This is a genomic window from Amycolatopsis palatopharyngis, from assembly GCF_003385185.1.
GTDB lineage: Bacteria > Actinomycetota > Actinomycetes > Mycobacteriales > Pseudonocardiaceae > Amycolatopsis > Amycolatopsis palatopharyngis.
In genome coordinates, this window is sequence record NZ_PQHZ01000011.1 from 57,672 (window position 1) to 172,147 (window position 114,476).

Annotated in this window: 107 protein-coding genes and 3 pseudogenes (2 of these 110 cut by a window edge); 40 read left to right on the forward strand and 70 right to left on the reverse strand. The window is 65.0% G+C overall.

Annotation, left to right across the window (positions count from 1 at the left end):
- From D0C15_RS10970 to D0C15_RS10985, 4 genes are all read right to left on the reverse strand, one after another.
- A protein-coding gene (locus tag D0C15_RS10970; protein WP_245975703.1) for a xanthine dehydrogenase family Fe-S subunit crosses the window boundary here: on the reverse strand, positions 1-838 show its 5' portion. Its footprint begins 344 nt before the window's first position; the window shows 838 of its 1,182 coding nt (coding positions 1-838); it begins with the start codon at positions 836-838; its stop codon lies beyond the left edge, outside the window.
- Between the two features lie 71 nt (positions 839-909).
- Positions 910-1,800 (reverse strand): FAD binding domain-containing protein, encoded by an 891-nt coding sequence (locus D0C15_RS10975; protein ID WP_116043685.1) that lies wholly within the window; start codon positions 1,798-1,800, stop codon positions 910-912.
- Between the two features lies 1 nt (position 1,801).
- Complete coding sequence (locus D0C15_RS10980; protein WP_116043688.1) at positions 1,802-2,581, reverse strand: enoyl-CoA hydratase/isomerase family protein; 780 nt, start codon at positions 2,579-2,581, stop codon at positions 1,802-1,804.
- Between the two features lie 69 nt (positions 2,582-2,650).
- Positions 2,651-5,050 (reverse strand): xanthine dehydrogenase family protein molybdopterin-binding subunit, encoded by a 2,400-nt coding sequence (locus D0C15_RS10985; RefSeq protein ID WP_116043691.1) that lies wholly within the window; start codon positions 5,048-5,050, stop codon positions 2,651-2,653.
- A 77-nt stretch (positions 5,051-5,127) separates the two neighbouring features.
- On the opposite strand from D0C15_RS10985, the gene D0C15_RS10990 reads away from it, so the two are divergent.
- On the forward strand, positions 5,128-5,670 hold the full coding sequence (locus tag D0C15_RS10990; RefSeq protein ID WP_116043693.1) for a PadR family transcriptional regulator: 543 nt from the start codon (positions 5,128-5,130) through the stop codon (positions 5,668-5,670).
- A 764-nt stretch (positions 5,671-6,434) separates the two neighbouring features.
- On the opposite strand, the gene D0C15_RS10995 is transcribed toward D0C15_RS10990, so the two are convergent.
- From D0C15_RS10995 to D0C15_RS11010, 4 genes are all read right to left on the reverse strand, one after another.
- Entirely contained in the window at positions 6,435-7,709 is a 1,275-nt protein-coding gene (locus tag D0C15_RS10995) for an alkaline phosphatase PhoX (RefSeq protein WP_162830009.1), read from the reverse strand.
- Positions 7,710-8,248: 539 nt separating this feature from the next.
- Entirely contained in the window at positions 8,249-9,556 is a 1,308-nt protein-coding gene (locus D0C15_RS11000; RefSeq protein WP_211323162.1) for a phosphodiester glycosidase family protein, read from the reverse strand.
- A gap of 541 nt (positions 9,557-10,097) precedes the next feature.
- Positions 10,098-10,574: an NUDIX domain-containing protein gene (locus D0C15_RS11005; protein WP_116043699.1), complete on the reverse strand. Its 477-nt coding sequence runs from the start codon at positions 10,572-10,574 to the stop codon at positions 10,098-10,100.
- 83 nt (positions 10,575-10,657) lie between these two features.
- The gene (locus D0C15_RS11010) at positions 10,658-10,978 is read right to left on the reverse strand and encodes a WhiB family transcriptional regulator (protein WP_116043942.1); all 321 of its coding nucleotides are present in this window, start codon (positions 10,976-10,978) and stop codon (positions 10,658-10,660) included.
- A 620-nt stretch (positions 10,979-11,598) separates the two neighbouring features.
- Between D0C15_RS11010 and D0C15_RS11020 the strand changes: the two genes are divergently transcribed.
- The 4 genes from D0C15_RS11020 to D0C15_RS11035 are packed head-to-tail and all read left to right on the forward strand — an operon-like array spanning position 11,599 to position 15,783.
- Positions 11,599-12,594, forward strand: a complete 996-nt coding sequence (locus D0C15_RS11020) for a 2-keto-3-deoxygluconate permease (RefSeq protein ID WP_116043702.1) — start codon at positions 11,599-11,601, stop codon at positions 12,592-12,594.
- Complete coding sequence (locus D0C15_RS11025; protein ID WP_116043705.1) at positions 12,591-13,868, forward strand: four-carbon acid sugar kinase family protein; 1,278 nt, start codon at positions 12,591-12,593, stop codon at positions 13,866-13,868. The genes D0C15_RS11020 and D0C15_RS11025 overlap by 4 nt, the downstream gene beginning before the upstream one ends.
- The gene (pdxA, locus tag D0C15_RS11030) at positions 13,865-14,908 is read left to right on the forward strand and encodes a 4-hydroxythreonine-4-phosphate dehydrogenase PdxA (protein ID WP_116043709.1); all 1,044 of its coding nucleotides are present in this window, start codon (positions 13,865-13,867) and stop codon (positions 14,906-14,908) included. The genes D0C15_RS11025 and pdxA overlap by 4 nt, the downstream gene beginning before the upstream one ends.
- 11 nt (positions 14,909-14,919) lie before the next feature.
- Positions 14,920-15,783: a GntR family transcriptional regulator gene (locus tag D0C15_RS11035; protein WP_116043712.1), complete on the forward strand. Its 864-nt coding sequence runs from the start codon at positions 14,920-14,922 to the stop codon at positions 15,781-15,783.
- A 57-nt stretch (positions 15,784-15,840) separates the two neighbouring features.
- Here D0C15_RS11035 and D0C15_RS35455 read toward each other — a convergent pair whose 3' ends face one another.
- The gene (locus tag D0C15_RS35455; RefSeq protein ID WP_281270688.1) at positions 15,841-15,972 is read right to left on the reverse strand and encodes a hypothetical protein; all 132 of its coding nucleotides are present in this window, start codon (positions 15,970-15,972) and stop codon (positions 15,841-15,843) included.
- 242 nt (positions 15,973-16,214) lie between these two features.
- On the opposite strand from D0C15_RS35455, the pseudogene D0C15_RS11040 reads away from it, so the two are divergent.
- A pseudogene (locus tag D0C15_RS11040) lies at positions 16,215-16,490 on the forward strand (IS30 family transposase); the annotation flags it as partial.
- A gap of 338 nt (positions 16,491-16,828) precedes the next feature.
- Here the strand turns inward: D0C15_RS11040 and D0C15_RS11045 are convergent.
- The 7 genes from D0C15_RS11045 to D0C15_RS11075 are packed head-to-tail and all read right to left on the reverse strand — an operon-like array spanning position 16,829 to position 23,146.
- A complete protein-coding gene (locus D0C15_RS11045) occupies positions 16,829-18,025 on the reverse strand; it encodes an MFS transporter (RefSeq protein ID WP_116043718.1) in 1,197 nt (398 codons plus the stop codon).
- A gap of 3 nt (positions 18,026-18,028) precedes the next feature.
- The gene (locus D0C15_RS11050) at positions 18,029-18,880 is read right to left on the reverse strand and encodes a fumarylacetoacetate hydrolase family protein (protein WP_116043721.1); all 852 of its coding nucleotides are present in this window, start codon (positions 18,878-18,880) and stop codon (positions 18,029-18,031) included.
- A 36-nt stretch (positions 18,881-18,916) separates the two neighbouring features.
- Positions 18,917-19,690 carry an SDR family oxidoreductase gene (locus D0C15_RS11055; RefSeq protein ID WP_116043723.1) on the reverse strand — a complete coding sequence of 258 codons (774 nt, stop codon included), beginning with the start codon at positions 19,688-19,690 and terminating at the stop codon, positions 18,917-18,919.
- Entirely contained in the window at positions 19,690-20,598 is a 909-nt protein-coding gene (locus D0C15_RS11060; protein ID WP_116043726.1) for a dihydrodipicolinate synthase family protein, read from the reverse strand. The genes D0C15_RS11055 and D0C15_RS11060 overlap by 1 nt, the downstream gene beginning before the upstream one ends.
- Entirely contained in the window at positions 20,591-21,811 is a 1,221-nt protein-coding gene (gene lhgO / locus D0C15_RS11065; RefSeq protein ID WP_116043729.1) for an L-2-hydroxyglutarate oxidase, read from the reverse strand. The genes D0C15_RS11060 and lhgO overlap by 8 nt, the downstream gene beginning before the upstream one ends.
- Positions 21,808-22,401: a carboxymuconolactone decarboxylase family protein gene (locus D0C15_RS11070; RefSeq protein WP_116043732.1), complete on the reverse strand. Its 594-nt coding sequence runs from the start codon at positions 22,399-22,401 to the stop codon at positions 21,808-21,810. The genes lhgO and D0C15_RS11070 overlap by 4 nt, the downstream gene beginning before the upstream one ends.
- Positions 22,394-23,146 carry an SDR family NAD(P)-dependent oxidoreductase gene (locus D0C15_RS11075; protein WP_116043735.1) on the reverse strand — a complete coding sequence of 251 codons (753 nt, stop codon included), beginning with the start codon at positions 23,144-23,146 and terminating at the stop codon, positions 22,394-22,396. Before D0C15_RS11075 ends, D0C15_RS11070 begins: the two co-directional genes overlap by 8 nt.
- A 176-nt stretch (positions 23,147-23,322) precedes the next feature.
- On the opposite strand from D0C15_RS11075, the gene D0C15_RS11080 reads away from it, so the two are divergent.
- On the forward strand, positions 23,323-24,054 hold the full coding sequence (locus D0C15_RS11080; protein ID WP_245975704.1) for a GntR family transcriptional regulator: 732 nt from the start codon (positions 23,323-23,325) through the stop codon (positions 24,052-24,054).
- Between the two features lie 34 nt (positions 24,055-24,088).
- Here D0C15_RS11080 and D0C15_RS11085 read toward each other — a convergent pair whose 3' ends face one another.
- The 9 genes from D0C15_RS11085 to D0C15_RS11120 all read right to left on the reverse strand — a co-directional run bounded on the left by D0C15_RS11085 (position 24,089) and on the right by D0C15_RS11120 (position 35,759).
- The gene (locus D0C15_RS11085) at positions 24,089-25,753 is read right to left on the reverse strand and encodes a dihydroxy-acid dehydratase (RefSeq protein ID WP_425455379.1); all 1,665 of its coding nucleotides are present in this window, start codon (positions 25,751-25,753) and stop codon (positions 24,089-24,091) included.
- Positions 25,754-25,779: 26 nt separating this feature from the next.
- A complete protein-coding gene (locus D0C15_RS11090; protein WP_116043738.1) occupies positions 25,780-26,916 on the reverse strand; it encodes a mandelate racemase/muconate lactonizing enzyme family protein in 1,137 nt (378 codons plus the stop codon).
- A gap of 126 nt (positions 26,917-27,042) precedes the next feature.
- Positions 27,043-28,206: a CaiB/BaiF CoA transferase family protein gene (locus tag D0C15_RS11095; RefSeq protein WP_116043740.1), complete on the reverse strand. Its 1,164-nt coding sequence runs from the start codon at positions 28,204-28,206 to the stop codon at positions 27,043-27,045.
- Between the two features lie 42 nt (positions 28,207-28,248).
- Complete coding sequence (locus D0C15_RS11100; protein WP_116043949.1) at positions 28,249-29,415, reverse strand: acyl-CoA dehydrogenase family protein; 1,167 nt, start codon at positions 29,413-29,415, stop codon at positions 28,249-28,251.
- A gap of 52 nt (positions 29,416-29,467) precedes the next feature.
- Positions 29,468-31,033, reverse strand: a complete 1,566-nt coding sequence (locus D0C15_RS11105) for a thiamine pyrophosphate-binding protein (protein WP_116043743.1) — start codon at positions 31,031-31,033, stop codon at positions 29,468-29,470.
- Positions 31,030-31,155, reverse strand: coding sequence for a hypothetical protein (locus tag D0C15_RS35460; RefSeq protein ID WP_281270689.1), 126 nt, complete (start codon positions 31,153-31,155; stop codon positions 31,030-31,032). The genes D0C15_RS11105 and D0C15_RS35460 overlap by 4 nt, the downstream gene beginning before the upstream one ends.
- A 312-nt stretch (positions 31,156-31,467) precedes the next feature.
- A complete protein-coding gene (locus D0C15_RS11110) occupies positions 31,468-32,550 on the reverse strand; it encodes an Ldh family oxidoreductase (RefSeq protein WP_162830010.1) in 1,083 nt (360 codons plus the stop codon).
- A gap of 22 nt (positions 32,551-32,572) precedes the next feature.
- Positions 32,573-34,543: a TRAP transporter permease gene (locus D0C15_RS11115; RefSeq protein ID WP_116043749.1), complete on the reverse strand. Its 1,971-nt coding sequence runs from the start codon at positions 34,541-34,543 to the stop codon at positions 32,573-32,575.
- A gap of 133 nt (positions 34,544-34,676) precedes the next feature.
- Positions 34,677-35,759, reverse strand: a complete 1,083-nt coding sequence (locus tag D0C15_RS11120) for a TAXI family TRAP transporter solute-binding subunit (RefSeq protein WP_162830011.1) — start codon at positions 35,757-35,759, stop codon at positions 34,677-34,679.
- Between the two features lie 62 nt (positions 35,760-35,821).
- Here D0C15_RS11120 and D0C15_RS11125 point away from each other — a divergent pair, with 62 nt between their 5' ends.
- On the forward strand, positions 35,822-36,565 hold the full coding sequence (locus D0C15_RS11125) for an enoyl-CoA hydratase/isomerase family protein (RefSeq protein WP_116043754.1): 744 nt from the start codon (positions 35,822-35,824) through the stop codon (positions 36,563-36,565).
- A gap of 33 nt (positions 36,566-36,598) precedes the next feature.
- Here the strand turns inward: D0C15_RS11125 and D0C15_RS11130 are convergent, their stop codons facing one another.
- Both D0C15_RS11130 and D0C15_RS11135 read right to left on the reverse strand, forming a co-directional pair.
- The gene (locus D0C15_RS11130) at positions 36,599-37,669 is read right to left on the reverse strand and encodes a ketopantoate reductase family protein (protein ID WP_162830012.1); all 1,071 of its coding nucleotides are present in this window, start codon (positions 37,667-37,669) and stop codon (positions 36,599-36,601) included.
- Positions 37,670-37,711: 42 nt separating this feature from the next.
- Complete coding sequence (locus D0C15_RS11135) at positions 37,712-38,224, reverse strand: RraA family protein (protein ID WP_116043761.1); 513 nt, start codon at positions 38,222-38,224, stop codon at positions 37,712-37,714.
- Between D0C15_RS11135 and D0C15_RS34075 the strand changes: the two genes are divergently transcribed.
- On the forward strand, positions 38,125-38,364 hold the full coding sequence (locus D0C15_RS34075) for a hypothetical protein (protein ID WP_162830014.1): 240 nt from the start codon (positions 38,125-38,127) through the stop codon (positions 38,362-38,364). The genes D0C15_RS11135 and D0C15_RS34075 overlap by 100 nt on opposite strands.
- A 126-nt stretch (positions 38,365-38,490) precedes the next feature.
- On the opposite strand, the gene D0C15_RS11140 is transcribed toward D0C15_RS34075, so the two are convergent.
- From D0C15_RS11140 to D0C15_RS11165, 6 genes are all read right to left on the reverse strand, one after another.
- Positions 38,491-39,768, reverse strand: a complete 1,278-nt coding sequence (locus D0C15_RS11140; protein ID WP_162830015.1) for a TRAP transporter large permease — start codon at positions 39,766-39,768, stop codon at positions 38,491-38,493.
- A complete protein-coding gene (locus tag D0C15_RS11145) occupies positions 39,765-40,334 on the reverse strand; it encodes a TRAP transporter small permease (protein WP_116043767.1) in 570 nt (189 codons plus the stop codon). The genes D0C15_RS11140 and D0C15_RS11145 overlap by 4 nt, the downstream gene beginning before the upstream one ends.
- A complete protein-coding gene (locus D0C15_RS11150; protein WP_116043769.1) occupies positions 40,331-41,356 on the reverse strand; it encodes a TRAP transporter substrate-binding protein in 1,026 nt (341 codons plus the stop codon). The genes D0C15_RS11145 and D0C15_RS11150 overlap by 4 nt, the downstream gene beginning before the upstream one ends.
- A 316-nt stretch (positions 41,357-41,672) precedes the next feature.
- A complete protein-coding gene (locus D0C15_RS11155; RefSeq protein ID WP_116043772.1) occupies positions 41,673-42,728 on the reverse strand; it encodes an Ldh family oxidoreductase in 1,056 nt (351 codons plus the stop codon).
- Positions 42,725-43,900 (reverse strand): iron-containing alcohol dehydrogenase family protein, encoded by a 1,176-nt coding sequence (locus D0C15_RS11160; RefSeq protein ID WP_162830016.1) that lies wholly within the window; start codon positions 43,898-43,900, stop codon positions 42,725-42,727. Before D0C15_RS11160 ends, D0C15_RS11155 begins: the two co-directional genes overlap by 4 nt.
- A gap of 71 nt (positions 43,901-43,971) precedes the next feature.
- Positions 43,972-44,673, reverse strand: a complete 702-nt coding sequence (locus D0C15_RS11165) for a GntR family transcriptional regulator (RefSeq protein ID WP_116043777.1) — start codon at positions 44,671-44,673, stop codon at positions 43,972-43,974.
- A 415-nt stretch (positions 44,674-45,088) separates the two neighbouring features.
- Here D0C15_RS11165 and D0C15_RS11170 point away from each other — a divergent pair, with 415 nt between their 5' ends.
- From D0C15_RS11170 to D0C15_RS35020, 13 genes and pseudogenes are all read left to right on the forward strand, one after another.
- A complete protein-coding gene (locus D0C15_RS11170) occupies positions 45,089-45,775 on the forward strand; it encodes a GntR family transcriptional regulator (RefSeq protein ID WP_162830017.1) in 687 nt (228 codons plus the stop codon).
- Positions 45,772-46,791, forward strand: a complete 1,020-nt coding sequence (locus tag D0C15_RS11175) for a DctP family TRAP transporter solute-binding subunit (RefSeq protein WP_116043783.1) — start codon at positions 45,772-45,774, stop codon at positions 46,789-46,791. The genes D0C15_RS11170 and D0C15_RS11175 overlap by 4 nt, the downstream gene beginning before the upstream one ends.
- On the forward strand, positions 46,791-47,432 hold the full coding sequence (locus tag D0C15_RS11180) for a TRAP transporter small permease (RefSeq protein ID WP_116043785.1): 642 nt from the start codon (positions 46,791-46,793) through the stop codon (positions 47,430-47,432). The genes D0C15_RS11175 and D0C15_RS11180 overlap by 1 nt, the downstream gene beginning before the upstream one ends.
- Positions 47,429-48,706, forward strand: a complete 1,278-nt coding sequence (locus tag D0C15_RS11185) for a TRAP transporter large permease (RefSeq protein ID WP_116043787.1) — start codon at positions 47,429-47,431, stop codon at positions 48,704-48,706. The genes D0C15_RS11180 and D0C15_RS11185 overlap by 4 nt, the downstream gene beginning before the upstream one ends.
- A 110-nt stretch (positions 48,707-48,816) precedes the next feature.
- Positions 48,817-49,548 (forward strand): class I fructose-bisphosphate aldolase, encoded by a 732-nt coding sequence (locus D0C15_RS11190; RefSeq protein WP_211323164.1) that lies wholly within the window; start codon positions 48,817-48,819, stop codon positions 49,546-49,548.
- 53 nt (positions 49,549-49,601) lie between these two features.
- Positions 49,602-50,588: a zinc-binding dehydrogenase gene (locus D0C15_RS11195; protein WP_281270695.1), complete on the forward strand. Its 987-nt coding sequence runs from the start codon at positions 49,602-49,604 to the stop codon at positions 50,586-50,588.
- 2 nt (positions 50,589-50,590) lie between these two features.
- Positions 50,591-52,144, forward strand: coding sequence for a xylulokinase (locus tag D0C15_RS11200; protein ID WP_162830018.1), 1,554 nt, complete (start codon positions 50,591-50,593; stop codon positions 52,142-52,144).
- Positions 52,145-52,176: 32 nt separating this feature from the next.
- Positions 52,177-53,643 carry an aldehyde dehydrogenase family protein gene (locus D0C15_RS11205; protein ID WP_162830019.1) on the forward strand — a complete coding sequence of 489 codons (1,467 nt, stop codon included), beginning with the start codon at positions 52,177-52,179 and terminating at the stop codon, positions 53,641-53,643.
- A 49-nt stretch (positions 53,644-53,692) separates the two neighbouring features.
- Entirely contained in the window at positions 53,693-54,853 is a 1,161-nt protein-coding gene (locus D0C15_RS11210; RefSeq protein WP_116043795.1) for an iron-containing alcohol dehydrogenase, read from the forward strand.
- Between the two features lie 42 nt (positions 54,854-54,895).
- A complete protein-coding gene (locus D0C15_RS11215; protein ID WP_116043798.1) occupies positions 54,896-55,969 on the forward strand; it encodes an Ldh family oxidoreductase in 1,074 nt (357 codons plus the stop codon).
- Between the two features lies 1 nt (position 55,970).
- A complete protein-coding gene (locus D0C15_RS11220; RefSeq protein WP_116043801.1) occupies positions 55,971-56,660 on the forward strand; it encodes an RraA family protein in 690 nt (229 codons plus the stop codon).
- Positions 56,657-57,628, forward strand: a complete 972-nt coding sequence (locus tag D0C15_RS11225; protein ID WP_116043803.1) for a 2-hydroxyacid dehydrogenase — start codon at positions 56,657-56,659, stop codon at positions 57,626-57,628. The genes D0C15_RS11220 and D0C15_RS11225 overlap by 4 nt, the downstream gene beginning before the upstream one ends.
- 327 nt (positions 57,629-57,955) lie before the next feature.
- Positions 57,956-58,418: pseudogene (locus D0C15_RS35020) on the forward strand (helix-turn-helix domain-containing protein); the annotation flags it as partial.
- Here the strand turns inward: D0C15_RS35020 and D0C15_RS35025 are convergent.
- The 4 genes and pseudogenes from D0C15_RS35025 to D0C15_RS11245 all read right to left on the reverse strand — a co-directional run.
- Positions 58,419-58,863: pseudogene (locus D0C15_RS35025) on the reverse strand (transposase); the annotation flags it as partial. It lies immediately after the preceding pseudogene.
- On the reverse strand, positions 58,844-59,152 hold the full coding sequence (locus tag D0C15_RS11235) for an ATP-binding cassette domain-containing protein (protein WP_281270690.1): 309 nt from the start codon (positions 59,150-59,152) through the stop codon (positions 58,844-58,846). The gene D0C15_RS11235 and the pseudogene D0C15_RS35025, both read right to left, overlap by 20 nt.
- A 234-nt stretch (positions 59,153-59,386) precedes the next feature.
- Positions 59,387-59,776: a RidA family protein gene (locus D0C15_RS11240; RefSeq protein WP_116043809.1), complete on the reverse strand. Its 390-nt coding sequence runs from the start codon at positions 59,774-59,776 to the stop codon at positions 59,387-59,389.
- On the reverse strand, positions 59,751-60,458 hold the full coding sequence (locus D0C15_RS11245; protein WP_211323166.1) for a bifunctional 4-hydroxy-2-oxoglutarate aldolase/2-dehydro-3-deoxy-phosphogluconate aldolase: 708 nt from the start codon (positions 60,456-60,458) through the stop codon (positions 59,751-59,753). The genes D0C15_RS11240 and D0C15_RS11245 overlap by 26 nt, the downstream gene beginning before the upstream one ends.
- Before the next feature lie 46 nt (positions 60,459-60,504).
- Here D0C15_RS11245 and D0C15_RS11250 point away from each other — a divergent pair, with 46 nt between their 5' ends.
- Entirely contained in the window at positions 60,505-61,725 is a 1,221-nt protein-coding gene (locus D0C15_RS11250) for an ABC transporter substrate-binding protein (protein WP_116043812.1), read from the forward strand.
- Here D0C15_RS11250 and D0C15_RS11255 read toward each other — a convergent pair.
- Entirely contained in the window at positions 61,679-62,986 is a 1,308-nt protein-coding gene (locus D0C15_RS11255) for an amidohydrolase family protein (protein ID WP_116043956.1), read from the reverse strand. The two genes, D0C15_RS11250 and D0C15_RS11255, sit on opposite strands and share 47 nt — an antisense overlap.
- Between D0C15_RS11255 and D0C15_RS11260 the strand changes: the two genes are divergently transcribed.
- A complete protein-coding gene (locus D0C15_RS11260; RefSeq protein ID WP_162830023.1) occupies positions 62,934-63,893 on the forward strand; it encodes a Gfo/Idh/MocA family protein in 960 nt (319 codons plus the stop codon). The two genes, D0C15_RS11255 and D0C15_RS11260, sit on opposite strands and share 53 nt — an antisense overlap.
- A gap of 3 nt (positions 63,894-63,896) precedes the next feature.
- Here D0C15_RS11260 and D0C15_RS11265 read toward each other — a convergent pair whose 3' ends face one another.
- The gene (locus tag D0C15_RS11265) at positions 63,897-64,631 is read right to left on the reverse strand and encodes an IclR family transcriptional regulator (RefSeq protein WP_116043816.1); all 735 of its coding nucleotides are present in this window, start codon (positions 64,629-64,631) and stop codon (positions 63,897-63,899) included.
- A complete protein-coding gene (locus D0C15_RS11270) occupies positions 64,632-65,636 on the reverse strand; it encodes a sugar kinase (protein WP_116043818.1) in 1,005 nt (334 codons plus the stop codon).
- Positions 65,637-65,887: 251 nt separating this feature from the next.
- Here D0C15_RS11270 and D0C15_RS11275 point away from each other — a divergent pair, with 251 nt between their 5' ends.
- The 7 genes from D0C15_RS11275 to D0C15_RS11305 all read left to right on the forward strand — a co-directional run bounded on the left by D0C15_RS11275 (position 65,888) and on the right by D0C15_RS11305 (position 73,215).
- The gene (locus D0C15_RS11275) at positions 65,888-67,093 is read left to right on the forward strand and encodes an ABC transporter substrate-binding protein (protein WP_162830024.1); all 1,206 of its coding nucleotides are present in this window, start codon (positions 65,888-65,890) and stop codon (positions 67,091-67,093) included.
- Positions 67,090-68,667, forward strand: coding sequence for an N-acyl-D-amino-acid deacylase family protein (locus tag D0C15_RS11280; protein ID WP_116043823.1), 1,578 nt, complete (start codon positions 67,090-67,092; stop codon positions 68,665-68,667). Before D0C15_RS11275 ends, D0C15_RS11280 begins: the two co-directional genes overlap by 4 nt.
- Positions 68,667-69,794 carry a pyridoxal-phosphate dependent enzyme gene (locus D0C15_RS11285; protein WP_245975710.1) on the forward strand — a complete coding sequence of 376 codons (1,128 nt, stop codon included), beginning with the start codon at positions 68,667-68,669 and terminating at the stop codon, positions 69,792-69,794. Before D0C15_RS11280 ends, D0C15_RS11285 begins: the two co-directional genes overlap by 1 nt.
- Entirely contained in the window at positions 69,773-70,552 is a 780-nt protein-coding gene (locus D0C15_RS11290; RefSeq protein WP_116043828.1) for an SDR family NAD(P)-dependent oxidoreductase, read from the forward strand. Before D0C15_RS11285 ends, D0C15_RS11290 begins: the two co-directional genes overlap by 22 nt.
- Positions 70,539-71,462 carry a phosphotriesterase family protein gene (locus D0C15_RS11295; RefSeq protein WP_162830026.1) on the forward strand — a complete coding sequence of 308 codons (924 nt, stop codon included), beginning with the start codon at positions 70,539-70,541 and terminating at the stop codon, positions 71,460-71,462. Before D0C15_RS11290 ends, D0C15_RS11295 begins: the two co-directional genes overlap by 14 nt.
- Positions 71,459-72,331, forward strand: coding sequence for a carbohydrate ABC transporter permease (locus tag D0C15_RS11300; protein ID WP_116043834.1), 873 nt, complete (start codon positions 71,459-71,461; stop codon positions 72,329-72,331). The genes D0C15_RS11295 and D0C15_RS11300 overlap by 4 nt, the downstream gene beginning before the upstream one ends.
- 80 nt (positions 72,332-72,411) lie before the next feature.
- Positions 72,412-73,215: a carbohydrate ABC transporter permease gene (locus tag D0C15_RS11305; protein WP_211323167.1), complete on the forward strand. Its 804-nt coding sequence runs from the start codon at positions 72,412-72,414 to the stop codon at positions 73,213-73,215.
- A 73-nt stretch (positions 73,216-73,288) separates the two neighbouring features.
- Here the strand turns inward: D0C15_RS11305 and D0C15_RS11310 are convergent, their stop codons facing one another.
- The 11 genes from D0C15_RS11310 to D0C15_RS11360 all read right to left on the reverse strand — a co-directional run bounded on the left by D0C15_RS11310 (position 73,289) and on the right by D0C15_RS11360 (position 85,118).
- Complete coding sequence (locus tag D0C15_RS11310) at positions 73,289-74,281, reverse strand: sugar kinase (protein WP_116043838.1); 993 nt, start codon at positions 74,279-74,281, stop codon at positions 73,289-73,291.
- Positions 74,278-75,345: a Gfo/Idh/MocA family protein gene (locus D0C15_RS11315; RefSeq protein ID WP_116043840.1), complete on the reverse strand. Its 1,068-nt coding sequence runs from the start codon at positions 75,343-75,345 to the stop codon at positions 74,278-74,280. Before D0C15_RS11315 ends, D0C15_RS11310 begins: the two co-directional genes overlap by 4 nt.
- Positions 75,342-76,475 (reverse strand): pyridoxal-phosphate dependent enzyme, encoded by a 1,134-nt coding sequence (locus tag D0C15_RS11320; RefSeq protein WP_162830027.1) that lies wholly within the window; start codon positions 76,473-76,475, stop codon positions 75,342-75,344. Before D0C15_RS11320 ends, D0C15_RS11315 begins: the two co-directional genes overlap by 4 nt.
- Positions 76,476-76,662: 187 nt before the next feature.
- Complete coding sequence (locus D0C15_RS11325; protein WP_116043844.1) at positions 76,663-77,451, reverse strand: IclR family transcriptional regulator; 789 nt, start codon at positions 77,449-77,451, stop codon at positions 76,663-76,665.
- The gene (locus tag D0C15_RS11330) at positions 77,448-78,656 is read right to left on the reverse strand and encodes a M20 family metallopeptidase (protein ID WP_116043846.1); all 1,209 of its coding nucleotides are present in this window, start codon (positions 78,654-78,656) and stop codon (positions 77,448-77,450) included. Before D0C15_RS11330 ends, D0C15_RS11325 begins: the two co-directional genes overlap by 4 nt.
- Entirely contained in the window at positions 78,653-80,215 is a 1,563-nt protein-coding gene (locus tag D0C15_RS11335; protein WP_162830028.1) for a xylulokinase, read from the reverse strand. The genes D0C15_RS11330 and D0C15_RS11335 overlap by 4 nt, the downstream gene beginning before the upstream one ends.
- 5 nt (positions 80,216-80,220) lie before the next feature.
- Complete coding sequence (locus D0C15_RS11340; RefSeq protein WP_116043850.1) at positions 80,221-81,162, reverse strand: sugar phosphate isomerase/epimerase family protein; 942 nt, start codon at positions 81,160-81,162, stop codon at positions 80,221-80,223.
- Between the two features lie 29 nt (positions 81,163-81,191).
- A complete protein-coding gene (locus tag D0C15_RS11345) occupies positions 81,192-81,938 on the reverse strand; it encodes an SIS domain-containing protein (RefSeq protein WP_211323168.1) in 747 nt (248 codons plus the stop codon).
- A gap of 60 nt (positions 81,939-81,998) precedes the next feature.
- Complete coding sequence (locus tag D0C15_RS11350; protein WP_116043855.1) at positions 81,999-82,802, reverse strand: carbohydrate ABC transporter permease; 804 nt, start codon at positions 82,800-82,802, stop codon at positions 81,999-82,001.
- 28 nt (positions 82,803-82,830) lie between these two features.
- Positions 82,831-83,640 carry a carbohydrate ABC transporter permease gene (locus D0C15_RS11355; RefSeq protein WP_162830029.1) on the reverse strand — a complete coding sequence of 270 codons (810 nt, stop codon included), beginning with the start codon at positions 83,638-83,640 and terminating at the stop codon, positions 82,831-82,833.
- Between the two features lie 161 nt (positions 83,641-83,801).
- Positions 83,802-85,118 (reverse strand): ABC transporter substrate-binding protein, encoded by a 1,317-nt coding sequence (locus D0C15_RS11360; RefSeq protein ID WP_116043860.1) that lies wholly within the window; start codon positions 85,116-85,118, stop codon positions 83,802-83,804.
- A 245-nt stretch (positions 85,119-85,363) separates the two neighbouring features.
- Here D0C15_RS11360 and D0C15_RS11365 point away from each other — a divergent pair, with 245 nt between their 5' ends.
- From D0C15_RS11365 to D0C15_RS35685, 3 genes are all read left to right on the forward strand, one after another.
- On the forward strand, positions 85,364-86,077 hold the full coding sequence (locus D0C15_RS11365) for a GntR family transcriptional regulator (protein ID WP_162830030.1): 714 nt from the start codon (positions 85,364-85,366) through the stop codon (positions 86,075-86,077).
- A complete protein-coding gene (locus tag D0C15_RS11370) occupies positions 86,074-86,823 on the forward strand; it encodes an MBL fold metallo-hydrolase (RefSeq protein WP_116043866.1) in 750 nt (249 codons plus the stop codon). The genes D0C15_RS11365 and D0C15_RS11370 overlap by 4 nt, the downstream gene beginning before the upstream one ends.
- A gap of 70 nt (positions 86,824-86,893) precedes the next feature.
- Positions 86,894-87,073 (forward strand): SDR family NAD(P)-dependent oxidoreductase, encoded by a 180-nt coding sequence (locus D0C15_RS35685; protein ID WP_116043868.1) that lies wholly within the window; start codon positions 86,894-86,896, stop codon positions 87,071-87,073.
- Between the two features lie 889 nt (positions 87,074-87,962).
- On the opposite strand, the gene D0C15_RS11380 is transcribed toward D0C15_RS35685, so the two are convergent.
- The 4 genes from D0C15_RS11380 to D0C15_RS11395 all read right to left on the reverse strand — a co-directional run bounded on the left by D0C15_RS11380 (position 87,963) and on the right by D0C15_RS11395 (position 92,026).
- Positions 87,963-88,892, reverse strand: a complete 930-nt coding sequence (locus D0C15_RS11380; RefSeq protein ID WP_116043871.1) for a beta-keto acid cleavage family enzyme — start codon at positions 88,890-88,892, stop codon at positions 87,963-87,965.
- 42 nt (positions 88,893-88,934) lie between these two features.
- Positions 88,935-89,951 carry a LacI family DNA-binding transcriptional regulator gene (locus D0C15_RS11385; RefSeq protein WP_116043874.1) on the reverse strand — a complete coding sequence of 339 codons (1,017 nt, stop codon included), beginning with the start codon at positions 89,949-89,951 and terminating at the stop codon, positions 88,935-88,937.
- Positions 89,952-90,015: 64 nt separating this feature from the next.
- The gene (locus D0C15_RS11390) at positions 90,016-91,044 is read right to left on the reverse strand and encodes a ketopantoate reductase family protein (protein WP_116043877.1); all 1,029 of its coding nucleotides are present in this window, start codon (positions 91,042-91,044) and stop codon (positions 90,016-90,018) included.
- Complete coding sequence (locus D0C15_RS11395; RefSeq protein WP_116043880.1) at positions 91,037-92,026, reverse strand: 3-hydroxyacyl-CoA dehydrogenase family protein; 990 nt, start codon at positions 92,024-92,026, stop codon at positions 91,037-91,039. The genes D0C15_RS11390 and D0C15_RS11395 overlap by 8 nt, the downstream gene beginning before the upstream one ends.
- Before the next feature lie 161 nt (positions 92,027-92,187).
- Between D0C15_RS11395 and D0C15_RS11400 the strand changes: the two genes are divergently transcribed.
- From D0C15_RS11400 to D0C15_RS11420, 5 genes are read left to right on the forward strand one after another with little or no spacing between them, the layout of a single operon-like run.
- Positions 92,188-93,438: an ABC transporter substrate-binding protein gene (locus D0C15_RS11400; protein ID WP_116043883.1), complete on the forward strand. Its 1,251-nt coding sequence runs from the start codon at positions 92,188-92,190 to the stop codon at positions 93,436-93,438.
- Positions 93,439-93,478: 40 nt separating this feature from the next.
- Positions 93,479-94,354: a branched-chain amino acid ABC transporter permease gene (locus D0C15_RS11405; protein WP_116043886.1), complete on the forward strand. Its 876-nt coding sequence runs from the start codon at positions 93,479-93,481 to the stop codon at positions 94,352-94,354.
- Positions 94,351-96,927: a branched-chain amino acid ABC transporter ATP-binding protein/permease gene (locus tag D0C15_RS11410; RefSeq protein ID WP_116043888.1), complete on the forward strand. Its 2,577-nt coding sequence runs from the start codon at positions 94,351-94,353 to the stop codon at positions 96,925-96,927. Before D0C15_RS11405 ends, D0C15_RS11410 begins: the two co-directional genes overlap by 4 nt.
- A gap of 40 nt (positions 96,928-96,967) precedes the next feature.
- A complete protein-coding gene (hisD, locus tag D0C15_RS11415) occupies positions 96,968-98,302 on the forward strand; it encodes a histidinol dehydrogenase (RefSeq protein ID WP_116043891.1) in 1,335 nt (444 codons plus the stop codon).
- Positions 98,299-99,045: an SDR family NAD(P)-dependent oxidoreductase gene (locus D0C15_RS11420; protein WP_116043958.1), complete on the forward strand. Its 747-nt coding sequence runs from the start codon at positions 98,299-98,301 to the stop codon at positions 99,043-99,045. The genes hisD and D0C15_RS11420 overlap by 4 nt, the downstream gene beginning before the upstream one ends.
- Positions 99,046-99,322: 277 nt before the next feature.
- Here the strand turns inward: D0C15_RS11420 and D0C15_RS11425 are convergent, their stop codons facing one another.
- The 6 genes from D0C15_RS11425 to D0C15_RS11450 all read right to left on the reverse strand — a co-directional run bounded on the left by D0C15_RS11425 (position 99,323) and on the right by D0C15_RS11450 (position 105,355).
- Positions 99,323-100,330: a substrate-binding domain-containing protein gene (locus D0C15_RS11425; protein ID WP_162830031.1), complete on the reverse strand. Its 1,008-nt coding sequence runs from the start codon at positions 100,328-100,330 to the stop codon at positions 99,323-99,325.
- 22 nt (positions 100,331-100,352) lie between these two features.
- Positions 100,353-101,315 carry an ABC transporter permease gene (locus D0C15_RS11430; RefSeq protein WP_245975711.1) on the reverse strand — a complete coding sequence of 321 codons (963 nt, stop codon included), beginning with the start codon at positions 101,313-101,315 and terminating at the stop codon, positions 100,353-100,355.
- A gap of 44 nt (positions 101,316-101,359) precedes the next feature.
- Positions 101,360-102,856 (reverse strand): sugar ABC transporter ATP-binding protein, encoded by a 1,497-nt coding sequence (locus tag D0C15_RS11435; protein WP_116043897.1) that lies wholly within the window; start codon positions 102,854-102,856, stop codon positions 101,360-101,362.
- 14 nt (positions 102,857-102,870) lie between these two features.
- A complete protein-coding gene (rbsD, locus tag D0C15_RS11440) occupies positions 102,871-103,275 on the reverse strand; it encodes a D-ribose pyranase (protein ID WP_116043899.1) in 405 nt (134 codons plus the stop codon).
- A gap of 8 nt (positions 103,276-103,283) precedes the next feature.
- Positions 103,284-104,219 (reverse strand): ribokinase, encoded by a 936-nt coding sequence (locus tag D0C15_RS11445; RefSeq protein ID WP_116043901.1) that lies wholly within the window; start codon positions 104,217-104,219, stop codon positions 103,284-103,286.
- A 119-nt stretch (positions 104,220-104,338) separates the two neighbouring features.
- Positions 104,339-105,355, reverse strand: coding sequence for a LacI family DNA-binding transcriptional regulator (locus D0C15_RS11450; protein WP_162830032.1), 1,017 nt, complete (start codon positions 105,353-105,355; stop codon positions 104,339-104,341).
- A 357-nt stretch (positions 105,356-105,712) separates the two neighbouring features.
- On the opposite strand from D0C15_RS11450, the gene D0C15_RS34085 reads away from it, so the two are divergent.
- Positions 105,713-105,853 (forward strand): hypothetical protein, encoded by a 141-nt coding sequence (locus tag D0C15_RS34085; RefSeq protein ID WP_211323170.1) that lies wholly within the window; start codon positions 105,713-105,715, stop codon positions 105,851-105,853.
- A 22-nt stretch (positions 105,854-105,875) separates the two neighbouring features.
- On the opposite strand, the gene D0C15_RS11455 is transcribed toward D0C15_RS34085, so the two are convergent.
- From D0C15_RS11455 to D0C15_RS11495, 9 genes are all read right to left on the reverse strand, one after another.
- Complete coding sequence (locus D0C15_RS11455) at positions 105,876-107,357, reverse strand: aldehyde dehydrogenase (NADP(+)) (RefSeq protein ID WP_116043905.1); 1,482 nt, start codon at positions 107,355-107,357, stop codon at positions 105,876-105,878.
- Entirely contained in the window at positions 107,354-108,268 is a 915-nt protein-coding gene (locus D0C15_RS11460) for a fumarylacetoacetate hydrolase family protein (RefSeq protein ID WP_116043906.1), read from the reverse strand. Before D0C15_RS11460 ends, D0C15_RS11455 begins: the two co-directional genes overlap by 4 nt.
- Before the next feature lie 86 nt (positions 108,269-108,354).
- Positions 108,355-109,692 carry a TRAP transporter large permease gene (locus tag D0C15_RS11465; protein ID WP_116043908.1) on the reverse strand — a complete coding sequence of 446 codons (1,338 nt, stop codon included), beginning with the start codon at positions 109,690-109,692 and terminating at the stop codon, positions 108,355-108,357.
- On the reverse strand, positions 109,692-110,264 hold the full coding sequence (locus D0C15_RS11470; RefSeq protein ID WP_116043910.1) for a TRAP transporter small permease: 573 nt from the start codon (positions 110,262-110,264) through the stop codon (positions 109,692-109,694). Before D0C15_RS11470 ends, D0C15_RS11465 begins: the two co-directional genes overlap by 1 nt.
- Positions 110,265-110,423: 159 nt before the next feature.
- Positions 110,424-111,611: a glycoside hydrolase family protein gene (locus tag D0C15_RS11475; RefSeq protein WP_116043912.1), complete on the reverse strand. Its 1,188-nt coding sequence runs from the start codon at positions 111,609-111,611 to the stop codon at positions 110,424-110,426.
- Entirely contained in the window at positions 111,604-112,377 is a 774-nt protein-coding gene (locus tag D0C15_RS11480; RefSeq protein ID WP_162830034.1) for an enoyl-CoA hydratase/isomerase family protein, read from the reverse strand. Before D0C15_RS11480 ends, D0C15_RS11475 begins: the two co-directional genes overlap by 8 nt.
- Positions 112,378-112,420: 43 nt before the next feature.
- Positions 112,421-113,197, reverse strand: a complete 777-nt coding sequence (locus D0C15_RS11485; RefSeq protein WP_116043917.1) for an SDR family NAD(P)-dependent oxidoreductase — start codon at positions 113,195-113,197, stop codon at positions 112,421-112,423.
- A 97-nt stretch (positions 113,198-113,294) separates the two neighbouring features.
- Positions 113,295-114,329 (reverse strand): TRAP transporter substrate-binding protein, encoded by a 1,035-nt coding sequence (locus tag D0C15_RS11490; protein ID WP_116043920.1) that lies wholly within the window; start codon positions 114,327-114,329, stop codon positions 113,295-113,297.
- A gap of 45 nt (positions 114,330-114,374) precedes the next feature.
- Positions 114,375-114,476: the final stretch of a CaiB/BaiF CoA transferase family protein gene (locus D0C15_RS11495; RefSeq protein ID WP_162830035.1), read on the reverse strand. The gene runs 1,092 nt beyond the window's last position; 102 of the gene's 1,194 nt are visible here — the last part of the coding sequence; its start codon lies beyond the right edge, outside the window; its stop codon occupies positions 114,375-114,377.

Here is a 114,476-nt window from a genome sequence, read left to right on the forward strand (position 1 = left end):
CCCGTTCGACGATGCGCACGTCACCGAGGAAGGCGAGCCGTACGGGACCGAGGCTGACCCGCATCCGCCCCTTGTACTGGTCGTCACCGAAGTCGGAGACGATCTCCGCCCCCGGCAGGCAGGCAGTGAGCGCGGGAGTGTCCTCGATGACCGCCCAGATCCGGTTGATCGGTTCGTCAGCCACCGTGTCTACCGTGATGACGGCGGTCGGTTCTCCGGACGGGACGGCGATCTCGGCCGGCCCACCTGTGTCGACTCGTTCGAGGTCCACCTGCTCGCCAGCCCCGCCGAGGGTCGCCCGGGGCAGCGTGGGCTCGGGTTGTCCGCAGTTGCGCGGCCCTGGCACGCCCCCGGGGTACGCGCGGGCCACGTCCGCCACCGCGTCGACGATGTTGCGGTAGCCGGTACAGCGGCACAACACGCCGGACAACTGCTCTGGCAGGTCCTCCTCGGCCGGTTGCTCCTCGGCGGTGAGCAGGTCGTAGGCACTCATGATCTGTCCGGGGGTGCAGAAGCCGCACTGGAGTGCATGGTGGCTGCCGAACGACTGTTGCAGCGGGTGCAGGTCGGACGGGGTCCCCATTCCCTCCACGGTGACAACCTCGGAACCATCAACCTGGCAGGCCAGGAGGAGGCAGGCACGGGCAGCGTCGCCGTCGACCAGCACCGTGCAAAGCCCGCAAACGCCGTGCTCGCAGCCGAGGTGGGTCCCGGTGAGCCCGAGATGGTCACGGAGTGCGTCGGCCAGGGTCACCCGAGGTGCGACGTGCACGGTGGCGGGCCGGCCGTTGACGGTGAAGTCGACCTTGATCAACTCGTCGGCGGCACAGCGCACCACCTGGCCACGTGGCTCCTTTCGGCCGCGGCGGCGACGAAGTGGGGCGAGCGTCCGTTCGCGTAGTCCAGTCATCAACGGGTCCCCTTCCTGCTGTGCTGTGCGGCCGCGATCAACTCACGGCCACCGAGGACACGGACGAGCCGGCGTCGGTAGGCTGCGCTGGCGTGTCGGTCGCCACCAGTGGTGACCAGGGAGTCCGCGGCTTCGGTCAGGGCGTCTGCGACCCGACTGACATCGGCTCGCTGCAGCTCGCCCGACAGCAGGTGAGCCACCGCATCGGTGACGTCGATCACCCGCGGGCGGTCCGCGACGCCGAAGGCACCGATCCGTGCCCGCCGTACCCGGCCATTCTCGCTTTCCACCATGGTGGTGATCCCGACCAGGGCGAAGTCACCGTGCCGACGGGCGATCTCGGCGAACCCGAAGCCTTGACCGGGGCGAGCCCGGGGAAAGTCGACGTACTGCAGCACCTCCCCGGGCTGCAGGGCGGTCGTCATCGCGCCGCGGAAGAACTCCCCGGCAGCAAGTTCCTTGTCCCCCTTGGGTCCGCGAACACAGAAGCGAGCGCCGAGGGTGAGTGCCACCGCGGGCAGTTCCGAGGCGGGGTCGGCGTGGGCGAGCGAACCACACACGGTCCCCCGGCTCCGGATCTCCCGGTGCCCGATCCACGGCAGCGCCCGGGACAACAACGGGACCCGGAGGTCCCGGCGTCGCTCGACCGCGCGCTGCGGGACCGCGGCACCGATCCGGACGTGCTCCCCGGCCTCGATCTGCTGCCACGCCTCCACCCGGGTGACGTCGACCAACGTGGTGGGCCGCCCCATCCGCATCGCGAGCACCGGCATCAGCGACTGGCCACCGGCGATAATCTTCGCCTCACCGTGGGTCTGGGCAGCGGCCAGTTCCGCCACGACGTCCAGGGGAGACGTCGGGCGGGCGTACGCGAACGGGGCGGCCTTCATGTCAGCGGTTCCGGAATTCCGGCTTGCGCTTCTCCCCAAAGGCGGCGACGCCCTCGGCGAAGTCCTCAGTGGCGCGCAACATCGCGTACGACTTGCGCTCCAGCTCGACACCGGTGGCCAACGGGCCGTCGACACCGCGGTCGAGGACCTCCTTGGCGGTCCGCAGAGAGACGGCGGAGAAGCCGAGCAGGGTGGACACGACCCGCTCCACCTCGGCCTCGAGGGCCTCCTTGTCCTCCGATGCGGTGGCCAGGAGACCCCAGTCGAGGGCCTGCTGGCTGGAGATCCGCTCACCGGTGAGGATGTGGTACTTCGCCCGAGACAGGCCGATCAGCCGGGAGAGCCGCTGGGTCCCGCCCGAGCCCGGCATCATCCCGAGCTTCATTTCCGGCAGGGCGAAGGAGGACCGCAGGGTGGCCAACCGGATGTCGGTGGAGAGCACCAACTCCAGGCCGACGCCGAAGCAGTAACCGTCGATCGCCGCGATCACCGGCTTCGGGGAACGGCTCGGCGCGGTGATGTCGTGGCCCAGGTCGGTCAGGTCAAACGGCGCCACCTCCATGAAGCCCGCGATGTCACCACCGGAGGTGAAGTTGTCGCCGTCACCGCGGATGACCACCACGCTCACGTCGTCGTCGGCGTCGATCTCGGCGAACCGCTCGGCCATCAGGGCGCGCATCTCCATCGTAACGACGTTCAGCCGGCCGTGGTCGAGCGTCAGGTTGGCCACGCGGCCGTCGTGGCTGCGCTCGAGCCGGATGTCGCCTCCGGTGGTGGGCATGGTGTTCCTTTCGGTGGGTTCTGCGCCGGGTCTGGATTCAGCGCTGAACTCTGGGGTCGGTAGTCAGGATCAGTCGTTCGGGTGCAGCAGGTCGTGCAGCACGTTGGGGTGCACCGGGAGGGAGTTGATCTCCACACCGTGTCGGCTGAGGGCGTCCTCGACCGCGTTGGCGAGGGCCACCGGGAAGCTCATACTGGCGCCCTCACCGGCGCCCTTGGCCCCCAGTCGGGTGAGCGGGGACGGGGTCTCGATGTGCGCCATCCGGAACGGGAAAATCGACTCGGCCGAGGTCGGCACCAGGTAGTCCATGAAGGTGGACACCGGCTGCCCCGACTCCGAGTAGCTCATCTCCTCGTACATCGCGCCACCCAGGGCCTGCACCATCGCCCCGTGCACCTGGCCGGTGAACAACTGCTCGTTCAGGATGGTCCCGGCGTCGTGGATGCTCACAACGTCGTCGATGGTGATCTCGAGGGTGTCCGGGTCGATCCGGACACTCACCAGGTCGGCGACGAAGCCGTAGCACAGCGACGAGTTGATCTGGTCGGTGCGCGAGGGCGCCTTGGCCTCGGGGGGCGTGAAGGCGACGTTCACCTCGAGAGTGGCCTCCTCGCCGTCCGGCAGCCGACCCGGATCCCAGTGGATCAGTCCGGCGGCGTGCTTGAACAACACCGACTTCTCGGGATCGCCGATCACGCGGACGGTCCCCTGGTGGAGTTCGAGCACGGCCGCCGTGGTGCCGAGCATCAGGGCCGCGGCCATCTTGATCCGGTCGCCGATCTCGCGCGCCCCGTCGACCAAGGCGGAGGTGAGCAGCGGAGAGAAGCGCGAGGAGTAGCTGCCGGAGGATATGGTCCATGCCGTGGTGGCGGTGTCCATCACCACGGTCGGCACCACCTGCTCCTCGGGCAGGCCCAGTTCACGGGCGACGACCTGGCGGGCGACGGTCGCGTGTCCCTGGCCCTGCGGCACGGTGCCGAGGGTGACTCCGACGATTCCCTGCGGGTCCACGCTCAGGTGGACGTGCTCGGTCGAGCCCGACTTGCCGCGCCCGGGGGGACGGTTCTCGGCCGGGGTGGCCAGACCGACGTAGCCGATGTTGGTCCCGGAGGGCTCGACGATCAACGCGAGGCCGGTACCGACCAGTTCACCGCGTGCCCTGGCCTCCTCCTGCCGGGCCAATAGGGCCTGGTAGTCGGAGTTCTCCTCCAGCAGTTCGACGACCTTCTGATAGTTGCCGGAGTCGTAGATGCCGCCGGTGGGAGTGGCGTACGGGAAGGCCTCCACACCGATCAGGTTGCGCTTGCGGAACTCCAGTCGTTCCATCCCGACGGCACGGGCGGCCTTGTCCATGATCCGCTCGAGCGCGAAGTAGAGCTGCTGTCCACCGAAGCCGCGGTTCAGCCCGGTCGGGCATTTGTTCGTGACCACCGCACGGGAGCGCAGCCGGACGGTCTCGATCCCGTACGCCCCGGTCATGTTGCCGAAGCAGCGGTAGAGCGTGGCCGGCTCGGGCGGGCGCAGGTAGGCGCCGACGTTCTCCACGAAGTCGATGTCGATGGCCTGGATGATGCCGGCCTCGTCGATCGCGGTGCGGACCTTCATGTGCCGGTCCGATCCAGCGGAGCTGGACAACAGGTGCTCGGAACGGTCCTCGGTCCAGCGCACCGGTCGGCCGGCGTGCCGGGAGGCCAGTGCCATCAGCGCGATGTAGGGATAGATGCCCGCCTTGATGCCGAAGGACCCGCCGTTGTCCGCCGGGACGTGCAGGCGCAGCTGGGAGGTGGTCACCCCGAGAGCGCCACAGAGCACCGGGACCATCGAGAACGGACCGTGGAAGTTCGACCAGACCGTCACCTCGGGGTGCTGCGGACCGTCGACCCAATTGGCGACGACGTTGTAGCACTCCATCGGCGTGGACGAGTAGCGCGGGAAGTAGAGCTCCGCCTCGACCACCCGGGCCGCGCCGGCGAAGGCCTCGTCCACCTCGCCGAAGGTGAAGGTACGGTCGCTGGCCACGTTGGTGCCACCGCGGTCGTGCAGCAGTGGGGAGTCCGAAGCGGTGGCCTTCAGCGCATCCACCACGACGGGTTCGAGCTCGTACCGGATGTCGACCAGTTCGCCGGCGTCCTCGGCGGTGTAGCGATCAGTGGCGACCACCACGGCGACCGGCTCCCCGACATAGCGGACCTTGTCGGTCCCGGTCGGGTAGTAGTCCATCGGCGCCCGCAGCGAGAGGGGGAACGGCTTGAGTGCCGCCCGGACCTCCTCCGGGCCGATCACCGCGGCCACCCCGGGGTGCTGGCGGGCCCGACTCAGGTCCACGGAGCTGATCTTGGCGTGTGCGTGCGGGCTCCGGACGACGGCGGCGACCAAGGTGCCGGGGATGGGGTCGAGATCGTCGAGGAAGGCGCCCTTGCCGACGACAAGGTTGGCATCCTCGAGTCTGGCCATCGCCTTTGAAGTCATCCCCGCAACTTTCACCTTGTGAGACGTACCGTCTGTTTCATACCGTCTTGACGGAAGGGTATGGTTACCATGTGCGCATGTCAAGGGAACGCCTCACGATCACGTCATTTGTGGTGCTCGGACTGATCGCGTTGCGCGGCCCTTCCACCTCGTACGACCTGAAGCGCGCCTCCGGCCACTCGATCGGCTACTTCTGGCCGTTCCCGCACGCGCAGCTCTACTCCGAACCGCGCAAACTGGCCGAAGCAGGGCTGCTCACGGTCGAGGAGGAGACGAACGGACGCCGTCGCCAGACGTTCTCGATCACAGAGGAGGGCCGTGAGGCCCTGGCGGAGTGGCTCAACCAGCCGATCCGCGATCCGATGCAGATCCGCGACGTCGCGGAGTTGAAGCTCTTTTTCAGCGAGTTGATGGACGCAGACACCGAGCGACGGTTGGCGGCAGACCAGATCGCCCAGCACACCACACGGCTGGCCGAGTACCGCTCGATCCAGGAGCGGTTCGGCGATCGCGCCGACGTGTCCTCCCGGATGGTCCCCCTCGACCTGGGAATCGCGCTGACCGAGGCGGCGCTGGCCTTCTGGGTGGACCTAGCCGAACGGCTCGACGCCGAGGACTGATCCGTCAGTTCCAGCCGGATTGCGGTGGCGCCTGGGGTGGCGGCGCTTGGGGCGGCAGGCCCGGTTGCGGCGGCCTGGTTGCCTGAAGCTAGCGGTCCGGTGCCACGCCGGCGGGGTGAGGCGGCAGTGCGCGGAGAGAGGTCGTGAAGCAAGGCGCGTCCGCAGCCAGCCAGGACTGTTCCTGGCCGTGTTGGCCGTTACTGTTTGTGACTGATTTACGAAGAATGAGCCGTTCCGAGTAACGGTTCGCGACGCTGTGTGATCTTGGGACGCGCCGGAGGCGGTGCAGGGTGTGAGCGTGGGACCCCTGTTACGAATTGGTCTTCTCACAGATCAACTTCACAGAGGTCCCCGCGTCGATGAGTGTCACATACACGGCTGTCCTGGAGGTATCCGAGGACAACGTCGTGTTTCTGTCTGCGCTGCTGTGCGGCGAGCGTCAGCGGCGAGGTACCCGCAAGGGCACCCGCGCACACTGAGCACCGACAAGCAGGCCGTGCTGGTGCTGCGCTGGTACCTCGATGACACCCGGATGTCAGCACTGGCAAGAGACAACGGCATCGCGCTGTCCACTGCCTATGAGTACCGCGACGAGGGCATCGCGGTACTCGCGGCACACCGACCGTCGCTACAGGAGGCGCTGCTGGCAGCCAACCCCCAGTCGCAACCGGGGGTTCACGCATCACAACGCATGCGAGTTCGGCCGAACGGTGCTGCGGAGGTGAGTGGTCTGAGGGGAGTCAGAGGGATAACGCCGTTCAGCGTTACTTGTCGTTGTGCGCCACCTGCAGCGTGCGGTCGGGCTCGCGGCCGTATCTGTCGATTTCCAATCGATTGGGATACACACGCAAGACCGAGTAGGCGTTCGTGTCCGGTGTTTCCACCATGCCTTGAAAGGTCACGTAGTGGATTCCGTTGCGCTCGGCGTGGTAATTGCCTGCGTGGTTGTGCCCGTTGAAGTACGCCACGACGTTGTCGTGCGCCTCCAGGGTCTGGATGATCGCATCATCGTTCCATGCGTTGTGGACGTTGAGCGGCTCGACGGGCATGTGGCCGAGCACGACTACCTTCTCGCCCTTGGTCGCGGAGTCGTCGAGCACTCCCTGCAGCCAGGTCATCTGTTCTTCGCTCACGCCGCCGTTCCAAGCTTGGGCGTTGATGTCGCCGGCCCACTTGAGTACCTCGAGTGCGTTCTCGCCCTGCTTGTCCTTCGCGGAGCCGTCGGGATTGGCGTAGGTGCTGATGTCGTTGGTGTCGATGACGATAAATCGCCACCCATCGCGGCTGAAGTCGTAGTACTGGTTCGGCATGTCGAGGATGTCCACCACTTCGTCGGTTGGGACGGGAAAGTCGTGGTTGCCGAGAACGTTGTGGCGCGGCGCTTCAACCTGCTCCCAGGCGGGAAGGATCTCGTCGAAGCTTTTCTTGTACCGGTCGATGATGTCGCCGACCTGGACGGCGAAATCGACGTCCTCCTGGTTGAACGTCTCGGCGGCCTCGGCGAGCTTCGCCGGTGATTCGCGGTAGTGGCGTGTTCCCTTCGGATCACAGTCGCAGTACTGTGCGTCAGCTACCAGCCCGAATTCGAACAGTGTCTTGTGCTCGCTCTCGGCTGAGGCTAGCGGCGTCGCGGCCACGGCCGCGGCGGCCACCCCGATCGCCGCGACACGGTTGCGTGTAAGGCGCATTGCTTCTCCTTGAAAGTAGAGGTCGGTGGCTGAGCGACCGGGGCAGCCCAGGCTGGGCTTGCTTGGTGGACGCTCAGAGGGCTCCGTCTTCCCAGGGCCCCAGATGGCGATGGTGCGGCCGAGGTTGCCCGGTCCGGGCTTGCTCGTGTCGCCCTGGATGTTCACGAAGAGCGTCTCGCCGTCCGGACTGAACGTGGCGCCGGCCCACTCGCGCTCGTTGAACACATTGAGCGCGAAATCGAACACCTGGCCCTGCTGGGTGAGACCGCGCAGGTACTGCTCGTCGTCGCCGTCTTCGCACAGCACGATCCCGCCACGAGGGGAGACCGTGATGTTGTCCGGGTAATCCAACTCGGCGGCACCCGGGGACTCGTAGAGCAGAACCAGCTGACCTGATTCGCCCCTTCGCGATCACAAAGCCTCGCTGTCCAAAAACGACGCCCAACAGTGGACAGCGTAAACAGGCGTATTCATGCTCCTTCCCGTGATCACTGTTACGGACCACACCACAGCCTCACACGAGGCATCAGCGCCCCTGCCCGGCTCAGGTACGACAACTCCGCCTTCGGTCAAGGTGCAACTGCTCCAGGTCGCAGACGACGTCCCCGGTAAGCACGGTGCCAAGGGTGATTGATGGACCCAGCCCTCGCGGTGAGCCCGAACAGCAGCCACGATGCGCGGTGCTGGTGCCTGCAGCGGCACCAGCACCGTAGGACTGTGCCTGACCGATCCGGTCGGCCGGACCGTCCAACCGCGCGAGGACAACGATCACCACGCTGCTGGTCCGCGCGATGGCCGATGACTATCTCCGGCCGTTGAACGCCGGCTAGCCGCGGACGAGACACTCGTTCGAACGGTCCACCCCCGTGGACGCTGCTCGGCTGGACCGTTCAGCCGCGTGGACGCCGCGCGGCATCCATGTAGACGAGGGCGTCCCCGACCGCCCGCTCGCCGCTGGAGTCGCTCGGCCGGTTCACCAGCCTGCCGTCGATCGACATGGTGGTGGAGCCTCCACGGTCGAGATTGACCGCATCGTGCATGCCGAGCGCGTCGGCGACGGCGGCGGTCTCTTGCATCGTCGTGCCGACGCTGGTGCTGCGGCGACCGTCGATCGTGGCGAGCACGATCCGGCGGTCCTTGGTCGTCCCCGCGATGGTGCGGGGGTTACGGTCGAAGAAGCTCCCCGTGCCATCGGGGACCACGACCTGCCCGTCCGCGGTAAGCCGGTAGCGGCCGTTCACCCCGAACAGTCCCGGACGCACGGCCAACTGCTCGCCGTCCTCGTCGGTCAGCGTCGATGTCCGGTTGACGCAACCCTCCCCCGCCACGTCCAGCAGGGACCCCGCGTCCCGTCCCGTGGCCTGCAGCGACGTCTGGTCGGGTGACAGGGACGCACCCCGCGTCGTCGCCGCGCGCACGACACAGCCGTGGCTGTCGAGGACCACCTCCACCCCCGCCCCCGACGGGGTCGCTGCCGCGAACTGCGGGGTGAACTGGACCACGTCACCGGGCAGGTCACACCGCGTCTGATCGACGAGCGTGGCGCAGCCAGCCGGCACCGTCGGCGGATGGTTAAGGAACTCCAACGGGAGCACCTGCCCGCGCTGCCGGTTCCGCACGCTGCCGGACCATTCCAGCCGACCGAGCAGGACCCTGTTGCTGTGGGAGTCCACGACCATGTCGACCTCATGGGGAGCAGTCGCTGGCTCACTGAGCAGCTCTCCGGAGAAGATGCCCAGGCCCACCGGATCACCCGGGTACTGACGGTTCGCGGTAAAGGTGAAGAACGACGCGTTGACTCCGGCCAGCGCGCCCGACAGGCGGACGAGGTCAGTGGTGCGCTCGACGTGCGCCAGGTCGGGCCCGTACGTCGCCTTCAGGTGTCCGTGCGCCTTGTCGGGGTCGATGGCGAGCACGTTCACCACCCAAGGGCCCCGCGTGGTGGTGTTGATCTGATCGGGAGACGCGGGCTCGGTGCCCCGGATGATGCGGGTCAGCGTGACGCCGTCGGCGAGGGTTTGACTGGTTCGCCGTTCGACGAGGTCAGGATCGCCCAACGGTAATGTGTCGCCCTCGGCCGCGGCTCCTCTGTCCGGGACGAGAACGAGGGCAACGGCGGTCAGCACGACCACCACGACGGCCAGAGCACGGGACACGGGAAACTTGCGGCTGGGGATGAGGATCATGGCTGCGACCATGCCACCAGTTGACGAAAGGGACCCCGCATCACCACTGACATTCCCGTGAAGTGTTGGTTCATCTTCGTCATCGGCACCCACCGCGGATCCTGCCGCTGGAGCAGTACCACGTGGGAAGTCGTGGTTAGCCAGAAGGCGACATCGCCGTGGTGGAAGGTCTCGGCGGCCTCGGCGAACTTCGCTGGGGACCGGCGGGAGTGTCGCTGCCCTTCGGGTCCCAATCGCAGTAGTGTCCGCTACCAGCTCGGACTCGAACAGTGCTTCCCCTTCGCTCTGAGCTGAAGCAGCGGTGCGCGACCGTCGCCCGTCGTGCCGCATGCCGCTCCAATGCCGCCGGACGGTTCCGGATAATGCGCTTAGTGGCTGCTCGCGGAGCGAAATCGTGGCGAATTGAATCACGTGGCATGGCAAGGGCTCCCGGGCCGGAAACGACGCGGAATCCGAGCGGGCTCAAGTGTTTCTGCTACGTGTTGAGCGATGGTCGCTTGCACGCGGGCGAGGTCAGCCAGTCCGGTGCTGCCGATGTGACGGCGAACACTCGTCAGTCGAAGTAGACCTGGTCGGGTTCGGACACCGCGTGGACGAGCCGCTGGCGCATGGCCGGGTGCATGCTCAGGTGCTCGGTCCCCGCCGGGTCGAACCAGGCCGCCGCCGTGGTTTCCTGCTGATCGGGTCGGACGTCGCCACTGTCGTGGATGGTGGCATGGAAGCAGACAGCGAACTGTTGATGCACCTGCCCATCGGGCTCGGCCAGCACATGAGTCGGATCGCTGTAGACACCGGACACCGCCGTGACGTCGACGCCAATGCCGGCTTCTTCAGCGACCTCGCGGGTAACCGCCGTCGTTGCGGACTCTCCGATGTCGACCCGGCCTCCCGGCAGCTCCCAGTTCCCGTCATCGGCGCGGCGCACCAGCAGCACCCGCCCCGCACCGTCGCGGACCACGGCGAACGCCACCGGCAGCAAATCATGGGCCCCGGGTGCGGCCGAGTCCTGGTAGTACTCCACTCGGGCCATGTACGGAAACCTAGCCGAGTCGCGTACCTGCCGGTCCACCCCCGATCGATGAACACCCCGTGAACGTCAACCAGCCCTTGGCATCAGTAAGCGGCAGGCCTGGCCGGACGAGCGGCGAACGTGTCCGAATCGGCGTGCTCCCGGCGGGCTGCCTCCAGCAGCGTCCGCCAGTTGTGCACCTCCGGGCGCCGACGCAGAAGAGCCCGCCGCTCCCGTTCCGTCATGCCACCCCACACGCCAAACTCGATCTTCCTGTTGAGAGCCTCAGCCAGGCATTCGGTGCGCACCCGGCATCCCACGCACATCAGGCGTGCCGCACGCTGCTCGGACCCCCGGACAAACAACTGCTCGGAATCTTCGTCGCGGCACGCCGCCTGAGCCCGCCAGTTGTCCTGTTCGACCATCTCCCACTCCTCTAGCGCAGGCATCGTGCTCGCCTCAGCCTGGACCCCGAGCGCGCCTTGGCCACCCAGCGGGATCCGGCTCGAATTGCTCACCGGTTCGCTGAGCGGAATTTGACGACACCGGCGACATGGGCGGCATGCCGTTCGCGGTACTCGCGGTGGCCGCGCAGCCGGACCGCAATCACATCCGGGAGAAGGCCCTCGAAGGCCAGGCGGCCGCCGCCACGAAGCGGTAACCACGGTGGCCGCTCCGAGGTCAAGGTGTTCGACGACTATCCGGCCGACACGTCCGTGTTCGGGCAATGCTCCAAGGAGACCTGCGTGACAGCCGTCTCGACACGCAGGACAGCGGCGAGGGACCACCGGAGAGCATGACGGTCGCCGACGCCATCACCGAGCCGGCGTCGGTTGCCGCTCTCCACCAGCCCGCGCTTGACGAGCCGGTGGTCACCCGACGAGACCACCAACCTAGGCACGCGGTGCCGGTCACCACCCAGGGTGGCTCGGAAGCTCCGAACCCAAGGGTTTCCTTGTTCCGGCACATGTGACATCTTGTCCGTACAACATGTACGAACAAGCGTCACGGCACATGCCGTGCTGATGCCGACAAGGAGGCCGGCGTGAGCGGTTCGGATTCGAGGATTCCCCTGTTCGCCACGATGCAGCGCATCCCCGGCGGGCTCATGCTCATCCCACTCGTGCTCGGTGCCCTCGTCGGCACCCTCGCCCCCGGTGCACTAGGGATCGGCAGCTTCACCACCGCCCTGTTCGAAGAAAGCGCACTGCCGTTCATCGCGCTGCTCATCTTCGCCACCGGCACCCAGGTCACCGCACGCACCGGCGGCCCCATCCTCGCCACCGCGGGCACGATGCTGCTGATGAAAAGCCTCATCCCCGCCGGTCTGGTGGTGCTACTCGGCTTCGGTGTCGGCATCGACGGCATCCTCGGTGTCTCACTGCTCGGCCTGCTCGCCTCGATCGACAACAGCAACGGCGGACTGTGGCTTGCCTTCTCCGGACAGTACGGCGACGAACGCGACCGTGGCGCCTACCTCGCGAGTGCCATCAACGACGGCCCGTTCCTGACGCTGCTCTTCCTCGGCGCCTCCGGCTTCGGTGACATCCCGCTGCTCGCCCTGGTCGCTGCCATCGTGCCGTTCCTCCTGGGCGTGCTGGTCGGCAACATCGACTCGGAGTGGGCTCGCGTTGTCCAGCCCGTGCCGAACATCGTCATCCCGTTCTTCGCCTTCTCCCTCGGCACCGGCATCGACCTCGGCGACATCGTCACAGGCGGCCTCACCGGCCTCATCATCGGACTGATCGTCGCCCCCGTGACCGGGTTCCTCGTCTACCTCGGCTACCGGTTCATCCTGCGCCGCGGCGCCATGTCCGGCATCGGTTTCGCGGCGGGCACCACCGCAGGCAACGCCATCGCCACACCGGCCGTCGTCGCGGCGGCCGACCCCCGCTTCCAGGAGTTCGTCGGCACGGCCACCGCCCAGGTGGCGGCGTCCGTGCTGGTCACCGCGATCCTCGCTCCCCTGCTGGCCTCACTGGCGCTCAAACGCTCCGGCGCCCTACGCTCCTCCGACACGGCCAAGGCAACACCGGCATGAGCGCCGACGTGGCCATCGTCGCCGATGACCTGACAGGTGCCGGCGACACCGCAGTCGAGTTCTCACAGGCGGGGTGGACCGCCGAACTGCGTCTGCGCGAGGGCGGCAGTGACGCCCAGGTGATCGCCGTGACCACGGACAGCCGGGCCTGCCCGGACGCCGAAGCCGCCGCACGGGTGCGGCGGGCGGTCGAAGGAGTCGCGCAGGCACGGGTCCGGCACCCGTTCAAGAAGATCGACTCGACGGCGCGCGGCCCGATCCGCGCGGAGGTCGACGCGATGCTGGACGTGCTGCCGGCCGGAACGCTCGCGCTCGTCTGCCCCGCGTTCCCCGAACTCGGTCGCACGGTTGTGGACGGCACGCTGCTCGTGCACGGTCAGCCTGTCGCCACCACCGCGGCCGGGAACGACCCGGTCACGCCGGTGACCGAGAGCCATCTGCCGACGCTGCTCGACGCGCCGCTCGTGCGCCTCGACCCACAGGGGTCGCCTCGAACGTGGGCCGAGCAGGCGCGGACAGCAGGCCGGAACGCCGGCCGACTTGTGGTGGTGGTGGACGCCGCCGACGACGACGAGCTGAACCGGCTGGCGCAGACAGTGGTCGAACTCGGCGAACTCGCGCTTCCCGTCGGCTCCGCCGGGCTCGCCGTTCCGCTTGCCCGCCGGTGGCGGGCGAACCCGCCGGCAGCGACGTCGCCATCCGTTCCGCCCCCATCCGGGACAGCCCCGTCCGGGACGAGCCTGGTCGTGGTGACGAGCCTCAACACCACGTCGCGGGAACAGGCACGTGCCCTCGCCGAGCAGGGAGCGCAGCATCACGAACCGAGCGAACTGCAACTGACCGACGACTCGGCGTGGAGCGCCTTCGTCGAGGGTGTGCTCAACGCGGCAGGCGAACAACCGGCCAACCTGCTGATCACCGCACCCGACCGCGACCGCGCCCGGGTCGCGCCCGCACTCGCCGCTCGCCGGATCGCGGAGGTGGCGGCACAGATCGTGCGGTGCCACGGCATCGCCGGTCTTGTCGTCACCGGCGGAGACGGCGCCCGCTCGCTGCTGGACGGCCTCGACGGCAGGGGCATCCGGCTGCACGGCCACGTCGCGCCCGGAGTGGCTATGGGAGTCCTCGTCGGCGGCTGGGCTGCGGGAATCCCCGTGGCGACCAAGGCGGGTGGCTTCGGTAAGCGAGACATCTTGATCCGGGCCGCCGACGCGGTCCGACAGACAGACGCGGTCCAAGAGACAGCGGTATCGAAGGCAAGGAGCAGCCCGTGAACGACCAGCAGGTGCCCACTCTCGCTCTCACCCTGGGCGACGTCGCCGGGATCGGGCCAGAGATCACCGCCCGGACCCTGCTGCAGCACGACGAACTCCGCGCCGTCTGCCGCCCGGTGGTGATCGGCGACGCCGAGGCGCTGCGCAAGGCCGCAGGGATCGTGGGCGCCGACCCGGCCGCGGTGCACGTGATCGGCTCCCCTCGCGATGCCACCAACGATCCCCGCACGATCGAGGTCGTGCAGGACGGACCGCCGCTCGGCCACGTGCCCTACGGCGAGCTGAGCCCCGAGGCAGGTGACGGCGCCGCCCGGTTCGTGATGACCGCCTGCGCTTTCGCGCGTGACGGCCTCGTCAACGGGATCGTGACGGCGCCGCTGAACAAGGCGGCGATGCACGCCGGTGGCCACAACTGGCCCGGCCACACCGAACTGCTCGCCCACGAGTTCGGCGTCGCCAACTTCAGCCTCGTGCTCTCCGCGGGTGAGCTGTACTTCTTCCACCTCACCACGCACGTGTCGCTGCGCGACGCGATCGACGGCCTCACCCCGGAACGCACGGACAACGTACTCCGGCTCGTCGGTTCCTTCGCCCGTGCGCTCGGGCGCCCGCAGGAGGCGATCGGTGTCGCCGGGCTCAACCCACACGCCGGGGAGAACCGTCTGTTCGGCGACGAGGACGCCGACATCCTGGCCCCGTCGGTGGAACGGGCACGCGCTGCCGGGATCAACGCCGCCGGCCCGTTGCCCGCCGACGCGCTCATCCCGGCCGCCGTGCACGGGAAGTGGAAGTTCGTGGTGGTCTGCTATCACGACCAGGGCCATGCACCCTTCAAGGCGGTCTACGGCGACGACGGCGTGAACATCACCGTCGGGCTTCCGGTGGTACGCGTCTCCGTCGACCACGGCACGGCGTTCGACATCGCCGGGCAGGGCATCGCCCGGGAAGCGAGCCTGGTGCTCGCGACCCACAGGGCGGCCGAGCTCGCCCCCGGCTGGGGCCAGGTGTGGGAGACCGCTCGCGCCAGCGAGGCCTCCTAGACTCACGCTCCATGAGCACCGACCGGAAGGACACGCGACCGCTGCACCAGCAGGTCGCCCAGTCGTTGCGCCAGCAGATCCTCGGCCACGACCTGCCACCGGGGGCCGTGCTGCCCAGTGAGGCCGAACTGTGCGCCGGGTTCGGCGTCGGACGCAGCGTCGTCCGCCAGGCCGTCGCGGGACTCGCGAACGACGGCCTCGTGATCCGCAGGCAGGGTCGTCCCACTGTGGTGGCCTCCCCCGCCGAGTACCGCCGCCTGGTGCAACGCGCTACCGGGTTGTTCGAGCAGTTCGCCAACCGTGGTCAGGAACTGCGCACGACGGTGCGTGAGCTATGTCCTGACGAGCCGCCGCCCCGGGCGCGGGAGTTCCTCGGCACCTCGACGGGTCTGCGGCTGGAACGGATCCGGCTGGTCGACGGCGACCCGCTGTCGTACGTGCGTACCTGGCTGTCCACGGAGCGGGTGCCGGGTCTGCGCGCGTCCGACCTGACCGACGCGTCCCTGCACCAGTTCCTCATCCGGTCCTACGACCTGCGTCCCGTCAGCGGGCGGCGACAGGTCCGCGCCGTCGCCGCGGACGATATGCTCGCCGAGGCACTGCAGGTGGTTGCCGGTGGGCCGCTCCTGCTCCTGGAGGGAGAGACGAACGACCAGCACGGCCGACCACTCGAGTGGTTCTCCGCCTGGCACCGGGCCGACCGAGTGGTGTTCGACATCGACGTCTCCGAGACCGCGGAGACGGTACGGATCGACGCGCTGGACTCCGGACAAGACGTTTCCCGCCCGGACAACCCCGCGCCACACGAGGTACCACCCGCGAACCTGGCGCGCGCTCGCAGCCTGCTTGCCGAGCTGCAGCAGCTGCTCGGCTGAGCGCGCCCCCTCGACGAGCGGTGTCAGAGGCCGCCAGTGTTCACAGACGCTCAGTGTTCAGAGACGACTGGTATCCACAGGCGGCCGGCGCTTCAGCGTCAGGTAGTGGTCGCCGAGTGCCGGCAGCAAGTCGCCGGGCAGGACGTCGACCACCTCCGCACCGTTGCGTCGCAGCAGGGCTGATGACATGCCTGCGCTCGGCGAGCGTGTTCGGCCGCCGACGCTCCATACACCGGCGCGGCGTCGCCGCGACCCGTCACCAGTCGATGACAGCACCACAGTGCCTGTTAGGTCGGGCGCAACCCAACTGTCGTCAGGCAGGGGGTCGGTCGTCTGTCAACGCCGGTCGAAATCTGACCTCCTGGTTCCGCTTGGGTTCCAGGGCGGATTCAGCTGGTTGTCACAACACCTCGTGATCGTGGAGGTGTTTCATGGGTCGCCGACAGCGAGCAGCGGATCGGGCGTTGCGTCCGGCGATGCGCTCGCCCGGGCATCCGAAGTTTCAGCGGGAGATCGAGTCAGCGTTCTGGGACGAGATCGCCAAGGGCTTGCTGGCCGAGGAGGCCGCGAGGGCAGTCGGCGTGTCACCGCCGGCCGGTGTCCGCTGGTTCCGCAACGGTGGCGGTATGCCACCGTTCAACCTGAAACCGCCCTCGGGCAGGTATCTGTCGTTTCCTGAGCGTGAGGAGATCGCGCCGCTGAAGGCCCCCATCCATCGAGCCAAGGCTACCCAGCAGCTCACGGCCTCCACCCACGGACAGCTCACCCTGATCTTCCTGCCCGCCTACTCCCCACAGCTCAACCCGACGAATGGGTCTGGAAGCACGTAAAACACCACCAGCTCGCCCGCCGCGACTTCACCGACCGAGCCGACCTCAATCCCGCACCATCGCAGCGCTACGACGACTGCAGAAACTACCGACTCGTACGAGTAATCTTCGCCAACCCCAACCCGTCACGGTCGACCTACTAAAATCTCCTCAGTAAGCAGGCAATGACCTGAACCGGGTTGGAATGATTTTGTGTGGTGGTTCCGGATCGACCGTCAGCGGCGGCGCCCCGCGCGAAGGTGCGACCGAGCGGCCAGCACCGTCACCGCGGCGAGCAGGCTCACCACGCCTGCTCCCGTCCACGCTGCGGCGTACCCGTGCTGCTCTACAACGATGCCGAATGCCAGCGGTCCGAGTCCCGCCCCCAGCGAAAGGCCTGTCTGCACGAAACCGGTCGCCGCAGCGGGCGATCTGCGATACCACGTGACGATCGCGTAGTGGAACACGCCCGTCCACGCCCACCCGACGACGAAGCCCAGGATCGCGCCGAGTACGAACAAGATGTGGTTGTCCCCGGCGAGCAGGAGGTAGCCGGCGGAGCCGGTTCCCAGCAGCATCGCGATGACGCCGAACCTGCTTCGGTCAGGAGCGCGGTCAACGCCCCAGCCGAGCACGATCCGGGACATCATCGTTCCCCAGGCAAGAAGCGCGTAGAGCCAACCTGCGGTGGACGGCGCGAACTCGATGGAGACGGCGGAGTCGACCAGGAAGGCCCCGAGCGACGTGGCGGCCGCGGCGCCGAGAAAGCCACCGGCCGTGAGGAACAGCAACGACGTGAGGGGCGCTTCGCTGTCGCGTAGCGTCGCTTTCCTGTTGCGTCGGGGAGGACGACGCTCCGTGTGCCGCAACCACAGCCACCCCGCGTAGCAAACCGTGAGGATCCCTGCGATCGCGAACGCCCAGCGCCACCCCAGTACCAACGCGACGGTCGGCACCGCGAACCCGCCGATCAACGCGGCGCCCGGCACGCATGACTGCTTGATACCGAACGCCAGCCCCAACCTGCGGACCGGGATGGAATCCGACAGGAGCAGGTTGGCCGCAGGCTGTGCCATCGAGTTCGCCACCCCTGCCAGCGTCAGCGCCAACGCGAGATGGACCCAGGACTGCGCCATCGCCGCGGCCAGCATCGCCGAGCCGCTCATGGTGGCGGCCAGCGCAACCGCCCTTGCCGCGCCCAGCGTCTCGACGACCTGCCCCATCAGCGGTGAGCCGACGGCACTGGTGATGAAGTACGTCGCGACGATGCCCCCGAGCACGGCAGCGCCGAAAGCGAGGTCCTCGCGTAGTTGCACGGCCAGCGCGCCGGTGAGAAACACCGGAAGTACCGCCATCACGGCGATCACGACACCGCGCGCTGCCGATGATCTGTCGGTGAAGGCCGGATCCACTCCCTGCTCAGGAATCACCATGGCTCACGCGCTGCCGATCACGGGATTGCGCAGCACCCCCACTCCGGGAATGCGGCACTCGACGAGGTCGCCGGGCTGGATGTGAACCGCTCCCGGCGTGCCGGTCGAGATGATGTCACCGGGGAACAACGGCATCACCTTGCTGTGGAAGCTGATCAGGAAAGCGGGGTCGTAACGCATGTGCGACACCGTGTTGGCGCGATGTACTTTTCCGTTGATCACTGTCGAGACTTCCACGTCCGCCAGCGAGCCCGCGGCACTCACCGCCTCCTCCAGCGGAACGATTCGCGGACCGAAGGAGAAGAAACCGGGAAAGTTCTTCGACCGGGTGAGAAACCGCGGGTTGCGTTCGAGGATGTCCTCAGCCGTCTGGTCGAGCACAGGACAGACACCCGCCAGGTAGGACAGTGCCTCTTCGGGCTCGACGTCACGGCAGTAGCGGCCGATCACCACGCCCAGTTCGGCCTCCGCCGTGGTCCGCCGGCTCTGCGCGGGGATCGGAATGTCTTCGCCGGGGCCGATGACGGTGTGGTCGCCCTTGACGAAGGAGGCTGGCTCGTCGGGAACACTTTCGGTCAGGTCACTCGCGTGCTCGACGTAGTTCAGCCCGATACCCCACAGCATCCTCGGATGCCGGTAGGGCGCACCGAACGTGACCTCGTCCGGCGAACGGAAGACGCCGTCGGACGCGGCGGCGACGGCCTCCGCGAGCTGAGGTGCCGGCTCGGACCTGATAAGGGCGAGTAAGTCCCCGGAGAAGGTGGGTAGCAGGTCGCGGACCAGAGCCACACCGCGATGTGGCAGCACCACGGCGGGTAGCTCAACAGAGCCATTGTGGACGGAGGCAAGATGCACGGCTTTGGCCTTCCTTCGTGTGACAGCGAAGCGGGGTCAGTAGGCGCGGACCATCCCGCCGTCACAACGGATCTGCTCGCCGGTGACGTAGGAGGCCGCAGGGCTCGCGAGGAAGGCGACGACCGCGGCGAACTCGTCCGGTGTGCCGTAACGCCCGGCGGGAATCGTGGCCTCCGAACGTTTGCGCGCATCCTCCGCACTCACGCCTGCCCGTTCCCCCGCCACCCGATCCAGGGTCGCGACTCGCTCGGTATCGATCCGGCCGGGCAGGACCATGTTGACGGTCACCCCGTCCGGTGCGACCTCCGGAGCGAGGGACTTCAGATAGGCGGCCAGTGCGGCCCGACCGATGTTGGACAACGCCAGCGGCTCGATCGGCTGCTGTACCCCGCTGGAGCCGATGGCCGTCACCCTGCCCCACCCGCGCTCACGCATTCCCGGCAGCACCGCGGCCACCAGCCGCTGGTGCTGGAGAAGGAGCTGGTGCAGAGCGGCGGACAGTTGTTCCTCGGTGATCTCCGCGGCGGTCGCCGGTGGCGGCCCACTGCTGTTGAGTACGACGATGTCGACCTGACCGAAGTGCTCCTCCGCTCGCCGCACCAGTGCCTCGGGTGCCGCGGGGTCGGTGAGGTCGAGTTCGACACCGATCGCGGACTCGAGCCGATCGGCCTCACTCCGCACCAGGTCACGACGCCGTGCTGCCATGACGACATTGGCGCCCTCGGCGCCGAGTGCCTTCGCGACCGCCAGCCCCAGCCCTGCGCTCGCACCGGGGACGACGGCCGTAAGTCCGTCCAATGTGTTCACCATCAGGCGCTCTCCTCCGTGCCCACCGCGTCGAGGTGGGCGGTCAGCAGTTCCAGAAGTCGCGGGGGTACGGCGGGGGCGGGCGCACGGACCACGCCGTGCTCGAACACGCCTCGCCTGCGCAGAATCTCCTTGCGCAGCGCCAGTCCGATGCGGGGCTGCGCCTCGAAGTTCACCAGTGGCAGCCACGGGCTGTAGGCGGCGCGGGCGGCGGTATAGCCGCCCCGCTGCCAGGCGTCCAGTGCCGCCCGCAATCCCTCCGGATGCGAGAAGCCGGTCATCGCTCCCGCCGCACCCGCACCGAGCTCGTCCAGCAGTCCGACGCCACCCAGTCCACCGAAGACCGGTACGTCGGTGCCCGCGGTGAGGCCGGCGATCGCGGCGGCCGTCGGCGGAGCCTCGGACTTGACGGCCACCACGAAGGGGCAGCGCTCGATCGCTGCCAGGATCTGCGCGCTGCTTAGCCGGACACCGGAGGCCTCCGGGTAGTCCTGAACCACGATGCCTGCCCCCGTGGCCTCGTGGACGTCGGTGAGGTGCCGGACCAGAACATCCGTGTCGGCGCTGTGCACCTGGACCATCAACCCGGCGAGGCTGTCACCCGTAGCCCCGCACGCTGTTTTCGCCTGTTCCACGGCGACCGCCGTGGTCCGTGCCGACACACCGACCACGAGCGGCATCGACGGCGCCTCCCCGGCAACCGTGCGTACCACGAGTTCGGCCTCGGCCGAGTCGAGTGCGGCACCCTCGCCGAACACACCGAGGACGACAAGGCCGGTAGCCGGGACATCACCGAACAGGGCCACCTCACGGCGCAACGAGCCGACGTCGACGCTCATGTCCGCCTCCCGGAACGGGGTGGCAAGGACACCCCACAGACCGTGCGCCAGGCGAGGCATGTTCTCAGGCATCGTGATTCGTGTCCTTTCGGTCGAGGGCCAGGTCAACGACGTGCTCGGCGATCGCCAACGAGGACGTGGCGGCGGGCGAGGGCGCGTTGCGGACACTCAGGACCCGTCCGCTCCTGGTCATCCGGAAGTCATCGACGAGGGCACCGTCGCGACCCAGTGCCTGCGCCCGAACCCCGGTGGGACCGGGGACGACGTCGTCGACGGTGAGGTCGGGGACGTAGCGGCGGGCCGCGGCCACGAATCGCCGCTTGCTCACCGAGCCCAACATCTCCGCCACCCCGGTACGCCAGTGCTGGCGCGCGAACCGCCGGAATCCGGGCCAGGTAACGGCCTCGACGAGATCCCGCCGCGACACGGTCCGCCAACGGTAGCCCTCCTTGGCCAGGGCGAGGACCGCGTTGGGACCGACCATGACCTCACCGTCTACGCGGGGGGTCAGGTGCACGCCGAGGAAGGGGTACCGGGGATCGGGCACCGGATAGATCAGGCCGCGCACGAGGTCGCGCCGCTCCGGACGGAGCAGGTAGTACTCGCCACGGAAGGGGACGATGCGGGGATCGTCCTCGTCACCCGCCATCGCGGCGACGCGGTCGGCGTGCAGACCCGCACACATGATGACCTGGTCGAAGGTGTCCTCCTGGCCGTCGGTGCCCGCCAGCACCACCTCGGAGCCCGACTCCCCGATGCGGGCCACCTCGTAGCCGGTACGCACCTTGCCTCCCGCGGCGATCGCCGCGTCGGCCAAGGCTCTGGTCACACCGGGAAAGTCGACGATCGCCGTGCGCGGTGAATGGAGGCCGGCGACACCGCGCACGTGCGGCTCGATGTCGCGCACCTCTCCGGCGTCGAGCAGGCGCACATCCGGTACACCGTTGGCGACCGCGCGCTCCATGATGGCGGACAATCGCTCGCGTTCCACGTCGTCGAGCGCGACCAGCACCTTGCCGCACTCGTCGTAGGCCACCTGGTGCTGCTCGCAGAACTCCTGCAGCATCGCCACGCCGCGCCTGCACAGTCGCGCCTTGAGAGAGCCGGGCGTGTAGTAGAGACCGGCATGGGCGACCCCGCTGTTGTGCCCGGTCTGGTGCTGCGCGAGGCCGGACTCCTTTTCCAGCAGCGTCACCTCCAGGTCCGGTTCCACCTGCAGCAGACGCCGGGCTATCGCGGCGCCCAGGATCCCGCCGCCCACGACCGCCAACCGTTTCCTACTCACGAACCCTCCCGGTCTTCGACAGCCGGTGCTCCGATGTCGGCAGCGGCGAGCACGCCGGCGAGCAGCTGGTAGTAACCGACGACCGTGCAGATCTCGACAAGCCCTGAGCGGCCGTGGTGCTCGACGACCGGTTCGTACACGTCATCGCCCACCACCCGGTCCCGCAGCAGGGCGGTCGCCAATCCCAGGGCCGCCACCTCGGCGCCGGAGAGACCGGCCGGGACATCGCCGTCACGGACGGACGCGAGCTCGGCCTCGGAGACACCCACGGTTCGGGCCACCCTGCTGTGCGCGTACCACTCGTACTCGGAGTTCCAGTGCGCTGCCACCGTGCAGATCACCAGCTCGCGGACACGCGGCTCGAGCGTGCCGCCGAACCTGAGTGCGGCGCCCAGTCGCTGCACCGAGGCCCCTACGTCGGGGGCGTACAGCAAGGCGTTGAACGGGCCAAGCAGGCGCCCCTGATCGTCGGTCACCGAGAACGGACCGTTCGCGCGTGGTCCCCCGGCGATCGCCTCGTGCAGGTCGCGCTGCCCGGCCTCAAGCTGCTCGGGCGCCAGCAGCGGTAGCCGGTCGCGTCTCTCAGACAAGAGTCCGCCCTCCGTCGGCGTACAGGACGTGCCCGGTCACGAAGGCGGCTTGCGGTGAGGCCAGGAAAAGCACCGGCCCGGTCAGATCCTCGACGGCGCCGAGCCTGCCTGCGGGCACCAGTGCTGTGTAGTGCTCACGCACGCCGGGCCGGTTCAGGTGCTCGCGAGTGAGGTCGGTCTCGGTGTAACCGGGTGCGACCGCATTCACGGTGACCCCGGAACCTGCCCACTCGCGGGCCATAACCCGTACCAGCTGGTCGAGGCCGCCCTTGCTGGCGGCATAGGGCGCGTGATCCGGGTGAGCGAGCAACCCGGAGACGGACGAGAGGTAGACCTGTCGGCCGTGGCCTGCGTTGACCATCAGCCTGCCGGCTGCCCGGCCGAGCCGAAAAGCGCTCGAGAGGTTGATGTCGAGAATTCGCTGCCAATCCCGGTCCTCCACGTCGAGAACCGGGACGCGGTTGTTCACCCCGACCGCATGGACCAGGACGTCGAGCCCGCCGAACTCGTCCACGGTCCGGCGCACCGCATCCTCGCACCCCTCGACGGTGCTCACGTCCTCGGTCATGCTCAGCGTCCGGGCATCGACGGCGGCGAGCCGCTCGGTGGAGATGTCGACAATCCCGACGTGTGCGCCGGCATCGAGGAAGGCCGCGGCACAGGCCGCCCCGATGCCTCCCGCACCGGCCACGAGGATCCGCTGCCCCGCAAGGCCCAACCAGTCCGTCGTGCCTGCCCCCGTCATCACAGCACCTCCGAGAATCGTCCGGTCATCAGTAGCCGCTTATCCGGGTGCACCCCGCGAAAGCCGGGAGCCGGAGATTGGGAATCATCACCTGTCCTCGAGAGCGGTCGATTGATTGCAGTGTAGTATGTAACATGCGACTTTGGTCAAGGTGCGAAGGGTGAGGGGTCGAGCACATGGAGATGATTTCCGACCGGGGTGAGAGCCTGACTTCTCAGGTGCACCGGGCGTTGCGTCAGGCGATCACCATGGGAGAGCTCGCACCCGGTAGCCTGCACTCGGTGGCCAAGCTGGCCGAGCGGCTCCAGGTCTCCAGGTCACCGGTGCGCGAGGCCCTCATCTCGCTGGCGGATCAGGGCATGGTCGCGTTCGAACGCAACCGCGGTGTGCGGATCTTGCAGACCACGGCGCACGACTTGGAGGAGGTCTTTTCGTTACGCCTGCTCCTTGAGGTCCCGGCCACCTTCCGTGCCGCACAGATCATCACTCCCGCAGACGTCGAACGCCTCCGGGACGCCCTCGGCAGCCGCGACACCTTCGTAGGTGCGGCGACGATGCTGGCCCATCAGGAGATGGACTCCGGATTCCACCGGGTGATTCTCGAGGCCACGGGGAACCGGCGCCTTGTGGGCGTCGTGGACAACCTGTGGTCCCACCAGAAGATGCGTGGCGTCACCTCCGCCGGACGCACCCGTCAGCTCGCCGACATCCACCGCGAGCACGAGGCGGTGTTCGAGCGGATCGAGGCGGGCGACGCCCTCGGTGCGGCGACCGCCATGCGCGAGCACCTCAGCCACTCCGCGAGCCTGCTGCTGGCTCAGGAAACCGGAGACTCCGCAGAGTCCGCCGACGATATGCTGCCGTGGCTGGACGTCTTCGCGGCACTCCAGGTTCCCGGATACTCTTGAGCGAGCATCGCCGGCTGAGCGAAGCGGCGACGGTTCACAGGAAATCCAGGTCGGCTCCAAGGCTCGCCGGGAGCACAGTCTCGGCATACAGGCGTCGCCATCCTCGTACGGGCAGCTCCGGCGCTCGCCACAACTCGCGGCGACGCCCCAGTTCTTCCGCATCGACCAGGAGGTCCACGCGCCGGGCAGGCACGTCCAGCCGAACCCGGTCACCGTCGCGGACCAGGCCGAGTGGCCCACCTACCGCGCTCTCCGGGGTGCAGTGCAGTACGACCGTTCCGTAGGAGGTCCCGCTCATCCGTGCGTCGGAGACCCGAACCATGTCCCGCACACCTGCGGCGGCGAGTCGCTTGGGAATCGGAAGCGAGCCTGCCTCGGGCATTCCGGCGGCGACCGGACCCGCATTGCGCAGGACCAGCACGTGATCCTCGCTCACGTCGAGATCCGGGTCGGCGAGCCGTCGGGCGGCATCCTCCGGTGAGTCGAACACGAGCGCCGGGCCCTCGTGTGTCAACAGCTCCGGCGACGCGGCAGAAGCCTTGATCACGGCGCCGCCCGGTGCCAGCGACCCACGCAGCACCGCAAGCGCCCCAGGCGGGCCCAGTGGATTCCCGGTCGTCCTGATGACGTCCTGCCAGCCGGCAGGTGGCGCCACGTCAGCCAACTGCTCACCGAGTGGTCGGCCCGCGACACCCACGTGGTCGATGTGCAAGACGGCCTCGAGGCTCTTGAGCAGGACGCGAACTCCGCCTGCCCGGTGAAAGTCCTCCATGTAGCGAGTGCCGGAGGGTTTGAGGTCCACGAGCAGCGGCGTCTCTCGGGAGACCCGGTCGAAGTCGTCGAGCGTGAGTGCCACACGTGCGCGCCGGGCCACAGCGAGCAGGTGCACGACCGCGTTGGTCGAACCACCGAGGGCAGCCAGCACGTGGAGGGCGTTCTCGAAGGCCTCCGCCGTGAGGATGTCGCGCGGCAGAACGGGTTCCCGCGCCAGCTCCACGGCCCGGTGTCCGGTGGCGGTACCGTGACGGAGCCGCTCTCCACTCGGCGAGGGCGGGGTGGCTCCACCGGGCAGCATCATGCCCAGCGCTTCGGTCACCGAGGCCATCGTGGAAGCCGTCCCCATGACCATGCAGGTACCCGACGTGCTGGCGAGATTGACCTCGACGTCACCGATCTCGTCCTCGTTCAGGTCCCCTGCACGGTAACGCGCCCAAAACCGGCGGCAGTCGGTGCAGGCGCCGAGACGCTCCCCCCGCCAGGAGCTGGTCAGCATGGGGCCGACCACGTCGAGGATCACCGGGATGTCGGAGACGGCCGCGGCCATCAGCTGGGCAGGCACCGTTTTGTCGCATCCGCCCAGGAGGACCGCTGCGTCCATCGGCTGGGCGCGGATCAGCTCTTCGGTCTCCATCGCGAGCATATTGCGGTAGAGCATGGCCGTGGGGTTGAGGAAGCTCTCCCCCAGGCTCGTCGTCGGGAACACGAACGGGATACCACCCGCGGCGAGCACCCCACGCTTCACGTTCTCCACCAGTTCGCCCATTTGCCGGTGACAGGGGTTGTAATCCGAGCTGAGGTCGGCGATCCCGACAACGGGGCGCGACAGCTCCTCCGTGCCGTATCCCGCGGCCGCGAGGAACGCGTTGCGCAGGAAACGACTGAACCCGGCGTCGCCGTAGGAGACCAGGTTCCGGGACATGCCGTGGGCACTCATGTCCTGGGTGCTCACGGGTTGACGGCAAAGTGCCGGACGGCGTCGTCGTCAAGCTCGATCCCGATCCCGGGACGGTCGGGCATGGTCACATATCCGTCCATAGTGGACAGTCGGGTGTCCTCCCGCACAAGCCGTTCGAAGTTGAAGATGTCCTTCTCCAGTGAGAAGTATTCGATGGTCATGCAGCCGGGCGTCGCGGCGGCGAGGTGCACGTGCAGGTTCGCATGCCAGTGCGGCGCAACCGGCACGGAGAAGACCTCCGCCGCGTGGGCGACCCTCATCCACTCGGTCACCCCGCCAAGTACGCCGGCATCCGGCTGGAGAATATCGGCCGCACGGCGCTGGAGCAGATCACGAAAATCCCAGCGAGTCTGGTGTACCTCGCCGGTCGCGATCGGACTCTGCACCGAGTCGACGAGCCGGGCATGCCCCTCGACGTCCTCAGGGGACAGTGGCTCCTCCACCCACCAGAGTCCCGTGACGCCCGCGGCTTCCTCAAAGGCACGGATCGCCCGGCGTGCCTCCGTGGCAGTGCGATACGCGTTGTTGCAGTCGAGCGCCAACCGGCCGTCAGCCCCGAGCGCGGCGACCGCCGCGGCCACGCGCTCGGCGTCCTCATGGACCGCCAGCCCGCCCACCTTGATCTTGTGGTCACGGAACCCCTGCTTGCGATTGCCCTCGATCTCCCGTGCCACCGCGTCGGCCCACGGACCTTCGTCGGGCCGGTAGTATCCGCCGGACGCGTAGGCAGGCAACGGCTTGCGGCTGCCGCCGAGCAGTACTCCCAGCGGCAGTTTCCGGCGCTTCGCCGAGAGGTCCCACAGCGCGATGTCGACGGCCGACAGTGCCCGGATCACGATGCCCCTGCGCCCTGTCAGCAGTGCGTCCTGGTACATCTGCTCCCAGAGCGCGGCGATGTCGTCGGGATCGGCGCCGGTCAGTATGGGGGCGAGCAGGTCGTGCACCGCCTGCACCGCAACGGTGCCGCCTGCGGTGCCGACGTAGGCGTAACCGAGTCCCCGCTCACCGTCCTCGGTCTCGAGGTGGACGAGTAGGTAGTCACGACGACCGAGAACCCTTGTCGACATGCGTGTCGGCTTGCTCACCGGAACCGACGCGGCCCGCGCCCACACTCGTGCTATCGCCATGACTTGTTCCCGCCTTCGCACTAGGGAGTCGTTGCAACATGTTACATGTGATGGGCCCCAAGAAAGATCCTTCGCCCTACCCCATGGCTCCCCCAGTGCTCCCAGCACGAGTCACTGGGTACACCCCTACTGTGGATCGATCTGCGTCTCCGAGAACCCCAGTTCGCGCAACACCTCGGCGGTGTCCGCACCGGCTCCGCGTGGTGGCGTCCGGACTGAACCCGGCGTGCGCCGGAGCTTCACCGGGATTCCGACACCGGTGTAACCCTCAAGTCGCACGACCATATCGCGGTGCAGCACCTGCGGGTCGGTCAACGTCTCGCGGACATCGTGCACAGGCCCCGCCGGCACGCCACGCGCGAGCAGGGCCTTGCCGAGATCCTCACGACCCCATCCGCACACGATCGGCTCGAGGATGGCGCGCAATTCGTCACGCTGCACGACGCGTCCTGCGTTCGTCTCGAACCGCGAGTCCTCGGCGAGGTCGGGACGGCCCAGGACGCCCACTAGTTCCCGAAACTGACGATCGTTGCCCACGGCAAGGAAGATCGGGCCGTCGGAACACGAAAACGTGTCGTACGGCGCGATCGTCGGGTGCGCCGAGCCGGAGCGGGCGGGCACAGTGCCGTCGGCGAACCACGTCGCCGTGTGCGGGTGCAGCATCGCCACCGCGGTGTCCAACAGTGCGCAGTCCACCAGCTGACCACGTCCCGATGCGTGCCGCTCGTTGAGTGCCAGCAGGATTCCCGAGAAGGCGAAGATCCCGGTGACCATGTCGACCATCGGCACGCCCACACGCAACGGGCCACCGTCCGGTTCCCCGTTGATGCTCATCAGACCGCCGTAGGCCTGCAGCACCGCATCGTATCCGGGCGCGCCCCCCATCGGGCCGTCGACGCCGAACCCGGTGATTCGGGCGTGGATCAGCCGTGGACAGTGTGCTGCGAGGTATTCGTCGTCGAATCCCCATTTCGCCAGCGTGCCCGCCTTGAAGTTCTCGACCAGCACGTCGGCTTCGCCAAGGAGCCGGCGAATCGCCTCCCTGCCCAGCTCCGAATGCAGGTCGAGCACGACGTTGCGCTTGTTGCGGTTGAGCCCCGTGAAGTAGGCGCTCGTTCCCTCCTGTATGAACGGCGGCCCCCATCCTCGGGTCTCGTCTCCGCCGGGCGGCTCAACCTTGAGCACCTCGGCGCCGTGGTCAGCCAGCATCTGCGTGCACAACGGGCCCGCCAGGACCCGCGACAGGTCCAGGACGCGCACCCCTGCGAGCGCGCCACCTTCAGTCGACATCCAGCCCTCTCAGTGTCCGTTTGAGAACGTGCGCCACGCACCTCAATAGGATTTCGGGAGTCCCAGAACGTGCCGGGACACGTGGTTCAACACCATCTCCTGACTCACGGGCGCCAATCGCAGCAGCCTTGCCTCGCGGAAGTACCGTTCCACGTGGTACTCCTTCGCGTACCCCATGCCGCCATGGGTCTGGACGGCCTGGTCTGCGGCCAGGAAGCCGGCGTCCGCGCAGAGATACTTCGCCATGTTCGCCTCCCGAGCACACTCGAGTCCGTGGTCGTAACGCCACGCCGCGTTGCGCGCCATCAACTCGGCCGCGTCCAGCCGGGTGACGGCTTCCGCGAGGGGAAACGACACGCCCTGGTTCATGCCGATCGGGCGGTCGAACACGATGCGTTCGTTGGCATACTGTGTGGCCCGGCGCAACGCCGCCCTGCCAATGCCCAGAGCCTCGTGTGCGAGGAGAATCCGCTCCGGGTTCAGGCCGTCGAGCAGATACGTGAATCCTTTGCCCTCCTCCCCGATGCGCGCCGACTCGGGCACCCTGAGGTCGTCGATGAACACCTCGTAGGACGGGACCGCGTTCCTGCCTAACTTGGGGATGGCCCGAAGCTGTACCGCTTCGGATTCGATGTCGACCAGGAACAGCGACATCCCGTCGGTCGGCCTTGCGACCTCGTCCCGGGGAGTCGTTCGGCAGATCAGCAGCATCTTCTGGGACTGCCCCGCCTTTGTGATCCACACCTTGCGCCCGTTGATGACGTAGTCGGTGCCGTCCCGCTGTGCGAAGGTGGAGATGCGCGTGGTGTCCGTCCCAGCGTTCGGCTCGGTGACGCCGAAGCACACGTGCAGCGTCCCGTCCGCGGCCGGCGGCAGCACCTCCTCGCGCAGGCTCGAGCTTCCGTGTCTGACGATGGTGTTGAGGCCGAAGATCGTCAGGTGCATCGTGCTGCACCCGTTCATTCCGGCGCCGGAGGCAGCCACCTCCTCGAGTAGCAGCGAGGCCTCGAGGACCCCGAGCCCGCCTCCGCCGTACTCCTCGGGGATGGCGATACCCAGCCAGCCTCCCTCGGCGAAGGTGTTGTAGAACTCCCACGGGAACTCGTGCTTGGTGTCCCGTTCGGCCCAGTAGTCGTCGGAATAGGTGGCGGCAATCTCGCGGACCGCGTTCCGTAGCTGTTGCTGGTCCTCGTTGAGCGCGAAATCCAACTGGCCCACCTTCCCGGCTCGGTTTCTTCAGGCTTTCCGGAATCCGGCCCGCTCATCCGCGGGTCACGCGCATCACGTGTGCGTAGCCCGAGGGATCAATTCGAGCATCCACAAGGGACGGTCCAGGCCCTGCTGCGTCCAGTGTGACACGCAGGCTTTCCGCATCGTCCACGGTCGAGCCGGGCACCCCCATCCCGCACGCGACAGCTGCAAAGTCCATGGCGCCGTAGACGACTGCCATGTCCCCGCCCTGGTTCTGCTTCTGCTTCAGCCGGATCAGCGTCAACGCCTCGTCGTTGAGCACGACGACCGTGACGTCCAGGCGCAGCCGCGCGAGGGTCTCCAACTCGGCGAGCACCATCGCGAGACCGCCGTCGCCCACGAAGCACACCACCCGCTGCCCTGGACGGGCCAGCGCCGCGCCGATGGCGGCGGGCAGGGAGAATCCCATGGTCGCCAGCCCGTTGGAGATGAGCACCGAGTCCGCGTCGTCGGTCTCCCACAGTGGCATCGCGACCAGCATGTGCGCACCCGCGTCAACCGTGAGCAGGGCGTCGCCCCGCGCCTTCCGGGTCGTGCGCACCACCTCGTGCGGGCTCAGTCCCTGTGTCGGATATTCGAGCCGTGCCACGTCACGGTCGCAGGTTTCGCGCCCGGCGCGCGGCGGCCACTCGGAGTGGCAGCGTCCGAGGAGATCCTTGAATTGCTCGTCGTAGGAACCGACCACCACCTCGGGCTCTCCGAAGTAGGCAGCATCGATGGGGTGGCTGTGGAGCATGACCATCGGCGCCTTGTTGGACCACGGCCCCGGCAATGGCTCGACCGGGTCGAGGCCCAGGGCGATGATGAGGTCGGCCTGGTCGAGCAAAGGGCGCTCGACGACGGCACCGGTGAAGACCCCGGCGTAGCTCGGCCAGGACTCGGGGATCGTCCCCTTGGCCTCGTAGGTCACCAGGATCGGGCAGTTCATGGACTCGAGCGCCGCGCGGACGCCCATGACATGACGGGCCGCGTCGAGGCCTACGATGACCACCGGCCTGCGGGCGGAATCGCACCGCCGCCGGACCCGCTCGAGCACGGCGTCGTCGACCACCGCAGGCATCGGTAGCTCGGGGGCAGGGTCACCGGCCACGGTGGGATCGAAGGCCAGGTGCACAGCGCCCGCAGGCGCCGCCGTGGCCAGTGCGGCCGCGGCATTGACCACCGCCTCGGGGTCGCCGACGCCGAGCGTGCCGCTCCACTTGGTCAGCGGCGCCGCCGCACCGACCTGATCCAGGCGCTGGTGCGCGACCCGACCGGCGTTCGCCTGTGACACCGTGTCGCTGATGAGCAGCAGCGGAAACCTGTCGAGGGTGGCCTGCGCGAGGCCGTTGCCCGCACTGGTCAGCCCTGGCCCCCTGGTCACCACAGCCACTCCGGGGGTGCCGGTCAGCCGACCGTAGCTGGCGGCCATGATGCAGGCCGCCGTCTCGCCGTGGGCGAGGACGAAGTCGATGCCGACTTCCTCGGCGCAGCCGATCATGTCCAGGTTCGGACCCCCGCCAGGCATACCGAAGATCTTCTCGACACCCGCTGCGCGGAGTCCTCGCACCAACGGGAGAGCCAGATCACGCGTCATGGGTCCGTCTGTTCCTTCTCGCTGTTGTCGTCGCGGGCACGGCAGCCCGCGAAGCCGTGGGCCGCGACCTCGTCGGTGTGCTCACCGAGCAGGGGGGCGCGAACGAATTCACCTGGCGTCAACCGAGCACAGCCACTACCTCACCGGTCGAAGGTGCGACGACCACTCCTCGACCATGTCGTACACCTCCTGGACGTGGCCAGCCGGTCCTCGTTCCTACTGAGCCGCGGGGGCCACCCCGAACTCAGGCCTGGCCATGCTCTCGGTGAGAAGTCGCCAGTGGTGGTCCGAGGGGGCGGCAACGCAGACCGACGAGCGGGACGTCCAATGTGATCACCTACCTAGCTACCGCGGCACCTGTCTCGACCCTAGCCGGTGACATGCCACATGTCAGTATCCTCGATGGGAAAGATCGTGCGGTTCGCTGCAGACCGTCAGCCGAACGCACTCGACGGAAACTCCAGCGCGAGCTCCTCGCCGATACGGGTCAGCGAGTTGAGCACCTCTCCGCCCAGGGGAATCCCGTCCCGCCTCCGCTCCAGCTCACATCGCCACTCCGGTTCGCCTGGCGTCATCACCGGTGTCTCCGGGTCGCTCGGCGTCAAGCCGTGCAGGTCGGCCAGCAGCGACGAGACCGCGTCCGTAAAGCTGTGTGCGTCACCGAAACGCGCGGGGTCGATGGCGGCCAGGAAGTGACCTACGCGCGCAGGCCGATCCCCCGCCGTGAACACCAAGTTCTGCACTCCGGGGCCATACGGGCCGCCTCCCAGCAGACCGGAAAACACCTCAACCAGTAGGCCGAGCGCAAATCCTTTGTGGCTGGACAGCTGCCGAAAGCTGCCGAGCGGCAGGAGCCATCCGCCGCTGGCGAGTGCCGCGGCGTCGGTGGTCGCGTGCCCGTCCCGGTCCACTCCCCACCCCTCCGGGATGGGCTTGCCGTCCCGCGCCGCCAGCTCCAGCTTTCCCGTGGCCACCGCGCTGGTGGCCATGTCGACGACCATCGCAGGCGGACTCGACGTCGGCACGGCGACAGCAAAGGGGTTCGTCCCGAGGAACGGTTCGTTCGCACCGGCAGGCGCAACGCGGGGCCCGGCGTTCGTGCCTGCCAGGCCGATCAGGCCGAGATCGGTGGCGAGGCGGGCATAGAAGCCCGCGATGCCGAAGTGGTTGCTGTTGCGCACCGCCACCCACCCGACACCGCACGAACGCGCCCGCGCGATCGCCTCGGCCATGGCGAACTCGGCAACCGGATGCCCCATCAGGTTGCCCCCGTCGACCAGAGCCGTCGCGCCGCTCGACGCGACCACGCAGGGTTGCCCCTCCGTGGCCGTCGCACCGGAGCCGAGCCGGCCGAGATACGCAGGCAGACGCGCGATGCCGTGCGAATCGATGCCTTGCACGTCCGCGGCCACGAGGACCCGGGCGGTGCTCTGCGCGTGGGAAGCCTGCACACCGTGACGCTGCAGCACGGCGGCGACCCAGTTACCCAGCCGCTCCGGGTCGACCAGGGTTGTCACACGGTCCTCACTCGAAATGTGATCACGCCTCACTGGCGATCGCTGCGGGCGAACCCTTACCCGCCTCGGGGAAGGCCCGCTGCAGGACGTAGACGGCGACGAGTATGGCCAGCCCGATCCCGTTGCTCAGCATCCCGGGAGCGATCAGCAGACCACCGCCGACCAGGAGGAGCAACCGCTCGGGAACGGTCGTCTTTCTTCGCATGTGTCCGGCGAAGCCCGCTGTCAACCCATATATGCCGACCATAGCCGTGATCACCACAGGCGCAGCCGCAGTCCACGGACCGTCGATCAGCGGGGTGTAGGCCATCAGGAACGGAACGATGTAAAGGCCTCGCGCCAACAGCCATGCCTGCCACGCCGTTCTCATGGGGGACCCCCCGGAGATGCTCGCCCCGGCGAACGCACCTAGCGCGATGGGTGGCGTCACGTTCGCGTCCTGGCTCACCCAGAAGATCACGAGGTGTGCCACGACCAGCGACAGGCCCAGATCGGTGAGGGCAGGCGCCACCAGCACCGCGACCATGATGTAGGAGGACGTCACGGTGAGTCCGGCACCCAGGAACCAGGATGCCAGCGCGGTGAGGACGAGGGCCAGCAGCAGGCTGCCCCCGGACATCTGCACGACGAGGTCCGAGAACCGCAGACCGAGACCGGTCAGGTTCACCACGCCGATCACGATGCCGATCGTGCCGACGATCGCGCCGACGGCGAGCGAGGCGACGGCTCCGTTGCGCATCGCCTGGACGATGGAACGAATGCCCATCCGAGATCCGTTGTAAGGGAACGCGACACCGATGACGACCACGGCGACGACCGCCCAGAACCCGGCGAAAGCGGGGCTGAACCGCATGACAACGAGCACGAAGAGAAGCACGAGGGGCAGCACGAAGTACCAGCCCTGCTTGAGCACCTTGCGCCAGTCGGGCAGTTCCGACCGGGGCACGCCCCGCAGATCGCGCTTGACCGACTCGAAGTCCACGAGGAGGTAGACGGCGAAGAAATACATCAGGGCGGGGACGATCGAGACCAGCATGATCGTCGAGTAGGAGGTCTGGGTGAACTCCGCGATCAAAAAGGCACCGGCACCCATCACCGGTGGAAGCACCTGGCCGCCCACCGAGGCGGCAGCCTCCACGCCACCTGCGAACTCTCTTGTGTAGCCGACCCGACGCATCAGCGGGATGGTCACGCTTCCGGTGGTCATCACGTTAGCCACCACGCTGCCGTTGACGGACCCCATCAGCGCGCTGACCGCGATGGCCACCTTCGCCGGGCCGCCCCGCCTCGTGCCGGCCAGCGCCAGCGGCAGGTCGACGAAGAACTGCCCTGCACCGCTCTTCTGGAGAAACGCGCCGAAGATGATGAAGATGAACACGTAGGTGGCGAAGATGTCCGCCACCGGGCCGAAGAGGCCGTTGAACGACGTGTACATCGTCGTCAGAAAGCGCTCCGCGTCGTAGCCCGCGTGCGCGAAGAACCCCGGCATCGACGGCCCGAAGAACGTATAGACGATCGCCAGGACACCGAGCCCTGGCAGAACGGTCCCGAGGACTCGTCGCGTCATCTCCAGGGACAGGACGACAGCGAGGATGCCGAGCACGTACTCCATGTCGGTGAGCGTGCCCCCGCGCGCCACGATCTCCGGGTACTGGAACACGTAGTACGCCGCGAGCCCCACCACGGTCAGCGCGAGGGCGATGTCCCAGATCGGGACACGCTGGTTGGCTTCGGCCTTCCGCCGTTTGCGCACCGGGTAGAGCAGGAAGACGAGCAGGCCAGCGAAACCCCAGTAGAAGCCGCGGTGCGCCTGCGGCGAGACGATGCCGAACTGTGCGGTCCACAGGTAATAACCCGAGTACACGACCGCGATCACTGTCACGATCTTCGCGGTGAGGCCACCGAGATCGCGCACGCGACCGGCACTCTCGTCGCCGTCCGGGGAATTCGCGTCCGGTACGGAACGCCGGACCACCTTGTCCCAGAACTTCATGGTTATCTGAGTCCCATTCTTCCTCGATCAGACGACAAGGGCCGCGTCGCCAATCGCTCACCCTGACGGGGCCGCGTTCCTGCACGGTCCACGACCCCGTCAGGGCTGGCACTCGGTCTGTCAGCCCGGTCTGTCAGCTGGGCCGCAGCTCCTCCGGAATCTCCACGCCTGCTTCCTTGAAGTAGGCCATCGACCCAGGGCAGACCGGCGCGACGGCGTCGGTGATGTTCTCCGGAGCGATTTCACCACCGGCAGGGTGTCCCGATGCCAGCGCGTCCACGTTCTCGTGCACCGCTCGGGTCACCGATCCCACGAACTCCTGAGAAGTGTTGGTGCTCATCAGGAGCGAGTTCCATGTCGCAGCCACCGGCACCGCCTGCTCCTGGCCATCATAAGTGGCGGCCTCGAGTTCGGTCGCGATGTAGTAGGGATACTTCTCGGTTACCTTGTTCAGCGACTCCTCATCCAGCGGAACCACCTTGATGTCCTCACTGGACGCGAGGTCCTGAATGGATGAAGCGCCGGGCGCGACAACCCACGCACCGACGTCGAGCTGGCCGTTTCGAATCGCCGTGGTCTGGCCGTCGAACGGCAGGTGCTGGGCCTCACCGAAGTCTTCGAAGCTCATTCCCAACGTGGTGACCACGTTGTTGAACATCAGCTCCGTCGCGCTGCCTGCGTCGCCCACGGAGACCCGCTTTCCGGCGAGGTCCTGGAAACTCTTGATGCCGGTCGCCTCGGTGGTCACGACCTGCAGGACGTTGGGGTACATCACCCCGATCGTGCAGACGTTCTGGGGCTCCTTGAAGTCGCCCTCACCGTTCACCGCGTTGTAGACGGCGTCGTTCATCGCCATCGCGATGGTCGTACGTTCATCGCCGAGCAGCTTCAGGTTCTCGACCGAGCCTCCGGTGGTCTCCGCAGTGCCGCTCTGCACACCCTCGATCTCGCTCGCGAGCATGCTGCCCATCGCGCCGCCGATGGGGTAATAGACACCCCCCGTGCCGCCGGTCGCGATGGTCACGAACTCGGGTACGCCGGGAACACCGCTCTCCCCTCCACACGATGTCAGAAGCAGAATCGGGAGTAGAGCTGCAATCGGGTAGCTCCGCTTGGTCAGCTTGAACATGCTGCCGCTCCTCTCGGTGTACGCTGCCGCTAACATGTCACAGATCACATTACAGTGTCCATACCTCGTCGTTCCCGGATTCCGCACCGTTATCCAAGGGTGCGATCGACGTCTGGATGAAGCGTTGAAGAGGGAGGATAGAAGTGTCAATGCCTTCTGTGCGAGACGTTGACCAGATCCGTTGGGTAACGTTCAGCCGGCCGGAGAAGCTCAACGCGCTCACCCGCGAGGACATCACGGTCGCCAGGGAAGCCGTGGCGGACACTCCCGAAGGCGTACGGGCTGTCGTGTTCGCCGGCGCAGGCCGACGCGCCTTTTCCGCCGGCGTACACGTCCAGGTGTTCCACGGTTTGTCAGCACGTGATGCCCGGTCATTCATCAGCGAGCTGGGCGATCTGCTGAGCGCAGCCAGACGAGCGCCGGTGCCGACGTTGTGCGCGATCAACGGCTACTGTCTCGGCGCGGGTATGGAGTTGGCGTTGGCGTGTGACCTTCGCGTGGCCACCACCGATGCCGTTTTCGGGATGCCCGAGATCAAGGTCGGGATCCCTTCGGTGCTCGATGCCGCACTGCTCCAACAACATCTCGGACTCGGTAAGGCCAAGGAGTTACTCCTGACCGGCGGCCTGTACGGCGTCGCCGAGCTGGACGCGCACGGATTCCTCAACAAGATCGTGCCGCCGGACGAACTCGAGAAGGTCACCATTGACCTGGCCCGAGCAGTCGCAGGGCACTCCCCCGTTGCGATGGCAGCACAGAAGCGCCTGTTCGAGACGTGGCAGAACGTCGGCCTGCAGGCAGCAATAGATGCGAGTGTCGGCGAGTTCGCCGAGGTGTTCGCCGACCCCGACGCCCGCGAACGCATCAACTCCTACCGACCTGACGACAGCTAGGCGTCCGAGCTGGTTTGCCGGGTTCCCTGTCGCTCACCCCACCAGGGCACGCAGTGTTTCCATGTTCCCGGGCTCCTTTCTGAGGCGACCCCTGTCGATCTCTGCCACAAGATCGTGCAGAGCCGCGTTGACCGGCGTGGGCACACCGTGGGTGGCGCCCTGTCGCACGACGAACCCGTTGAGGTAGCGCACTTCCGTACGACGGCCTCGGTCGACGTCCTGAAGCAGGGAAGGCCTGCTCTCGGAAGCACCGGTGCGTTCCGCAGCCATCTCGGCCATCGCCGCTGACAGTTCCGCCTCCGCGCCATGGTCGCTCAGCGCCCGGTGGAACAGTTCCGGGCGAATACGTCCGAAGACCAGCGCAGGCTGCACGCCTGACGCCTCGGCCACGGCCAGGGTCTCCCCTGCCGCTCGGGTGATGAGAGGTACCGATCGCGGATCGGACCACAACCGCTTCGTGGTCCATCCGGTCAGGCCGGCCGGCGCATTAGTCATGGTGTTGACAGCGAGCTTTGCCCACTTCACAGCCGGCAGGTCCGCGACGACCTCGGTGTCGCCTGCCGGCTGGATCAGCTCGGCAACGTACTGCGCGGGCGCGATCGGGGCAGCACCCACGGCGCCAAGGCTGAAAGTCCGCCGACCTCGCGGAAGGTACCTCGTGACACGACCGGGCGCGGTGAGCTCCGCCGGCACATGAACCGAGCAGCCGACCAACCGTCCCCGCGGGAGAACTTTCGCAATCCACTCTTCGGCCATCCCATTCTGCACGGGGACGACGATGGTGTCGTCCTGAATCAGCGAGGCCATCAGTGCCAGCGCGTTCGCGCTCTCGTACGCCTTGACCGCGAGAAGCAGAACATCGAGTGGTCGCGCGATGTTCTGTACCTCGTCGATGTTGTGGGCGTCGACTCGTGCCCGCACGGCCTCGTCCGGCGCCTGGATCTCCACTCCGTGGCCACGGACCTCCTCCACGTTCCTGAACCAGCTGTCGACAACGCTCACGGAGCGGCCAGCGAGAGTCAGATGCGCCGCCAGCAGGGACCCGATGCTGCCACAGCCGATAATCCCGATGTGCGGCTCACCGCTGGGCTGCCACTCAGCCACGGGTTGGTCCAGGCTCTGCGGCGAGCGGCGTCAACACCGGCCTCACATCGTGCCCGCTTCTCTGCGGGCTGACGAGAAGCCGGCTCGGGTGCTGAGCGCCTGCCGGAACGCCTCGTCCCGATCCTGCAGCTGAGCGGCGTACGCGAGGACCGGCGACCGCTGGGCGCACGGAACCACGCAGATCCCGGTGGAGTCGGCGATGACAAGGTCGCGGTCGTTGACCACGGCACCTCCCACGGTTACCGGCGCACCCACGTTCGTGACGGCGAGCCTGCCCTTGCCACTGCGTGGTGTCGCACCGCGGGCCCAGACCGCGAGTCGCAGCGCCGACACCTCGGCAAGACCCCGGATTCCAGCCGGCGTTGACCAACCCCACGCACCCCGAGCAGCCGTGCGAGTGGCCGCCAGCCCTCCCCACGGAGGCAACGGATGTCGCCTCCCAGCCCAGGACCAACATGTCGCCCTCCTGGCCCTCGTCCAGGTACTCGGCCAAGCCGGGGATGTTCGCCTCGTCGGAGTCCACCACTGTCGCGGTACGGGCGAACCCGATCGCACTCTGGATGTCGGTCGGCACGTTGGTCAGTCCATTGACGACGCCGAGCGGCAGGCCGAGATGCTCCATAGCGTCGGAAACGGCCGGACTCTCGTCCGCGGGCCTGCCATACGTCTCCCTTCGTCAGGAGTTGAGCAGCTGAGTCAGTGCGGCCAACGTCGCTCCCCCTCATAGCGAACGAGCATGTTGCGGGGAGCCTAGGTGCTCGTGCATGAGCGCAGCAACCCGCGCAGCTAAAGTCCGCGATCGGGGCAACGCCAAAAATGGTTTAGAACTGGCTCGGGAGCCAAGTGGTCAACGGCGGCCAGTAGGTGATGACAATCAGCGTCACGACGGCCGAGGCGAGGTACGGCCAGGCGGCACGGGCCACCGTCATCACCGGGAGCCGGGCGATCGACGACGTCACGAACAGGCACATGCCGACGGGGGGCGTCAGCAGACCCATCATGAGGTTGAAGACGATTATGATGCCCAGATGAATCGGGTCGATATCCAGAGCGGCCGCGATCGGGAGCAGCAACGGCGTGAACACCAGGATCGCGGCGTTGCTCTCCATAAACATGCCGAAGACCAGCAACGCAAGGTTGATGAGCAGCAGGACGCCGACGACCCCGAGCCCGGAGTCGGCCAGAGCGCCCGAGAGCACCTGCGGGAACCCTGACCGGATCAGCACCCACCCGAAGGCGCTGGCCAAAGCGATGATGAACAGGATCGCGGCGCTCAGCACGGCCGTCTCGAGGAAGACCTTGGGGAGGTCCCGCCAGTTGAGCTCGCGGTAGAAGACAGCGGCAAGCAGCAGGGCGTAGAAGGCGGCGATCGCTGCTGACTCAGTAGCGGTGAAGATCCCTGAGACGATCCCCAGGACGATGATCAGCGGCATGATCAGCGCCGCTACGGCGTCTCTCGTGGCGGTCAACGCATGGCTCCACGTGATCCGATGCATCCGGGGGTAGCCGCGACGAAGGGAGATCAGCACGGTCATGATGAGGATCACCAAGCCGAAGAGCAGCCCCGGGAAGACTCCGGCGAGGAACAGCGCGCCGATCGGTAGCCCAGAGGCGAGCCCGTAAACGATGATCGGGATCGACGGCGGGATGATCGGCCCGACGATGCTCGAGCCTGCGGTGACGCCCGCAGCGAAGGACCGCGGGTAGCCCTGCTGGACCATCCCGGGGATCATAGCCTTCCCGACGGCGGATGCGTCGGCAACAGCCGAACCAGAAATGCCGGCGAAGAAAACGCTCACGGCGATGTTGACTGCGCCGAGGCCGCCGGGCAGCCAACCGACGAGTAGGTTAGCGAAGTTGATCAGCCGCCGCGTGATCCCTCCTGCGTTCATCAGTGACCCGGCAAGCAGGAACAGTGGTATCGCGGTCAGCGCGAACGAGTCGGCGCCGGTGCCCACTCGCTGCGCCACGGTCACCACCGGGAGCTCGAGTACGAACAGGAGGTACACGGCAGCTGTCGCCAGAAAAGCGTAGCTGACCGGCACGCCGATGAGGATCAGGACCAGGAGCCCGACTAGCAGGAGGATGCCGGTGATCATTTTGTCCCTCCCTCGACGCGAGCGCGGTTCGCGCGCCAGGCCCGCTCGGCGAGCGACAGCAGCAGCAGCACGCCGCATGACGGGACCGCCGCGTAGAAGGTGGCCACGGGGATGTCGAGTGCGGGAGTATCTCTGGCCATCGTCGCCTGGACGAGCTGCCAGCCCGCGACGACGAAGATCACCGCCACGATCGCGATCGTCCCCTGGATGACCGCGGCCGCGGAACTGGCGACCCACGTCCAGCAGCGTTTGGTGGCGAGCTGCTCCAGGGCGTCCACCGCGATGTCCGCCCCCATTCTGTAGGCTAGGGCCGCGCCGATGAAGGTTAACCAGACGAGCTGCAGCCGGGTCGCTTCGTCGGTCCATGTGAGTGGACTGTTGAAGCCGTAGCGCATAACAACCTGCAGCAGGACCGTGGCGAGGATGCCCATGAGGAGCACCACGCAGACGTCGGCCAGCGCCTTGCTGAACCGACCTTCGGCGGCGGGAAGGTCCTCCGCGTCCAGGCCCTGGTGAGCGGCCGCGGCCGGCTGCCGCGCACCAGGGCCTTCGGCCGCGGAAGTCACTCTTGCTCCACCAGCTCGTACAGGTCGGCGAAGGCGCTGCCTTGGGTCTCGCGAACTGGCTGCGTGCTCTTCCGGAACGCGTTGATGTCGGGCTCGACGACCGTCATCCCCTCGCCCTCGAGCTCCTCGCGAAGCTGCTTCTCCTGCTGCTTCACCTCGTCGCGGAACTCCTCGCTCACCTGGTCCGAGGCGTTGCGGATGCCTTCCTGCTGCTTCTCCGAGAGCGACTCCCAGGCGCTGTCCGAGATAGCCAGCGCCAGCGGCTCGATGATGTGGCCTGTCAGGTTCAGGTGGGACTGCACCTGCGCGAACCCGGAGGACTGGATCAGCGCGAGAGGGTTCTCCTGCCCATCGATGGTCCCCTGCTGTAGCGCGGTGAAGACTTCAGGAAACTCCATCGGCGTGGGGTTGGCCGCCATCGCCTCGAACCCCTCGATGAACATCGGGTTCTCCGGAACCCGGATCCGCAGGCCGCTGAGATCGTTCGGGGTGTTCAGCGCCTTGTTCGTAGTAATGTGGCGGGGGCCGCGCGGCCACAGGCCGATGACGGTAGTTTCCGTCTCCTCGTCGAGCCTCTGGCGTACGGCTTCACCGAGTTCCCCGCTGTAGGCGTCTGCGGCCTCATCGATGCTGTCGAACATGAAGGGCGTCACAAAAAACTCGCCCACGTCGCTCACCGCATTGTAGACGCCGGCGCCACCAACCCAAATGTCAGTCGTTCCCAGGGCGAGGCCCTCGAGGATGTCCCGGTCCCCGCCGGCCTGCCCCGCAGGGAAGACCTCGATCTCCACACTGCCGTCCGTCTCGTCGGCAACCGCCTCGACGAAGCGGGCCGTCGCCTCGGCCTGCGGGTCTTTCTCTGGCCAGACGTGTCCCAGGGTCAGCGAGACGTTCCCCTGCTGGCTGTCTCCCTCAGCCTTGGCGCCATCGGCACCGTCGCCCGAGTCGCCGCACCCGACGAGCGTGACGGTAAGGGCGGTGGCCGTTGCGACGCCGTAGAGGCGGCGAAGTCGCGAGTTCATAGCAGTCCTTCCAGTGGATAATCAGAGTGGGGCGTGCGGGGCGCGGATTGCTACTGCGCTACCCGTGTTCGCCACGACACGGAGGCCGGTGTCTTTAGAGAACACCTCCGCGTCGATTTTGTCGGTCAGCTGGGTGATCAACCGCAATACATTGTCGAGCGGCTGAGAGACACGAAAAGCGGAGTGCCACAGCTCGGACGGCGTCCAAGCAGACGTCCCTCAGGCGCTGCAGCGAGTCGTCGTAGGTTGGCTGGATGGCAGCAATTTTCATGCTCTGGTCCTGAACATCGTCGTTTATTCGGGGAGAGAGCCCTATCTAGGCAGGTGCGCTCGGTGTATCCACACCCAGCTCTGATGCCAACACGCTCAGCGCGGCCCACGTTGTCGCGCTGAGCAATACTCCCTGTTCATCGGCCAGGTGAGCTGCGCGCTGCTCGGGTTCACCGGGAAGCAGGACAGTGTCGAGGCCCCCGGTGGGAGGTAGCGAACCGACCCAGCTCAGGAAGTTCTCCAACTCATCACCGTAGCGATCGAGCTGACTGGTGAAGTCGGCCACGAAGAAGGCATGGCCGACATTCTGTGGTCGCTCCCAGTCCTCGTACATATTGCCGATGTCGGCTCCGGAGGCAGCACCGGCGAAAACACCACACAGCAGGTCGATCATGAGCGCCAACCCGGAGCCCTTGGGGCCCGCGAATGGCAACATGGCGCCCTTCAGCGCTTCCGCGGCGACAGTGGTCGGTCTGCCTCCGGCATCGATGCCCCAGCCCGGCGGGATCGACTCCCCCTTGCTGTCCGCGACGATGATCTTTCCACGCGCGACGGCACTGGAGGCGATGTCGAGCACGACTGGCGGCTCCCGAGGACGGGGAACGGCCACCGCGAGTGGGTTGGTACCGACCGCGGGAGTCCGTCCGCCGTGATAGGTCATGGTGACCGGCGCGTTGGACATCGCCACCGCAAAGTAGCCACGCTCGGCAGCGCCGCGGGCGTAGAACCCCATGGTGCCGCAGTGGTTGCTGTTTCTCGCAGCACTGGCACCGATGCCGTACTCGTCGGCCAGCCGACAGGCCGCGTCCACCGCGGTCGTGGCCACCAGAGCGCCCATCGCGTTGCGGCCGTCCACGCTTGCACGTGCGCCGGACATCCGCACCGTAGGAACCGCCACTGGGTCGACCATGCCCTCACGCAGCCGCCTCACATAGATTGGCAGCCGGATCAGGCCGTGCGAGGAGACACCGTGCCGATCGGCGTCGACAAGGCTCTCGGCCACCAGTGCGGCGGCGCGACCAGCCATGCCGGTCGCCCGTAGCACCTGTGTGGCGAAGGAAACCAGATCGCTCTCGGGACGCCGTACGTTGCCGTTGCTCATAAGGCGGCGCGCAGCAGGTCGGTGAGTTCGCTCTCGCCCGCGATTCGGGGATTGGCCTGGGTGTTATCGCTACCCAGCGCGATCTCGACTATCGGCTTGAAGTCGGCCTCGCCCACGTCCCAATCGCGTAGACGAGTGGTCAGGCCCACATCGGAGCGAAGTGTACGCACGGCGTCGGCAAGGCGATCCGCCCCGGGGTCCAGACACCGGGCTAGCTCGGCATAGCGGCCCGGCTCGGCCCGCTCGTTGAATGCGCACATCTCGGGAAGCATGTGCGCCACAGCGACACCGTGCGGAATTTTGTGCGCGGCACCCAGTGGAACCGCCAGCGCGTGGGCAAGGCCGAGCCTGGTCGAGTTGGCCGCGAGTTCGGCGATACAACTCGCGGCCAACATGCCCATCCGTGCCTGCCGATTGGTCGGATCGTGCACCGCGTCGCGCAGGTGAGTGCCAATCAGCGTGACGGCGTGCCGCGCGTGTCCCTCGGAGATCGGGTTGTTCCACACGCTGCCGTACGACTCCACGGCATGGGCGAGCGCGTCGAAGCCGGTTGCTGCGGTGATCCCTGCAGGCAACCCAGTTGTCAGTTCGGGGTCGAGCAGAGCCAGCCTAGGTATCACACGCATCGACGAGATGCTGACCTTGCGTTGCGAGGCCGGATCGCTGAGCACACAGAACCTGGTGACCTCGCTGCCTGTGCCCGCAGTGGTCGGCACAGCGAACACCGTCAGGGGCGCGACGTCAACCTTCTCGGGACCGACAAGATCGAGGACCGGTCGGCCCGATACGGCCACTGCCGCAGCGGCCTTCGCCGCGTCCAGCGGACTACCCCCGCCGAGCGCCACCACCACGTCGTGCCCACCGTCGTGGATCATCCGCGCGGCGGCGTCCACCGAGTCGGTGGTCGGATCGGATTCGATCGCGTCGAACACCGCTACCGAGTCCCGACCGCCGGGCAGAGCGGCGAGGACGACATCGAGAACCCCGGCCGACCTGATACCCGCGTCTGTGATGACCAACGGTTTGCGCACCCCGTACCGGGCGAGTTCCGCAGGCAACCTCGCGATCACATTCGGGCCGCCGACAATCCTGGTAGGTATCTCGTAGTCGAATTCACGCAGCGAGGAACGCTCACGCAACTGGACGTTTTTGGGCTGCACCGGCCTACTCACTAATCCTCCTGCAAGACACGCCGCATCCATCCGAGGCGCATAAGGTCTAAAACGAATACCTGGGCGCGCGGTCAGAAACGGCCCGCGGCACGCTCCGCCTTGATATGCTCGGCCATCAGTTCTTCGCCTCGAGTGAGGTGATGAAGCAGAGCGTCGATCGCTCGGTTCAGGTCACGTTCGGCGATCGCCCTCGTAATGCTCTTGTGTTCGGCCAGATTCTCCTCGATCCGCCCCTGGTAGCCGGTCGACAAGAAATGGCGCCCACGATCAATTTGCCTTTCCACAATTCCGTAGAAGCCAATGATACGATTGTTTTCGGTACACGCGACCATCTTCTTGTGAAACTCATTGTCCCGCCGGAAATACCGCGAGTACTCCGAGACCTCGATGGGTTCTTCGAAGTCGTCGAAGAACCTACTCAGAATCTGAATTTCGCGTGGGTCGGGTTCGTGACCACCGAGCAGTTGGCGCAGCCCAAGGGGTTCGAGCGCCTTCCGAAGCTCGAAAAGCTCACTCAGGTCGCGCTCGTCGAATCCGGCGATCTCCCACCCCGTTCCACGGTCGCGCGGTGCGACCAGCCCGGATGCCGCGAGCCGCTGCAACGCCTCGCGCACTGGCGTCCGGCTCACCTCAAGTCGCGCGCTCAGCGTCCGGTCCGTCACGACCTCGCCCGGCTTGAGCTCACACCGGACGATTGCGTCCTCTAGTGCTTCGAACACACGGTCACTCAAGCTGACCACACGCTGAGGTTTGATCAAGGAACCTTCACGCATCGGACGAGTATGTGGGTATACCGGTATACCGTCAACCTCCTGATTGGCGTTCGGCTCACTCCAAGGACGAACGGCAACCCAGGCCGCGGCCTGATCGGCGAGGTCGCGTTAGGGCCTGTGACCTCCCGTCCCAGCACGGCAACTGGGCCTTCTGCCCCTGTCGATCACGTTGCTCGGCGGTAGCACCTATCCAGACTCCAAGACCGGGGACAGTTCGCCGAGCAGCGGCGTCCGCACGACATGGCCAAGCACCGGGAAGCAGTCTTGATGCTGACAGAACGCCGGCTAGCCGTTCCCGTTGGGCGAGCAGGCGAGCCGCCTCCACCAGCCTCCGACCGCGTAACAAGTCGATAACGCCATCTGGTGTACGGGATTCGGAATTTGGTATACCAACGGCGTGGAACTTGCCCCTCTCGTGACCCAGCACGTCGGAACACAGGCCTATGAGCGCCTGAAGCAGGCGATCATCGACTGCTCCATTGAACCCGGTGCGTTGTTGAGCGACCGCCACCTTTCAGAGCAACTCGGCGTCAGTCGCACGCCAGTGCGTGACGCGCTGCGGCAACTGGAGTCGACCGGGTTGGTAGTCCGGCGCGGCCGAGTTGGCTGGGCAGTTTCGGGTTTGGACGCAAAGGACGTCGCAGAAGTGTTCGAACTCCGGCGCCTATTGGAGCCAGCAGGTCTATTTCGGATGGTGAAGTGGGATCGGGAGCGGCTTGCATGGTTCGTCTCCCTGTTCGACGAGTTCACGACCCCGATGGACCCCGAACGCATTGCCCGGTATCTGAAGGTGGACGACTACTTCCACCGGACGATCGTGGCGGCGGCAGAAAATCGGCGCCTCACCCAGGCCTACGAGATCGTCTGCGTGCAACTCGATCGCTTCCGCCACTTCACGTCCTACCGCTACCACGGCCGGGTCGACCAAAGCCTCAGTGAACATCGCATGGTTTGCGAGGCACTTAGCCGCGGCGACGCCGAGGAGGCTGCGCGGTCGCTGGTCGCCCACATCTCTTCAGCGGAGGAAAAGCTCACCGCAATAGTCCAGGGCACAGTTACGGACCCGACCCTGGCACAGGCCAACCCTAAGGAAGCCGAATGAGGACACGAATTGCCGGGGTCATCGCAGTCACGGCGCTTGCGTTGAGCGCGTGTGGGGATGCCGACGGAGGCACCAGCGCAGGTGGTGAGAAAGTCACTATCAGGCTGGGCGTCGGCGACCCGGCGCAGTCCGCTGTCGGTGTCGCGGCGGAGCACTTTGCCGACACGGTCAGTGAAAACAGTGGCGGTAACATTGAGGTGAAGGTGTTCCCGGACGGGACGCTGTTCGGCGGTGACCAGAATGCGGCCGTCAACCAGGTCCAGAACGGCTCGATTGACGCCACAATCCTCTCCACCTCGGTGTACGCGTCCTTCGAGCCTCGGATGAACGCAATCAGTATGCCGTACCTGTTCGAGGACTTCGACCAGTACGTCGATTATCTCGAAGGAGAACCCGGGCAGATCCTCCTGGAGTCGCTGGGCAAGCTCGACACCGAGGGACTGGCCATGATGACCAGGACCTTCCGGCAGACCACCAACTCCAAGCGGCCGATCACGCAGCCCTCCGACTTCCAGGGCCTCAAGATCCGCGTCCCGCAAAACGATCTGTGGGTGAAGACCTTCACGGCGTTCGGCGCCAATCCGACGCCGATGGACTTCACGGAGGTGTACAGCGCCCTGCAACTCGGCGCCATCGACGGACAGGAAAACCCCGTCGAGGTGCCCCTGGCCAACAAGTTCTACGAGGTCCAGGACTACCTTTCGCTGACCAACCACATCGTCGACGGATACATCCTCGCGATGAACCAGGAACTGTTCGACGGCCTCGCAGAGGAGGATCAGCAGGTTCTTCGGGAGGCTGCGCAGGAGACAGCGGACTTCAAGAGGCAGTTCGATGACGAGGAGGCTTCCAAGGCGATCGATCAGTTGGCGGCCGAGGGTATGGAGGTCAACGAACTCACTGCTAAGCAGCAGGCCGCGTTCGCTTCCGAGGCGGAGAAGCTGTACCCGCAGTTCGAGGGAATGATTGGAGCAGATTTCTTTCAGACCACGCTCGAGTTCGTTGGCCGAAGCTGATGTTCGACGATGGCCACCGCCGCGATAAGCAGGTAACCGGGCGGCGAGATGGTGGCAACAACTCACCCTCTGGCACGTCACCTCCTGACAGTGGTCCCCCTATCGAGGAGACAGGCGAGCACTACGCGCTGGGCAGCGCACGACTGCAGCCCCACGGCCCGCTCTGGAAGGTCGTCGACGCGCTTGTCCTGGTAGGTGTCGGCGGCATGGTCCTGACGGTCGCGTTGCAGGTGGTGTCGCGTGGGCTCGGAGCCTCGATCCCATGGACCGAGGAAGTAACGCGAATCCTCTTCATCTACGCCACCTTCATGGGTCTGGCCGCCGGCTTCCGACACGCAGAGCATGCCCGCATCGCGTTCGTAATCGGCAAGCTGCCACGCGTGGGGCAACGGCTCACCGTCCACCTCTACGTTGCCGCGACAGTCACGTTCTTTCTCATCGTGGGGGTCAAAGGCTGGGAGCTGGTGGTACAGCAGTTCAACAGTCAGGAGCGGACACCTGCTCTCGGGCTCGGGATGTATCTAGTTACGCTGCCGATCGTCGGCTCCGCCGTGCTCGCGATCGTCGCTGTGATCCAGTCCGTTTATCGCTCGCCCAAACTGCGCGAGCGGCTCGAGCGGGGGGAGATGACGACGGTATGAGTTACACGCTGATCGCGATCTTCTCAGTCCTGGCCCTGCTCGGCGTGCCCCTCGCCGTCTCGCTGGGCATCGGTGTCGCCGTGACCCTTGTGATCTTCGACCTGCCGCTATCCCTTGTCCCGCAGGCGATGTACACGTCGATGAACAGTTTCGTGCTCGTCGCTGTGCCGCTTTTCATCCTGGCGGGCAACGTCATGTCGATGGGTGGCATCGCCGACAGGATATTTGCTGCCGCAGACTCCGTGGTGGGGCGGTGGCGTGGAGGCCTCGGGCACGTCAACGTCGTGGCCAGCACGATCTTCGGTGGCATGTCCGGCTCATCCGTCGCGGACGTCGGAAGCCTAGGTGCCATCGAGATCAAAGCGATGACAGACTACAAGTATCCACGGCCCTACGCCGCATCCATCACGATGGTCACCTCGGTGCTCTCGTCGGTCGTCCCTCCCAGCATCATTATGATCATCGCGGCCGCTACGGCCGGTGTGTCAGTGGGCGGCGCACTCGCCGGAGGCATTGGTCCGGCAGTCCTGTTCATTGCAGGATTCATGGCCGTGAACTACGTGCTGTCTGTCCGGCACGGATATGGGACGGTCTCGAAAAAGTCCAAGCGTGAAGTCGCGCGGTGCCTCCTCGTCGCCGTACCGGCGCTGGGCGCACCGGTGATCATCCTCATCAGCATCTTCAGTGGTGTGGTGACCCCTACCGAGGGGGCTGGTCTGGCCGTTGTGTACAGCCTTCTGGTGGGGTTCGTGCTTTATCGCGAGATGAAAGGGCGTGATGTACCGACGATCCTCATCCGGTCTGGCGTGACCACTGGCACGGTGCTGTTCATCGCGATGGTTGCGAGTATCGCGGCCTACATCTTCACGATCGACGGCCTGCCGGTGCGGATCAGTGATGCTGTCCTGGGGATATCGGAAAACCCCATGGTCGTCATGCTCGTCATCGGTGTTCTGCTGGTCCTGATCGGCACCGTAATGGACGTCATCGCGGCGATCCTGATCCTCGTACCCGTCCTGATGCCGACAGTCGAGCAGGTCGGCATCGATCCGCTCCACTTCGTGGTGTTCCTGGTGGCCTGCCTGTCCATGGGCCTCGTCACGCCACCGGTGGGCGTAGCCCTCTTCGCCACCTCCCATATCAGCAGACTCAGCATCGAGCGCGTCGCGTCGGCGAGCCGGTGGTTCTACGTGGTGATGATCGTTGTCCTCGCCCTGCTCGCAGTCATTCCGCAGGTCACCCTGTGGCCGGTCGAGTTCCTGACTGGACATTGACCGAACTGACCCTCGACGACGCCAAGGAAAGGCATCCCTTTATGCACCTCGGTAGGCAGATTCGCCTGCGTCGCATACTCGGCAACACCGGGCGGCTTGTAGGAATCACTATGGACCACCCGATCGCCCGCGGTGTGCTTCCCGGATTGTCTGATGTGGAGGCCGCACTCGCAGCCGTCGCCAGCGGCCGCCCCGATTCCATCACCCTGCAGAAGGGCATCGCCTCCCGGTGCTTCGCGCCATACGCCGCCGACATCGCTCTCATTCTCAAGTCGACCTCGTACTCGCCATACCACCAGAACATGGACGTCCCAACAGCTACCGTTGACGAAGCTCTGCGCCTCGGTGCGGAGGCCATCTCCGTCGGGGTGCTCGTCGGCAGCGAGCTGCAGGCGGCGCAGATCACCCATTTGGGCGCGGTGAGCCGTGAGGCGGATGCGGCCGGATTGCCCTTGGTGGCCCACATCTACCCCCGCGGGGCCGATCTGCCCGGTGAGCGGCTCTCCGCCGACAATGTCTCGTACGCCGTGCGTGTCGGCGCGGAGCTCGGTGTGGACGTGGTCAAGACCGAGTGGACCGGTAGTGCGGAAACATTCGCGCAGGTCGTCGAAGCTGGCGGCCCCGCACGAGTCGTCCTGGCCGGAGGCAACCCGGGTCGCGACATCCGCGACTACTTCCAGATGACCGCGGATGCACTCTCGGCGGGTGCGGCAGGTGCGACTTACGGACGGTTCGTCTGGGGACACGTCCGCCCAGGGCGTGTCGTTGAGGCACTGCACAAGCTGATCCACGACGGGGCATCGGTAGATGACGCGGTTGCCCACGTGGATCAGGGGCTATGAGCGCAACCATGCAGGCTGCTGTCCTGCACGCCGCCGGTCACCTCCAAGTCGACATGGTTCCAACGCCGGAGCCAGGCCAGGGAGAAGTAGTGCTCCATGTGGGCGCGAACACCCTTTGCGGGACCGATCTGCGAATCCTTCGCGGAGAGAAGACTCGCGGCGTCCGCTTCCCCTCCGTCCTTGGACACGAGTTCGCTGGAACCGTGGCCGCCGTCGGGGCGGACGTCCAGGGTTTCGCCGAGGGTGACAAGGCGGCCATGTGCCCCGTTATTCCGTGCAGGCGATGTGTACATTGCCTCCACGACCGCGAGAATGTCTGTGCCAACCGCCGTGCGATGGGTTACGAGTACGATGGCGGTCTCGCCGAGTACGTGCGGATTCCTGCTGAGGCCATGTCCGCCGGAAACCTGTTCCCGGCCGACGCGGACATCCCGTTGGAGCAGCTCGCTCTGGCTGAGCCCCTGGCCTGTACCGTGAACGGGCACCGCCGTTCGGGTATCCGGTTGGGCGATGTCGTACTCGTCATCGGAGCCGGGCCGATCGGCCTTCTGCATCTGCAGCTCGCCCGTCGTGCGGGCGCATCCGCTGTCATCGTCAGCGAGCCGTCACCGTCTCGGCGAGCAGTGGCCGCGGAGCTCGGGGCCTCTCACGTCGTCGCTCCAACCGAGCTTGCCGACACAGTGGAGGCGCTTACGGGCAGGACTGGGGTCGACGCCAGCATTGTCTGCATCGGGATTCCGCAGTTGGTGAATGACGCCATCGCACTGACCCGTAAGGCCGGCAACGTCAACATCTTCGCTGGGCTCGCCGGGGACGGGCGTGTCGACATCCCTGCCAATGAGATCCACTACAAGGAACTCGTCGTCACCGGCACCTCCGCCATGCATCGACGCGACTACGAGCAGGCGCTCCGTCTGATCGGCAACGGTGACGTGGATGTCGCTAGCCTAGTCACAGACAAGATTCCGCTGGCAAGCGTCGTCGAGGCGTTCGACCTCGCGCAGTCCGGCACGGGGATCAAGGTAGCGGTGGTGCCGTGACAGTGGCATACGCCGCAAAGACCGCTCTGCTCGGCCTCGACGTGGGGACGAGCTCGGTCAAGGCTGGCCTGTTCACGCCTGACGGAGGGGCGCTGCACAGGCACAGGGTCTCTCTAAACGTCCGGTCTCCGTGGCCTGGGCACCTCGAGCTCGACGCCGACGAGGTGTGGAACGCTGTGACCTCCGCTGCCCGCGCGGTATTGGCGCGCGCGGACGGGATTTCGGTGGAGGCAATCGGAGTCGCGGCAGCGGCCCCGACGCCTGTGCTGATGGGCCATGACGGACAGGCCATGTCTCCGATCTGCACCTTCGCCGACTCACGAGCCGCACGTGACCTCGCGTCGTTCGCAGAACGGGTCGATGCGGAGGCGTACCAAAGATTGACAGGCAACCCGATCGCGGTGCCGACGTGCTCCCTTCTGACGGGCCTGCGACTGGCCTCGACGCTGGCCAGCGAGCCGCTCTGGTTCGGTCACCTCGCCAGCCTGGTCGTCTACCGGCTAACCGGGCGCTGGGTCATGGACCCGACGAACGCCGCCTTCACCGGTGCCCTCGACATCGCACAGCCTGGCACCTGGTCGTCCGAGGCGGTGCCGTTGCTCGAAGCGCCATCGCTGAGACTGCCGGAGCTGGTCCCGTCGGCAGAGGCCGCCGGACGGCTGACGGACGACGCGATGCGACAGCTCGGGCTCTCCTCCTCCGCGGTCGTCGCGGCCGGCTGCGCGGACACGGCGGCGGCCGCGCTGGCCGTCGCCTGTGTGGAGAACGGTGACGCATTCGAGTCCGTAGGGACTTCCGGCGTGCTCACCGTGTGTCGCGACAAGCCGCCGGCCGCCAAGCACGCGATGAATCGCCCGCATGTGGTCCCCGGCCGCTGGCTGTCGCACGCCGCGATGTCCTCCAGCGGCGCGGCCGTGTCGTGGCTCCGCGAACGGGTGCTGCCCGACACGCCCAGCGCTCGTAGCCTCGCAGACATCAGCGAACTCGCCGAGTCCGCGCCCGCCGGTTGTGGCGGAGTGGTATTCCTGCCGTACTTGGCAGGTGAACGCAGCCCCGTATGGGATTCCACCGCCCGTGGAGCGTGGGTTGGAATGTCCCTGGAAACGACCACATCACATCTCACCCGGTCGGTTTTCGAAGGCGCTGCCTACGGTCTGCGTCAGCTTCTCGAACTCGAGACCGGGCTGACCGGAGACGCGGTAACGGAACTCCTGTCGGTGGGTGGTGGCACGAATAGTGCCTTCTGGTCCTCGATCAAAGCCGACGTCACCGGCCGTGTCATCCACCGGGCAGCCAACGGGGACGTCGCAGCGCGCGGTGCCGCCATGCTCGCCGCGTGCGCGCTCGGCGTGCATGATGGCCCCTTGGCCGCCGCACGGTCGGCGGCGCGGATACCGACTTCCCGGATTGCCCCGTCGACGGTCACGAGCATCCGTGAGACGTATGACGTGATGTATGGCGTCTACACACGACTCTACCCGGCCCTTAAGCCCCTCTTCGCTTCCTTGAACAACGCTGACCAGCATGGGCCGCGGCGCGGCCGACTAGCCGACTGACACACCGATCACCAACCTCGAAGGAGACTGCTGTGTGGAATCCCCCTAGCTCCCCGTGGCGCAGCTACATCGCTGGCCAGTGGACCGCCACCGCAGACGCGCGCCAGTACGAGATCACCGACCCGGGACGCAACAGCGAGACAGTCTCTCGATACCTGTTGGCCACAACAGCAGAAGCCGAGCGAGCTGCCGAAGCGGCACGCGACGCGCTGACAGTGTGGACAGCGACGACGGCGAGTGAACGCAGCGACTTGGTCTACGGGCTGGTCGAACTGTGGCACGACCACGCCGAGGACATCGCGCAGATCGTGTCCCTGGAAATGGGCAAGCCACTCTCGGAGTCGCGCAGCGAGGCCCAGCGAGCTATCTCCGAGATGCGCTTCTGGGCAGGGGAGGCACTTCGTCTCGGCGACCGCACCTTCCCGAGCACCCGCCGCAATACCGATGTGTATACGGTCCGGGAGCCTATCGGTCCGGTCGCGGCCATCACACCGTGGAACTTCCCGATCCTCAGTCCACTGCGCAAGGTCGTTCCTGCCCTGGTCTGTGGGTGCCCCGTGGTCCTGAAGCCCGCGCTGCAGGCTCCGGGCGCGTCGCTGTACGTCGCCGGCATGCTCCACGAACTCGGCGTACCGGCCGGTGTGTTCAACCTGCTCATCGGTGGCGGCGCGGACGTCGGCGCCGCCCTGACCGCTCATTCCGCGATCCAGGGCATCACGTTCACCGGCTCCACCGACGTCGGTCTGCAGATCGCCGGCAACGCAGCCAGTCGCAACGTCAAGCTGCAGCTGGAGATGGGCGGCAAGAACGCAGCCGTGGTCTCGTCCTATGCCGATATTCCACATGCTGCCGCAGAGATCTCCGCAGCGGCGTTCGCCGTTGCCGGTCAGCGATGCACGGCGATCAGTCGAGTGATCGTCACCCCTGAAGTGCGGGAGGAGCTTGAGCAGGCGCTCGTGGAGCGGGCCGAGGCGCTGCGTGTCGGCCACGGCAGTGACGAAGGCACCATGATGGGCCCGATCGTCAGCAAGGACCAGTTCGAGAAGGTCCACGCTTCAGTACAGGCTGGCGTCCGGGAGGGGGCCAGGGTGCTGACCGGTGGCGACCCCCTAAGCGGCGACGCGTACAGCAACGGCTACTACTACCCCGCGACCATCGTCACCGACGTGCCGCGCAAGAGCACACTCGCCTGCGAAGAGGTCTTCGGGCCGGTGCTGTCCATCATCACCGTGCAGGACTTCGAGGAGGCGATCGACGTGACAAACGAGACCCGCTACGGGCTGGCCGCTTCGGTGTTCACCGACGACATGAACCTGTCGCACTCGTTTGTCACCCGAAGCCAGAGCGGGATGGTCCACGTGAACCACGGCACCACATCCGAGGGCCAGGTGCCCTTCGGCGGCGTCAAGCAGTCTGGTCAGGGCGCGTACGGGATTGGCGACACCTCGAAGGATTTCTTCACCAACCTCAAGGCTGTTTACCACGCCCACCGTCCCTGACCCAGTCGGCTGGAAACCCACCAGCCACAGACCCGCGAAAGGAATGGACATGAACCATCACGGCCACTTCATCTTTGAATTGCCCACCCGAATTGAGTTCGGGTCGGGATCGCTGGCCAATGTGGCCCAGCGGGTCACCGAGTTCGGCGGAAACCGCGTGCTGATCGTCACCGACGAGGTGCTCGCAGCCATCGGCATCGTCGACCGAGTCACCACCGTCTTAGACGAGGCAAAGATCGAGCATGTCATGTTCACCGACGTCGAACCCGAGCCAGAAGCCGCGGGTGTCCACGCCGGCGCCGACCTGCTCATGAGCTCAGAATGCGACCTGGTGATCGCGATTGGAGGTGGCAGCGTTCTGGACACGGGCAAGTCCATCTCGCTGATGAGCCGCAACCCCGGCCACATTCGAGAGTACGCCGGGCTCGGCGTACCGGCGAGCAGCGGCGTGCCGGTGATCGCCATTCCGACAACCGCAGGAACAGGTAGCGAGGCGGCGATCTGGGCTGTCATTTCCGAGAAGGCCCAGCAGACCAAGTACGGCGTAGGCGGTCCCCATATGACCGCGGACTTGGCGCTGTGCGACCCGGACCTGTCGGTCTCGCTGCCACCGCGGCTGACCGCGGTCGCTGGAATGGACGCATTGGCCCATGCGCTCGAGTCCTACGTCAACAAGGCCACCCAGCCGATCTCGGAGGCCCTGTCCGAAAAGTCGATGGAACTGGTGGCCCGGTCTCTGCGCGAGGCCGTCTGGGGTGCTGACACACTCGCCGCCCGATCGGACATGCTGCTCGCATCTACGATGGCTGCGGCTGCCTTTAACCCAACTAGGCTCGGACTCGCTCATGCACTCGCCATGCCACTTGGAGCCAAGGCGAAGATCCCTCACGGCGACGTGATCTCGATCTTGCTCCCAGAGGTCATGCGGTTCAACGTCGTCGGTAACCCGTCGAAGTTCGCCAAGATCGCCGAGATATTCGGGGAGCGAACTCCGGCAATGTCGCAACGAAGGGCTGCAGACGCCGGAGTGGGTGCAGTTGACCAACTCGTGACGGATATTGCGGCACCCAGGCATCTTGGCGAGTACGGGGTCGCCCCAGAACACCTCCAAGCCATGGCTGAAGAGGCCATGACCTCCGGCAACATCGCCGTCAACCCACGTGCCGCCACCACTGCAGACCTCGTCGGCATCATGCGCCGTTGCCTCTAAGCCCGCTTTTCGCAGCCCTTTAGCACCACGAGAAGAGGCAACATGAACGTCACCGTTCATCCCGATGAGCTGCGCCGCTACGGCTCAGCCATCCTCTCGGCCGCCGGGCTCCCCGAGCCCGACGCCGACATCGTCGCCGGGTCGCTCGTCGACGCGAACCTCCGAGGAACCGACTCTCACGGTGTCAGCCGCATCCCCATCTACGTCGAGCGAATACGACGCGGAATCGTGGAGCCACATCCCCAGATCCGAGTGATCAGCGAGTCCGGCGGTGCGCTCATCGTGGACGGCGGCAACGGCATGGGAGCCGTGGTCACGTCCAAGGCCATGGAGATTGCGCTCGACCGGCTGGGAAAACAAAGAAGCATCTCAGTCGCGATCCGCAACAGCAACCACTACGCATCAGGCTCCTACTACGCCAAACCAGCCCTTGCGCGAGGTGCCGCCACCTTCCTCTACTCCAACGCTCCCGCAACGATGTCGCCGTGGGGCGGGAGCCGCCGCTTTCTCGGCACCAACCCCTACACATTCGCCATCCCTGCCGGTCGCTACGGATCCCTGGTACTCGATATGGCCACCAGTGTCGTGGCCAGAGGCAAGATCATTCAAGCAGCCCAACGTGGTGAATCAATCCCCGCTGGGTGGGCGGTGGACGCGGAAGGCCGTCCTACCACGGACCCGCAGGCCGCGCTTGAAGGTAGCGTCATTCCATTCGGCGGGCCGAAGGGTTATGGGATCGCCATGATGGTGGAAGTCATGGCGGGAGTGCTGACCGGCGCGAACATCGGCCCCGATGTGGGAGACCTGTACGAGAACCTGCAACAGCCACAAAACGTGGGCGCGTTCCTCCAGGTTCTCGACATCTCTGCCTTCCTCCCGCACGAGCAGTTCGTGGCCCGCATCGAGGAGTTCATCGAGGCGCTCAAGGCGACGGGCACAGGGAGCAGCGAGGTGCTCTTTCCGGGTGAGCTCGAGGCTCGCAACGTTGAGGCTCGACGCACCAGGGGAATCACCATCTCGCCCGATGTTGTAGCAGCGCTCGCACAGGTGGCACCGTCCGGACTGCCGACTCCTACTGGCATGGAAAATTCCGATAAATCTGAAGAGGTGTCCTGACATGAACCAGGTGCGGTTGCACACCCCCAGCAAACCTCTCGACCGTGATGTCGTCGACCGGTTCAGCCGGGTGACGGTCTCGTCCATCTCCGACAGCCTTGAACGGATGGCGGGCGCGGTCGGAGTCAATGTTGTCGGGAACTCGTTGTCGGCCTTAAATGGCAGAGCGATGGTCGGCTCCGCTATGACGGTCCGGACCCGCCCCGGCGACAACTTGGCCGTCCACAAGGCACTCGACTTGGCTGAGCCGGGCGATGTCCTCGTCATCGACGCGCGGGGCGAGCTGGTGAACGCCATCCTCGGCGAGTTGATGGCGGAGTACGCGGCCACCCGAGGCATCGCTGGACTCGTCGTCGACGGTGCGGTACGGGACCGAGAGTCGATCTCGAGCGGTCAGCTTCCCGTCTTCTCAAAGGGCTTCTCACACTTGGGCCCGTACAAGTCCGGTCCGGGGGAGATCCACGGCACGGTGACGATCGGTGGCGTCACCGTCCAAGACGGGGACATTATCGTCGGCGATGCCGATGGGGTCGTAGTCGTTCCCCGTGCGCGTGCTCTCGAGGCATTGGACGCGGCCGAGCGCATCGTCGAGAGTGAGGCGCACCAACAGCAGGCCATTAGATCCGGTAGCTGGGACCGCAGCTGGATTGACGCAGTAGCGCAGGTGGTTTACATCGGGGAAGAAACATGACCGGGCACGTGTACGTAAGTCGGCGGCTGCCAGCGGCCCCCATGACGGCGCTTGAGTCGCTTGGGGTGCCCATTGTGGTACATCCCGACCCGGACTGGCCACCGTCGCGTGGGGAGCTGCTGGATGCTGTCCGTGGCGCGAGCGCCCTGGTAACGCTCCTGACAGAGCGTGTGGACACCGAACTGCTTAAGGCCACGGGCAATGCTCTGCAAATCGTAGCCAACTGCGCCGTCGGCTACGACAACATCGACGTCAACGCGGCGAGCTCGCGCGGGGTGGTGGTGACGAACACTCCGGGCGTGCTCGACGAGGCCACAGCGGACTGCGCCTTTGGCCTTATCCTCGCCACGGCTCGTCGTCTCGTAGAGGCGGACCGGTTCATGCGAACGGGGAAGGAATGGATCTGGGCTCCGCAGTCGTTCGTCGGCATCGACGTGAGCGCCGGCGCGACACTGGGTATCGTCGGCCTCGGGCGCATCGGAATGGCGGTCGCCCGCCGCGCGCACGCGTTCAACATGCGCATCCTCGCCACAGGCAGCCGTGCAGACAACCGGGAGGCGGCCGCCTTCGGCGTCCAGGCGGTCGAGATCGGCACGCTGCTCCGCGAGAGCGACATCGTGAGTCTTCACTGTCCGCTGACGCCGGACACTCGGCACCTCATCGGTGCGTCCGAACTGGACGTCATGAAGGCGAGCAGCATCCTGGTCAACACCGCTCGCGGGCCGATTGTGGACGAGGAGGCGCTCGTTGAGGCGCTCGAAGGCCGGATTATCGCCGGCGCCGCTCTCGACGTCTACGAGCAGGAGCCGAGGCCACATCCTCGCCTCGTCAAGCTCGAGAACGTCGTTCTCCTTCCGCACATAGCAAGTGCCGGTGAGGCGACGCGAAATGCAATGTGTCAACTCGCCGTCGACAACGTCCGCGCGGTGCTGAACGGGGAGCGGCCGCCGACACCTGTCGCCGGGTAAACACGATCTCCAACTCCTGCGGAGCCCCGTGTCTGAGTCGTAGACGAAAGTCAACCGTCACAGGGTGATTGACGCAGTCGCAACGACCGCCCTCCTCCTGCCGAACTCCACGCAACTGCCGGTCACCTTCGACCAGATGAGGCCATCCCTCCATAAGACTCGCAGGGGATGCCTCCTGCCGGGGCTGCCTAGTTGTTGCGGGTCAAGAGATTGTTGACGCGGGGTGACCCGGGGTGTGGGGGACGGGCCCTTCGGCGGCAGGATGAGAACTGCGAAGACACTCGTCCGACCGATGGAAAGACCCTTCCTGTTCACCGTAATGCCCCGTTGTCCATCGAAGCTCGTCGCCGTCTCGTCGCACATTGTGAGCACCAACCGATCGCTCACGTCGCGGCGGAAATGGGATTCCGCGGCAGTGCGCGTCGAAGTGGGTGAACCGGTACCGCCAGTTCGGGGAGCTCGGCCTCCTCGACCGTTCGTCGACATCGAGGGCACCGAGATCAGTCGCCGAACGCTATCCCGCCACCTGGGCCACCTTGGGGCTGAACCGGCGCCGGTTCATCGACCCGACCGGCTCCAGCAACCACACACCACGCCGGATCATGGCCCGCTGGCCGGGCCATATCGTCATCGTCGATGTCAAGAAAGCCGGCCGTATCCCCGATGGCGGTGGGTGGCGGGTCCACGGCGCGGCAGCGCGACCGCAAACGCCGTGAAGCGCCGCAAAACCGCTGGCGCTCGGGCCGGATACGTCTACCTCCACTCCGCGATCGACGCGTACTCCCATCTGGATCGCGACCGTGAGTGGCAGCTCGCCACGATCGGACAACACGTGAATCTTCGATCCGGGTTTACCCCGATCGACCGGACTCGGCCCGGTCAGAGATCCCCTTTTTTCGCGCGAACGTTAGCTCCGTCCACGATCTCGCGACTCTAGTCGAGCAATCCTTGGCTGCCGAGTTCGTCGAGGAGCTCGCGCCAGAGCCCGGCTTCGATCCACTGAGCGAAGCGTCGGTGCGCGGTCTGGAACGGCACCCGAACGAGGGTGGTAGCTTCCGCCATGGAAACCCGCTGGTCAGCACAATACACGATCGCCGTGAACACCTGCAGCGCAATGACGCGGTCCCGCCACCCTACGGGCTCGCCGAGAACGCAGGGATCAACGGCTCCACCAGTTCCCACAACCCATCAGGGGCCGACCGGAGTGACAAACGATCAACAACGATCAAGATCATGACGCATCAGACGCGGACCACCACATAAGACACGCTCTTGGTGTTTCTGGAAAACCATCGCAATGTCACGGTCTTTCGACACCACATCCGACACATCCCGGTCACCGACGTAGACCGCGCCAGACGTGGTCTCCTCCAGTCCGGCCAGCATCCGCAAGGACGTGGACTTCCTCCATCCTGACGGCCCAACAAGGACCATGAACCCGCCATTCTCGATTTCGCGATCGAGTGAATCGACAGCAGGTGTGGTAGCGCCGGGAAACGTCGGGCTGGCGTTCTCGAAACGCACACACCTCATAATAGACGTTTCCTTTATCGGCATACATGTGCCGGACGATCCGTCGTAAAAGGTTGAACCAGTGTGACCGCAGTCGCAGTTTGAAGCAAGAGGTGATTTCATACTAGTGAGAAAGAAATGCATGACAGGCCTGCGGAACAAGCCTGCACTGAGACCTGGGAGCACATTAGTCGCCCGATGCGTTCCTCTTGGCCGACCTGCCGTACCTAGTGAAATATCATCGCCTTACGACTCTGATCCGATAATGGCGATCGCGTCGATCTCGACCTTCATTCCGGGAGCTAGACGGCAGAAGACCGTGGTGCGAGCAGGGTAAGGCTCCCTGAAGAACTCACCATACACCGAGTTCATGCCCTCGAATTCTCCGTGTTCTGTCACGAATACCCGGACCAAAACCACGTCGTCCCACCTAGCGCCAGCCGCATCGAGCACGCAGCCGATGTTGCGGAGAGTCTGGCGCGTCTGCTCCTCGATGCTGTCGCTGACAAGTTTACCGAAAGTTACGTCGATTCCACCTTGACCGGCCAGGAAGAGCATATTCCCTTGACGTACTGCCTGTGAGTAGGAAGCAACTGGGGTGGGTGCCTTGTCAGTGTAGACTGCCTTTTTGGTCATCAATCCTCTTTCGATCGTCGAAAAATGTGGAACCATCGGCAGCATCCGACTCATGAGGCGGCTTCAAGGAGGCGAGGGCACGGACAGATTCGCGGTTGGTAAGCGCACCTCCAACGCCGACTCCGATAGCACCGGCCCGAATGAATTTCTGTGCGTTCGCCGCTGATACACCCCCGACCGCAATGAAATTCGCCGCGGGAAAGGGCCGGCGCAAGGCGGTGATCCAATCGACACCCAGTGGTCCCGCCGGAAAAATCTTGAGGTTTTGAGCATTCAACGCAAGAGCTCGCTGCACCTCTGTGGGTGTTGTCACACCCGGAAGATAGGATACACGGTTCAACGCGGCGTAGTTGACCGTCGCCTCATCGAGACCAGGCGATACCAGGAATGCCGCACCTGCTTGGACTGCCCGGGCAGCATCAGCGGCCGAGCAGATCGTGCCGGCCCCGATGAGTCGGCCGCGTTCACGAGCCGCCTCGGCCGCCGCGTCCAGCGCGCGCCAGCCTGAGTCCCCTTGGGCTGGGACTTCGACCAGCTCGATGCCTGCATCCCAGCATGCCTGTGCAGTACTGACCGTGACATCCGCCGGAAGGCCGCGAAGAATGGCGATGACAGGCACCCGGGCGAGATGCAGACGAAAGAACTGGTCTGACACGCTCATCTCCTCGTCCTCGTCCGACATATGACCGAGGTCCTCTTCCCAATTACGTCGACGTCACGGTATACATATGATGCATATTTTGCCAACACCGTTGCAGTTTATGCAACACCGGGAGTACTCGATGACACTCACTGTCTGGTTGAAGGCAGGACACACCGTGGAGGTCATACAACGATCGGTAGCAGCCTTCCACGAAGCCACCGGTGTCGATGTCAACTTGTCGGTCATCCCAGAAGGGAGCGCCCACGACGCGCTCGTCACCGGTAAACGCCGGCCGGACGTGGTTACCGTGCCCTATTGGTACCTGGATGAGCTGCTGGACAAGAATGTGCTGTGTCCGCTGGACGATCTGTTACCAGCGAACGGCGTCGCATGGCAAGAATTCGTCTCGGTGGCAGTGGATGCGCTCAGCCGCGGCGGGCTGCACTGGGCGGTACCCCATACGCTGACGGGTGGAGTGCTGTCCTTCCGGAAAGATCTCTTCGAGAGTGCCGGCCTTGAGTCGCCGAAGACCCTGGATGACGTGACCAGAGCTGCTCGCCTCCTCGGAACCTCTGCCACACCGAGCTACGGGCTCGTGGCGCGCGCATCCGCGGAGTTTTCCTCGCTCGAGACATACGCTGGGTGGGCGTGGGCTCGTGGCATCCGCGTACTCCCCGAGAGTGGCAATCCCGATCCGGCGACCGTCGAGAAGGGTGTGTCTGACCTTGTGGAGGTGTTGCGCGAGACTGCCCCGCCGAAACTCTCCTTGCGAAGTTACGCTCAAGTCGGTGAGCTCGTCGCACAGGGGCGCGCTGCCCAGCTCTTCGACACTAGCGCGTGGGCGTTCTTCTTCGAGAATCCCCAACTCTCGACCGTGGCCGGCCGAATGGGCTACACCACGATCCGGGGGCCGTCCGCTCCTGCGCAATTTCTCTACGCCGAGGGCCTGGGGATCACTTCGTGGTCGCGGTACCCGGAGGAAGCCGCCGCCTTCATCGCGTGGCGACACTCCGACCGCATCATCAGGGCGGAGGTAGAAGATTTGGGTCGCTTCGACCTTCCACGAGCGGATCTCTGGGCCACCGACTGGTACCGGGACGCGGTCGCGCGACGCTCTCTCGAGGCATACCTGGAAGTCGTACGCAGGTCGTGGGAGGAAGCCGATTGCGCACACTTCGTCGCCAGAGCGGACTTTGTCCCCGCTGCCCGTGCTGTGATGCGCGCGATCGCTGGAGTCGTCGATCGGCGCTTCGCCGACCTCACGGTGGCGATGTCCGGGCAGTACGGACAAGATGTCCGCGAATGACGACCCCGGCCATATCGGACAGTTTCGCCAGGTCCTGGGTCGGGTCCGCCGTGAGACACAGGATGTCCGCCCGTCGCCCTACCTCGAGTACGCCTGCGGGCTCGTCGAGCAAATTTGCCCCCTCGACGGTAAGCAGCCGTAGGACGTCGTGCGTGGCCATACCTGCCTTTCTCAGATGCTGGGCCTGCTCCTGCATCCCCCAGCCGTGGGGGTTGAACGTCGTGCCGGCGTCGGTACCGACAGCCATGCGGCAGCCGGCGTCAACCGCCCGGCGCAGCGCTGTCCGCTCCAACGGAGCATGTTCCAGAATCTTCGCCAGAGCATCCGCGGTGGCGAGCTCGCGGTTCTCAGCGGCCACGAAGCGTTCGGTCGCCACTATCGTAGTCACCAGCCAGGTCATCGACTCCTTGACGGCCATGATGTCATCGGGACCAAGGTGGGAGAAGTGTTCCACAGAGTCGACGCCGACCCCCACCGCGTTGCGGATGCCGTCCCTGCCGTGGGCATGTGCGGCGACGCGCATGCCGAGTAGATGCGCCGCGCGCGTCGCTGCGTCGAGTTCGACGGGATTCATCTGTAAGGCACCTGGGACGGTTCCGTGAGTGACAACACCGCCTGTGGCGAACAGCTTGACTATTCGAGCTCCCGTCTCAGCGACAGCCTCCACGGCTTTTGCGTATCCGTCCGGGCCTTCGGCGTGTCGAGCGAGGAAGTGGCCGTGACCGCCGGGGCAGGTGATGGCACCGGCTGCCACGACAGTGGGAGCACACCGCCCCGTTCTACTCAGGTCTGCCGACATGGCGACGGCGATGTCCTGTGGGGATCCGAGGTCTCGAACGGTGGTCACACCGCTGCGCACCTGCGCTTCCGCATGACGCATCACCGCCCTTTCCGCGGCCGCCGCATCGAGGCCGGCCACTTCGAGCTGCATGTCCGCACCTCCGGACATCGCAAGGTGGACGTGACAGTCCACCATTCCCGGCATCAGGAAACCACCGGGCGCCTCCGGCAATTCGACGGGAGCAGTGCCGGTGCCAATTGCGGTGATGCGACCGTGATCGAAGGTCATCCACACGTCGTCAACCGCCGTCATGTCGTGCCCGATCAAAGCACGGCGTGCGCGAAGGCCAGGAATTTCGTCAAGCACAGCGATCTCACTTAACTCGGCAATATGAAGGGAAGGGCAGGCGAACATGGCGTCATGGCGGATGAGACTGGGGATCATCGGAGTCGGAGACTTCGGGACGAGGCACGCCGCCATCGCCGCCGCACTCCCCGAAATTGAGCTTGTCGCAGTCGCCGATCGGGACGAACGCCGTCGGCGGCTCGTCGCCGAGCGACTCGGAGTCGCAGCGTGCCTGGACGCACAGAACCTGCTCGAGCAGCACAGCCTCGACGGTGTCGTCATCGCTACCCCACTGTCCCAGCATATGCGCGACATCAGCACCGCACTCTCTGCCGGTGTTCACCTGCTGGTCGAAAAGCCCGTCGTAGCGGCAGGCGCAGAGATCGACCAACTCGAATGTCTGCCACGAGCGCAGCGCATGCGAATCGTCCCCGCACACGTGAGTCGATTCCTGCCCGCGGTGGCAGTGCTGCGTGAGCGACTCGCCAACCAGCGTGTTCGTACGGTCCGGGCCATCCGCGTGGTCCCTGCCGAACGGCTCGATCTCCACGGCGCCGATCACCCCGCCATGGTGGCTATGGTGCATGACCTAGACCTGGTGCGCGCGTTCGTGGGTGAGACTCTCGGGCACGTCTCGTCGGTGCAACGGTGGACCGACGACACACGGCCGCACCCACAAATCGTGATGGCACACCTCGGATTCGATGACGGCGTCATCGCTTCCGTCGAGAACCACTGGACTCTGCCGCACGCCCGGCAGTACATCGACTCGCGGATCGAGATCGTCACGGAACGGGAGACAGCGCATCTCACCCTTCCCAGTAACGCTGTACGGATCGTCACCGCACGCGGCGACTACCTGCCCGACACCGAGCTTGAGGGCAGTGTCGCGGGGCTGCCTGTCGGCGCGCTCGCGACGCAGTTGCGTCACTTCGCCCAGTGCGTCATCACCGGCAGAGACCCTTCGGTCGTGACGCTGGACGACGCGCTCTGGTCCGTGCGTGTCGCCGCCGAGATCGCCAGTCAATCGCCACAACCCTGATCATCATGTCAGTTCCTGCTCGATCTCGGCCACTGTCTGCAAAAGCGGTGTCACGAGCCCAAGAAGTTGCTTTCGTGACAGCGACACAGTCGTCGTCGAGATGGACAGGGCGTGGGTCACCTCCCCGTCCGGAGTGCGAATGGGCGCCGCGATGCAGTGAATGAACTCTTCGTGCTCACGGTCGTCGATCGCGTAGCCCCGAGCGCGAATCCGCTCGAGCTCAGTGAGGAACGCTCCGGGAGTGACGATGGTGCGCCGGGTATGGGCGATGTAGGTGATGCGCTCGGCAGTCTCGCGCCGCTCTCTCTCGGGACGATACGCGAGGATGGCCTTGGCGACACCGGTGCAAAAAAGCGGTGCTTGTGCTCCGATCCGCGAGTACATGCGTACCGACTGGGAACTCTCGTACTTGTCGATGTAGAGCACCTCACCACCGTCGAGGGAACCCAGGTGAATGGTCTGCCCGGTGAGTTCCCCAAGCCGCCGCAGGTGAGAGGCGGCGGACGACCGGACGTCGAGGTTGTCCAAAGCGCGGAAAGCGAGGCCGAAAAGACGTGGCCCCAGCCGGTAGAGGTGTTTTGCGTCGTGACGCACAAAGCCCTGACTCTCCAGGGTCTGCAGAAGTCTGGATGCCGTCGATTTGTGCACCGACAGATGTCGTGCGACCTGGGCGAGGCTCTTGGGCCCGTCCGCGAGAAAATCCAGGATCGACAACCCGCGTTCAACCGTCTGCGACACCTAGGCTCCCGAGTGGCTTACGAGTGGTTCCAATCGCGCTCGCTGCCATTCTTCCTTATCGAGGGCCAACAATGTCTCGATGACATCGACGGGCGGAAGCGGGCCCACATCCGAGGACACCCGGAGCGCGGCAGCGGCGACAATGGTGCCGAGACGGAGCCGACCCCTCATATCGAGCCCTCGACGGGTACCGACCAGAAAGCCGGCAGCGAAGGCGTCCCCCGCGCCGACAGGCTCAACGACATCCACACCCAGTGACGACACGAACACCGGTTCCCCTCCGCTGAAAGCGGTCGCGCCAACCGCACCCTGCTTCACCACCACGATCGTCGGCTCCGGCAGGAACCGCCGAACATCCTCGATATTCCTGACACCCCAAAGATCTTCCGCCTCATCCTGGCCGACAAAAACGATGTCCGCTTCACGCGCGACGTCGAGTACGACACTTGGGTCTCTTTCGTTCCAGAGGCTGGGGCGCCAGTTGACATCAAAGGATATGGTCGAGCCCGGGGGCCGATTCGAGGTCAAACCTACCACCAGAGCCTCGCACGACTCGGATAACGCCTGCGTGATACCGCTCAGATGCACCAGACCGGCAGCGAGGCGACGCACAGTTCCGGCAGCCTGCTCGCCCATCGCGGACCCCGCGGAGCCACGCCGAAAATACGCCACGCTCGTGCCATCCGAGGACAGCTCTTTGAACGCGACCCCGGTCGGCAGCGCGCGGTCGCGCTCGACGAAGCGCACATCCACGCCACGTTCACCGAGATGGCGCACTAGGTAGTCTCCGAAAGGATCATCCCCAACGCGACTGACCCACGCCGCACGAAGCCCGAGGGCCGCCGCGAAGGCGGCCACGTTTGACTCGGCCCCCGCCACCGTGGGCCTGTACCGCGTCGCGTCGGACATCGGAAGAGACGGATCGGGAACGAACATGATCATGCTCTCACCGGCGCACACCAAATCTGGTTCTCCATCACCGGAGTCCTCGTCGAGCTGCAGCATGCTCTCCTTCCCGACCCTCTCTTGACATCGTCAGTAGGAAGCGTAAGGCTCCTGTCACACAACTCGCAACAGCCGTTGCACATATTGCACACTCTTACTTTGGGAGGTACACGGTGCCTGTCTCTCGACGTGTGAGGGGGATGACTGCTAGCGCCCTTACCGCAGCCCTTGTACTCGCGGGATGTGCTGGTGGTACTACCGACGAAGAGCCGCAGGCAGGGCGCAGAGCCTTCGAAGGAACGCAACTACGCGTGCTGCTCAAAGAGGGTTACGAGATCCAGGCGATCCAGAAGTATCAGGAAGACTTCGAGAAGGCCACCGGGATCGACGTCGAGCTCGAGGTTTACGACGAGCCGACCGCACGCCAGAAGCTCGTGCTCGATGCGACGTCGAACACCGGTACCTACGACATCACGTCGGCCTCGTTCTGGAACCTTCCCGAGTATGTTTCCGCAGGATGGCTTCAGCCGCTGGACGAGTACATTTCAAAGGCCAAGGACGAATGGCTGCACCTTGAGGACCTGCCCCAGGGCGCCATGAAGTCGATGACCGTCGACGAACAGCTGTACGCGCTGCCGCACACGATCATCGGCGGCATGTTCTTCTATCGCAAGGACGTATTTCAAGAGCTCGGATTGCAACCGCCGCAAACAACAGACGACATCCTCGCCGCAGCTCGCACCATCAAGGAGCGGCGCTCCGATCTGGTTCCCTTCACCGCTCGCGGAGCGCCCAGCTTCGCTTCCTTGGGTACGGAACTCGGATGGGCGTACGGCTATGGTGCCAATCTGTTCGACGAAGAAAATCGGCCGCAGGCAAACAGCCCTGAGATGCGGACCGCGATGAATGATTTCGTCACCCTGATGAGGGAGTACGCACCCAGCGATGCCGCCAGCCTGACATTCACGCAGGCCGGCGAGAAGTTCGCGTCCGGGCAGGCTGCGATGATGTTCGATACATCCGGCTTCGGCACCATCTTCGAGGACCCGGAACAATCGAAGGTTGTCGGCAAGATCGGTTACACCCTCCCCACCGGTCCGGCCGGTAAGCCTCTGCAGTGGCTGTACAACGAGGGCCTAGCCGTTACGGAGGGCAGCGAGAACAAGAACGCGGCCTGGCTTTTCTTGCAATGGCGCTTGTCCCGGGAAACAACGATGAAGGAACTCACCGAACTCGGCCGTACGGACGTTCCGAGCCTGCATGTGCTCGACAGCCCCGAGTATGCGGCGTACGCCGAAGAGCAGGGCGTCACGGAGTTCACCAAGTCCCTGCCGAAGAGCTGGGAGAACGCTACAACTGAACACTGGCCGTTCTATCCCCAGTTCGCCAAGATCGGGGACACCTTTGCCAAGGAGATCTCCTCCGCCATCGCCGGATCCCAGACCGTCGATGAGGCACTTGCCGTCGTCCAGACCGAGTTGACAAGGATCATGAAGGACGCGGGGCACCTGAAGTGAAGCCAAGTTTCGTGATCCGGGGCGGCACTGTCTTCGACGGTGCCGCCCCACGGGGGTCCTTCGCCGACGTCCGAGTCGACGAAGGGGTTATCACGGCCATCGGCTCCTCCGTGCCGGCTGATGGTGCCGCCACGATCGACGCTCGCGACGGGTGGGTGACGCCGGGCTTTATCGACGCGCACTCGCACTGTGACCTCGCCTCCCTCTCCGGGCACGAGATGCAGGTGCGTGCCAGGGCCGGCATCACCACGGAAATCGTGGGTCAAGACGGTCTCGGCTTCGCGCCTGCCGTCGGTCCTGCCCGTGACCTCATGGCCGAAGTGCTGGCCCCGATCACCGGAGAGTCCCCTCCCGCGGAGTGGGCTCGCGTCAGCGACTATTTGCAGAGTGTGGACGCCGGCTCCTTTGCGCGCGTCGCCACCCTCGTACCGCACGGCGCCGTGCGCGCCGCGGTGATGGGGCACGCCTCCCGTGCGGCCACACCGCGTGAGCGCGTCGCGATGGCGCGGATGGTGACCGACGCCATGATCGAGGGAGCGGTCGGCGTTTCCACCGGTCTGAGCTACCCGCCCGCATTGTGGTCCGACATCGACGAACTCGTCGACATCACCGCCGCGATGCCGACGGGCAAGGGTCGCTATGTCACCCACCTTCGCGACTATGGCCATGGTTTCGATGCCGCGGTCGACGAAGCCCTGGAGGTCGGGCGCCGCAACGGCCGCCCTGTGCACCTGTCGCACTTCCACGTCTCGGGGCCCGGCCGGGCCGGGTCCGCTTCCCGGTATCTCGCCACCATGCGTGCCGCCGCGGCCTCGGGCCTGAATCTCACTTGGGACAGCTACCCGTACACCGTGGCCTGTACGTTCCTCACGACGGTGCTACCTGCTGATCTACAAGGCCGTGACGGTCGTACACTCGCTCGGGATCTGCGCGATCCCGTCGAGCGGGACGCGACCGCCGAGCGCATCGATCGGTGTGGGCCCGGACCGACTGTCGCCGTGGGCTGGGACAACGTGTTCCTGGCCGGGCTTGATGGAACGTCGCTGGCGAAATGGAACGGTCGTGCGGTGGCGGCTGTCGCGGACGACGCCGGTACCACCAGCGGACGTGTCGTGGTCGATACGATCTGCCGCCTCGAAGGACAGGCGTGCATTCTTGTCGCCCAGGGGCATACGGACAACGTTCTCGCCATTGCCAACGGCAACGAGCACGTAGTCGGGTCGGACGGTATCCCCGGTTCAGGTGTACCCCACCCTCGTGCGGGTGGCAGCTTCCTGCGTTTCCTGCGCTGGGCAAGGGATGGTCTGCTGGACGCGCCGGTAGGGCAGATGGTCGCGCGCATGAGTGGCCGCACAGCCCGTCTCTTCGGATTGCCCGTCGGACGGCTGAGTGTCGGGGCCCGTGCTGACCTTTTGATCGTGGATCCACAGGCCCTGTCCGACGGCCCCGACGTCGGTCCCTACGTTCCCGACGCGGTCCGGCACTCGTTCCTGGACGGAGAGCCGGTCATCGACGACGGGCGATGGCTGGCCCCACGCCTTCCCGGCCTGGCCTTGAGGGGTGCCATTCCGTGATGACGGTGACCTGTCAGGAATGCGAATTCCGTCAACGCGGGAGCCGCGGCATCTGCCCGCAATGCGGCGGCGTCGCGCTGTACGACTCTCCGTGGACGACTGCGAATTCCGGGAGGATACCGCCGACCCCCCTCCAGAAATCCACAACCCCTGGTCTCGAGGGCATCCTGTTCAAGGTCGAGGGCAGCAACGTGAGCGGGTCGTTCAAAGACCGCGTCATGGATGTGCTCGTCGCCCAAGCCACCGACGTCGGCGCGAAAGGGGCCGTGGTCGCCTCCTCCGGCAACGCCGCCGTCGCAGCCGCCACTGCGTGCGCTCGCGCTCGGCTCCCGCTCCTCGTATTGGTGCCGGAGGTGGTGTCACCGAACGCTGTGAGGATGGTGGAGTTACGCGGCGCGGCGGTGGTCCGAGCGGGCGACGGGCCTGCGGCGGTGCATGGACTGGCTGAACGTTTGTCCGACGAGTTCGGACTTGCCAACCTCGCGTCCACGTTCAGCGCCGCGGGATGCGAATGGGCTTGCCGCGGCATCGGTCACGAGATCGCCCAGCAAAGACCCAACAGTCGAATTGCCGGCATCGCGGCGTCCATCAGCGTTGGTCCGGTGCTTGTCGGTGCCGGCAACGGCATCCAGGAAACCGGGCGCGCCCTCCCCTCGCTCATCGCCGCGCAAGCAGCTGGATGCTCACCGATCGCCGAGGCCTACTCCCATGGGGCCGATGAGGTGATCCCCTGGTCCGGGCCCGCCACCACGTCGGCCCTCGCCATCGCCGACCGGTTGACCGGCTATGCCAGACAGGCGACCTATTCGCTGCGTCGTATTCGTGCGTCCGCGGGGTTCGTCGAAGCGGTTTCCGATGACGAGATGCGCGACATGCGGGAGGCCATCGCCCGCCATGACGGCCTGGACGTCGAACTCGCCTCGTGCGCCGCGCCAGCTGCCTTGCGGCGGCGAGGCAGGCCAGGTTCCGACATCGTGTGCATCCTCACCGGCGCCGGCCTCAAGGAGACTCTCGCGGGCGGTCCAGCCATCAACTCAGGCAGCTCCGTCGAACAGTTCGCCCAGCGGGCCGGGACCGGTCATTCACTCGTCAAGGAGGTGCATACATGGGTACGCACGTTTCGGTAGTGACCGGAGGAGGGAGCGGAATCGGCCTGGCGGTGGCGCGAACCCTCGTTGCACAAGGCCATGTGGTGGTCGTTGATCGCGATACGTCCGCGCTGGCGGACGCGAAAGCGGAGGGTTTCGACGCCGTGCACGCCGACGTCGGCTCTACGGACGACTGGCGTCACCTGATCACGCACATACGGACACGTTACGGACGCCTTGACGCGCTCGTACACAACGCTGGGACGGCGCACATCGCAGCCCTGGTCGAGAGCAGCGATCAAGACTTCCACCGCGTGCTCGACACCAACGTCTTGTCCGTGCTCATCGGAACTCGCGAAGCATGGAACCTCCTGGTGGACAGCCGAGGGTGTGTGGTCAACGTGGCGTCGATATCCGCGCTCGTCGGCCAGGACCGCGCAGCGGCCTATGTGGCTTCGAAAGGGGCCGTCGTCGCCCTCACCCGTGCTCTGGCCGTCGAGTTTGCCCCGCACGGCGTTCGTGTCAATTCTGTCTGTCCAGGTTCGACAATGACCCCCCTCCTCGAACGGCACTTCGCCAACCTGCCTGAGGGTGAAGAGGCACAGCGAAAGCTCGTGCAACGTCATCCCATCGGCCGTCTGCTGACACCCGAAGACATCGCACCCACGATCGTGCACTTGACTCAGCCGAGCGCCGCCGCTGTCACCGGGGCCAATTTCGTGGTCGATGGAGGACTCACGGCGACCTTTGATTTCGGCTCGACCTTCGCCGGAGGAGGTCAGCATGCCGACGCATAGCGTGCGGGAACGCCTCGACGCGAAACACCTAGGGCAGATACTGCCACACGAACACCTGATCATTGACTACGGCATGATGGACGGACGCGTGAACCCGGTCGACGAGTCATTGCGCAGGCGGTGCTTGGATGTTCTCACCGCGCTGCGCAAGATGGGCGTAGGCACGATCGTAGACTGCACTCCGCCCGGATACGGCCGTGACCTCGCACTGCTGGCCGAGCTCAGCGCTGCCTCGGGCGTGAGTATCGTCGCGAGCACGGGCTCGTTCTGTGAACAGTGGCATCACCAGCCGGCCGAGGTCCAGTCCGCCAAAGCCGATGAGCTGGCGACCAAATTCATCGGGGAACTGACCGGTGCCGGTGGATGCGGCGTGATCAAGGCCGCGACGAGTCATGGCGAGATCAGACCCAATGAGAAGAAGCTTCTGATAGCGGCGGCTATCGCGCACCGCGCCACGAGCGCACCGATCGTTAGTCACACCACGGACGGTCTCGGCCTCGAACAACTGGATCACTATGAAGCGCAGGGTGTCGATCTCACGGCGGTGCTAGTATCGCACGTCTGCTCCGGCAGCGAACCGTTTGACTATGCAGTGGAAATCGCGCGGCGAGGAGCCTATGTCGGGTTGGACAGGCTCGGGCACGGCGTCCATGACATCGATCACTGGATACGACTGATCGAACACCTCCACAGCTACGGACTTCTCGACCGAGTACTGCTGAGTCACGACAGCGTACAGCGCTTCACCGGGCCGAAGAAAATTGCCGCACACACATTTTCGGAACCAACATACCTTTACCAAGTCTTTCTACCCGCGCTCGAGAGAAGCGGCATCAGGGAAGAGACCTGGCAACTCTTGACCTATGAAAATCCGCGGCGCTGGCTTCTCGGCGAGCGAGGTACGCGATGAAGACGAGCAAAAAGTACACCATGGCGGCACTGCTACCGTCGATAATTCTGTTCCTGGTGGTCCTGGTATTTCCCACCGGATACATAATCAACCTCATGTTTCAGCGGTACTCTTTGACCGATGTCGCCGGAAACCGTTACATCGGGATCGATAACTTTGCCCGACTGGCCGGTGACGATCGCTTCTGGTCTGCGGCGTGGCATTCGGCCGTGTTTTCGGGCGTGTCGATGGCGGTGAGCATTCCCGCAGGGGTCGCGATCGCACTTCTCATCCGTAAGCGTTTGTGGGGAACTTCCGCGTTTCGGGCGATTCTGATTGTGCCCATGGTCCTCGCCCCACTCGTTGTCGGTGCGGTCTTCCGCTTCATGCTCGACTCCAACGGCTTCGTCGACTGGCTTTTCGGCCTTGTTGGTATCGACGGGCTTGCCCTCCTTGCACGGCCAGCCACGTCCCTGGCGACTACTGCCTTCGTGGACGCCTGGCAATGGACGCCCTTCGTTGCCATAGTCGCCGCCGCTGCCATGGAGACTCTGCCGAAGGACGTCACAGAGGCGGCTCAGTTGGACGGCGTGAACGCCTGGCAGGAACTCTGGCACTTCACCCTGCCGCAAATTCGGCCACTACTCGCCTTGGTGGCGCTGATCCGGTTCATGGACAGCTTTCGGGAATTCGACAAGATCTTCATCATGACGAACGGCGGACCGGGTTCCTCCTCGGAAACCCTGCCAATCTACCTCTGGCGTTTCGCGTTTCAGTACTACGAGATGGGGTACGCCGCCGCCATTGGATTCGTCATGCTGGTCCTCATCAGTCTCATAAGCACTTTCATCGTTCGGACTTTCCGGGCGAGTCGAGGAGTCGCTGAATGAATACCAAGTTCTCTGCACCGTCGCGTTCGGCCAACACTCGGCAGAGTTCCCGGAATGGAGCCGTAGCCAGACAACGTACCATGGGCACGACCGGTTCTTACGTTCTGATTATTCTGGTCACCCTCGTGGCCGTGGTTCCCGTCCTGTTGATGGTGCGGATCGCGTTCAGTCCACCCTCGGAATGGCGTGACATGCCTATCGACTGGATACGCGCTCCATTCATGGAGTCATTTGTCCAGGTCCTCAACAGCAGTTTTCCGCATCACCTGATGAACAGTTTGATCATTTCGGTGACGACGACTGTCATCGTGGTCGCGCTGTCATCCATAGCGGGTCATGCTCTGGCCCGGATGCGAAACAGACACAAGGAACGGTTTCTGTTCATCATCCTCGGCACGCGCATGGGACCTGCGGTAGTCTTCGCTCTTCCGCTTTATCTACTCGCGACACACGTCGGCCTGGTCGATACTTACGTCGGCATCATCACCGTCTACCTCGTCTACAATCTTGCCTTCGGCATCTGGATGATGCACGGCTTCTTTCTCGAAATTCCGGCTGAGATGGAGGAAGCGGGTCTCATAGACGGGTTGTCGGAGTGGGGGGTGTTCTGGCGAGTCTCTCTGCGAATGGCTGTGCCTGGCGTCATCGCGACCGCAACTCTCGTGTTCATCTTGACCTGGAACGAGTTCTTCTACGCATTCGTCCTAACACAGCAGGACGCCAGTACCTTCCCGACCACCATCCCCGGCTACTTCGGAGCTTTCCAGGTCAACTGGGGGTCCATGTTCGCGGCCAGCACACTCGGCGTACTACCGCCGGTAGTGTTCGGCATCCTTGTCAGGCGGTGGCTTGCGCGTGGTCTGTCGGGTGGTCTCGTCGACTGAACCGACGTTGTGCCAGGTCGACCGCCGAAACCTGGACTATCGGCGACAGCATCTCGACGCATAACCTCACTGGTTAACTTCTGTCAAGCAGGTCCCCTCGCGCCCACGCCTCGTCGTCGAGGTGCGCGGCTGCCACGAGCATTTCATGGGTAGGCGGAGCGGCGTGGTCGGCCACGGTCAGCACTGTCGTCGCGGCGAGGAGATGAGCCCATCTCAACGCTATGCGCTCATCCATTCCGCGCAGCACAGCAGAAAGATAACCGGCGGCGAACGCGTCACCAGCACCCACCGCCTCGACGACACGGACCGGCAATGCGGGAACGATCACCGTCGCTCCTGATGTAAATGAGTGGGCTGGAGCCGCGGAATCCTTGACCACCAGCCGCGAAACTTGCGGCATGAGCTCGCGGATATCGTCCGCGTTCTTGGTGCCCCAGAGAACGGCCGCCTCATCGCATCCGACGAACACGATCTGGGAACAGCGGGCCAGGCGGAGCAGCACCGGCCCGGCTTGCTCACGAGACCACAACGCTGATCGGTAATTAACGTCGAACGACACGCTACTCCCACTGCCAGGGGCGGCGTGTACGAGTTGGTCGAGCAGCGCAGCGCAGTCGTGCCCCAGGGCCGCAGTGATGCCGGTTGCATGAATGAGTTTAGGTCCGGCCAGGGCGGGTGCGACGTCCTGGGGTCCGATCATCGTGGCGGCCGAACCCTCGCGGTAGTAGTACATCCCGGTCCGGGTACCGCCGTGGTCCTTGAAATAGACGCCCGTCGGACGCGACATCTCGCGGCTAATCATCGAGACGTCCACCCCCGCCTGAATCAACTCCTGAAGGATCCGCTCGCCGAAGGGATCGTCACCGAGACGACTGATGAAAGCCACGCGGTGACCGAGCTGAGCTAGCGCGATCGCGACGTTGACCTCAGCACCGGCCGTGTGCAGATGGACCATCTGGGCACTGGTAAGCCGCTTCCCCGCTGGAGGTGTCAGCTGCATCAGGGCCTCACCAACCGTGACAATCTCGGGTGATTCCCCCGCCGATCGTTGCGCAGCCGTCATCATGACCGGATCTCGTCAACTCCCCCACCGCTGCTCAATTCCACCGGGGCCCTGCGGCGCAGTGACGTCACGACCGCTTCGGCCGCCTCGACACCCCAGCACACCTCCTTCAGCGGCACTCGATCGGGCTGCCGCCTCCCCGCGAACACGGCGATCGCGTAATCCACCTCGCGCCGAAGGGCACCACCAATGCTCGTGTCCTCCTCGGGCCATAACGACAGGTCCGGCACGAAGGTTCCGCTGTTCGTCCACTCGACGAGGCCGTCGCTGACCAGTCGCTGACGCAGCATGCCCTCGAGGCCCAACACTTCTGCCTCGCCGACGATGGCGCCCGACAGCTCCAGCGCGCCGGCCAATGTCTGGGGCGCGGATCCGGGAACAAGCCAGGCCGACTCAACCGTCGCCGTCACACCGTTGTCGAACTCAAGCAGCGCGGTAACAACGCTCGGTGCTGCCTCGAGCGCAGCCTCGCTTTGCATCGCGAAGACGCGCACAACCGGACGTTGAACAAAGGAGACCGCGAGGTCGATGTCGTGAATGCAAGACTCCCACACCGGATGCACTCGATCGCCGAACGAGAGGAACCATTCCCGGCTGAAGTCACGCCGCAGGCGAAGCGCGCACAACTGTCCGATACGTCCACTTCGGAGACTGTTCTGCATTCGCGCGTACGGTGCGGCGAAGCGGGAGATCTGCCCCGCGACAACATGACGACCGGCGTTGGCGGCTTCGGTATGCACTCTCCAGGCATCAGCCGAGGACAGGGCCAATGGCTTTTCCACGAAGACGTGACAACCGGCTTCGAGCGCTACGACGCAGATCTCCGCGTGGGAGTCCTCGTCGGAGACGACCAGGACCGCGTCAGGACGTAATCGGTCGAGCAGGGGACTCAGCTCGGTGCCGACGCTCTCCACCGAGAACTGTTCCGCAGCCTCCCGCAAACGCGTCTCGTCGACATCGCACAGTCCGACGACACGCGCACCGGCCTCCGCCCATACCCGAGCGTGGAGAGCGCCGAACCGGCCCACACCCACCACGACGACTCTCATCCCCTGCGGATCCATCATCGGACTCCTCTCGCCGGCGGCGCTGCCGACGTGGACGTAACGGATAAAGTCTTCGCCCCGTGACCGGTAAGCATCACAACGACCAGAGCATCTTCCGGCATAAGCTCAATGGTCTCGGATGCGTTCAGTGCCGCGACAGCGGCACCGGCCGCGGGTTCGACGAGAATTCCCTGCCGGCCGAGGTCAAGCGTCGCTTCGAGAATGTGCTCCTCGGCGATCGCGACGACCGCCCCACCGCTTTTCCGCACAGCGGCGAGAGTCAACAGGCCCTCGCGTTCGTAACCACGCAGGGAGTCAGCGATGGCGGTCGCGCTGGTCGGCGTTACCGTAATCGGCTCGGCGAGCGCGTCGCGCCAGTCCGCCCGCGACCACGCATGGGCGAGTGGGGCACACGCCTGCGCCTGCACACCGATCAATCGAGGAAGACGATCCCCCTGGCCCGCATCGAGGATGTCGGTGAATCCTTGCAGTAGCCCGTAAAGGAGCGGTCCGGCGCCGACGGGTACGACAACAGCGTCAGGCAACCGGCCCAGTTGCTCGTGGACCTCGATAGCTACGCCGCGGTACGCCTCGGCCAGCAAAGGGTTGCGGTAGGTGGTAGTGACATTGAACCATCCCTCGGCCTCGCCCCGTACCGCGTCCGCGTAGGCCGTACTGTAGTCGCCTTCCACCAGGCGAACCTCCGCACCGTGAGCGTTCGCTGCGCGGAGCTTCACCTGCGCGTCGGATCCGGTGCCGCAGACGATGCGGCACCCCAAGCCGGCCGCTGCTGCATAGGCCGCGGCCGACACCGCGGCATTGCCCGTGGAGGCCAGCATCAGACCCTCGAGACCCAGATCGCGGGCGGCCGAGGCGGCCAAAGCCATCGCTCTGTCCTTGAAGGACAGTGTGGGGTTGAGCGATTCGAGCTTGCCGTGCACCCGCAGTCCGCTCGAGCCGGCCGCGCCCCTCAACGGCACCAGGGGCGTGCTGCCCTCGCCGAGGCTGACGACGTTGCCGGTACGCGGCAGGACCGCACCATGGCGCCAAATGCCAGGTGCTTTCGGATCGGCAACGAGGTCACGGGCGGCTATCGTCGCAAGGCCGGCGAGGAGGGGGCCACCGCACAGGTTGCACCGGTAGGCGGGCATACCCGCCAACGCACCGCATTCGGCGCACCGGATGACGTAGTCACGCGTGCCGAGCGCGGGGGAAAACTTTTCCGCCCCAGTCATGCCCCCACCTCCACCGCGTGCACGCCTGTCCGTACTCGGGTTTCCATCTCGTTCCGCAGCACCTTCGTCCGCTGCCGGGCCAACACAGACTTAAGATCGACCATCACCTCTCCTCACTGGTACTCGAACGTCGCCCTGGCCAGCCGAGCGCGTGCGACACGCGATCGGCGGTGGCCGCTACCATCGCGCCGGTTTCCTCGACTCGAGATGGGTCGAACCGCGAACCCGGAGTCGACAAGCTGATGCCGGCGACGACTCGGCCGGTGTGGTCGAACACCGGCGCACCGACGCAGCAGATTCCCACCTCGTTGTCCTGCAGGTCAGTGCTGTAGCCATTCCGCCGTACGACCTCGAGCACCTGGAGTATGGTCCCCTGATCCGACGCCAAGTCGAACAAGCGTGTGGAACCCTCGATCACCTCGGTCACCACCGAGTCGGGTGAGTAGGCGAGGATAGCCCGGCCGATGGCGGTTGTCAGGGCCGGGTTCGTTGCACCGATGCGGCTGTACATTCGCACCGGGTGCGGACTGTCTATCTTTTCCAGATACACGATGTGTACCGAGGCGAGAATCCCGAGATGGCACGTCTCCGAGGTATCCGCGACAATTTTCGCCATTTCTGGCTTCGCGACGTCACGTAGATCGACGCCGTCGAGGAAAGCGCGCGACAGCACAACGGTCCCCACGCCGACCGTGTGTAGCCCGGTCGTGGTCTCCCCCACCAGCGATGCCGACCGCAGTACCTGCAACAACCGGTGCAATGTCGTCATGGGGATCTCGGACACTCGCGCCAGATCAGCGAGCGAGATACCGGAAGGGTGCTCGGCGAGAATATTCAGCACAGTGATGGCCCTCTCGACGGCACGCAGCCCGCCCTGCCCACGGTCGCTCATTTATTCACCTCGGCCTGGAGAAATCGTGTCGCGAAAAGGAGGTAAACATCGGCTGCGCGATGTAGCTGGTCGATCGCGATCCACTCGTCGAGCGAGTGGGCCTGCGCGATATCGCCGGGCCCGCACACCACTGTGGGGGTTCCGGTCTCGGCGGCGAGGAGCGCCCCGTCAGTCCAGAACTGAACACCGATCGGGTCATCGCCATGGTCAATGCACTCAGCCACCACTGTGCACAACTCCCGCAATCCAGGATTCGTCGCGGGACACTCCAGCGGCGCATGGACGAATGCGCACGTACCCTCCATCTCTCGAACCACGCCGTCCACCTGCGGGTCCTCCGCGCGCAGGCGATCCACCAACTCCTCAACCTCGCGCAGTGCGTCGGAGTGTCCCTCCTGGGGCAGCCACCGTCGGTCCAGCTGCACGCTGCACGATGCGGGGACCATCGGGGGACGATCCCCACCGGCCACGACGCCGACGTTGACCGTCGCTGTCCCCAGCAGCGGGTGACTTCGCCGGGCAAGGGTGGGCACCAGTTCACGCTCGACAAGCTGAACAAAACGGGCGGCGTGATAAGCGGCGTTGATACCTTCGTCCGGAACGCTGCCGTGCGTGGCCAGTCCACGAAAGGCGGCCTCGATCCACATCGCTCCTTTGTGGGCACGAGCCACCTGCAGCAGCGTCGGCTCTCCAACGACGGCAAAGTCGGCGGTGACTCCCGACCGGGCCAGTGCGAGCATGCCGACACTGCCACTCTCCTCCCCCGCCACCCCGGTGAACACCAACTCCCCGGCGAAGGAAACACCCTCCGCGCCCAGCACCTCGGTGCAGACGAGCATGGCCGCGAGAGCACCCTTCATGTCCACGGCGCCGCGGCCGTACAACCGACCGTTCTTGACCTCCGGGCGGTAGGCGTCCGCCATCCCGTAGCCGGGGACGGTGTCGAGGTGCGCGTTGAACATCAACGAAGGACCGGGCCTGTCTCCTCGGACGACGGCAACAACGTTGCGTCTGTCCTCCTCCACCGGCTGGAGCGAAACCTCGGCCCGCTGACCCAGTCGCTCAGCGAGATAGGACGCTACGTACTCCGCTACCGACCGCTCCGCATTCGGAAGATCCTGATGTCCCTCGACCTCGATCAGCCGGGCGGCGAGATCGACCACCGCGTCGTGGTCGATTCTTGTCCGCAGATCAATACCGGTCACAGGTCCTCCTCGGCATCCTGCGTCGTGGTGAACGACGGGTCGTGGCTCAACACAGCCAGAGCCCGCGCCGCCGCGTCGTACCGTTGTCGGGCGGAGCGGTAGTCACGAACGGCACCGGTGCCCGGCGGACGCACGGATGTGGTCGCGACGCATACGTCACTGGCCTCAGCAGCATCACTCCACGCGCCGGCACCGAGACCGGCCAGGATCGCGGCGCCCAGCGGTGACGAGTCGTCGGCGACCCGCTCCACCGGAACGTCCTGCACCGCGGCGATCGCCGCTACCCATACCGAGGAGCGAGCCAGACCACCACCGACCCGCACCTGCTCGGCACCCCCTACGACCCTCCCGACGTGGTCGACCGCCGCGGCACACGCATAGGCGACGCCTTCCAGGACCGCACGCGCGAGAGATGCGGCCCCGTGCTCACCGGTCAATCCGACGAAGGCACCCCGAACCAGCGGGTCATGGTCAGGGGCGCTCGTACCCAACAGGGACGGCACACACACCGCACCGCCGGCCCCCGGCCTGTCCTGGGAGGCGAGGTGATCCATCCGTGATCCACCCGCGGCGTCGCGGTGTCCGCGCTCGTCGAACAACGTTTCCGCCCACTGCACGCTCATCCCGGCCGCGTACACGGAGTCCATGGCGAGGTACTTCTCCGATGCCGCACGGCCGAAGACGAAGTGGCTACCGGCGATCGGTTCGTCGAGCGGCGCGAGGATCTGTGCCGCGGTTCCCGCGTTGACGTAGACCGTGCCGGGGCGCACCAACCCCGCTCCGAGTCCGGAACAGGCGACGTCCGACGCTCCGGCGACCACAGGAGTCCCGGGAAGGAGGCCGGTCTGTGCACCGGCCTCCTCGGTCACCGTTGCGACGATGTCCGCGGAACCGTCGACCGATGGAGCGAGCTCACTATCCACGCCGCACAGTCGCCACAGGTCGGCGTCCCACTGGTTGCGGCGCACGTCGTACAGCAGGGTTCCTCGGGCATCGGTGACATCGGTTCCCCAGGTGCCGGTGAGCCGGTGGCGCAGCGCGTCCTTCGGCTGCACGATGCGAATCGCGCGGCCGAGCGAGTCCGGTTCGTGTTCGGCGAGCCAGGCCAGCTTGGGCGCCGTGAAGGCCTCGACGACCGGGTTCGCGCAACGCTGCAGAAAGAGCGACTCATGCTCGCGCAGTCGCCGCACCTGCGCGGCGCTGCGTCGGTCGGCCCACGTCATCGCCGGACGGACCCAGCGGTCACGCTCGTCGACGAGGACCGCCGCATGCATGTGTCCGCTGAGGCCCACGGCCCGGACAAAGGCAGGTTCCGCGTTCTCACCCCACGCCTGTTTCACAGCCGAGACGGCGGCGTTCCACCAGTCCAGCGGGTTCTGCTCGTGCCCCCCTTTCGATACCAGTTGAGAGGGGTAGGCACAGTAGCCGCGGCCGACCGTGACACCGGTATGGACGTCGACCAGTAGTGCCTTGACGCCCGTCGTGCCGACGTCGATACCGAGGACGAGGTCGGCAGTCGTGCGAAGGCCGGCCCGGTGACTGGTCGGCTCCCCAGGCACCGCCGTCACTTGGTGCGCTGGGGCTTGAAGCCGAACTCGCCGAGGAATTCCAGGGACTCCTCGGCCACCCGGTCGAAGTCGGCCAGACCGATGCCCGCGGGCTCCCCCACACCAATGTTGCCGCCGACCTGCCACCCCTCCCACTCAACGCTGACGTAGCCCTGGAAGTCGATCTCGGACAAGGCCTCGAACGTCTCGCGAAAGTCGACGAGGCCGCCGCCGAACCAGATGTGGTTGGTGTTGACGATCGTCGGCAGACCCACCTCGTCCTTGATCTGCACCACGTCGATGTAACGGCCGAGCCGTTTGATCGCATCCTTGACGTTCATGAATGGCTTGACCGCGATGTAGAAGGCTCCCGTGTCCATGGTCAACCGAAGGTTGTCGGCCCCCACCTCGTCGAACATCCTCTCGATGAGCTCGACGCGGTTGAGGATGGTGCCCTGCAACAGCTCGATGCTGACGTTCAGCCCGAGCTTGGCGGCGTGCGCGGCGACCTCGGTGATGGCCTCGCGGCACTGCCGCCACGCTTCCCGCCGGCTCAGCAGGACGTTCAGTGGTGGGTCGTAGTAGCCATCCCCGATCAGCGTCACCACGGACTCGCAGCCCAAAACCGCGGCCGCGTCCAGCGCCCGCTTGAAGGTGGCGATGCCGCGCTCGCGGTCGAACTCTCGTGGACTGACGAACGTACTGTGGCAGCCGAGGTAGCCGATGTCGATACCGAGCCGGTCGGTGGTGGCTCGCAGGTCGATCAGCTGCTGGTCGTACTCGTCGGCAGGAACGTCGAGCAGCTTCGCGTAGATGAAGTCAATGCCGTCGTAACCGTATCGAGCGGTCTGCTCCGCACACCAGGTGACCGGCTTGTCGCCCCAGGAGTTCCAGGCCGGACCGGCCGCCTCAAGGCGCCCCCACGGCATATTCGGCCAGACTTCCAGGTTGAGCTTCATGGAGGTTTCCCTTCCGTACGTTATGGGGTTCACAAATGTGGAATGCGCGCCGAGAGCTGCGAGATCATCCGCTGGTTGTGTTCCGAAGCGCCGGGCATGTTCGCGCTGAGGAAGACTTGCGGCCGCCGGTGATCACGTAGTTGGCGAGCACATGCCTCGACGATCACCGTGTTCAGGAGGGTCAGACCTACGACGGTTGAGGCCGGTCCCGCTAATGGCAGATCCTGATCGAGTCGTACCAGGGCATCGCCGGGGGGACAATGGTTGTCGATGACGACGTCGGCGACTTCATGCAGTCTCGGCCCGGGGCGTTGAATGGAGTCGGCGTATGCCCGGGAGGTTATCGCGATCACGGGCAGGCCGCCTTCGCGCGCCGTTCCGGCAATCTCGATCGGCAGCGCATTCGCCCCGGAATTGGAGACGACGAGCATGCAGTCGCGATTACCGTCCAAGTCATAGCCGTCCAACACGGTCCGGGAGTGTCCAGCCTCCCGCTCGCGCTGAGTGCTGCGTACCGCACCTTCATGCAGCATGTATGGCGGCTTCAGCACGGGACAGACTCGGACCGCGCCGCCTGCTCGGTAAAAGGCCTCCTCGGCGAACATGTGCGAGTGCCCGCTGCCGAAGATGTAGAGCACCCCGTTTCGGTTGAATGTGGCTGCGACGGTATCGGCGGCCCGCGCGACAGTGGAGGTTTCCTGCCCTGTCGCCTCAGCGAGGATCGCGCCTAGGCGTTCCTGATAGGTGCGCCCGACGGTCGGCTGCCCCGGCTGCACATGTTCTCTTTTATCCGCGTTCGTCGGTGAGTCCGAACTACCCATGAGAATCGTCCCGCACTACTTCACGGCTCCGGCGGTGAGCCCGCCGATGAAGTAACGCCCGACGAACAGGAACGGAATGATCGCGGGCAGCATCGTGAGGACAGTGCCGGCCATCAGCAGACCCCAGTTCACCGTGTACTGACCCATAATCGCGCTGAGCCCGATGGGGAGCGTCTTCAGCTCATCGCTCACCAGCAACTGGGAGGCGAACACGAACTCGGTCCATGAGTAGACGAATGCATACACAGCAACAGTGGCGAGCCCTGGAGCGAGCAATGGCAGGACGACCTGGAACATGGTGCGAACTGGTCCTGCCCCGTCGACCGCAGCCGCCTCGTCAATTTCCCTCGGAATTGACAGGAAGAAACCACGGAGCAGCCACGTACAGAAGGGTGCTGTGAAGGCAATGTTCACGATAACGAGAGCCGTGAGAGTGTTTATCAGTTGGAACTGCGCAAAAACCTGGTACAGCGGAACGAGCAGCAGGGTGCCTGGAATCATGTAGGCCAGCAGCACGAGTCCGGCGATCTTCTGGCTTCCGGGAATATTCATTCGGTAGAGCCCATAAGCGCCACAGAAGGACACTATCGCGGTGAACAAGGCTGTCAGGATGGCCACGATGAAGCTGTTCGACAGGTACACACCATAATCCGTCGCGGTGAGCAACTGCCGAAAATTGTCGAAGGTACCGGACTCCGGGACTGGCGTTGGGCTGGTACGCAGGATCTCCTCGCGCCCCTTGAACGACGAGGCCGTCACCCAGTAGACCGGCCCGAGGACGAGCACCGCCAGAACCACCATCGAGACCCAACGAGGCATGCTTCGTATCCATGAGATAAACACGTGTTCACACCTCCTTTGGCCTGGCAAGGCCGATGTAGATCCACGTCAGCAAGCCCAGCAGCACGATGGCCACAACGCTCGCGGCAGCGGCTTCGCTAGCCTGAAACTCCTTGAAGGCAGTGTCGTAGATGTAAACCGGCGACGTCTTGGAGGCACCAGCCGGACCTCCTTTGGTCACAAGATAGATCGAGTCGATGATGTTGAACGACCAGAGTGATCCGACGAGTCCGAGCGCGAACAACACGGGCTGGAGAATCGGCAGTGTGATGCGCCAAAACATGTTCCAGGCGTTGGCGCCATCCACCCTCGCGGCCTCGTAGACTTCAGTGGGAACGGTCCGCAAAGCACCAAAGATGATCACGGCACCCAACGGGAACCAATGCCAGCTGTTCATGAAGATCAGTGTAGGCAGGGCCCACGTGCTGTCCGCGAAGAACTGAACGTGGTCGACGCCAAAGAATCCGAGAACCTTGGGCACTATGCCGTAATTGCTATTCATGAGCCATTGCCAGATCACAGCCACGGCAACGGTGGGGATGACCCACGGCAAAAGGATCCACGTCCTCGCCGTCCGTGACCACAGTTTGCCGCGCGCGAGCAGCAAGGCGGTCGCGAAGGCCAGAACGGTCTGAACGGTCAGGTTACCGAATAGCCAGACGAACGAGAGACCGAGCGACTTCCACATCGCGGGGTCAGCGAGCATGTCGCGATAGGTGTCCGTCCCGACGAACTGCGACTCGGTTCCCGCAACACCCTGGTCCTGCAGGCTCAACAAGACCGTGTTGATCAATGGGAAACCAATGACCGCCAGCATCAGGAGTACCAGTGGTGCGACGAGAAACAGGCCGAAAACGTGCGGATTCTTTCGACGGCGAACTCGCCTTGGCGTCTTGGTGCCAGACCTGATGGATGACCCGTGGTGTCGGGTCGAGACGCTCTCCCGACCCGACACCGCCGTAGAGCTTTCTGACATTACTACTCCACCGCCGCCTGCATCTGCTGCTGTCCCCAGGCCACGGCCGACTTCGGGTCCTCACCCTGCACGACAACGCGCTGGACGACCTGCGCGAGGATGTTCTGACTGGAAATCTTGCCTACCTCATCGACGTACTGACCGTCCACGAAGCCGAACAGGTCACCCGTCTCCGACTGCTCGAGCATCTTGTCGACACAACCACGGTACTTCTCGATAACCGGATGCGATGTCCAGGACTCCGCCTGCACACCATCCGCTGTCAGCGGCAGGAACAGCCCCGGCTCGGCGTTGAGGAAGTCGCCGTAGTTCTCCGGCTTCAGCAAGAACTGCAGAAACTTCTCGGCCGCCGCTGCGCGTTCATCATCCTGAGACAAAATCATTGCCGCGTTGGAATAGTGGATGCTCCCGGACTGGCCACCTTCCGGCTGTGGAATAGACGCGCACCCGAGGTCGCTCGGGGGACGCCCCGACTCCTCCTCGAATGGCGCGAGATACTGGCCCTTCTCCACTGCCATCGCGGCCGCACCACTATTGAAAGCCGCCTGTGGCTCACCCCAGGAATAGTTGGCACTGTCTTGGGGCGAATACGCCATCATCTTCTTGTAGAAATCCAAGGTCTCCGTGACCGCAGGCTGATCGAAGTTGACCCCGCCGTCATCACTGAGGAACTTGCCGGCACCGTTGGTCAGCATGAAGCTGTAGATGACCTGGTCGGTGGCGAGGTTCTTGCCTGCAGGAAGAGCAATCCCACTCTGGCCGCCCTTGGTTAGCTTCTCAGCCGCAGCGAGCAACTCGCTCCAGGTCTGCGGTGCTTCCTTGACGCCAGCGTCGGCGAGCAGGTCCTTGCGGTACCACAACATCTGCACCATACCGTAGAGCGGAACGGCCCAGTATTCTTCCTCGTCCCGGTACGGCGCCTTACCAACCTCAGCGATCTTGTGCTCAGAGTCCAGTTTCTTCACCAACTCGGTCACGGGACGGGCGGAACCAAGCTCCCGAACGTAGGTCGTGAAGTCAGGCAGAGTAAACAGCAGGTCGGGCTGCGTCTGGGACTGAGTCGCACCGGCAATCTTGGTGTAAATCTGGTTCCAGTCTTGGACCTGCTGCTCGACCTTGAATTCCGGGTTGGTGGCGTTGTAACGGTCGATGAGCTCTTGAAATGCCTTGACGCGATTGGGTGGCTGTTCCATGTGCCACAGCGTGAGCACGTTCTCCTTGCCTTCTCCACCGCCCGCACCTGTCCCGCCGCAGCCCGTTGCCACGAGCGCCATCGCTACGAATGCGGCGCCGAGGGCCTTCGCTCTGCGAAGCCTCATAGAACTCGTCCCTTCGCTGAATTGACGAGGACCTGCGCTGGCTGAGGGTCGTTCATCTCGCCGCCGCACGGCCGCTCTGGTCTAGACTTATCCGCCTAAACCGAAGTTTTGCGGAATGGTCTCCCAGACCGTAAGGTAGTGGTCTAGAACAGTCAATGCCTGACCGCTACGAGAATCGAGGGCTGGTGATGTCTTCTCGCACCGCGTCCTCGTCCGGACCACTCGCGTCGCCAAACTCCGCGACGATGCCGAAGTACGTTGAGATCCTCAACGAGTTGCGTGACGAGTTCCGGCACGCGCCCAGCGGCTCCCGCATCCCCACCGAACGCGCGCTCGCCACGCGCTTCGGCGTCAGCCGGATGACGCTGCGTCAGGCGTTGGACGAGTTACAAGCCGAGGGCCGCGTGGAGCGTGTCCGCGGCAATGGCACCTTCGTACGTCGCCCAACCGTGGCCATGGGCCCTCGTCTTACCTCTTTCACCGAGGACATGCGGTCGCGTGGATTAATGCCGTCCTCACGACTCTTGGGCCTCTCCATCGTCCCAGCGGGCGCTGATGTCGCAGACGTATTGGGCGTCGCCGCCGACGACGAGGTGGTATGGATGGAACGGCTACGGTTCGCTGACGGGGAACCGATGTGCGTGGAGGTCACTCAGCTCCCTCGGCGCCTTCAACGAGTGCTCGAGCGAGGGGACCTCGAGGGGTCCCTCCACGCACTGCTCAAGAAGGAAGGGATTGACATTACGTCGCTGACACGATGTGTGCGTGCTGTAGCCGTCGAGCCGCGCGAAGCGCGCCTACTCGACCTGCCGGATGGCGCGCCAACTCTGGAAGTGCTCGACGTGTTCTACGATGTGGAGGGACGGTGCGTGCAGCGTGCGAGTTCACGTTACCGGTACGACCGGTATGAAGTGATGAACCAAATTGGTGATCGATTTACGCACGGACATCGCCCATGACCGCGGTGCAGGTGCTTGACGACGTGTGGTTGGTCGGCAGTGGTACCCACGAGACTGCATTTACCGACCCCCATGATTGCCATTGCTACCTCATCTGGGATGGCGAGAGCGGTTTTCTCATCGATGCCGGCTCCGGGCTCGGCGAGCAGACGTGGCTGGCCAACATTGAGCAGGTGTGCGACCCATTCCGCCTGGATAGCGTCTTGATCACGCACTACCACGCCGATCACGCAGGAGGTGCGGCAACGGCGCGAGAACTCGGCCTTCAGGTCCGCGGCCATCCACTGACAACACAGGCGTTGCTGACCGGTGACGAGGAACGCACACAGGTAGCCCGTGCCCGTGCGGCCGGCATTTACCCAGCGGACTATCGCCTGCGACCCGCAACGCTCGAGCCTATTCGTGGCGGACAACATGTCCGCTCGGGGGACGTTTGCCTCGAAGCCGTCGACGCGCCCGGCCACAGCGACGGGCATCTAGTGTTCCTCCTCCACGGTACGCGCGGAACCGTCCTGTTCAGTGGAGACTGCCTGTTCGCTGGAGGACGGGTGAGTCTCCAGGCTATCCCGGACTGCCGGCTCGACCTCTACGCCACGACTGTCATCGGACTTGCCGACCGGGGTGTTGACGTGCTGCTTCCCGGCCACGGGGAGCTAGTGCTCGAGCGCGCAAGGAATGACCTGGACCGGGCTGCTGCCACATTCCGTAGACTTGTCCCTCCCGAAAACGTGCTACCTGCCGACTGACAAGACATGGACGTTTCGAATCCTCATCGAGGTGCCACTGGTCGACATAAATCTGGCAACCTGACACTTTATGATCGACATCGATCGTGTTTCCAACCTGGCACCAGTGTCTCGCATTTGCTCACCGCCAATTATTGGCCGCATCATCAACGTTTCCTCTCAACTGAGCCAGAAGGAAAGACCAGAGCTCACCCACTACAGTGCGAACAAGGCCGATGTCATCGGATTAACGAAGGCGATAGCCAGGTAATTTTCGGCGCGCGGAGTGCTTGTCAATGCTATCGCTCGGGTCCGCTCTGGACGCTGATTGACGGACTCAGCCAGGAATGGAAGCGCGCAAAGGAAACCGAACCACCTTCCGCAGCTTCGAGCTTTCACACGACGTCGCACCCACCGCCCTCCTGCTCGCATCCGGTCACGGAGGCAACCTCCCATAGGCCAGCCCTGGATCCCAACAACGGTGTTGTGATGGGCATAAGCAATGTGCGGGGCTTGTGCATCCATCGGCGGAGATTCACCGGAATTCAGCGCCCTTGCGTCCGGGAACAGCCGCATGTCACGGCGGGTGACGCTGGATGACCAGGGATGGTTTGCAGTTCGCGCGATCGTTCTCGCAAGCGATGCGAACCCTGACCCGCCAATCGCCACTTGGTGCCACTGCCGAACGTCACCGCTGTTCGGTAACCGTCGGGAACTGCCCTTCCCGGGCTCCCAAGGCTGGCGCAGTCCAGTGTGTCGCAGTGGTGGCGCATGCTGGGTTGCAAGCATTCTTGCGTCCTGAACCTCGGCGATCTCGAGATCGTCCTGTTTGCCGACCACGCGCGGCTCCATGATCTCATGTCCAAATCTCGAACCGTCAACGCGCTGCCTCGCAGTGGTCCGGCAACCCCAGTTGGCGGCTCCGGACCAGCCATCATGAACACTTGCCGACGATTCGGTCCAACCATTGTAGCGCCGCGCTGGTACGTGACGGGAATGGAGATAGTCGGACAATGCATGTCTTGCCGGACCTGTGCACTCGCCACTGGACTCACGGCTGCGATGTCTGCGGTCAGAGAACGTCGCGACTACTCCCATACCCGATTCCGGGATGCGGGATCACCCCATACAGCTCAAGACACCGCTCGAATGTCTGGGGCTCATAATGCAACTCTTTGGTGGCCCTTGAGGCCGAGGCGCTCCCGAGTCTCCTTTGGACTCGCAGGCTCACGGTCGAAGAACCGTGCAAGCTGCACCACTTTATGAACCAACTCTGCGTTAGAACCGGCTTGTTGTGAGCGATGCAGTCGCAGGTTGTCCTCGAGTCCTACTCGCACGTTTCCGCCAAGCATCAGCGAGAGCGCGGCCAGGTTGAATTCGCCTGGGTAACCCACCCCTGCGGCAGACCAGGTGAACGTCCCGACCCCGAAGAGGCGTTCGGCGGTGCGCAGCATGTGCAGCAGCTGGTCGGGCTCGCAGGCGTTGGCTCCCAGTACACCGAGCACGAACTGCAGGTTGAACGGCGGCTCGAGCACTTCGTCGCGCATCAGCTGGCGAAGGTTGTACAACTGCCCGACGTCATACACCTCGATCTCGGGACGTGTGTCTGCCTCGCGCATGAGCTTCGCCATGTAAGCCATGTCGGCGAAAGTGTTGCGGAAGACATAGTCGCGCGTGCCCTCCAAATAATCTCTCTCCCAGTCGGCGAAGTCGAGATCGCGTTGCGCGACAGGGAAGATGCCAAAGTTGAAGCTTCCTGCGTTGAAGGTAGCCATCTCAGGCTTCAATCGAGGTAGCACGGCTCCGCGCTCGGTGATCGACATTCCGGCTCCTCCTCCGGTGGTGGGTTGCACCACGGCGTCGCAACGTTCACGAAGGCCGGCCATGACAGCGTCAAAGAGATCCAGGTCTGCGCTCGGGCGCCCGGTCGACGGATCCCGCACATGCACATGCAGGATCGAGGCGCCTGCCTCGCAACTTGCCACGCCCTCCTCGATGATCTCGTCAACGGTCACGGGAATCGCCGGATTTTGCGATGGCACAGTCATCCCGCCGGTCAGGGCACACGTGACAATGACCTTGTCGTCCATAAGAGATTCTCCTTGTCGATTCTGCGGTTTCGGGCAGCGTGGTCAGTCATGATCAAAGGTTCGCGCCGGTGTCCTGGCGGTGGAACCGCGCACGACCAGCTCGTGGGGATACCTGTGATGACGGGGTTCCGCACCGGTCTTGCCGATGCGCTGCAGCAACAATTTGACCGCGAGCTCGGCCATCTGGGTGATCGGCTGGCGGACGGTGGTCAGGTCGTAGCCCTCCCATGAGGCCATGGCGATGTCGTCATACCCAACTACCCAGACATCTTCAGGTACGTCGCGTCCCAGCGAGCGGGCCCCGTCGATAGCGCCAATCGCGGTGAGATCGTTTACGCAGAACACTGCGGTGGGAGGGTCCGCCAGAGTCAGTAGATCGCGCATGGCGGCATGTCCGTCCTCGTGCGAAAAATCGCCTCGCCGGCACAACCTCTCGTCCAAATGCAAGCCCGCAGCTGCCACGCCCTGGCGAAAGCCGCGTTCGCGTTCCGCCGAGGTACTCGGACCGATTGGCCCGCCGATGAAGCCGAGGCGGCTATGGCCCGCTCCGACCAGGTACTGCACGACCTGGGTGCTGCCACCGAGATTGTCGCTGGTCACCTGATCACACGCGATACCTTCTACGCTGCGATTGAGCGTGACAACCGGAGCATTTCGGCGAAGCGCCTCGTGCAGTGGAACCGACTCGGCCGTCACCGTGGTGAACACGACACCATCGACCATGCGTTGCCGAATCGCCTCGAGGGCGCCGGCGTCGCCTGCACCTTCCGAGGTCCACAACACCATCCGCTGGTTCGCGCTCGCGAGCTCGGCACTGAGCGCCTCGATCAGCTGAGGGTAGTAAGGGTTGGTGATTCTGGCAACCACCACACCAATGGTTTGAGTGCGTTGAGTCTTCATCGCCCGGGCGAGGACGTTCGGTTCATACCCGGTCGCGGAGACCGCCTCCATCACCCGCTTCCGGGTCTCGTCGGTGACATTGTCGCTGCCCTGCAACACTCGCGATACCGTCGCTTGTGATACTCCGGCAGCCCGCGCCACGTCCCGGCTAGTCACCATCGGCGCCAGCCCTTGCCCAGCGTCGGCCTCGTTCGGGCTTGCGCACACGTCTTCCTGGCCACACTCATGCAGGCTCTGCCGGCAGCCTCGTCGCAACGAGATCGTCGAGGAGGTCCAACGCTGCCGGCTCGGGCTGGCGATGCCCCTGCTCGCAGTCGTGCACGAGGTCCACGATGCGTTGATTCAGCGGGGTGGGCAGACCAACCTGCGCGCCCTCGCGCACCACCCCACCATTGATGTCGTCGACCTCGGTCACCGCACCGCGTTCGAGGTCCTGCAACATGGAAGCCTTGGTCGCGGCGGCAGCGCTCATCAAGATGCGCAGCGGCACCTCGGCTGTGGGCATGTCCTCGACCGATCGCACCAGCAGCTGTTCGGGGTGGACACCAAGAACCTTCTCCGGCGTCGCGCCACAAGCTCGGGCCACATCGAATCCTTCGGTCCACAGACTGAGAGCGACGCGCCGGCCTACGACCGAGCCGACGACCTGCCCGTATAGCAGCCCAGTGACCGCACCGAGACCAGAAAAGGTGCTGTTGACCAGGAGTTTGGACCAGACCTGGCTGGCGATGTCCGTCGAGACGCAAACCTCGGCCACGTGACCCAGCGCCTCGCACAGTGCCGGGGTGCGCGCACCGTGCGCGCCTATTACGAACGGTGCTCGCGTGGTCTGAGCGATGCGGCCGGGACCAAGGTTGGTCGCTCCCCATTCTACGAGGCCGACCATCAGGCGGTTCTTGCCGACCAGCCGCCCAAGCCGGTGTTGTACCAGCCCGTTACCCAATGCCACGTAGGTGTCAACCAGGTCTGCCTCGACCAGCGGGGTCAGCGCGGCCTCCAGGTAAGGGGCCTTGACTGTGATCAGTGCGAAGTCGAAACGTCGGTCCAACGCATCTGCGTCGTACTCGGCCCTGATCGGGATCTGACACGTGTCCTCCAGGTCCTCCAAGACCAATCCCGGTACGCGCATCCGTTCCACGTGCGCACGGTTGGCGTCCAATGCGGTCACGTCATAGCCGGCACGAGTGAGCTTGGCGGCAATGACGCCACCGATCGCACCGGCTCCCACCACCAGCAGACGTAGGTCAGGCATTGGCGTCGCTCCCGTCACTGATCAAAGGTTTGCTAAGGAACCGTGACATCGCCGCATAGCGGGTATCCCGGTATCGCATCAGCTGGTCACCCTCATCCGCGGAGTACTCACCGAAACCGGCCCCGGCCTTAGTGCCAAAACGTCCCTGCTCGACCAGTTCGACCAGGCGCGGGGGCGGGGCAAACCGTGAACCCACGCCGTCTTGCAACGTACGTAACACCGACAGGTACACGTCCAGACCGGCCATATCGGCGATCTGGAAGGGACCGAAGTTCGGCAACCGAAAACCGAATGTCGACCGCACTACCTCGTCCACCTGTTCGGCTGATGCGAGGCCGTCCTCGACACAGGAGACGGCCTCGAGGAACATCGCCATCTGGATCCGGTTCGCAACGAACGCAGGTGAGCTGGCAACGTCGGTGGGACATTTGCCGAGCCGGCGCAGCAGCAGGTGACAGTCGTGCACCACTTCCGGCGCCGTGCGCGAACCGGCGATGACCTCGACACCAGGCACCCACTCCGGAGGGCTGAACCAGTGCAGGCCCAGGAATCGCTGCGGCCGATGCACGTGCTCGGCCAGCTCGTCGATCGGGAACGAGGACGTGTTCGACGCGATAATGGTCTCCGTCGGCGCGGCCCCGGAGACACTGTGAAGCAGTGACCGCTTCAGCGGCAGGTCCTCCGGCACCGCCTCACACACCAGGTCGGTGGCAGCGACCGCGTCTTCCGGCGGGAAGCAACCGCGCACACTGCCTACGCGGTCCATGTCTTCGGGCTCGCGCAGACCCGCCTCGACCTGCGTCCGCGTCCGCTGCCGCAACCGTTCCATCGCACTCCGGGTCAGCGCGGGGCTGGCGTCGCACAATGCGACATCGATGCCAGCTACCGCGAGCACCTGGGCGATGCCCAGTCCCATCGTGCCGCCGCCGAGCACCGTGGCCCGCTGGACTAGCGAGCCACCCTCAGTCGCGTCGATCGTCATCAGCACTCCTTCACCTCTTGACGGTGTCGTACATCCACTGGCATGGTCCCGTTACCCGAATGGATACGTAACCATATTCTCGGCGGTTTTCGCTAGGCCCAGGATGAATACGTACCCAGGCGCGGCTACAAGCCGGAGCGGACGAAGCCAGGGAGAGGCAAATGATTCGAGGATTCAGTGCCCGCGCGGTGTCGCTGCTCAGCGTGGTCGCGCTGACAGCGAGCTGCTCAGCCTTACAGCAGACCGAGGACAGCCAGAACGACAGCAGTGGCTCCATCCTCATCGGCCATCTGACCCCGAAGTCAGGCTTCCTGGGTCAGCTCGGCGCAAAGGACCTGGCCGGGACGAAGTTCGCGGTCGACGAGATCAACACCGCTGGCGGCCTACTGGGTCGCCAGATCGAACTCATCTCCGAGGACAGTGTGGACCCGGGCGTGGCGGTACAGAAGGCCACCAGCCTGGTTGAGGACGAGAAGGTTGATGCACTGTTCGGCGAGATCTCGAGTGCGTCGGGGCTGGCGATCTCAGACATCGCCGACCGTAGCAAGACGACCTACTTCAACACCGGCTGGAACTCCAATGAGGGCCGCAGTGAACAATGCAGCCGCTACGTCTTTCACGTCGACGGCAATAACAGCATGTATGTCTCCACCGTGGGTCTGTGGGTCGCCGAGCAGGAGGCCTCCCAGCACTACATGCTCACCGCGGACTACGCGTTTGGCCACGACTTGCGCGAAGAGACTTTGCGGTTGCTCAAGGAAAGGGTAAGTGGTGGAAAACTGGTCGGTGACGAACTGGTACCCACTGGCACGCGAAACTACACCAGCTACATCCGTAAATTGACCCTGGCCAAACCCGACGACGTCTTCCTGAACCTGGCCGGGGAGGATCAGACAACCTTCCTCAAGCAGTACACCCAAGAGTACGGGGCGCCTTTTCAGGTCACTGGCGGGGTTATGGACACTGTACAATTCTGGGCGGCCGGAGCGGAGAACTTGACCGGCGTATGGCCAGCCACCTATTACCATAAATTGGATACGCCAGCCAACCAAGAATTTGTCCAGCGTTGGCGCGACAAGCACAACGGAACACCGCCGGACAACCAGGCGTGGCAGAGCTACACGGCAATCAAGGTATGGGCAGCCGCGGTGGAGAAGGCTGGCTCGGTCGATACCGAGGCCGTCGTGAAGGCGTTGCGAAGCGGCATGAAGTTCGATGTGCTCAAGGAACGTCCTGCCGTCATCCGCACGCAGGACAACCAGCTGATGTATGACATGTACGCCGTCGAGGTCGACGCGAAGAATATGGAAGACAGTTACGACATTTTCAACATCCAGCAGCCGGTGCCCGGCCCCGGACGTGACCTGGAAGAAATCCAGATCCCCAAGGAGCGCAGCGCATGCTCGTTGTGAACTTTCCCCGAGGGGAAGGCGCCCGAAGCGGAGGTAACCGATGACGCTGCTGCGTTACATCCTCGATGGCCTCGTCTCCGGAACGCTGTACGTCGTCATGGCGCTGGGTCTGTCCATCATCTTCGGGCTACTCGGCATCGTGAACTTCGCCCACGGGATCCTCTACGCTCTCGGCGCCTACCTGGCCCTGGCGGTGTCCGGCGGGATCGTAGAACTGCCGTTCTGGCTCAGCCTTGTTGTCGCCCCGCTCGGTGTGGCCGTGATTGCGATGGTCCTCGAGGTATTGTTCTTGCGGCGGTTCTACGCCGTCGACCCGATCCTGGGCCTGCTGTTCACATTCGGACTGACACTGGTCGGTGAAGACGCCATCCGGATGATCTGGGGCCCTACCGGCATTCCCTTCGGCATCCCGGACTTCCTCAGCGGCTCGGTCGAGCTGCTGGGACTGAACTACTCGGTGTATCGGCTGTTCATCGTGGCGATGGTCGCCGTGGTCGTCGGGTTGCTGTGGTTGTTCTTCAATCGCACGCCAGCCGGACTAATCATCCGTGCCGGCAGCCGCGACGGCGAGATGGTGCGGCTGCTCGGCATCAGCCTCAAACCCACTTTCACACTGGTATTCGGCGTCGGGGCTGCGCTAGCCGCGCTCGCCGGAGTGCTGTCCGCGCCCCTGGCCGGGGTGCAGCCCGCTATGGGCACCGACGTGCTCACCATCGCGTTCGTGGTGGTAGTCATAGGCGGGCTGGGCTCGTTCTGGGGATCGGTTGGCTCCGGCCTGCTGGTCGGCGTCGTGGTCACATTGACCGCTGCCTACGCACCAGCGTATTCGCAGGCCTCGATGTTCGCCCTGATGATTGCTGTGCTGCTCTTTCGACCGCGAGGCCTGTTCGGTCAGCACTGGGAGAGGTTCGAATGATCGTCAAGATCGGACAGCTCGTCCGCCACCCAATGACGCTGTTCGGCGTAGTCCTGCTGCTACTACCGTTCGCGGTCGTACTGACCGCCGGCAGTGTATTGCTGGCGACCGAGATCGCATGCTTCGCGCTGATGGCCGTCGCCTACAACGTCCTGCTCGGATACACCGGGCTGTTGTCCTTCGGACACGGCCTGTTTTTCGGCGTCGGGGCCTACGTTGCGGCGTTGCTGCAGCTGCGGCTTCTGCCGGACTCGATGCTCGTGCCGATCGCGGCCGGTGCTCTGGCGGCAGCCGCGATCGGCCTGCTCGTCGGGGCGCTGGTGCTGCGCAAGAGCAGCGGCGTCTACTTCTCCTTGATCACGTTGGCCTTTGGCATGGGTGGCTTCTACCTGGTCTACCGCGCCACCGACATCACCGGCGGGGAGAACGGTCTCGGCGACTTCGGGCCGGTGAGCGTCGCCGGTCTCGACATGTCCAACCGTGCCAACTACTACTACCTCAGCGCCGCCATCGTATTCATCGGCGTCTTGTTGATGTGGCGGTTCACCCGGTCCCCGTTCGGGCGCGTCCTGCGCGCCATCAAGGGCAACGAGGATCGGGTCCGTGCTCTGGGCTACAGCCCCTACCGATACAAAGTGGTCGCGTTCGTCGTCTCTGCCGGCTTCACCGGGCTGGCAGGAGCGTTGTACGTCTACGCCCTCGCATATACCTTTCCGACGTTGTTCCACGCCTCTTTTTCCGGCCAGATCACCGCAATGACGATTCTCGGCGGTACGAGTGCGTTCCTCGGTCCGGCGCTGGGCAGTTTCTTCTTCGTCTACGTCCGTGAGTCGCTGTCGTCGTTCACCGATAACTGGATGCTCTTCTTCGGTCTTCTCTTCATGGCGTTCATCCTGTTCAGCCCGCAAGGCCTCAGCGGCCTCGCACAGCGGCTGTGGCGACGAGTGTTCCGTCATGCCAAGGCTGTCCATCAGGTCAGTTCGCCGTCACCGGACGACAGCGAACCCGCATCAAGTTCCGCGGCCATAACTAATCCCGCCAACCTCGGTGCCGAAGCGGCAACGGTGGGCAGAGATCGCGTCGGTGGACCAGTTGTGCTGTCTGCTTCCGGGATAATCAAACGCTTCGGCGGTTTCACCGCAGTCGACCGGGTGGACCTACAGGTGCACGAGGGAACCGTCCACGGCTTGATCGGACCCAATGGTGCCGGCAAAACTACGTTCTTCAATTGCCTGAGCGGAACGATGCCGAAGACCGCAGGACAAGTACTGTTCGGCGGCGAGGATGTCAGTGCACTGCCCATGCACGAGTTGGCGGAGCGCGGTATGGCCCGCTCGTTCCAGATCGTCAGCGTGTTCAAGGACCTCACCGTTGGCGAGAACGTCGAAGTCGCCGTGCAGGCCGCGACCCGGCACAAGCAACAGGTACATACCCGCGCCGATGCCTTGCCCGACGTCAGCAACCGCGCCCAGGAACTCGTCAACGAGTGGGGGCTGGCCGGTAAGGAACACCTGTTGGCCGGGGTGCTCTCCCACGGCGACCAACGATTGCTCGACATCGCCATGGCACTCGCCAGCGGTCCGTCGATGCTCCTTCTCGACGAGCCGTTCGCGGGTCTGCCCAGCAGCGGCCGGGACGCGGTCAGCAACGTCATCCGTCGCCTGAACCAGGAGCTCGGCATGACAATCCTGCTGATCGAACACGACATCGAGCGGCTAATGGCCCTGACGGATGTGGTGACGGTCCTCAGCCGCGGTCAAGTACTCGCTGACGGACCACCCGAACAAGTGCGGTCCGACCCTGACGTGCAATTGGCTTACATGGGCGAAGCGCAGGTCAGTGAGGTCGACCGGGTTGACCGCACCGACGCACCCGCGCTTCTCGAAGCCGTCGACGTGGACTCCTTCTACGACAAGAGTCAAGCCCTGGAACGAGTGAGCCTGCGGGTGCATGAGGGAGAGGTGGTCTGCTTACTCGGCCGCAACGGCGCAGGCAAGACTACGACACTGATGAGCATCATGGGGACCGTCCCGGTACGTCACGGCACGATCACCGTGGCCGGCGCGGACGTCACCAACGCACCGCCGGAGCGCGTCGCCCGCGCCGGTGTCGGTTTGGTCCCCCAAGGACGCCGCGTGTTCGGGAACCTGTCCGTACACGAGAACCTCAAACTGGCCGCCAGGGACGCGTCAGGAGGCCAGGGTTGGACGGTCGCACGCGTGTACGAGCGGTTTCCGATGCTACAGCGCTTGCAAGGCCGGCAAGCAGCCAACCTGTCCGGCGGGGAGCGGCAGATGCTGGCCATGGCCAGGGCGCTGGTGTCCAACACCCGGTTGCTGCTGTTGGACGAACCGTTCGAGGGCCTAGCCCAGATCGTCGTCTCCGACATCGTGCAGGTCATACGTGAGCTGCGCGGAGAGTTGACCATCTTGCTGGTGGAGCAGAGCTTCGAACTGGCGTTGGCTCTGGCCGACCGGGCGTATGTCATGTCCAACGGCCAGATCGTGTTCGAGGGCTCTCCGGCCGACCTCCAAAACGACAAGGAATTGAGCCAGCGCCTCATGGGAGTGTGAGCGCCCGTCCTGTCGTTTGCCCACCGAAAGGAGATTGACCATGTCGAAGGTGCTGAAGCCTGCGACCAAGAAGAAGCAGGACGCCTCTGCCCAGTCCGGGGTGCAGGAGTCCGTTGCCGCCATCATCGCCGACATCCGCGAACGCGGCGACGCCGCCGTTCGTCACTACTCCGAGAAGTTCGACTCCTGGAGCCCTGAGTCGTTTCGGCTCTCGGAGCACGACATCGACCGGCACCTGTCCCAGGTACCCGCACAGGTGATCGAGGACATTGAGTTCGCCCAGAAGCAGGTACGCGACTTCGCCCAACAGCAACGCGACTCGATGCTGGATCTGGAGACCGAAACTCTTCCCGGAGTCCGCCTAGGACAACGGCACATTCCCATCGCAGCGTCGGGAGCATATGTGCCGGGAGGCCGCTACCCGTTGACAGCATCAGCACACATGACTGTGGTGACGGCCAAGGTCGCTGGCGTGTCCAGGGTGATGGCCTGCACTCCGCCCATTCGCGGCGAGGTACCGGTTGCCACCGTTGCCGCGATGCATCTGGCCGGTGCGGACGAGATCTATCTGCTCGGAGGTGTACAGGCCGTGGTCGCCATGGCGTTGGGTACCGAAACGATTCCTCGCGTGGACCTGATAGCCGGCCCCGGCAACGCCTACGTGGCCGAAGCCAAACGCCAGCTGTTCGGGTCGGTCGGCATCGACCTGTTCGCCGGTCCCACCGAAACACTGGTGATCGCGGATGCTTCGGCCGACCCATTCGTGGTCGCGGTCGACCTGCTGAGCCAGGCCGAGCATGGCCCAGACTCCCCGGCAGTGCTGATCACTACCTCCGAAGATGTAGCCCGGGCAGTGCTGCAACACGTGGAACGCATTTTACCCGGCATGCCAACACAGGACATGGCCGGACCGGCGTGGCAGGACCACGGCGAGGTACACGTCGTGGATGACCTGGAGCAGGCGTACGCGCTTGCGGATGACTTCGCCAGCGAGCACGTTCAGGTGCTCACCGCGCAGCCGCGGGAGGCGCTGGAAAAGATGCGAAATTACGGCGCGCTGTTCCTGGGCGAGGGCACCTGCGTCTCCTATGGGGACAAAGTCATCGGCACCAATCACGTGCTGCCAACACGCGGCGCGGCCCGGTACACCGGGGGGCTGTGGGTAGGAAAATACCTCAAGACGGTTACCTACCAGCAGGTCGACGACGCATCGACCAGCGCCGAGCTGGGCAGGGTTTGCGGACGTGCCTCAAGAGTCGAGTTGTTCGAGGGCCACGCGCGTTCCGGTGACGTCCGCGCCGCCAAGTACGCCGGAGACCCACTCACGTGGGCCCCGGAGAGGATGTCGGAGTGGCCCGCGCAGGACTCGCTGTGACAGTCGACTTCGGCCTCAACCGCCGTCGTGCACTGGTCTCCGGTGCGGCTGGCGGACTGGGAACCGCAATCGCCGACGGACTGGCCGAACTGGGAGCCCAAGTGGTCGCGACCAGCCGGGACGTGAGAACAGCTCATTGGCTGGCCGAGCGCTATGGCACCAATCCGTGCACGCTCGACGTCCGCGACACCGCGTCGATCCACACCGTGGTGGACCAGGTCTGGGCAGATGGCGGCATCGACATCCTGGTGAACAACGCCGGGGTCAACCGGCCGGCCGCCATGCCCGACGTGACCGAGTCCGACTGGGACACCGTCGTCGACACCAACCTCAAGGGTGTCTTCTTCCTCACCCAAGCCGTCGTCGGTCACATGCGCGCGGAAAACAGGCCTGGCTCGGTCGTCAACATCGGCTCTCAAGCCGGCGCGGTCGGCATCGAGGAGCGTGCGGCCTACTGCGCGAGCAAGGGCGGCCTCGTCCAGCTCACCCGGGCGCTGGCCTTGGAGCTGGCCGAACATGACATCCGCGTGAACTCTGTCGCCCCTACTTTCGTGTTGACCGAACTCACCAGGTCGACATTGGAGCAACCCGAACTCCGGGAGAGATTCCTCGGCCGGATTCCCATGGGCCGGTTCGCCCGCCCAGAGGACGTCGTCGGCGCCGTGGCGTACCTGAGCGGAGACATGGCCGCCATGGTCACAGGCCACACCTTGCTCGTCGATGGCGGCTGGACGGCTCGATGACTGCGTTGATCTCGTGAGTTGCGCGTGGACGCTGCTCGTCGAGATCACTGAGTCAGCCGCAGACCGCCGCGGGTCGTCGTCGTAGACGAGGTCGTCACCGCCCCGCTCACCGAGGGAGTCACTCGGCCGCCGAAATCGCGGTGGAGGACGGCTGGGTCGTCGATGTGGAGGCTTGGCATGGCAGCACGGCAGCCGCCGTGATCTGCTTCGGTGTCTCGAACCCGTCCGCAGGCCCCTTGCTTGCGCTCACGCAAACAAGGGGCCTGCGGACCAGATCTCACCGAAGAGCGGGGGGTACGTCAGCGGTCGCGCCGATGCTGATCAGTTTCTGCGCGTATTCGGCCACGTTTTCCTTGGTCACGAGTTCGCCTTGCAGCTTCGTGTCCTTCTCTACCTGATTGCCTTCGAGAACGTTCGTGGCCAGGTCGATGACTTTCTGGCCGAGCGCATATGGCGACTCGGCGTTCGTGGCGTACATCTCGCCTGCGTTGACCGCGGCGAGCGCATCGGCGATTCCGTCGTTGCCGACCAACACGACCTTGTCCGTCAGGTTCCGTGCCTTCAACGCCGCGAGCACGCCCATCGCCATCTCGTCATTGGCGGCATAGACGCCGTTGATGTCGGGATGTGCCTGAAGAATGTTCGTCATCACATTGAGTGCCTTGCCCCTGTCGAAGTCCGCGGCCTGCGTGGCGACCGTCGCTATGCCTGAGTACTCCGCGATTTGCTCCTGGAACCCTTTGCTGCGGTCTCGCGCGACGTTCGTGCCGAGGATGCCTTGGATCTCGACGATTTTGCCCTCCTTCCCAAGCCCTTTCGCGAGCGCGTCGGCTGCGTTGCGACCTGCCTGGATGGGGTCGTAGCCGACGAATGTCTCGAGATTGCCGCCGTCAGGTCGGCGGTCGAAGGCCATCACCGGCACGCCCGCCTGGTTGGCGGCGTTCACCGACGCAGTGCCCGACTGGCTGCCGACCGGGTCGAGGATCAGGATTCCAGGCTGCTTTGTGACAGCCGTGGTCGCCAAGTCGAGTGCTGTGCTGGCACTGTTGTTGGCATTCTGCACGTTGAGCTCGATACCGTTCTTCGCGGCCTGCGCCTCCGCACCGTTTTTCACGCTGACGAAGAACGGGTTGTTCAAGGTGCTCATAATCAGCACCGCGCTTCTTTCGCTGGCGTCGGGGCCGGATGCTGTGGCGTCCTCAGCCGGACGGCTGCAAGCGCCGGCGATCAGGGACAGTCCGACGAAGAAGACGGCCGCGACGCTGCGGACGTGGTGGTGTCTCATGGAAACCTCTCGGGTGATGGGGTCACTTGCGGACGAGATCGTTCGGCTGCTCGATTGAGCGGGAAGCCGGCGACGAGGGTGGCCGACGGCCGAACATGACACGGAACGAGGCCGCATTGCGGTCCAGCAACACGGCAAACAGGATCACCGCGCCCTTCACTACGTTTTGCAGGAAGGGCGAGACGTCGAGCAGGTTCATACCGTTGTCGACGACTCCGAGAATGAAGGCTCCGACGAGCGTGCCAACGAGGTTGCCGCGACCACCGGCGAGACTCGTCCCGCCGATGATCACTGCCGCGATCGCCACGAGCTCAAGGCCCGTGCCGGCAGTGGGCGACGCGGTCGATAGCCGCGCCGTCACAATGAAGCCGGCCAGCCCGGACAGCAGGCCGCTGATCATGAACGCCTGGATCTTGACCCGGTCAGTGGGAATACCGGACAGCTTGGCCGCCTCGGCGTTATCCCCGGTGGCATAGACGTAGCGACCGAACCGGGTCCTGGAGAGCAGGGTGCCGCACACCGCGAAGACCACGATCATGAGCCACACGGGGACCGGCACGCCGAGTACCTCGGCCTGGCCGATGTTCTGGAAGTCGTAGTCGTTTACCGCGATCGGGTTACCTTCGGAAAGTTGCAGTGTGAGACCGGCGAGCACAGACATCATCGCGAGCGTCGCGATGAACGACGGCATACGCGTCTTGGTGACGAACAGGCCGTTGATCAAGCCTGCCGCCGCACCGACGCCCAGGCCCACGGCGATGCCGACGATGGTGGGCTGCCCCTGCAGTGTGAGCGCAGTGACCATCGCGGAGAAACCCAGCGTGGCACCCACCGACAAATCGATCTCCGCAAGGATGATCACGAAGGTCTGACCAGCGGCGAGCAGGGCCATGACCGAGGTCGCCAATGCGACGTTCAACAGGTTCGTCGACGTCAGGAAAACGGGCGAGACGATACTGAGAACGACACCGACGACGAGCAGCATCCACACGGCGCGGAACTCACCGAGAGTGCGGCGAAAACGGTGGCTCATGCGGCTGCCTCCAGAGCGTGTTCGAGCACGGCGTGCTGGGTAACGTCCCCGCCGTGCAGCTGCGCGGCTATTCGCCCCTGTCGTAATACCAAGACCCGATCGGACATCGCGACGAGTTCGGGAAGGTCGGAGCTCACGAGCACGATCGCGACGCCCCGCGCGGTGAGCTCGTTCATGAGCCGGTAGATCTCGGCCTTCGCCCCTACGTCGACGCCCCTGGTCGGTTCTTCCATGAGCAGCACCAGCGGGCGGGTCATGAGCCACTTTGCGAACAGCGTCTTCTGCTGGTTACCGCCAGACAACGTGCCCATCGCGACCTCCCGCGATGCGGTGTGCACCCGCAGTTCGGTGATCAGCTCATCGACGGCTTGCTTCTCGGCCTGCCGGCGCACCAGGCCGAGAGGACCGCCGAAGTCCGCGAGCGCGGCGAGACTGATGTTTTCCCGCACCGTCCGCCCGGTGCAGAGTCCTTCCGCCTGCCGGTCAGGCGTGAGGTACGCGATACCCGAGCGAATCGCCTGGGCGGGGGTTCGCGCGTTGACTGGCTTGCCGTGAACCGAGACAGTGCCACTGTCTGCCCGGTCTAGTCCGAACAGCGTCCGCAGAACGTCGCCTCGCCCGGAGCCGAGCACGCCACCGAGACCGACGATCTCCCCCGCCCGCACGTCCAGGTCAATGTCCTCGAATACCCCTCGGCGACCCAGCCCGCACACGGACAGCACAATGTCGTCGCGGGTGTTGTCCTGCTTGGGGTACAGGTCGTCGACGGTTCGGCCGACCATCGCCGAGACGACCTTTTCGCGGGTCAACTCGCAGGTCACCCCGGTCAGCGCGACAGCCCCGTCGCGCAGGACCACGACCCGGTCGGCGAGCGCGAACACCTCGTCGAGGCGGTGGGTGATGTAGACGATCGCGACGCCTTCGCCGCGCAGCCGTTCGACGTGCCGAAACAACTCCTCGGACTCCCTGCCGTCCAGTGCGGCGGTCGGTTCGTCGAGGATGAGCATCCGCAAGTCGTGGGTCATCACCTTGGCGATCTCCACCATCTGCTGTTCGGCCACGCTCAACCGGCCAACCTTGACCTGGGGGTCGACGGTCATGCCCATGTCGCCCAGCAAACGCGCGGTCTCGGCGGCCATAGCGGACTTCGACACCAGTAGCCGCCCGAACCGCCGGCCCTCCTCGCGCACGAACAGGTTCTCCGCAACCGAGAGGTTCGGAAACAAATTCTGTCGGAACTCCTGGTAGATCACCTGGATTCCACGTGCCATCGCGTCGTCGGGTGTACGAAACCCGGCAGGCTGATCGTCGATCTCCAGGCGCCCGTATTCCGGCCGGCACACTCCTGCGATGACGCGTGTCAAGGTGGACTTTCCCGCGCCGTTCTCCCCGACAAGCGCCACAACCTCGCCTGAGCGTACGTCGAAATCCACACCAGCGAGCACCGTGTTCTCGCCGAAGCGTTTGACGACACCATTGACGTGTAAGTGCATGGTCGACAGTCCTGTCAGTAGACGACGCCTGCGGTAAGCAGCACATTGGCGTACGGCGTGAATTCGCCCGAACGGACCGCAGCCCGAGCGTCCGCAGTGGTCGCCTTAAACGCGTCGTGCGGGACAAACTCGGCGACGATGCCGAATTTGGCAAGCCGTTCCTCGATTGCTGCGAGCATGTCGGGACTGTGCTGCCTGATCTCCTCGGACAGCAACGCCGCCTCGATCGAGACCTCGTCGAGCACTGCGTCGAGCAGGTCGAGGAAACGCGGCAGGTTCTTCCGGATCGCAAGATCGACCCGTTCCACAGTGGACGGAATTGGAAGGCCGGCGTCAGTCACCACAAGCTGATCGGTGTGGCCGGTCTCCGAGATTACTCTGGCCAGCTGACTGTTGAGCGTTCCGTTATTTCGGCGCACTTCACTCCTCACATGACTCTGTCGGGTTGTCCTGCGAGTTGGGTGATCTCGGCGAGACCAGGAAGGGACGGGCTAGCGCCCGGCTTGGTGACGGCGAGGGCACCTGACGCCATGGCCAAGTTTATGGCGTCTTTTGTGGACCAACCTGATGCGAGGGCTCCACCGAACGTTCCGGTAAACGCGTCGCCTGCGGCGGTCGTGTCGATCACGGACACCGGAATCGCGTCGAAAACCGTGGCGCCGCTCGCATCGACGCTCACGGCACCCTTGTCGCCGAGAGTGACAATCGCCTGGCCGACACTGCGGTCGATGAACCATCGCGCAGCGCGTACGGCGGAGCCGTGATCGGTCACCTCGACCCCGGTGATCGCCGCGGCCTCGCTCTCGTTGGGAGTGACCACGTCGATGTCACGCCACACCTCGTCGGGCAACTCTGCCGCGGGAGCAGGGTCGAGGATGACGCGCAGTCCCGCCCGGCGTCCCGCAGCCGCTGCATACACACTAATTTCGGAGCGGATCTCCAACTGCAGCAACAGCACCGACGCCTGCGGCGCCAACACCTCCAGCGCGCGGTCCACGGCCGCCTCGTCGAGATGAGCATTAGCCAACGGGGTGATCACGATGTCGTTCTGCCCACAGTTGTCAACGCGGATGTGCGCGACCCCCGTGGGACCTGGCACCCGGCGCACCCAGTCGATGCGCACACCGTGCTCGGCAAGAGAATCACGAGTAAGGTCGGCGAACGGGTCTTCACCGACGTGGCCAACCATCCACGTCGGCACGCCGAGATGCGCGGACGACACGGCCTGATTCGCTCCCTTGCCGCCGAGTACCAGGGTGAAGTCCTTACCGAGCACCGTCTCTCCCGGTCGCGGCAGGCGGTCCGCGAAGGCCGTGACGTCAGCGGTGATGCTGCCGATCACCACAACTCCAGAGCGACTCATCGTCATTGATCGCCTTTCTGGTCCGGTGGGCTACAGTCCGCGCGGGTGGCAGACAATTTTGGTTTCCAAGAGGTCGGCCGGTCGGCTCAGCTCGGCGGGGTTGATCGCCGCGGTGACGTTCATCGACGCGCCTTCCGTGTCGGGCGCGGACTCGCCGTCGACTCGCGCACCAGTAACTGGGTGTCGAGCACGATGCGGCGGGGCGCGCCGGGGGTGTCGTGGGTGATCCGGCTGAGCATGAGGCGCATGGCCAGCGCACCCTGCTCGACGTCGGGCCGGTCGATGCAAGTCAGCGGCGAACGCAGCAGTGAGCCGAGAGTGAGGTCGTCGAAACCGAGGACTGAAACCTCACCCGGCACATCGACCCGCATGTCCTGCAGCGCTTTGAGCACGCCGACAGTCATAAGGTTGTTGCCGGTAAAGATCGCGGTGGGCGGTTCCGGCTGGGCGAGCAACTGCAGTGCGAGCTGGTGCGCCGTGCCCTCCTGGAAGCCACCCATGAGGTCGTACTCAGGCGGCAGTTCGATGCCAGCCTCCTCGAGCCCGGCAAGAAAGCCCTCGCGGCGACCGCGTCCTGGTGTGGTGTCGGCCGGCCCGTTGATCATCGCGATCCGAGTGTGCCCGAGGTCGGTTAGGTGCTTGGCCGCGGCGTGGGCGCCCCCGACGTTGTCCACCAACACAGCGTCGAAAGGTTCGTCTCCGGCGAGCTCGCGATCGAGGAAAACCGCGGGAACGCCCGCCTCACGCAGTTGCAACGGCGCGTCATCCTGCTCGGTCGCCGGCGCGAGGATCACACCGTCCACCCGATGAACGAGGTCGGCCAGGATTTCCTGCTCCGTCTCGGCGCTCTCGCCGCTGTTCGCGAGCAACATTCGGAACGACTGACCCTGGCAGACCTGTTCGAGCCCCTTGGCCACGGCGGCGAAGAACGGGTTGGTGACGTCAGGGACGACGACACCGATCATGCCCGTTCGACCGGATTTCAGGCTCTGCGCCACCGCGTTGGGCGAGTAGCCGAGCGCGGCAACAGCGGCGTTCACCGCCTGAGCGGATCGCACCTTCTGGCCGCGAAGGTACCGCGAGACTGTCGCCGTGGACACACCCGCTTTGGCCGCCACCTCATGGATAGTCGCCACATTCACCTCGCTGTAAACGATGACAGAGAACGTTTACAATCAAGATGGCCGGATGTCAATGGTCCTGTCGTAGCAGTGCGCCGAGGACAACGTCGCAAGCCTCACGCTCGCCGGAACCGAGATGACGGGTAGCGCGCTGACTCACGACACCAGTGTGCTTGTGGACCCGGCAACTGCAGTGGGAGTTCGCGTCCAGTCAGTTCTGATGGCTCTCTCGTTAGCCAGAGCCCAGGTCGACCTGTTTGGCGACCCAGCCGTGAGCTGGTGCTGGAACGCCAGGCGATGACGTACCACGGCCGGCGCATTCCGCAAGCTTGTTCCCCAACTGCTGTCAGCCGAGTGGCGAAAGCGAGGAGCGTGCGTTTTCACTGTGCCCACGGTGGCGGCGACCAGGGCCGCCACGTCGCCGAACCACGGCTGCAGGTGCAGCAGCGGCTACGCCGGAAGTGCCGCATCCTCGGCGAGGTCGGCGTGTGGCTCGCCGACGACACTGAATGAGTTTATGGCCGGGCAGCGGCAATCACCACGACACGTCCTCGGTGGTGATCCGGCCATTGACGCGACGCGGGATACCGAGGACGTTGCGGTCGCGCAACGACTCGGGTAGCAGCTGCTGCGGCAGGTTCTGGTAGGAGATTGGGCGCAGGAACCGTCGCATTGCCGTCATGCCCACGGAAGTGTGCTCTGGTGCAGTGGTAGCCGGGTAGGGCCCGCCGTGCTGCATAGCCCAGCACACGGCCACACCGGTCGGCCAGCCGTTCCACACCAACCGCCCAACCCGGTCGCGCAGCGCGTTCAACAGCCGTCCGCTCAGTGCCTCGTCGTCGCTCTCCGCGTGAATCGTCCCGGTCAGATTGCCAGTGAACGCAGCAGCACCCTGGACCGCCTCATCATCACAGTCGTACTCCACGATGATCGACGTCGGACCGAAGCACTCGGTGAGCAGCGACTCCCGAGCCGCCAGCAGCGTGGGCACGTCTGTGGCCAGCAGCGTCGCGGCGACCTTGCCCTCGTCGACATCGCCCTGCACCAATACCTCGATGCCGGAATGGCCGAGCAGGGTATCGCGTACGTGCTGGTGGCCGGTATGGATGCGGTCGAAGAGCATGCGACCGGCCGCCACACCACTCATCGCCTCGATCAAGGCGTCGGTGAGCCCGTGCCCCTTGGGCAGGAAAATCAGCCCGGGCTTAGTGCAGAACTGCCCGACTCCCAACGTGAAGGAACCCACGTAGCTCTCGGCGATCTCCTGCCCGCGTGCTGCCACAGCGCCAGGGGTGACGAAGACCGGGTTGAGACTGCCCATCTCGGCGAAGAACGGGATCGGCACCTCCCGGCTGGTGGCGATGTCGAAGAGCGCCCGGCCACCCTGCAGGGATCCGGTGAACGTCGCCGCCGAGATGCGCGGATCTCGCAACACGTCGACACCGGCCTGCTGGCCCTGTATCAGGGCGAACGAACCGGGTGGCAGACCGGCATCGGCCAGCGCCTCTGCCACCAGAACCGCAGTGCGCTCCGAAGTGCGCGGATGACCCGGGTGAGCTTTGAGCACAACCGGGCACCCGGCCGCGAGCGCGGAGGCCATGTCCCCGCCAGCGACACTGAAGGCGAAAGGGAAGTTGCCTGCGGCGAACACCAATACCGGACCTATCCCAACCTGACCGCGTCGCAGATCCGGACGGGGCACCGGAGTGGCCTGCGGGTCGGCTGTGTCGATGATCGCGTCGAACCAGGAGCCTTCCTCCAGGCCGGCGGCGAACATCCGCAGTTGCCCGGTCGTGCGCGCCACCTCGCCGGACAACCGCAACCTCGTGAGTGAAGTCTCCGCCACTGCCAACTCGACGAGCTCGTCGACTGCGGCATCGAGCACGTCGGCCACCACGCGCAGCGCACGGGCGCGGACAGTGGGCGCGGTGTCGGCAAATGGTGCGGCCGCGTTGGCCGCGGCAGACAGGACGGCGTTCAAGGTCGAGCGGTCGGTCTCGTGCACGAGAGAAGTCATCGGATCTCCAGACGAGTGAGCGGGTTGTCGATGGCGGTGGCGGCCCACCTCACTGCTTCCTTGATGCTGCGCACCGGGTTGGACAACGAGCCGACTTCATCGATATCGATATTGACTCTGTCGCCCAGACGCAGAGTGAAGTCGATCTCAGGCACGATGCCGGTGCCAGTGGACAGCACGACCCCGGCTGGGAAGTCGATCGCCCGAAACAGGTGGTCGACGAGGTCACGAAGCGAGCGGTGCAATCGTGCCGTGCTGGTCTCCCCGGCGAACACAACGACACCATCTCGGCACACGCTGAGCCGGATTGACAGCACCGTCGCGTTCACGACCTCCCATACCGGTCGCACCCCTACCGCGATCGCGCAACTGCCAGCGTAGGTCTTCGCCTGCGGGATGTAGAGCGGGTTCTCGCCCTCGATATCACGCGACGACATATCGTTGCAAACCGTGTAACCCAGCACCTCACCTACCGAGTTCACTATCAGTGCCAGCTCGGGCTCGGGCACCGTGATCTCCGAGTCCGGTCGGACCGCGACAGGCTCACCTTCAGTGACAACCCGCCAGGAAGGGCACTTGAAAAACAACTCGGGGCGATCCGCCCCATACACGCGAGTGTAGATGTCCTGGCTGGCGCTCTCCTCCACACGAGCATCCATCGACCGTCCGTAGGTGACCCCCGAAGCCCATACTTCCGTTAGCCCATCGACCGGCGGCAATAGCAGAACCTCGTCGACGGGACGTCCGTTCGCGTTCGCGGCGCCTTCGGTCAGCTTGCGCGCCTGCTCGAGCGAGAGCCCCAGCAGCTCGGCGAAGCTATGAACATTCTCAAGAGGCGCTACCTGCTGATCTTGTAGGGCGCCGACGTGGACCGCTCCGGTGTCGCGCTCGGCATAGCGAACGATGTGCATAGTCCTCCTCAGATCGTACGTTGGTTCAGCGTGCATGTGCTGGCAGTCAGACCAACACAGCAGCAGCACCGGTTAGTTTCTGTCCATCAGGGACAGATGTAATTCTCACCGCCCGGAGCCTGGAAACAGCCCGCAGCCTCAGGAACCACGAGACGCGGCAGCCACAGGGACAGATCCGGGACGAGGATCAGTGCCGAGATCACCGCGAGGAAGAGGCCGTACAGCGGAATCGACTTGCGGAGACCGGCCGAGAACGGCACCTTCGCGAAGCTCGTGGCCAACAACAGCGACAACCCGTACGGCGGTGTGATAAGGCCCAGAGCCAAGGTGACGATCACAACTACACCCATGTGGATGGGGTTGATCTCACCCAGATCGACCAGGGATTTGATGATGGGCATGAACACGACGATGGCCGGGATGGCGTCGATGAACTGGCCGACAACGATCAGCACCAGCACAATGAGGAACATAATCGCAATGGGGTTTGTGCCCGCGACGCTGTGCATGTACTCGGACACGGCGCCCGCGCCGCCTAGGTATGTGAACAGCCAGGCGAAGGCGGACGCGGCTGCGACCGCGATCATCGGCAGCGAGTAGAGGACCCCAGCGTGAACGAAATCACGGGGCAGCTTGCGCAGGTGACCACGGACTGTGAAAGGCAGCAGCACGAGGAGTATGAACATGACCGCCACCATTCCTGCCTCGGTCGGGGTGAACAGGCCGCCGACGATGCCGCCCATGATGATGAAGGGAACCATGAGCGGCAGCGCGCTGGCCCTGGCCGCGCCGGCTATGTGGCGGAAGGAGGCTCGGGGAGCCGGAACGCCGGCGTGGACGAAAAAGTAGCTGAAAGCCATTAATCCGACGCCGACGAGCACCCCCGGCACGGCACCGCCGAGGAAGATCGCGGCGATCGACACACCGCCCGTCGCGCCGTAGACAACGCCCATGATGCTTGGTGGAATCATGTTGGCGATGGTCGATGCTGCTGCGATGAGGGCGGCCGAACTCGCTGGGTCGTACCCCTCTCGCTTCATGGCCGGGAGCAGGATTCGAGAGTTGGCTGCGACATCGGACGTCGACGATCCCGAGATGCCGGCGAAGAACATGCTGAACACCGCGTTGACCTGCGCGAGGCCGCTACGGATGTGGCCGACGAGTGACTGCACGAACCGAATGATTTTCAACGTGATATCGGAGGAGCTCATCAGCTCCGCGACCAGGAGGAAGAATGGCACCGCCAGCAGCGGGACGCTGTTGACGCCGTTGAACAGTTGCCCGACGATCGCCGGATAACTGACACCGCCGAATGCCGTGCCGACAAGGACTGCGCCAATGAGCGCGAATGCTACCGGAGTGCCGAAGTACGCGAGCACCAAAAAGATCGCGACCATGGCGGCAATAATTGCCTCGCTGCCCATTAGATCTGCCCCATATTCGACTCGCCCTGCTTCTGGGCCTGGTCACGCTCATCGTGTGTCGCTCCCATGAATCCGTTTTGCCATCCCTTGACAAACCGCTCGAGCGTGAAGGCCGCGGAAAGCACCCCGAACACCGGGATAATGCCGGTGATCGTGGACAGCGGGAGGCCGGTGACCGGAAGGACATTGCCAAAACTCTGCCGGAAGTTGAGAAATCCGAAGTAGGCGATCATTCCTGCAATCGTCAGCATCACGACCCCGTTGAAGGTTTCCACGAGGATACGACGGCGACCGGTCATGGAACTGGCGAACGTGGTGAGGTAAAAATGCTCGTTCCGACGTAGTGCGACGGCGGCACCTGTGAAGACGCCCCAAACGAAAGTGGTGAGCGTCGCTTCCTGCAACCACAACAGTGGCTTGCCGATGCTTCGCGTCACGACGTCGAGGAAGACCGTCATCGTGAACGAGAAGATGAGCAGGCCGCAGAGCCAGAGCAGAAGCATCTCGACGAAGTCCAACTTGGACGTCTTCAAGTGGCGCTCCTCGCGAGAGACGAGCTGGCTACCGTTCATGTCGACCACTCCCCGACGAAGTACTGACCGCCGTTGCCGCCCGCCATTGGTCTGCGGTGTTGCACGACACGACAGAACCGAGATTCGTCTCCCTCACGCGGTCGTCAATATCGCGAGCCGGCTCAGGCACAGCTTTGTCGTTATAGCGGATCTCCACAGTTATCGTCTCCTTGAGGTCAGGAGGTACTCGATGGGTAGCGCACCATGCGCCACCGACATGGCAAGCCCGTAGTAGAAGTCGCCCCAGGCTGTGGCGCCGTCGACCCCACGTCCGCGAGGTACCGAGTAGCACGAATGCAGGAGGATGCCGTCCGCGCCCTCGTCGCGGTTCACCGCCAGCCGGGTCACCGTGTCCAGCAGACCACGACCGGCGGTGTCGAAGCGAGACCTAGCCGTCGAATCCGGGTGGCTCACGCCGAGCAGCAGGTAACCCAGGGCGACGGCCGCGGCGGCACTAGCGTCCGGCGGCGCTGCCGGGCTGTCGTCGGAGAAATCCCACGGCGGAAGTTTGTCGGGCGTGGTCATGCGCTCGTAGTAGGCCGCTGCCCGCTCCGCGGCTACTAGCAGCTCGGGCTCACGCGTCATGGCGTAGGACCAGGACAGTCCGCCCACCGCCCACCCCGAGCCGCGGGACCACGCCGAGTCCGGGGACGCTCCCTGCAAGGTCGACTCCGTCAAGAATGCCCCGGACACCGGGTCGAGCTGCATCAGGTGGATCGTCGAGCCGTCCGGGCGCACCAGCAGGCGCGCGGACGTCCGCGCATGGTGCCGCGCGACGTCCAGCAGCCGCGGGTCCTCTGTCACGCCGTAGGCCCACCACAGCAACGGCAGGTTCATCAACGTGTCGATGGTGCTGGTACCAGCCGAACGCACTTCCCCTACCGGTCCGAATGCTTGTATATAGCGACCCTGGTCATTGAACCGGCGAGCGGTCATCCGGGCGGCCTGTAGCGCTGGCTCGATCTGCTCCAGGCCGAGGTATCCGCACTGGTATCCCAGCGCGATGCTCGGATAGAAGAGAAAGCCGAGGTCGTGAGTGGTGTGGTCGTGGGCCCGATCGGTCAGCTCGGCCAGCCGGGACAACGCCAGCTCAGCCGGCTTGTCGTCTCCCTGAACCATCGCGGTTAGCCACATGTTGCCGAACCAGAATCCGGCCGTCCAGTTGCCGTGCTCGTAGGTACCATCCTGCCAACTGCTCAGTGCCCCCACGTCCAGTAGCTTCCATGCGCCCTGCTCGGTGTAGTGGGGGTAATATCGAGACGATCGGATACGACTCCTTTCGAACTCTCGAGAAGCCGCTGCCAGGTAGTCCAGCCATTCCTTGTTCAATCTGGTCCTCTCAGTCATGCGTGAACTGCGGCTCGCGGGACTCAAGAAACGCCTGTACCCCTTCCTGGGCGTCGTGAGTGGCGAACAGCCCGGCGATGAGCTCGGCCTCCAGGGCTTGACCCGCCCGGGTCCCGAATCGCAGCCCGTGATCGACCGCCTTCTTGATGGCTTGCACAGCTAATGCTGGCTGTCCGGCGATCCGTCCCGCGATCTCCGCAGCGGCAGCAGTTGCTTGGCCGCGCGGTACCATCTCGTCCACGAGGCCCAACTCGAGCGCTCGGTCCGCATCGACAATCTCGCCGAGCAGCATCATGCGTTTCGCCTGTGAGACACCGATAGTGCGCGGCAGCCGTTGCGTGCCGGCACCTGATGGGAACACTCCGAGCTTGACTTCTGGCAGCCCGAGGTGTGCTGTCGCGTCCGCGACCCTGATGTCGCAGGCCAGCGCGAGCTCCAGACCGCCGCCGAGCACGTGACCGGACAGCTCGGCCACAACCGGTTGCGGCAGGTCGGCGACCGCGTCGTAACAAGAGTGCTCCTGCACGGCCCTGCGATGGCCTGCCCGAGCATCTCTCGGGAATTCACTGATGTCGGACCCGGCAGAGAATGCGCGGTCCCCCGTCGAGCGCAGGACCACGGCCCGGACGGAGGAGTCGCAACCTATCCGTTCCATGACAAGGCGCAGCTCACTCCTGACATGCATGGTGAGCAAATTCAGCGGTGGGTTCGAGATCTCTACCAGCGCGACGCCACCTGTCACTGACATCTCGACGGATCCAGCCATGGCCACTGTTCCTTCCTTTTTGTCTGTCCGAAGAGTATGGGCGTCAGTTCGCGGTCCACCCGCCATCAATCAGCAGCACCTGACCCGTGATGTAGTCCGAGGCGGCACTGGCGAGGAACATGAACGCGCCGTCCAGGTCCGCAGGGGTCGCGAAGCGCCTGAGCGGGATGCGTTCCAAAAGCCGTTCGGTGCGGTCACGTTCCCCCCAGATGTACGGTCCCGCCATATCGGTATCCACATAGCCCGGCGCTATGACATTGGCTCGAACTCCATACGGTCCCACCTCCGAGGCAAGGCTCACGGTGTACTGCGTAATAGCCCCCTTGGTCGTCGCATACGCGGTACGCCGTTCCAGACCAATCACAGATCCCAGTGAGCCGACGTTGATGATCTTTCCGTAGCCCTGCTCCATCATTTGAGGAAGGAAGAGCTGCGTGACAGCGACGCTGCCGGCCACGTTCACCTCCCAAAGATCCTGAAGATCCTGAGACGTCATGGTGTCGATGTCCGTTCGGCGCATGATGCCCGCGCAATTCACTACCACCGAGACGGCCTGCCGGGCCGCTGCCGCCTCAGCGAGACGTGTGAGATCCCCGTTGTCGGTCACGCTCGCCTGCAGTGCCGTCACCTTGCGACCCGCTGCCCGCAGAGCCGAGCACGAAGTCTTTAACTCCTCGCCGAGCACGTCCACCATGAGCACCGAAGCACCCTGCTGAGCCAGGGCCGAGGCAGCGGCCAGGCCCACACCTCGTGCGGCACCGGTCACGACGGCGAGCGATCCGGTGATGTCGAAGAGGCATTTACTCGAATCGTCACTCATTGATTACTGGTCTCCTCCGCGGGCCTCATGGCCACCTCCCTGTGTCACCGTCTCCGGTAGCACCACGAGCGGCACCGAAGAAGACAGGACTTGTCGCTCAACCGTCAGTCACCTTCCGAACCTTTTCGAGGATCGTGACGGCATTATCGCCAAGGCTCTCGGCGATCTCATCCTGAAGAGGAAGTGAGATCTCCTGAAACCCGGACTTGTCAACGTTCTCGATGAATTGGACGCCCATCTCGCCGTATTTACTTTTGAGCTCGCCCTGGAGCTCGAAAGCCTTTGTAGGCTGCTCCTTCCGGACCTTCATCGCAGCCTGTGTCACCGCACTTCGCTCGTCCGGCGACATAGATTTCCACAGTTTGTCCGACACCCAAAGGATCTGGCAGTTGCCCGCGTGCTCAGAGAAGGACATGGTCGGCGCGACCTCGTAATGCTTGTTGAGCCCGTAGTAGGTAAGAGCGTTCTCGGCCATCTCCACCACGCCTGTCTGCAGTGAGCTGTACAGCTCAGGAAAACCCATGTGAACTGTCTGAGCACCATAGGCCGCGAAAATCTTGTCCTCGGTCTTCGTCGCCTGCACGCGGATCTTCTTGCCCTTGATGTCGTTGATCGTGCGCACCGCGAAGTCGGCGTAAAAATTTCGCAGCGGCAGGGTGAACATGGTCAGTGGTCGTGCGCCGGAGACCTGACTCTTGGCCATCTCCATGTAAGCTTCGTTCACTGCCTCGTTACTGACCACGCTGATCACATCATCCTGGTTACCGAACAAGTAATGTGCGGACAAGATTCCAGAAGGCGGGGCGATGGCGGCGGCGTTGGCCGTAGAGGACAGAATGAAGTCGATGTCGCCGCTACGGACCTTCTCCAGTAACTCCGGCTCACCACCGAGCTGCCCCGCCGGGAACTGCTGGATGCTCAATTCACTGTTGCTCGCTTTGTCGAGTCCTTCCTGGAACACATTCGCCGCAATCTCGTGCGCCGTTCCTTTCGGCCCCTCATAGGCAAGCTTGAACTTCCTTCCGCCGGAGCCACCGTTTGCCCCGCCACTACCGGAACCACCGCACCCAGCGATTCCGAACAGACCTGTACCAGCCGTGGCCCAAAGAAAATTTCGACGTGAAATGTTCATTATTTTCCTCCTGATCTGTCCTTGCGTGCAGACAGGCCTGATTCTTCAGACGATTCTGCTCTCCCGTAGATTGCGTACCTCTTCTTCTCCATATCCCAGCTCGGCAAGCAGTTCGTCGGTGTGCTCGCCGTGCGACGGCGGCAGCCG

What these genes read in the sequence shown, in the direction of transcription:
- D0C15_RS10975 (WP_116043685.1), bottom strand. Translation starts at nt 1,800, where the DNA reads ATGAAGGCCGCCCCGTTCGCGTACGCCCGCCCGACGTCTCCCCTGGAC.
- D0C15_RS10980 (WP_116043688.1), bottom strand. Translation starts at nt 2,581, where the DNA reads ATGCCCACCACCGGAGGCGACATCCGGCTCGAGCGCAGCCACGACGGC.
- D0C15_RS10985 (WP_116043691.1), bottom strand. Translation starts at nt 5,050, where the DNA reads ATGACTTCAAAGGCGATGGCCAGACTCGAGGATGCCAACCTTGTCGTC.
- D0C15_RS10990 (WP_116043693.1), top strand. Translation starts at nt 5,128, where the DNA reads ATGTCAAGGGAACGCCTCACGATCACGTCATTTGTGGTGCTCGGACTG.
- D0C15_RS11000 (WP_211323162.1), bottom strand. Translation starts at nt 9,556, where the DNA reads ATGGTCGCAGCCATGATCCTCATCCCCAGCCGCAAGTTTCCCGTGTCC.
- D0C15_RS11005 (WP_116043699.1), bottom strand. Translation starts at nt 10,574, where the DNA reads ATGGCCCGAGTGGAGTACTACCAGGACTCGGCCGCACCCGGGGCCCAT.
- D0C15_RS11010 (WP_116043942.1), bottom strand. Translation starts at nt 10,978, where the DNA reads ATGGTCGAACAGGACAACTGGCGGGCTCAGGCGGCGTGCCGCGACGAA.
- D0C15_RS11025 (WP_116043705.1), top strand. Translation starts at nt 12,591, where the DNA reads ATGAGCGCCGACGTGGCCATCGTCGCCGATGACCTGACAGGTGCCGGC.
- D0C15_RS11035 (WP_116043712.1), top strand. Translation starts at nt 14,920, where the DNA reads ATGAGCACCGACCGGAAGGACACGCGACCGCTGCACCAGCAGGTCGCC.
- D0C15_RS35455 (WP_281270688.1), bottom strand. Translation starts at nt 15,972, where the DNA reads ATGTCATCAGCCCTGCTGCGACGCAACGGTGCGGAGGTGGTCGACGTC.
- D0C15_RS11045 (WP_116043718.1), bottom strand. Translation starts at nt 18,025, where the DNA reads ATGGTGATTCCTGAGCAGGGAGTGGATCCGGCCTTCACCGACAGATCA.
- D0C15_RS11055 (WP_116043723.1), bottom strand. Translation starts at nt 19,690, where the DNA reads ATGGTGAACACATTGGACGGACTTACGGCCGTCGTCCCCGGTGCGAGC.
- D0C15_RS11060 (WP_116043726.1), bottom strand. Translation starts at nt 20,598, where the DNA reads ATGCCTGAGAACATGCCTCGCCTGGCGCACGGTCTGTGGGGTGTCCTT.
- D0C15_RS11075 (WP_116043735.1), bottom strand. Translation starts at nt 23,146, where the DNA reads ATGACGGGGGCAGGCACGACGGACTGGTTGGGCCTTGCGGGGCAGCGG.
- D0C15_RS11080 (WP_245975704.1), top strand. Translation starts at nt 23,323, where the DNA reads ATGGAGATGATTTCCGACCGGGGTGAGAGCCTGACTTCTCAGGTGCAC.
- D0C15_RS11085 (WP_425455379.1), bottom strand. Translation starts at nt 25,753, where the DNA reads ATGTCCCGGAACCTGGTCTCCTACGGCGACGCCGGGTTCAGTCGTTTC.
- D0C15_RS11090 (WP_116043738.1), bottom strand. Translation starts at nt 26,916, where the DNA reads ATGGCGATAGCACGAGTGTGGGCGCGGGCCGCGTCGGTTCCGGTGAGC.
- D0C15_RS11095 (WP_116043740.1), bottom strand. Translation starts at nt 28,206, where the DNA reads ATGTCGACTGAAGGTGGCGCGCTCGCAGGGGTGCGCGTCCTGGACCTG.
- D0C15_RS11105 (WP_116043743.1), bottom strand. Translation starts at nt 31,033, where the DNA reads ATGACGCGTGATCTGGCTCTCCCGTTGGTGCGAGGACTCCGCGCAGCG.
- D0C15_RS11115 (WP_116043749.1), bottom strand. Translation starts at nt 34,543, where the DNA reads ATGAAGTTCTGGGACAAGGTGGTCCGGCGTTCCGTACCGGACGCGAAT.
- D0C15_RS11125 (WP_116043754.1), top strand. Translation starts at nt 35,822, where the DNA reads ATGCCTTCTGTGCGAGACGTTGACCAGATCCGTTGGGTAACGTTCAGC.
- D0C15_RS34075 (WP_162830014.1), top strand. Translation starts at nt 38,125, where the DNA reads ATGTCGCCCTCCTGGCCCTCGTCCAGGTACTCGGCCAAGCCGGGGATG.
- D0C15_RS11140 (WP_162830015.1), bottom strand. Translation starts at nt 39,768, where the DNA reads ATGATCACCGGCATCCTCCTGCTAGTCGGGCTCCTGGTCCTGATCCTC.
- D0C15_RS11150 (WP_116043769.1), bottom strand. Translation starts at nt 41,356, where the DNA reads ATGAACTCGCGACTTCGCCGCCTCTACGGCGTCGCAACGGCCACCGCC.
- D0C15_RS11155 (WP_116043772.1), bottom strand. Translation starts at nt 42,728, where the DNA reads ATGAGCAACGGCAACGTACGGCGTCCCGAGAGCGATCTGGTTTCCTTC.
- D0C15_RS11165 (WP_116043777.1), bottom strand. Translation starts at nt 44,673, where the DNA reads ATGCGTGAAGGTTCCTTGATCAAACCTCAGCGTGTGGTCAGCTTGAGT.
- D0C15_RS11175 (WP_116043783.1), top strand. Translation starts at nt 45,772, where the DNA reads ATGAGGACACGAATTGCCGGGGTCATCGCAGTCACGGCGCTTGCGTTG.
- D0C15_RS11180 (WP_116043785.1), top strand. Translation starts at nt 46,791, where the DNA reads ATGTTCGACGATGGCCACCGCCGCGATAAGCAGGTAACCGGGCGGCGA.
- D0C15_RS11185 (WP_116043787.1), top strand. Translation starts at nt 47,429, where the DNA reads ATGAGTTACACGCTGATCGCGATCTTCTCAGTCCTGGCCCTGCTCGGC.
- D0C15_RS11190 (WP_211323164.1), top strand. Translation starts at nt 48,817, where the DNA reads ATGGACCACCCGATCGCCCGCGGTGTGCTTCCCGGATTGTCTGATGTG.
- D0C15_RS11195 (WP_281270695.1), top strand. Translation starts at nt 49,602, where the DNA reads ATGGTTCCAACGCCGGAGCCAGGCCAGGGAGAAGTAGTGCTCCATGTG.
- D0C15_RS11210 (WP_116043795.1), top strand. Translation starts at nt 53,693, where the DNA reads ATGAACCATCACGGCCACTTCATCTTTGAATTGCCCACCCGAATTGAG.
- D0C15_RS11215 (WP_116043798.1), top strand. Translation starts at nt 54,896, where the DNA reads ATGAACGTCACCGTTCATCCCGATGAGCTGCGCCGCTACGGCTCAGCC.
- D0C15_RS11220 (WP_116043801.1), top strand. Translation starts at nt 55,971, where the DNA reads ATGAACCAGGTGCGGTTGCACACCCCCAGCAAACCTCTCGACCGTGAT.
- D0C15_RS11225 (WP_116043803.1), top strand. Translation starts at nt 56,657, where the DNA reads ATGACCGGGCACGTGTACGTAAGTCGGCGGCTGCCAGCGGCCCCCATG.
- D0C15_RS11240 (WP_116043809.1), bottom strand. Translation starts at nt 59,776, where the DNA reads ATGACCAAAAAGGCAGTCTACACTGACAAGGCACCCACCCCAGTTGCT.
- D0C15_RS11245 (WP_211323166.1), bottom strand. Translation starts at nt 60,458, where the DNA reads ATGTCGGACGAGGACGAGGAGATGAGCGTGTCAGACCAGTTCTTTCGT.
- D0C15_RS11250 (WP_116043812.1), top strand. Translation starts at nt 60,505, where the DNA reads ATGATGCATATTTTGCCAACACCGTTGCAGTTTATGCAACACCGGGAG.
- D0C15_RS11260 (WP_162830023.1), top strand. Translation starts at nt 62,934, where the DNA reads ATGAGACTGGGGATCATCGGAGTCGGAGACTTCGGGACGAGGCACGCC.
- D0C15_RS11255 (WP_116043956.1), bottom strand. Translation starts at nt 62,986, where the DNA reads ATGGCGGCGTGCCTCGTCCCGAAGTCTCCGACTCCGATGATCCCCAGT.
- D0C15_RS11270 (WP_116043818.1), bottom strand. Translation starts at nt 65,636, where the DNA reads ATGCTGCAGCTCGACGAGGACTCCGGTGATGGAGAACCAGATTTGGTG.
- D0C15_RS11285 (WP_245975710.1), top strand. Translation starts at nt 68,667, where the DNA reads ATGACGGTGACCTGTCAGGAATGCGAATTCCGTCAACGCGGGAGCCGC.
- D0C15_RS11290 (WP_116043828.1), top strand. Translation starts at nt 69,773, where the DNA reads ATGGGTACGCACGTTTCGGTAGTGACCGGAGGAGGGAGCGGAATCGGC.
- D0C15_RS11295 (WP_162830026.1), top strand. Translation starts at nt 70,539, where the DNA reads ATGCCGACGCATAGCGTGCGGGAACGCCTCGACGCGAAACACCTAGGG.
- D0C15_RS11300 (WP_116043834.1), top strand. Translation starts at nt 71,459, where the DNA reads ATGAAGACGAGCAAAAAGTACACCATGGCGGCACTGCTACCGTCGATA.
- D0C15_RS11305 (WP_211323167.1), top strand. Translation starts at nt 72,412, where the DNA reads ATGGGCACGACCGGTTCTTACGTTCTGATTATTCTGGTCACCCTCGTG.
- D0C15_RS11310 (WP_116043838.1), bottom strand. Translation starts at nt 74,281, where the DNA reads ATGATGACGGCTGCGCAACGATCGGCGGGGGAATCACCCGAGATTGTC.
- D0C15_RS11315 (WP_116043840.1), bottom strand. Translation starts at nt 75,345, where the DNA reads ATGATGGATCCGCAGGGGATGAGAGTCGTCGTGGTGGGTGTGGGCCGG.
- D0C15_RS11320 (WP_162830027.1), bottom strand. Translation starts at nt 76,475, where the DNA reads ATGCCCGCCTACCGGTGCAACCTGTGCGGTGGCCCCCTCCTCGCCGGC.
- D0C15_RS11325 (WP_116043844.1), bottom strand. Translation starts at nt 77,451, where the DNA reads ATGAGCGACCGTGGGCAGGGCGGGCTGCGTGCCGTCGAGAGGGCCATC.
- D0C15_RS11340 (WP_116043850.1), bottom strand. Translation starts at nt 81,162, where the DNA reads ATGAAGCTCAACCTGGAAGTCTGGCCGAATATGCCGTGGGGGCGCCTT.
- D0C15_RS11350 (WP_116043855.1), bottom strand. Translation starts at nt 82,802, where the DNA reads ATGCCTCGTTGGGTCTCGATGGTGGTTCTGGCGGTGCTCGTCCTCGGG.
- D0C15_RS11355 (WP_162830029.1), bottom strand. Translation starts at nt 83,640, where the DNA reads ATGCTGGCGGTCATTGGTTTCCCATTGATCAACACGGTCTTGTTGAGC.
- D0C15_RS11360 (WP_116043860.1), bottom strand. Translation starts at nt 85,118, where the DNA reads ATGAGGCTTCGCAGAGCGAAGGCCCTCGGCGCCGCATTCGTAGCGATG.
- D0C15_RS11365 (WP_162830030.1), top strand. Translation starts at nt 85,364, where the DNA reads ATGCCGAAGTACGTTGAGATCCTCAACGAGTTGCGTGACGAGTTCCGG.
- D0C15_RS11370 (WP_116043866.1), top strand. Translation starts at nt 86,074, where the DNA reads ATGACCGCGGTGCAGGTGCTTGACGACGTGTGGTTGGTCGGCAGTGGT.
- D0C15_RS35685 (WP_116043868.1), top strand. Translation starts at nt 86,894, where the DNA reads ATGATCGACATCGATCGTGTTTCCAACCTGGCACCAGTGTCTCGCATT.
- D0C15_RS11380 (WP_116043871.1), bottom strand. Translation starts at nt 88,892, where the DNA reads ATGGACGACAAGGTCATTGTCACGTGTGCCCTGACCGGCGGGATGACT.
- D0C15_RS11385 (WP_116043874.1), bottom strand. Translation starts at nt 89,951, where the DNA reads ATGGTGACTAGCCGGGACGTGGCGCGGGCTGCCGGAGTATCACAAGCG.
- D0C15_RS11390 (WP_116043877.1), bottom strand. Translation starts at nt 91,044, where the DNA reads ATGCCTGACCTACGTCTGCTGGTGGTGGGAGCCGGTGCGATCGGTGGC.
- D0C15_RS11395 (WP_116043880.1), bottom strand. Translation starts at nt 92,026, where the DNA reads ATGACGATCGACGCGACTGAGGGTGGCTCGCTAGTCCAGCGGGCCACG.
- D0C15_RS11400 (WP_116043883.1), top strand. Translation starts at nt 92,188, where the DNA reads ATGATTCGAGGATTCAGTGCCCGCGCGGTGTCGCTGCTCAGCGTGGTC.
- D0C15_RS11405 (WP_116043886.1), top strand. Translation starts at nt 93,479, where the DNA reads ATGACGCTGCTGCGTTACATCCTCGATGGCCTCGTCTCCGGAACGCTG.
- D0C15_RS11410 (WP_116043888.1), top strand. Translation starts at nt 94,351, where the DNA reads ATGATCGTCAAGATCGGACAGCTCGTCCGCCACCCAATGACGCTGTTC.
- hisD (WP_116043891.1), top strand. Translation starts at nt 96,968, where the DNA reads ATGTCGAAGGTGCTGAAGCCTGCGACCAAGAAGAAGCAGGACGCCTCT.
- D0C15_RS11425 (WP_162830031.1), bottom strand. Translation starts at nt 100,330, where the DNA reads ATGAGACACCACCACGTCCGCAGCGTCGCGGCCGTCTTCTTCGTCGGA.
- D0C15_RS11430 (WP_245975711.1), bottom strand. Translation starts at nt 101,315, where the DNA reads ATGCTGCTCGTCGTCGGTGTCGTTCTCAGTATCGTCTCGCCCGTTTTC.
- D0C15_RS11435 (WP_116043897.1), bottom strand. Translation starts at nt 102,856, where the DNA reads ATGCACTTACACGTCAATGGTGTCGTCAAACGCTTCGGCGAGAACACG.
- D0C15_RS11445 (WP_116043901.1), bottom strand. Translation starts at nt 104,219, where the DNA reads ATGAGTCGCTCTGGAGTTGTGGTGATCGGCAGCATCACCGCTGACGTC.
- D0C15_RS11455 (WP_116043905.1), bottom strand. Translation starts at nt 107,357, where the DNA reads ATGACTTCTCTCGTGCACGAGACCGACCGCTCGACCTTGAACGCCGTC.
- D0C15_RS11460 (WP_116043906.1), bottom strand. Translation starts at nt 108,268, where the DNA reads ATGCACATCGTTCGCTATGCCGAGCGCGACACCGGAGCGGTCCACGTC.
- D0C15_RS11465 (WP_116043908.1), bottom strand. Translation starts at nt 109,692, where the DNA reads ATGGGCAGCGAGGCAATTATTGCCGCCATGGTCGCGATCTTTTTGGTG.
- D0C15_RS11470 (WP_116043910.1), bottom strand. Translation starts at nt 110,264, where the DNA reads ATGAACGGTAGCCAGCTCGTCTCTCGCGAGGAGCGCCACTTGAAGACG.
- D0C15_RS11475 (WP_116043912.1), bottom strand. Translation starts at nt 111,611, where the DNA reads ATGACTGAGAGGACCAGATTGAACAAGGAATGGCTGGACTACCTGGCA.
- D0C15_RS11480 (WP_162830034.1), bottom strand. Translation starts at nt 112,377, where the DNA reads ATGGCTGGATCCGTCGAGATGTCAGTGACAGGTGGCGTCGCGCTGGTA.
- D0C15_RS11485 (WP_116043917.1), bottom strand. Translation starts at nt 113,197, where the DNA reads ATGAGTGACGATTCGAGTAAATGCCTCTTCGACATCACCGGATCGCTC.
- D0C15_RS11490 (WP_116043920.1), bottom strand. Translation starts at nt 114,329, where the DNA reads ATGAACATTTCACGTCGAAATTTTCTTTGGGCCACGGCTGGTACAGGT.